Annotated in this window: 108 protein-coding genes (2 of these 108 only partly in view); 68 read left to right on the forward strand and 40 right to left on the reverse strand. The window is 69.0% G+C overall.

The features are described from left to right. The 6 genes from ACWPN5_RS06305 to ACWPN5_RS06330 all read left to right on the forward strand — a co-directional run. A protein-coding gene (locus tag ACWPN5_RS06305) for a hypothetical protein (protein ID WP_145684881.1) crosses the window boundary here: on the forward strand, nucleotides 1-496 show its 3' portion. It extends 389 nt beyond the left edge of the window; 496 of the gene's 885 nt are visible here — the last part of the coding sequence; its start codon lies off the left edge, out of view; its stop codon occupies nucleotides 494-496. Nucleotides 497-504: 8 nt separating this feature from the next. Beyond that, the gene (locus tag ACWPN5_RS06310; RefSeq protein ID WP_200476664.1) at nucleotides 505-903 is read left to right on the forward strand and encodes a hypothetical protein; all 399 of its coding nucleotides are present in this window, start codon (nucleotides 505-507) and stop codon (nucleotides 901-903) included. A 124-nt stretch (nucleotides 904-1027) separates the two neighbouring features. Beyond that, the gene (gene proS, locus ACWPN5_RS06315; protein WP_200476665.1) at nucleotides 1028-2341 is read left to right on the forward strand and encodes a proline--tRNA ligase; all 1314 of its coding nucleotides are present in this window, start codon (nucleotides 1028-1030) and stop codon (nucleotides 2339-2341) included. A gap of 382 nt (nucleotides 2342-2723) precedes the next feature. Next, on the forward strand, nucleotides 2724-3971 hold the full coding sequence (locus ACWPN5_RS06320; RefSeq protein WP_145684910.1) for a lipoprotein-releasing ABC transporter permease subunit: 1248 nt from the start codon (nucleotides 2724-2726) through the stop codon (nucleotides 3969-3971). Next, a complete protein-coding gene (locus ACWPN5_RS06325; RefSeq protein WP_492294852.1) occupies nucleotides 3964-4653 on the forward strand; it encodes an ABC transporter ATP-binding protein in 690 nt (229 codons plus the stop codon). The genes ACWPN5_RS06320 and ACWPN5_RS06325 overlap by 8 nt, the downstream gene beginning before the upstream one ends. 127 nt (nucleotides 4654-4780) lie before the next feature. Then, complete coding sequence (locus ACWPN5_RS06330; RefSeq protein ID WP_492294854.1) at nucleotides 4781-5638, forward strand: dienelactone hydrolase family protein; 858 nt, start codon at nucleotides 4781-4783, stop codon at nucleotides 5636-5638. A gap of 15 nt (nucleotides 5639-5653) precedes the next feature. Here the strand turns inward: ACWPN5_RS06330 and ACWPN5_RS06335 are convergent, their stop codons facing one another. Continuing rightward, the gene (locus tag ACWPN5_RS06335) at nucleotides 5654-6541 is read right to left on the reverse strand and encodes an EamA family transporter (protein WP_492294856.1); all 888 of its coding nucleotides are present in this window, start codon (nucleotides 6539-6541) and stop codon (nucleotides 5654-5656) included. Nucleotides 6542-6621: 80 nt separating this feature from the next. Further along, on the reverse strand, nucleotides 6622-7224 hold the full coding sequence (locus tag ACWPN5_RS06340) for a hypothetical protein (RefSeq protein WP_492294858.1): 603 nt from the start codon (nucleotides 7222-7224) through the stop codon (nucleotides 6622-6624). Between the two features lie 189 nt (nucleotides 7225-7413). On the opposite strand from ACWPN5_RS06340, the gene dnaE reads away from it, so the two are divergent. From dnaE to gloA, 16 genes are all read left to right on the forward strand, one after another. Further along, on the forward strand, nucleotides 7414-10896 hold the full coding sequence (gene dnaE, locus ACWPN5_RS06345; RefSeq protein WP_492296357.1) for a DNA polymerase III subunit alpha: 3483 nt from the start codon (nucleotides 7414-7416) through the stop codon (nucleotides 10894-10896). A gap of 222 nt (nucleotides 10897-11118) precedes the next feature. Continuing rightward, nucleotides 11119-11913: a 30S ribosomal protein S2 gene (gene rpsB / locus ACWPN5_RS06350; protein ID WP_145684970.1), complete on the forward strand. Its 795-nt coding sequence runs from the start codon at nucleotides 11119-11121 to the stop codon at nucleotides 11911-11913. 115 nt (nucleotides 11914-12028) lie between these two features. Further along, nucleotides 12029-12958 (forward strand): translation elongation factor Ts, encoded by a 930-nt coding sequence (gene tsf, locus ACWPN5_RS06355; RefSeq protein WP_035673097.1) that lies wholly within the window; start codon nucleotides 12029-12031, stop codon nucleotides 12956-12958. A 54-nt stretch (nucleotides 12959-13012) separates the two neighbouring features. Then, nucleotides 13013-13768, forward strand: coding sequence for a UMP kinase (gene pyrH, locus ACWPN5_RS06360; protein ID WP_200477631.1), 756 nt, complete (start codon nucleotides 13013-13015; stop codon nucleotides 13766-13768). Nucleotides 13769-13771: 3 nt separating this feature from the next. Beyond that, nucleotides 13772-14341 (forward strand): ribosome recycling factor, encoded by a 570-nt coding sequence (frr, locus tag ACWPN5_RS06365; RefSeq protein WP_114858465.1) that lies wholly within the window; start codon nucleotides 13772-13774, stop codon nucleotides 14339-14341. 4 nt (nucleotides 14342-14345) lie between these two features. Beyond that, nucleotides 14346-15083: an isoprenyl transferase gene (locus ACWPN5_RS06370; RefSeq protein WP_145678216.1), complete on the forward strand. Its 738-nt coding sequence runs from the start codon at nucleotides 14346-14348 to the stop codon at nucleotides 15081-15083. After that, nucleotides 15028-15876 carry a phosphatidate cytidylyltransferase gene (locus tag ACWPN5_RS06375; RefSeq protein WP_492294861.1) on the forward strand — a complete coding sequence of 283 codons (849 nt, stop codon included), beginning with the start codon at nucleotides 15028-15030 and terminating at the stop codon, nucleotides 15874-15876. Before ACWPN5_RS06370 ends, ACWPN5_RS06375 begins: the two co-directional genes overlap by 56 nt. Before the next feature lie 7 nt (nucleotides 15877-15883). Then, on the forward strand, nucleotides 15884-17074 hold the full coding sequence (locus tag ACWPN5_RS06380; RefSeq protein ID WP_492294863.1) for a 1-deoxy-D-xylulose-5-phosphate reductoisomerase: 1191 nt from the start codon (nucleotides 15884-15886) through the stop codon (nucleotides 17072-17074). Nucleotides 17075-17129: 55 nt separating this feature from the next. Then, the gene (gene rseP / locus ACWPN5_RS06385) at nucleotides 17130-18263 is read left to right on the forward strand and encodes an RIP metalloprotease RseP (RefSeq protein ID WP_145685007.1); all 1134 of its coding nucleotides are present in this window, start codon (nucleotides 17130-17132) and stop codon (nucleotides 18261-18263) included. 29 nt (nucleotides 18264-18292) lie between these two features. Further along, entirely contained in the window at nucleotides 18293-20659 is a 2367-nt protein-coding gene (gene bamA / locus ACWPN5_RS06390; protein WP_145678213.1) for an outer membrane protein assembly factor BamA, read from the forward strand. 1 nt (nucleotide 20660) lies between these two features. Next, entirely contained in the window at nucleotides 20661-21239 is a 579-nt protein-coding gene (locus ACWPN5_RS06395; RefSeq protein ID WP_145685021.1) for an OmpH/Skp family outer membrane protein, read from the forward strand. 196 nt (nucleotides 21240-21435) lie between these two features. Continuing rightward, complete coding sequence (gene fabZ, locus ACWPN5_RS06400) at nucleotides 21436-21906, forward strand: 3-hydroxyacyl-ACP dehydratase FabZ (RefSeq protein ID WP_014240160.1); 471 nt, start codon at nucleotides 21436-21438, stop codon at nucleotides 21904-21906. After that, the gene (lpxA, locus tag ACWPN5_RS06405) at nucleotides 21903-22691 is read left to right on the forward strand and encodes an acyl-ACP--UDP-N-acetylglucosamine O-acyltransferase (RefSeq protein ID WP_145685033.1); all 789 of its coding nucleotides are present in this window, start codon (nucleotides 21903-21905) and stop codon (nucleotides 22689-22691) included. Before fabZ ends, lpxA begins: the two co-directional genes overlap by 4 nt. A gap of 52 nt (nucleotides 22692-22743) precedes the next feature. Next, nucleotides 22744-23586 carry an LpxI family protein gene (locus ACWPN5_RS06410; protein ID WP_200477634.1) on the forward strand — a complete coding sequence of 281 codons (843 nt, stop codon included), beginning with the start codon at nucleotides 22744-22746 and terminating at the stop codon, nucleotides 23584-23586. After that, complete coding sequence (gene lpxB, locus ACWPN5_RS06415; protein WP_145685058.1) at nucleotides 23583-24803, forward strand: lipid-A-disaccharide synthase; 1221 nt, start codon at nucleotides 23583-23585, stop codon at nucleotides 24801-24803. The genes ACWPN5_RS06410 and lpxB overlap by 4 nt, the downstream gene beginning before the upstream one ends. Next, nucleotides 24800-25195 (forward strand): lactoylglutathione lyase, encoded by a 396-nt coding sequence (gloA, locus tag ACWPN5_RS06420; protein ID WP_094305990.1) that lies wholly within the window; start codon nucleotides 24800-24802, stop codon nucleotides 25193-25195. Before lpxB ends, gloA begins: the two co-directional genes overlap by 4 nt. Before the next feature lie 6 nt (nucleotides 25196-25201). On the opposite strand, the gene ACWPN5_RS06425 is transcribed toward gloA, so the two are convergent. Next, nucleotides 25202-25729, reverse strand: a complete 528-nt coding sequence (locus tag ACWPN5_RS06425) for a GNAT family N-acetyltransferase (protein WP_492294868.1) — start codon at nucleotides 25727-25729, stop codon at nucleotides 25202-25204. Between the two features lie 121 nt (nucleotides 25730-25850). Here ACWPN5_RS06425 and ACWPN5_RS06430 point away from each other — a divergent pair, with 121 nt between their 5' ends. Together ACWPN5_RS06430 and ACWPN5_RS06435 are read left to right on the forward strand one after the other, a co-directional pair. Continuing rightward, nucleotides 25851-26771 carry a LysR substrate-binding domain-containing protein gene (locus tag ACWPN5_RS06430; RefSeq protein ID WP_492294870.1) on the forward strand — a complete coding sequence of 307 codons (921 nt, stop codon included), beginning with the start codon at nucleotides 25851-25853 and terminating at the stop codon, nucleotides 26769-26771. Nucleotides 26772-26827: 56 nt separating this feature from the next. Further along, nucleotides 26828-27436 (forward strand): glutathione S-transferase family protein, encoded by a 609-nt coding sequence (locus ACWPN5_RS06435; RefSeq protein WP_492294872.1) that lies wholly within the window; start codon nucleotides 26828-26830, stop codon nucleotides 27434-27436. A gap of 4 nt (nucleotides 27437-27440) precedes the next feature. Here the strand turns inward: ACWPN5_RS06435 and ACWPN5_RS06440 are convergent, their stop codons facing one another. From ACWPN5_RS06440 to gltX, 3 genes are all read right to left on the reverse strand, one after another. Further along, nucleotides 27441-27647, reverse strand: coding sequence for a hypothetical protein (locus ACWPN5_RS06440; protein WP_014240168.1), 207 nt, complete (start codon nucleotides 27645-27647; stop codon nucleotides 27441-27443). Next, on the reverse strand, nucleotides 27640-28953 hold the full coding sequence (gltA, locus tag ACWPN5_RS06445; RefSeq protein ID WP_059398731.1) for a citrate synthase: 1314 nt from the start codon (nucleotides 28951-28953) through the stop codon (nucleotides 27640-27642). Before gltA ends, ACWPN5_RS06440 begins: the two co-directional genes overlap by 8 nt. A 94-nt stretch (nucleotides 28954-29047) precedes the next feature. Continuing rightward, entirely contained in the window at nucleotides 29048-30460 is a 1413-nt protein-coding gene (gene gltX, locus ACWPN5_RS06450; protein ID WP_492294874.1) for a glutamate--tRNA ligase, read from the reverse strand. Between the two features lie 140 nt (nucleotides 30461-30600). Between gltX and ACWPN5_RS06455 the strand changes: the two genes are divergently transcribed. Next, entirely contained in the window at nucleotides 30601-32802 is a 2202-nt protein-coding gene (locus ACWPN5_RS06455; protein WP_492294876.1) for a ComEC/Rec2 family competence protein, read from the forward strand. A gap of 25 nt (nucleotides 32803-32827) precedes the next feature. Here ACWPN5_RS06455 and lexA read toward each other — a convergent pair whose 3' ends face one another. The 8 genes from lexA to ACWPN5_RS06495 all read right to left on the reverse strand — a co-directional run bounded on the left by lexA (nucleotide 32828) and on the right by ACWPN5_RS06495 (nucleotide 38972). Then, nucleotides 32828-33526 (reverse strand): transcriptional repressor LexA, encoded by a 699-nt coding sequence (lexA, locus tag ACWPN5_RS06460; protein ID WP_492294878.1) that lies wholly within the window; start codon nucleotides 33524-33526, stop codon nucleotides 32828-32830. A 168-nt stretch (nucleotides 33527-33694) separates the two neighbouring features. After that, nucleotides 33695-34912 carry a molybdopterin molybdotransferase MoeA gene (locus ACWPN5_RS06465; protein ID WP_492294880.1) on the reverse strand — a complete coding sequence of 406 codons (1218 nt, stop codon included), beginning with the start codon at nucleotides 34910-34912 and terminating at the stop codon, nucleotides 33695-33697. Beyond that, nucleotides 34912-35406 (reverse strand): cyclic pyranopterin monophosphate synthase MoaC, encoded by a 495-nt coding sequence (gene moaC / locus ACWPN5_RS06470; protein ID WP_492294882.1) that lies wholly within the window; start codon nucleotides 35404-35406, stop codon nucleotides 34912-34914. Before moaC ends, ACWPN5_RS06465 begins: the two co-directional genes overlap by 1 nt. Next, on the reverse strand, nucleotides 35403-35864 hold the full coding sequence (locus ACWPN5_RS06475; RefSeq protein ID WP_145685140.1) for a GNAT family N-acetyltransferase: 462 nt from the start codon (nucleotides 35862-35864) through the stop codon (nucleotides 35403-35405). The genes moaC and ACWPN5_RS06475 overlap by 4 nt, the downstream gene beginning before the upstream one ends. 34 nt (nucleotides 35865-35898) lie before the next feature. After that, entirely contained in the window at nucleotides 35899-36687 is a 789-nt protein-coding gene (trpC, locus tag ACWPN5_RS06480) for an indole-3-glycerol phosphate synthase TrpC (RefSeq protein WP_492294884.1), read from the reverse strand. Next, on the reverse strand, nucleotides 36684-37757 hold the full coding sequence (gene trpD / locus ACWPN5_RS06485) for an anthranilate phosphoribosyltransferase (RefSeq protein ID WP_492294886.1): 1074 nt from the start codon (nucleotides 37755-37757) through the stop codon (nucleotides 36684-36686). Before trpD ends, trpC begins: the two co-directional genes overlap by 4 nt. Further along, entirely contained in the window at nucleotides 37754-38344 is a 591-nt protein-coding gene (locus ACWPN5_RS06490; RefSeq protein WP_035673146.1) for an anthranilate synthase component II, read from the reverse strand. Before ACWPN5_RS06490 ends, trpD begins: the two co-directional genes overlap by 4 nt. Nucleotides 38345-38513: 169 nt before the next feature. Beyond that, nucleotides 38514-38972 (reverse strand): STY0301 family protein, encoded by a 459-nt coding sequence (locus ACWPN5_RS06495; protein WP_492294889.1) that lies wholly within the window; start codon nucleotides 38970-38972, stop codon nucleotides 38514-38516. 119 nt (nucleotides 38973-39091) lie between these two features. On the opposite strand from ACWPN5_RS06495, the gene ACWPN5_RS06500 reads away from it, so the two are divergent. Both ACWPN5_RS06500 and ACWPN5_RS06505 read left to right on the forward strand, forming a co-directional pair. Next, nucleotides 39092-40276, forward strand: a complete 1185-nt coding sequence (locus ACWPN5_RS06500; protein ID WP_492294891.1) for a divergent polysaccharide deacetylase family protein — start codon at nucleotides 39092-39094, stop codon at nucleotides 40274-40276. A 27-nt stretch (nucleotides 40277-40303) separates the two neighbouring features. After that, nucleotides 40304-40510, forward strand: a complete 207-nt coding sequence (locus ACWPN5_RS06505; protein WP_492294893.1) for a heavy-metal-associated domain-containing protein — start codon at nucleotides 40304-40306, stop codon at nucleotides 40508-40510. A gap of 5 nt (nucleotides 40511-40515) precedes the next feature. Here ACWPN5_RS06505 and ACWPN5_RS06510 read toward each other — a convergent pair whose 3' ends face one another. Genes ACWPN5_RS06510 through ACWPN5_RS06520 form a run of 3 tightly spaced genes read right to left on the reverse strand, consistent with a single transcriptional unit; the run spans nucleotide 40516 to nucleotide 44756 of the window. Then, the gene (locus ACWPN5_RS06510) at nucleotides 40516-41313 is read right to left on the reverse strand and encodes a hypothetical protein (protein ID WP_145685177.1); all 798 of its coding nucleotides are present in this window, start codon (nucleotides 41311-41313) and stop codon (nucleotides 40516-40518) included. 7 nt (nucleotides 41314-41320) lie between these two features. Next, nucleotides 41321-42832 (reverse strand): anthranilate synthase component I, encoded by a 1512-nt coding sequence (gene trpE / locus ACWPN5_RS06515; RefSeq protein ID WP_145685184.1) that lies wholly within the window; start codon nucleotides 42830-42832, stop codon nucleotides 41321-41323. Nucleotides 42833-42869: 37 nt separating this feature from the next. Continuing rightward, the gene (locus tag ACWPN5_RS06520; RefSeq protein WP_492294895.1) at nucleotides 42870-44756 is read right to left on the reverse strand and encodes a SurA N-terminal domain-containing protein; all 1887 of its coding nucleotides are present in this window, start codon (nucleotides 44754-44756) and stop codon (nucleotides 42870-42872) included. A gap of 228 nt (nucleotides 44757-44984) precedes the next feature. On the opposite strand from ACWPN5_RS06520, the gene tpiA reads away from it, so the two are divergent. The 6 genes from tpiA to ACWPN5_RS06550 all read left to right on the forward strand — a co-directional run bounded on the left by tpiA (nucleotide 44985) and on the right by ACWPN5_RS06550 (nucleotide 50303). After that, a complete protein-coding gene (gene tpiA / locus ACWPN5_RS06525; RefSeq protein WP_038530980.1) occupies nucleotides 44985-45740 on the forward strand; it encodes a triose-phosphate isomerase in 756 nt (251 codons plus the stop codon). 128 nt (nucleotides 45741-45868) lie between these two features. Next, nucleotides 45869-46201, forward strand: a complete 333-nt coding sequence (gene secG / locus ACWPN5_RS06530) for a preprotein translocase subunit SecG (protein ID WP_059398736.1) — start codon at nucleotides 45869-45871, stop codon at nucleotides 46199-46201. Between the two features lie 160 nt (nucleotides 46202-46361). Then, complete coding sequence (gene pyrG, locus ACWPN5_RS06535; protein WP_492294897.1) at nucleotides 46362-47990, forward strand: CTP synthase; 1629 nt, start codon at nucleotides 46362-46364, stop codon at nucleotides 47988-47990. Between the two features lie 142 nt (nucleotides 47991-48132). Continuing rightward, nucleotides 48133-48831, forward strand: coding sequence for a dienelactone hydrolase family protein (locus tag ACWPN5_RS06540; protein WP_492294899.1), 699 nt, complete (start codon nucleotides 48133-48135; stop codon nucleotides 48829-48831). Nucleotides 48832-48934: 103 nt separating this feature from the next. Next, nucleotides 48935-49762 (forward strand): 3-deoxy-8-phosphooctulonate synthase, encoded by an 828-nt coding sequence (kdsA, locus tag ACWPN5_RS06545; RefSeq protein ID WP_492294901.1) that lies wholly within the window; start codon nucleotides 48935-48937, stop codon nucleotides 49760-49762. Between the two features lie 106 nt (nucleotides 49763-49868). After that, nucleotides 49869-50303, forward strand: a complete 435-nt coding sequence (locus tag ACWPN5_RS06550) for a ComEA family DNA-binding protein (protein WP_492294903.1) — start codon at nucleotides 49869-49871, stop codon at nucleotides 50301-50303. A 147-nt stretch (nucleotides 50304-50450) separates the two neighbouring features. Here the strand turns inward: ACWPN5_RS06550 and ACWPN5_RS06555 are convergent, their stop codons facing one another. From ACWPN5_RS06555 to pqqA, 6 genes are all read right to left on the reverse strand, one after another. Next, on the reverse strand, nucleotides 50451-50879 hold the full coding sequence (locus ACWPN5_RS06555) for an SPASM domain-containing protein (protein WP_492294905.1): 429 nt from the start codon (nucleotides 50877-50879) through the stop codon (nucleotides 50451-50453). After that, nucleotides 50866-51558, reverse strand: a complete 693-nt coding sequence (locus ACWPN5_RS06560) for a radical SAM protein (RefSeq protein ID WP_492294907.1) — start codon at nucleotides 51556-51558, stop codon at nucleotides 50866-50868. Before ACWPN5_RS06560 ends, ACWPN5_RS06555 begins: the two co-directional genes overlap by 14 nt. Beyond that, nucleotides 51555-51842 (reverse strand): pyrroloquinoline quinone biosynthesis peptide chaperone PqqD, encoded by a 288-nt coding sequence (gene pqqD, locus ACWPN5_RS06565; RefSeq protein WP_145685257.1) that lies wholly within the window; start codon nucleotides 51840-51842, stop codon nucleotides 51555-51557. The genes ACWPN5_RS06560 and pqqD overlap by 4 nt, the downstream gene beginning before the upstream one ends. Next, on the reverse strand, nucleotides 51839-52615 hold the full coding sequence (gene pqqC, locus ACWPN5_RS06570; RefSeq protein WP_035673171.1) for a pyrroloquinoline-quinone synthase PqqC: 777 nt from the start codon (nucleotides 52613-52615) through the stop codon (nucleotides 51839-51841). The genes pqqD and pqqC overlap by 4 nt, the downstream gene beginning before the upstream one ends. Then, on the reverse strand, nucleotides 52612-53541 hold the full coding sequence (gene pqqB, locus ACWPN5_RS06575; RefSeq protein WP_492294910.1) for a pyrroloquinoline quinone biosynthesis protein PqqB: 930 nt from the start codon (nucleotides 53539-53541) through the stop codon (nucleotides 52612-52614). The genes pqqC and pqqB overlap by 4 nt, the downstream gene beginning before the upstream one ends. Nucleotides 53542-53610: 69 nt before the next feature. Continuing rightward, nucleotides 53611-53691 (reverse strand): pyrroloquinoline quinone precursor peptide PqqA, encoded by an 81-nt coding sequence (pqqA, locus tag ACWPN5_RS06580; protein ID WP_014240199.1) that lies wholly within the window; start codon nucleotides 53689-53691, stop codon nucleotides 53611-53613. 325 nt (nucleotides 53692-54016) lie between these two features. On the opposite strand from pqqA, the gene eno reads away from it, so the two are divergent. The 6 genes from eno (at nucleotide 54017) to ACWPN5_RS06610 (ending at nucleotide 61119) form a co-directional block, all read left to right on the forward strand. After that, the gene (gene eno, locus ACWPN5_RS06585; RefSeq protein WP_492294912.1) at nucleotides 54017-55294 is read left to right on the forward strand and encodes a phosphopyruvate hydratase; all 1278 of its coding nucleotides are present in this window, start codon (nucleotides 54017-54019) and stop codon (nucleotides 55292-55294) included. Between the two features lie 222 nt (nucleotides 55295-55516). After that, complete coding sequence (gene ybgF, locus ACWPN5_RS06590; protein ID WP_492294914.1) at nucleotides 55517-56416, forward strand: tol-pal system protein YbgF; 900 nt, start codon at nucleotides 55517-55519, stop codon at nucleotides 56414-56416. 8 nt (nucleotides 56417-56424) lie between these two features. Beyond that, entirely contained in the window at nucleotides 56425-57801 is a 1377-nt protein-coding gene (gene tilS, locus ACWPN5_RS06595) for a tRNA lysidine(34) synthetase TilS (protein ID WP_492294916.1), read from the forward strand. 84 nt (nucleotides 57802-57885) lie between these two features. Continuing rightward, a complete protein-coding gene (gene ftsH / locus ACWPN5_RS06600) occupies nucleotides 57886-59823 on the forward strand; it encodes an ATP-dependent zinc metalloprotease FtsH (protein WP_145685286.1) in 1938 nt (645 codons plus the stop codon). 172 nt (nucleotides 59824-59995) lie between these two features. Continuing rightward, the gene (locus ACWPN5_RS06605; protein ID WP_492294919.1) at nucleotides 59996-60790 is read left to right on the forward strand and encodes a rhomboid family intramembrane serine protease; all 795 of its coding nucleotides are present in this window, start codon (nucleotides 59996-59998) and stop codon (nucleotides 60788-60790) included. A 104-nt stretch (nucleotides 60791-60894) separates the two neighbouring features. Then, complete coding sequence (locus ACWPN5_RS06610; RefSeq protein WP_145685289.1) at nucleotides 60895-61119, forward strand: DUF2061 domain-containing protein; 225 nt, start codon at nucleotides 60895-60897, stop codon at nucleotides 61117-61119. A gap of 155 nt (nucleotides 61120-61274) precedes the next feature. On the opposite strand, the gene ACWPN5_RS06615 is transcribed toward ACWPN5_RS06610, so the two are convergent. Then, nucleotides 61275-61805 (reverse strand): peroxiredoxin, encoded by a 531-nt coding sequence (locus ACWPN5_RS06615; RefSeq protein ID WP_145685292.1) that lies wholly within the window; start codon nucleotides 61803-61805, stop codon nucleotides 61275-61277. Nucleotides 61806-61909: 104 nt separating this feature from the next. Further along, complete coding sequence (gene hutH, locus ACWPN5_RS06620) at nucleotides 61910-63442, reverse strand: histidine ammonia-lyase (protein ID WP_492294922.1); 1533 nt, start codon at nucleotides 63440-63442, stop codon at nucleotides 61910-61912. 264 nt (nucleotides 63443-63706) lie between these two features. On the opposite strand from hutH, the gene ACWPN5_RS06625 reads away from it, so the two are divergent. Then, nucleotides 63707-65404 (forward strand): type I secretion system permease/ATPase, encoded by a 1698-nt coding sequence (locus tag ACWPN5_RS06625; RefSeq protein ID WP_492294924.1) that lies wholly within the window; start codon nucleotides 63707-63709, stop codon nucleotides 65402-65404. Between the two features lie 55 nt (nucleotides 65405-65459). Next, nucleotides 65460-66821, forward strand: a complete 1362-nt coding sequence (locus ACWPN5_RS06630; protein WP_145685331.1) for an HlyD family type I secretion periplasmic adaptor subunit — start codon at nucleotides 65460-65462, stop codon at nucleotides 66819-66821. Nucleotides 66822-66921: 100 nt separating this feature from the next. Here the strand turns inward: ACWPN5_RS06630 and ACWPN5_RS06635 are convergent, their stop codons facing one another. Next, nucleotides 66922-67308: a response regulator gene (locus tag ACWPN5_RS06635; protein WP_492294926.1), complete on the reverse strand. Its 387-nt coding sequence runs from the start codon at nucleotides 67306-67308 to the stop codon at nucleotides 66922-66924. 289 nt (nucleotides 67309-67597) lie between these two features. Then, a complete protein-coding gene (locus tag ACWPN5_RS06640) occupies nucleotides 67598-68335 on the reverse strand; it encodes a hypothetical protein (RefSeq protein ID WP_145685358.1) in 738 nt (245 codons plus the stop codon). 210 nt (nucleotides 68336-68545) lie between these two features. Here ACWPN5_RS06640 and ACWPN5_RS06645 point away from each other — a divergent pair, with 210 nt between their 5' ends. Then, nucleotides 68546-70009 carry a hypothetical protein gene (locus tag ACWPN5_RS06645; protein WP_492294929.1) on the forward strand — a complete coding sequence of 488 codons (1464 nt, stop codon included), beginning with the start codon at nucleotides 68546-68548 and terminating at the stop codon, nucleotides 70007-70009. 72 nt (nucleotides 70010-70081) lie between these two features. On the opposite strand, the gene ACWPN5_RS06650 is transcribed toward ACWPN5_RS06645, so the two are convergent. Beyond that, complete coding sequence (locus ACWPN5_RS06650) at nucleotides 70082-70861, reverse strand: alpha/beta fold hydrolase (protein WP_492294931.1); 780 nt, start codon at nucleotides 70859-70861, stop codon at nucleotides 70082-70084. Between the two features lie 170 nt (nucleotides 70862-71031). Between ACWPN5_RS06650 and murJ the strand changes: the two genes are divergently transcribed. Then, on the forward strand, nucleotides 71032-72582 hold the full coding sequence (gene murJ, locus ACWPN5_RS06655) for a murein biosynthesis integral membrane protein MurJ (protein WP_492294933.1): 1551 nt from the start codon (nucleotides 71032-71034) through the stop codon (nucleotides 72580-72582). Between the two features lie 3 nt (nucleotides 72583-72585). Here murJ and ACWPN5_RS06660 read toward each other — a convergent pair whose 3' ends face one another. Then, nucleotides 72586-73428, reverse strand: a complete 843-nt coding sequence (locus tag ACWPN5_RS06660) for a sulfurtransferase (RefSeq protein ID WP_492294935.1) — start codon at nucleotides 73426-73428, stop codon at nucleotides 72586-72588. A 196-nt stretch (nucleotides 73429-73624) separates the two neighbouring features. Here ACWPN5_RS06660 and fliN point away from each other — a divergent pair, with 196 nt between their 5' ends. Then, on the forward strand, nucleotides 73625-73927 hold the full coding sequence (gene fliN / locus ACWPN5_RS06665) for a flagellar motor switch protein FliN (RefSeq protein ID WP_014240218.1): 303 nt from the start codon (nucleotides 73625-73627) through the stop codon (nucleotides 73925-73927). Nucleotides 73928-74039: 112 nt separating this feature from the next. On the opposite strand, the gene ACWPN5_RS06670 is transcribed toward fliN, so the two are convergent. Then, nucleotides 74040-74321, reverse strand: a complete 282-nt coding sequence (locus tag ACWPN5_RS06670; protein ID WP_014240219.1) for a DUF2312 domain-containing protein — start codon at nucleotides 74319-74321, stop codon at nucleotides 74040-74042. Between the two features lie 187 nt (nucleotides 74322-74508). On the opposite strand from ACWPN5_RS06670, the gene ACWPN5_RS06675 reads away from it, so the two are divergent. Both ACWPN5_RS06675 and ACWPN5_RS06680 read left to right on the forward strand, forming a co-directional pair. Continuing rightward, on the forward strand, nucleotides 74509-75741 hold the full coding sequence (locus ACWPN5_RS06675) for a diaminopropionate ammonia-lyase (protein ID WP_492294937.1): 1233 nt from the start codon (nucleotides 74509-74511) through the stop codon (nucleotides 75739-75741). Nucleotides 75742-75844: 103 nt separating this feature from the next. Next, the gene (locus ACWPN5_RS06680; protein ID WP_492294939.1) at nucleotides 75845-77026 is read left to right on the forward strand and encodes an aminotransferase; all 1182 of its coding nucleotides are present in this window, start codon (nucleotides 75845-75847) and stop codon (nucleotides 77024-77026) included. 6 nt (nucleotides 77027-77032) lie between these two features. Here ACWPN5_RS06680 and ACWPN5_RS06685 read toward each other — a convergent pair whose 3' ends face one another. Continuing rightward, the gene (locus ACWPN5_RS06685) at nucleotides 77033-77698 is read right to left on the reverse strand and encodes an ATP-dependent Clp protease proteolytic subunit (RefSeq protein ID WP_145678168.1); all 666 of its coding nucleotides are present in this window, start codon (nucleotides 77696-77698) and stop codon (nucleotides 77033-77035) included. Nucleotides 77699-77967: 269 nt separating this feature from the next. Here ACWPN5_RS06685 and ACWPN5_RS06690 point away from each other — a divergent pair, with 269 nt between their 5' ends. The 10 genes from ACWPN5_RS06690 (at nucleotide 77968) to ACWPN5_RS06735 (ending at nucleotide 92801) form a co-directional block, all read left to right on the forward strand. Continuing rightward, nucleotides 77968-78705, forward strand: a complete 738-nt coding sequence (locus ACWPN5_RS06690) for a CE1 family esterase (RefSeq protein WP_492294941.1) — start codon at nucleotides 77968-77970, stop codon at nucleotides 78703-78705. Between the two features lie 102 nt (nucleotides 78706-78807). Then, nucleotides 78808-79662 carry an ABC transporter ATP-binding protein gene (locus tag ACWPN5_RS06695; protein WP_014240224.1) on the forward strand — a complete coding sequence of 285 codons (855 nt, stop codon included), beginning with the start codon at nucleotides 78808-78810 and terminating at the stop codon, nucleotides 79660-79662. Nucleotides 79663-79686: 24 nt separating this feature from the next. Next, nucleotides 79687-80496: an ABC transporter permease gene (locus ACWPN5_RS06700; protein ID WP_145685457.1), complete on the forward strand. Its 810-nt coding sequence runs from the start codon at nucleotides 79687-79689 to the stop codon at nucleotides 80494-80496. A 35-nt stretch (nucleotides 80497-80531) separates the two neighbouring features. Continuing rightward, entirely contained in the window at nucleotides 80532-81551 is a 1020-nt protein-coding gene (locus ACWPN5_RS06705; RefSeq protein ID WP_038528212.1) for an ABC transporter substrate-binding protein, read from the forward strand. Between the two features lie 121 nt (nucleotides 81552-81672). Beyond that, complete coding sequence (locus ACWPN5_RS06710) at nucleotides 81673-82104, forward strand: ArsC/Spx/MgsR family protein (protein ID WP_145685483.1); 432 nt, start codon at nucleotides 81673-81675, stop codon at nucleotides 82102-82104. A gap of 33 nt (nucleotides 82105-82137) precedes the next feature. Next, a complete protein-coding gene (locus tag ACWPN5_RS06715) occupies nucleotides 82138-84243 on the forward strand; it encodes a hybrid sensor histidine kinase/response regulator (RefSeq protein WP_145685496.1) in 2106 nt (701 codons plus the stop codon). A 13-nt stretch (nucleotides 84244-84256) separates the two neighbouring features. Further along, the gene (locus ACWPN5_RS06720) at nucleotides 84257-86209 is read left to right on the forward strand and encodes a response regulator (protein ID WP_492294944.1); all 1953 of its coding nucleotides are present in this window, start codon (nucleotides 84257-84259) and stop codon (nucleotides 86207-86209) included. Between the two features lie 145 nt (nucleotides 86210-86354). Continuing rightward, complete coding sequence (locus ACWPN5_RS06725) at nucleotides 86355-88979, forward strand: hybrid sensor histidine kinase/response regulator (RefSeq protein ID WP_492294946.1); 2625 nt, start codon at nucleotides 86355-86357, stop codon at nucleotides 88977-88979. Nucleotides 88980-88993: 14 nt separating this feature from the next. Next, nucleotides 88994-90883: a response regulator gene (locus ACWPN5_RS06730; RefSeq protein WP_492294948.1), complete on the forward strand. Its 1890-nt coding sequence runs from the start codon at nucleotides 88994-88996 to the stop codon at nucleotides 90881-90883. Nucleotides 90884-91115: 232 nt separating this feature from the next. Continuing rightward, on the forward strand, nucleotides 91116-92801 hold the full coding sequence (locus ACWPN5_RS06735) for a methyl-accepting chemotaxis protein (protein WP_492294950.1): 1686 nt from the start codon (nucleotides 91116-91118) through the stop codon (nucleotides 92799-92801). 18 nt (nucleotides 92802-92819) lie between these two features. Here ACWPN5_RS06735 and ACWPN5_RS06740 read toward each other — a convergent pair whose 3' ends face one another. Continuing rightward, nucleotides 92820-93698, reverse strand: coding sequence for an alpha/beta hydrolase (locus tag ACWPN5_RS06740; RefSeq protein ID WP_145685573.1), 879 nt, complete (start codon nucleotides 93696-93698; stop codon nucleotides 92820-92822). Nucleotides 93699-93774: 76 nt separating this feature from the next. After that, nucleotides 93775-94419 (reverse strand): dienelactone hydrolase family protein, encoded by a 645-nt coding sequence (locus tag ACWPN5_RS06745; RefSeq protein ID WP_145685586.1) that lies wholly within the window; start codon nucleotides 94417-94419, stop codon nucleotides 93775-93777. Nucleotides 94420-94574: 155 nt separating this feature from the next. Between ACWPN5_RS06745 and ACWPN5_RS06750 the strand changes: the two genes are divergently transcribed. Continuing rightward, a complete protein-coding gene (locus ACWPN5_RS06750) occupies nucleotides 94575-95078 on the forward strand; it encodes a cupin domain-containing protein (protein ID WP_492294952.1) in 504 nt (167 codons plus the stop codon). Nucleotides 95079-95097: 19 nt separating this feature from the next. On the opposite strand, the gene ACWPN5_RS06755 is transcribed toward ACWPN5_RS06750, so the two are convergent. Beyond that, nucleotides 95098-96564: an FAD/NAD(P)-binding protein gene (locus ACWPN5_RS06755; protein WP_492294954.1), complete on the reverse strand. Its 1467-nt coding sequence runs from the start codon at nucleotides 96562-96564 to the stop codon at nucleotides 95098-95100. A 219-nt stretch (nucleotides 96565-96783) separates the two neighbouring features. Here ACWPN5_RS06755 and ACWPN5_RS06760 point away from each other — a divergent pair, with 219 nt between their 5' ends. Together ACWPN5_RS06760 and ACWPN5_RS06765 are read left to right on the forward strand one after the other, a co-directional pair. Further along, nucleotides 96784-97071, forward strand: a complete 288-nt coding sequence (locus ACWPN5_RS06760; RefSeq protein WP_492294956.1) for a hypothetical protein — start codon at nucleotides 96784-96786, stop codon at nucleotides 97069-97071. 58 nt (nucleotides 97072-97129) lie between these two features. Continuing rightward, nucleotides 97130-100492, forward strand: a complete 3363-nt coding sequence (locus tag ACWPN5_RS06765; RefSeq protein WP_492294958.1) for a PAS domain-containing protein — start codon at nucleotides 97130-97132, stop codon at nucleotides 100490-100492. A 16-nt stretch (nucleotides 100493-100508) separates the two neighbouring features. Here the strand turns inward: ACWPN5_RS06765 and ACWPN5_RS06770 are convergent, their stop codons facing one another. Beyond that, nucleotides 100509-101036 (reverse strand): isopentenyl transferase family protein, encoded by a 528-nt coding sequence (locus ACWPN5_RS06770; RefSeq protein WP_145685642.1) that lies wholly within the window; start codon nucleotides 101034-101036, stop codon nucleotides 100509-100511. Nucleotides 101037-101155: 119 nt separating this feature from the next. Beyond that, complete coding sequence (locus ACWPN5_RS06775) at nucleotides 101156-101440, reverse strand: hypothetical protein (protein WP_145685655.1); 285 nt, start codon at nucleotides 101438-101440, stop codon at nucleotides 101156-101158. A 78-nt stretch (nucleotides 101441-101518) separates the two neighbouring features. Here ACWPN5_RS06775 and cutA point away from each other — a divergent pair, with 78 nt between their 5' ends. Together cutA and ACWPN5_RS06785 are read left to right on the forward strand one after the other, a co-directional pair. Beyond that, nucleotides 101519-101833: a divalent-cation tolerance protein CutA gene (gene cutA, locus ACWPN5_RS06780; protein ID WP_145685667.1), complete on the forward strand. Its 315-nt coding sequence runs from the start codon at nucleotides 101519-101521 to the stop codon at nucleotides 101831-101833. 121 nt (nucleotides 101834-101954) lie between these two features. Then, nucleotides 101955-103169, forward strand: a complete 1215-nt coding sequence (locus ACWPN5_RS06785) for an MFS transporter (RefSeq protein WP_492294961.1) — start codon at nucleotides 101955-101957, stop codon at nucleotides 103167-103169. Between the two features lie 4 nt (nucleotides 103170-103173). Here the strand turns inward: ACWPN5_RS06785 and ACWPN5_RS06790 are convergent, their stop codons facing one another. The 4 genes from ACWPN5_RS06790 to ACWPN5_RS06805 form a co-directional block, all read right to left on the reverse strand. Beyond that, entirely contained in the window at nucleotides 103174-103851 is a 678-nt protein-coding gene (locus tag ACWPN5_RS06790; protein ID WP_492294963.1) for an SPOR domain-containing protein, read from the reverse strand. Between the two features lie 190 nt (nucleotides 103852-104041). After that, on the reverse strand, nucleotides 104042-105331 hold the full coding sequence (locus ACWPN5_RS06795; protein ID WP_200478702.1) for an O-acetylhomoserine aminocarboxypropyltransferase: 1290 nt from the start codon (nucleotides 105329-105331) through the stop codon (nucleotides 104042-104044). Nucleotides 105332-105349: 18 nt separating this feature from the next. Then, nucleotides 105350-105868: a CoA-binding protein gene (locus ACWPN5_RS06800; RefSeq protein ID WP_492294965.1), complete on the reverse strand. Its 519-nt coding sequence runs from the start codon at nucleotides 105866-105868 to the stop codon at nucleotides 105350-105352. Further along, nucleotides 105865-106683 carry an enoyl-CoA hydratase gene (locus tag ACWPN5_RS06805; RefSeq protein WP_492294967.1) on the reverse strand — a complete coding sequence of 273 codons (819 nt, stop codon included), beginning with the start codon at nucleotides 106681-106683 and terminating at the stop codon, nucleotides 105865-105867. The genes ACWPN5_RS06800 and ACWPN5_RS06805 overlap by 4 nt, the downstream gene beginning before the upstream one ends. Before the next feature lie 259 nt (nucleotides 106684-106942). On the opposite strand from ACWPN5_RS06805, the gene ACWPN5_RS06810 reads away from it, so the two are divergent. The 7 genes from ACWPN5_RS06810 to ACWPN5_RS06840 form a co-directional block, all read left to right on the forward strand. Beyond that, nucleotides 106943-107413, forward strand: a complete 471-nt coding sequence (locus ACWPN5_RS06810) for a PaaI family thioesterase (RefSeq protein WP_035673266.1) — start codon at nucleotides 106943-106945, stop codon at nucleotides 107411-107413. Between the two features lie 196 nt (nucleotides 107414-107609). Further along, on the forward strand, nucleotides 107610-108074 hold the full coding sequence (rplM, locus tag ACWPN5_RS06815) for a 50S ribosomal protein L13 (RefSeq protein WP_014240247.1): 465 nt from the start codon (nucleotides 107610-107612) through the stop codon (nucleotides 108072-108074). A 4-nt stretch (nucleotides 108075-108078) separates the two neighbouring features. Then, entirely contained in the window at nucleotides 108079-108561 is a 483-nt protein-coding gene (gene rpsI / locus ACWPN5_RS06820) for a 30S ribosomal protein S9 (RefSeq protein WP_014240248.1), read from the forward strand. A gap of 134 nt (nucleotides 108562-108695) precedes the next feature. Continuing rightward, a complete protein-coding gene (argC, locus tag ACWPN5_RS06825; protein WP_492294969.1) occupies nucleotides 108696-109748 on the forward strand; it encodes an N-acetyl-gamma-glutamyl-phosphate reductase in 1053 nt (350 codons plus the stop codon). 270 nt (nucleotides 109749-110018) lie between these two features. Further along, nucleotides 110019-111110, forward strand: coding sequence for an SIR2 family protein (locus ACWPN5_RS06830; protein WP_492294971.1), 1092 nt, complete (start codon nucleotides 110019-110021; stop codon nucleotides 111108-111110). A 152-nt stretch (nucleotides 111111-111262) separates the two neighbouring features. Then, nucleotides 111263-111781 carry a gamma carbonic anhydrase family protein gene (locus tag ACWPN5_RS06835; protein WP_492294973.1) on the forward strand — a complete coding sequence of 173 codons (519 nt, stop codon included), beginning with the start codon at nucleotides 111263-111265 and terminating at the stop codon, nucleotides 111779-111781. A gap of 213 nt (nucleotides 111782-111994) precedes the next feature. Beyond that, a protein-coding gene (locus ACWPN5_RS06840) for an OmpA family protein (RefSeq protein WP_145685738.1) crosses the window boundary here: on the forward strand, nucleotides 111995-112526 show its 5' portion. The gene runs 56 nt beyond the window's last position; 532 of the gene's 588 nt are visible here — the first part of the coding sequence; it begins with the start codon at nucleotides 111995-111997; its stop codon lies beyond the right edge, outside the window.

Genomic DNA, 112526 nt, shown 5'->3' on the forward strand with positions numbered 1-112526 from the left:
CTTCTTCGCGTCGCTGTTCGGGCGCAAGGCGGACAAGCCGGAACGGAAGACCAGCGAGCAGGGTGCGGAGGGCGACGTGATGGCCGGCCTCTACACCATGCTGAACGAGCAGGCGGAGCGGCGCGGCTACCTGCCGCTGTTCCACGACGACATCAAGGTTCTGAAGGGTCTGGTCCGCGTGAAGCCGGCCCGCATCTTCCAGGCCTGGAAGGAAATCAACCAGTACCACCACCAGGAATTCTACCTGTCGGGCCAGGATCAGGCCAAGCCGGGGGTGACCTCGGACTGCCTTCAGAAATGGCACTACAACCTGCCGGACCGGATCGGCGAGTTCCTGGTGCTGAAAGCGGCGGTCGACATGGAGTTCGTGAACAAGCCTTTCCTCGGCAAATACATCCGCCAGTCGGCCCGCACCCAGGAGGAGGCGGAGAAGGGCATGCCTTATCTCGCCACCTACTGGAAATCCATGAAACAGTCCGCCGCCGCCCAAGGCTGAGGTCCGCCATGATCCGCCGCTCCGCTCCCCTTCTCGTCGCCTTGCTGACGCTGTCCGGCGGGGCGTCGGCGCAGCCGATCGACCTGTCCGCCTGCCAGTTCCTGACCGCCCATCGCCCGGCGGCGGGGGTGGAGTACACGCCGGGCGTGGACGTGACGGGCAAGGCGGTGGCCCCCGCCGACCTGCCGGGCTCGGCCGGGGCTGCGCCGCCGCTGGAGCGCTTCGACATCCCGGTGACGGTCGATTTCGCCCGTCGCATGGGCTTTCCGGTGCCGCAGGGTGGGGCGGCGCCGGGCGTCGAGGTCGGCTATCTGACCTGGTACGCCAACCGTCTCTACTTCAACGGCCAGCCCATCGGCGCGCCGAGCGAGGCGGAGGTCTACGCCTATTGCCGCACCGCCCGATAGGCCGAAGCGCCCGTCGCTGCACGCCGTGACGATGGACAAGCGCGCGGTGGCTTCCTAAAGTCGCTCTCCCTGTTGCGGACCGGCGCACCGCCGGACGAATCCCCTCGAAACCGAGAGCAGAGCCATGCGGCTGTCCACCTTCTTCCTGCCGACCCTCAAGGAGACCCCGACCGAGGCGCAGATCGTCTCGCACCGCCTGATGCTGCGGGCCGGGATGATCCGCCAGACCAGCGCCGGCATCTACGCCTGGCTGCCGCTGGGCCATCGGGTCCTGAAGAAGATCGAGCAGATCGTCCGCGAGGAGCAGGACGCCGCCGGCGCCCAGGAACTGCTGATGCCGACCATCCAGTCGGCGGAGCTGTGGAAGGAAAGCGGCCGCTACGACGATTACGGCAAGGAGATGCTGCGCATCACCGATCGTCACGACCGCGAGATGCTGTTCGGTCCCACGAACGAGGAGATGATCACCGACATCTTCCGCGCCTTCGTGAAGAGCTACCGTCAGCTTCCGCTGAACCTCTACCACATCCAGTGGAAGTTCCGGGACGAGATCCGTCCCCGCTTCGGCGTGATGCGCGGGCGCGAGTTCCTGATGAAGGACGCCTACAGCTTCGACATCGACGCGCCCAGCGCCCGGCGCTCCTACCAGAAGATGTTCCTGGCCTATCTGCGCACCTTCGCCCGCATGGGGCTGAAGGCGATCCCGATGCGCGCCGACACCGGCCCCATCGGCGGCGACCTCAGCCACGAGTTCATCATCCTGGCCGAGACCGGCGAGAGCGGCGTCTTCTGCCACAAGGACTGGCTGACCCTGGACGTGCTGCAGAACGCGCCGGGCTTCGACGAGGACCTGCAGCCCTTCTTCGACACCTACACCTCGATCTACGCCGCCACCGACGAGAAGCACGAGCCCGGCAACTGCCCGGTTCCGGAGTCGGACCTGGTGTCGGCGCGCGGCATCGAGGTCGGCCACATCTTCAACTTCGGCACCAAGTATTCGAAGCCGATGAACGCCGTCGTCGCCGGTCCGGGCGGCGAGCCGGTCCCGGTCGAGATGGGCTCCTACGGCATCGGCGTGTCGCGCCTGATGGGCGCCATCATCGAGGCCAGCCACGACGACAACGGCATCATCTGGCCGGACGCCGTGGCGCCCTTCAACGTCGGCCTCGTCAACCTGAAGGTCGGCGACGCCGAGACCGACCGCGTCTGTCAGGAGCTGTACTATAAGCTCCGCGCCAACGGGCTGGACGTGCTGTACGACGACCGCGACGAGCGTCCGGGCGTGAAGTTCGCCGACATGGACCTGATCGGCCTGCCGTGGCAGCTCGTCGTCGGGCCGCGCGGCCTGAAGAACGGCGTGGTCGAGCTGAAGCGCCGGGCCACCGGCGAGAAGCAGGAGCTGTCGGTGGAGAGCGCGCTGGAGAAGCTCTCGGCGTAACACCGTGGGGCGGGGGAGCGGACGCTGTAATCAAAGTTCCGCGTTTTGCCATTTAGCCCTCTCCCCTCTGGGGAGAGGGTGGCCCGGAGGGCCGGTGAGGGGGTTGCGCTTGTGCCGAACGTGGCGCCGCGCGCAACCTCCTCACCCTAACCCTCTCCCCGCTTTCGGCGGACCGAAGGTCCGCCTGTCGCGTCAGCGCAAACTTCGTTTGCGCGTGAGCGGAGGGGAGAGGGGATTTAGGAAGGGGAGGGGTCGCCTTGGAAGGTCGCCCTTTTCCTGCCACGGTTAAGCACTTATGTTGCGGGGCGGCGGACTGGTTTCGGTCCGCCGCCTTTGCTTTTGCCGGGCCTCGACCGCCGGCCTTTCGCTCATCGGGAGCCGCATGATCTTCTCCGCCTTTGAACGCATGGTCGCGATGCGCTATCTGCGGGCGCGCCGCCAGGAAGGGTTCATCTCGGTCATCGCGGGATTCTCGCTGCTGGGCATCGCGCTCGGCGTGGCGACGCTGATCATCGTGATGTCGGTGATGAACGGCTTCCGGGCGGAACTGCTGGGCCGCGTGCTCGGCCTGAACGGCCACCTCAACGTCTACAGCGTCCGCGGCGGTCCGCTGCCCGACTACGACCCGCTGGTGCAGCGGCTCCAGGGCGTGCCCGGTGTGGTCGGCGTGACGCCGACGGTCGAGGGCCAAGCGCTGGTGTCGGTGCGCGGCGTCGCCTCCGGCGCGGTGGTGCGCGGGGTGCGGCCGGAGGATTTCCGGGTGCGGCCGACGCTGTCGCGCAACATCGTGCGCGGCACGGCCGACGCCTTCGGCGAGGACAACATTGCCATCGGCATCCGCATGGCGCAGCGGCTTGGTCTGGCGGTCGGCGACCAGCTCACCCTGATCGCGCCGCAGGGCAACGTCACCGCCTTCGGCACCGTGCCGCGGATGCGCAGCTTCACCATCGGCGCGGTGTTCGACGTCGGCATGTTCGAGTACGACAACAGCTTCATCTTCCTGCCCTTGCCGGAGGCCCAGGCCTTCTTCCGCACGGGCGAGGCGGTGACCTCGCTGGAGGTCTTCGTCAGCGACCCGACGCAGATCCGCGCGGCGCGCGACGCCATCCAGGCGGCGGTGGCCGGGGTGGGGCGGGTGGTCGACTGGCAGCAGTCCAACGCCAGCTTCTTCACGGCGCTCCAGGTCGAGCGCAACGTGATGTTCCTGATCCTGTCGCTGATTATCACGGTGGCGGCCTTCAACATCATCTCCAGCCTGATCATGCTGGTGAAGGACAAGGGGCGGGACATCGCCATCCTGCGCACCATGGGCGCCACCCGCGGCATGATCATGCGCATCTTCTTCCTGTCCGGCGCCTCGGTGGGGGTGGCGGGGACGCTGGTGGGGGTGGCGCTCGGCGTGTCCTTCGCGCTGAACATCGAGACGATCCGCCAGGGCATCCAGGCGCTGACCGGCACCAACCTGTTCAACGCCGAGATCTATTTCCTGTCGCAGCTGCCGGCGAAGATCGACTGGTCGGAGGTGGTCCAGGTCACGCTGATGGCGCTGGGCCTGTCCTTCGCGGCCACGGTCTACCCATCCTGGCGTGCGGCCCGTCTCGATCCGGTGGAGGCCCTGCGCTATGAGTGAGCCGATGCTGGAACTGTCGGGGATCGTCCGCACCTTCGAGCAGGCGGGGACGGAGCTTCAGGTGCTGCGCGGGGCGGAGCTGACCGTCCACGCGGGCGAGCTGGTCGCGCTGGTCGGCCCGTCGGGCGCCGGCAAATCGACCCTGCTGCACATCGCCGGCCTGCTGGAGCGGCCGACCGCCGGCACCGTGCGGATCGCCGGGACCGACGTGTCCGCCCTGGACGACGGGAAGCGGACGGAGGTGCGCCGCCGCTCGGTCGGCTTCGTCTACCAGTTCCACCATCTGCTGCCGGAATTCTCCGCGCTGGAGAACATCGTGCTGCCGCAGATGATCAACGGCGTGGCGAAGCGCACCGCCCGCGAGCGCGCCATGGAACTGCTGCGCATGGTCGGGCTGGAACCGCGCGCCGGGCACCGTCCGGCACGCCTGTCGGGCGGCGAGCAGCAGCGGGTCGCCATCGCCCGTGCGCTGGCCAACGGGCCGGGCCTGCTGATCGCCGACGAGCCGACGGGCAACCTCGACCCGCACACGGCGGAGGGGGTCTTCGCCATGCTGACCTCCATCGTCCGGCAGGCCCGCGTCGGCGCGCTGATCGCCACCCACAACCTCGAGCTTGCCAACCGCATGGACCGGGTGCTCGAAATGAGCGACGGCCTTCTCGTGGAGCATGCAGGGGTTTGACCGCCAATTGCGGCGCGGCCGCGTGATCGGCCAAACCGCGTAAGAGTGGCATCGCCGTTCGGCGGATTGGTGATCGGTGCGTCCTGGGGCAGACTTCGCGCAACTCAACAAGGAGGGACCGGAGTCCATGGATCAGAAGATCATCGATCTGTACGACGAGTACACCCACCGGCCGCTGCCGCGCCGCGTCTTCCTGGAGCGGCTGGCGGTGCTGGCGGGCAGCGCGGCGGCCATTCCGGCGATCCTCTCCCAGATCGAGCCGAACTACGCCCTGGCCGCCGAGGTTCCGGAGGACGACAGCCGAATCGCCACGGACCGCGTCACCTTCCAGGGCGCGACCGGCGACGTTCAGGCCTACCGGGCCCGCCCGAAGCTGGCCGAGCAAGCGCCGTCGGTGGTGGTGATCCACGAGAACCGCGGCTTGAACCCTTACATCGAGGACGTGACGCGGCGGTTGGCGGTGGCCGGCTTCGTCGCCATGGCCCCGGATTTGCTGTCCCCGCTCGGCGGCACCCCGCAGGACCCCGACCGCGCCCGCGAGATGATCGGCCAGCTTGACCCCGACAAGACGGTGAACAACCTGATCGCGTCGATGAGCGACCTGATGGCCTATCGCTACTCCAACGCCAAGGTGGGGGCCATCGGCTTCTGCTGGGGCGGCGGCATGACCAACCGGTTGGCCATCAAGGCGCCGGACCTCAAGGCGGGCGTCGTCTTCTACGGCCCGGCGCCGGACCCGACGCTGGTCACCACGATCAAGGCGCCGCTCCAGCTCCATTACGCCGGGCTGGACAACAATGTGAACGCCAAGGTCCCGGCCTATGAGGAGGCGCTGAAGAAGGGCGGCAAGTCCTACGAACTCTTCATGTACGACAACGTGAATCACGCCTTCCACAACGACACGTCGGCGGAGCGCTACAACAAGGAGGCGGCGGACCTCGCCTGGGGCCGGTCCGTGGAGTTCCTGAAGAAGAACCTGACCTGACCGGTCAGCGCCGAATCAGGGCCGGTGGGTGGCGGGCCGTGCGGAGGGCAGCTTCAGCACGGCCACCGCCAGCCCGGCAAGCACCAGAAGCGCGCCGGCCATCTTCAGCGGGGTGAAGCTCTCCCCCAGGACCAGCGCGCTGGAACTCATGCCGAAGACCGGCACCAGCAGCGAGAAGGGCGCCACCAGGCTCGCCGGGTAATGGCGCAGCAGGAAGCCCCAGGCGGCGAAGCCGAACAGCGTCGCCCCGAAGGCGATGTAGGCGACCGCCCCGACGCCCAGCGGAGTCAGATGGGTCAGGGCTTGCCACGCCCGGTCCGGCCCCTCCATCCCCAGCGACAGCAGCAGCAACGGGATCGGCGGCACCACGCTGACCCACAGCATCATGCGGAACAGGTCCGGCGCCTTGGCCTGCTTCATCAGCAGGTTCGCCACGCCCCAGGTGGCCGCCGCGGCGATGACCAGCCCCAGCCCGAGCAGCGATTCGCCGGCCGGCATCTCAAGAGCGATCAGGCCAATCCCGGCGAAGGCGACCGCCATGCCCAGCATCTGCTTCGGTCCGGGCCGTTCGCCCAGCACCGCCGCGGCGAACAGGGCGGTGAAGAAGGCCTGCGACTGCAGCACCAGCGACGACAGCCCCGCCGGCATGCCGATGTCCATCCCGACGAACAGCAGCGAGAACTTCACCACTCCCAGCACCATCCCGATGCTGAGGATGAAGCGCCAGGGCACCGGCGGACCGCCGCGGACGCCCAGAACGACAAGCGGCAGCGCCGCCAGCGCGAAGCGCAGGGCGCAGAACAGGATCGGCGGGAAATCCGCGAGGCCGACCTTGATGGCGACGAAGTTGAAGCCCCAGATTGCCGCGACGGCAAGAGCCAGAGCGATGTGGGCGGTGCGCATGGAACCGAGGCTAGCTCCGCAGGGCCCGGCGGTCAACGCGGCGCAATGGCACGCGCCGCGGGTGCGATCGTCGAATCTGTTTACTTATCCGTGTGCAGGATGCGGCACTCGTCCAGGGCGGCCAACGCCCAGGAGGAGCCGCCGAGATTGACGTCGCCGATCTCCGTCCCGCCGCCGTCCCGCTGCAGCGTCACCGCGCGCGACCGCATGAAGGGTTCGAAGAGATCCTCGTACTTCGGCAACTCGACCGGCACCACCACGCCGCCGTCGGGCAGGGGGCTGGCGTCCAGCGCCATGGTCTCGCCGTCGGGGAAGATGGCGGTCAGGCGGCTTTCGGTGTCCTTGCCGGCCTGGGCGTGCTGGTCGGCGTTGACCAGCATCGCCGCGCCCTTCGCCGTCGCCCGGAAGGAGAGGGGGGAGGAGTCGTCCGTCCGCGTGGCGTAGCAATAGGCCGAGCCGGTCTTGGTCGCCGGATGGACCCGCACGACCCAGCCCTTGTTCTGCGCGACGACGCGCCCCGGCGCGTCGGACAGGGGGGAAGCGGGCGAGGCGGTCGGCGGCGGCCGGTGGGTCTGCTCCGCGGACGGCGCGGGGGCGCCGGTGGTCTGGCAAGCCGTGAGGAGCGTGGCCGCCAGCACCGCCAGGACGGCGCTGGAGCGGATGCGGCGCATGGAACGGGTCATTCTCGGATCGTGTCTCTGCCTCTTTCGATAGCACGAACACGCATGATCGGGGAATCTTCCCTTTCCCCGACCGGGTTGGCGCATCGCCGCATGGCCGGGCCCGCGCTTGGTCCCTTGCGGTGCGGAGCAGGATGCGCGACGACTAGGAGAGACGTCCCCCTTTCGCTGGAACCGGTGCCCATCCCCGCCATGCCCCACGCCGACTTCATCCACCTGCGCGTCCACTCCGCCTATTCCCTGTCCGAGGGCGCCATCAAGGTGAAGGAGCTGGTCAAGCTCTGCCAGAAGAAGGGGATGCCGGCGGTCGCCGTGACCGACACCGGCAACCTGTTCGGCGCTCTGGAGTTCGCGCTGGCCGCCGCGGATTCGGGCGTGCAGCCGATCATCGGCACGGTTCTGGGCATCACCCGAGTCGGTCCCGCCAACGGCAAGCCGGGCCTGCCGGGCAAGGCGGCGTCGGTCCCTGACCAGCTCGTCCTGCTCTGCCAGACCGACGAGGGCTACCGGAACCTGATGAAGCTGGTGTCCAAGGCCTTCCTGGAATCGGACCCGATGGCCGGACCGCAGATCCCGCTGGACGCTCTGGAGGGCCATTCGGCCGGGCTGATCGCGCTGACCGGCGGCCCTGCCGGCTCGGTCGGCCGGCTGCTGGGCGAGGGGCAGAAGGATCTGGCGCTGGAGGTTCTGGAGCGGTTGAAACGGCTGTTCCCCGGCCGGCTCTACGTCGAGCTGCAGCGCCACCGCGACCATTTCGCGGTGATCGAGGACGCCATCGAGCCGGCGCTGATCGACCTCGCCTACGCCCACGACCTGCCGCTGGTCGCCACCAACGACTGCTACTTCGCGACCGAGGACATGTACGAGGCGCACGACGCGCTGCTCTGCATCGCCGAGGGTGCCTACATCAGCCAGACCGAGCGCCGCCGCCTGACCCCCGACCACCGCTTCAAGTCGGCCGAGGAGATGCGGGACCTGTTCAAGGACCTGCCGGAGGCGGTTGACAACACGGTCGCCATCGCCCGGCGCTGCTCCTTCCTGCTGAAGCCGATCAAGCCCATCCTGCCGCCCTTCCCCTGCGAGGGCGGCCGCGACGAAGGGGAGGAACTGCGCGCCCAGTCCCGCGAGGGTCTGGAGATGCGGCTGAACAGCGTCGTCTACACCCCGGACATGACGCCGGAGCAGCGCGAAGAGACCCGCAAGACCTACTTCGAGCGGCTGGAGTTCGAGCTGGACGTCATCGTGTCGATGAAGTTCCCCGGCTACTTTCTGATCGTGTCGGACTTCATCAAGTGGGCCAAGTCGCACGACATCCCGGTGGGGCCGGGCCGCGGTTCGGGCGCGGGCTCGGTCGTCGCCTGGGCGCTGACCATCACCGACCTGGATCCGCTGCGCTTCGGCCTGCTGTTCGAGCGCTTCCTGAATCCCGAACGCGTGTCGATGCCCGACTTCGATGTGGACTTCTGCCAGGATCGCCGCGAAGAGGTGATCCGCTACGTCCAGGACAAGTACGGCTACGACCGCGTCGCCCAGATCATCACCTTCGGTAAGCTGCAGGCCCGCGCCGTGCTGCGCGACGTCGGGCGCGTGCTGCAGATGCCCTACGGGCAGGTGGACAAGATCTGCAAGCTGGTGCCGAACAACCCGGCCAACCCGGTGACGCTCCAGCAGGCGCTCGACAGCGAGGAGATGCTGCGCCAAGCCCGCGACGGCGACGAGACGGTGGCGCGCCTCGTCAACATCGCGCTGAAGCTGGAGGGACTCTACCGCCACGCCTCGACCCACGCGGCGGGCGTGGTGATCGGCGACCGGCCGCTGCACGATCTGGTGCCGCTGTACCGAGACCCGCGCTCCGACATGCCGGTCACCCAGTTCAACATGAAGTTCGTCGAGCAGGCCGGGCTGGTGAAGTTCGACTTCCTCGGTCTGAAGACGCTGACCGTGCTGAAGACGGCGGTGGACCTGATCCCCGAGAAGCCGGACCTGACCACCGTCACGCTGGACGACCCCCGAAGCTACGAGATCCTGGGCCGCGCCGAATCGACCGGCGTGTTCCAGCTGGAAAGCTCGGGCATGCGCGACGTGCTGCGCCGGCTGAAGCCGAACCGGCTGGAGGACATCATCGCGCTGGTGTCGCTCTACCGCCCCGGCCCGATGGACAACATCCCCAAATACATCAAGGTGAAGAACGGGGAGGAGCTGCCCGACTACATGAATCCGGCCCTGGAGCCGATCCTGAAGGAGACCTTCGGGATCATGATCTACCAGGAGCAGGTCATGCAGATCGCCCAGGTGCTGTCCGGCTATTCGCTGGGCGGCGCCGATCTTCTGCGCCGCGCCATGGGCAAGAAGATCAAGGAGGAGATGGACAAGGAGCGCGACAAGTTCGTCGTCGGCGCCAAGGACAAGGGCGTGGACCCCGACCAGGCCAGCATGATCTTCGATCAGGTGGCCAAGTTCGCCGGCTACGGCTTCAACAAGAGCCACGCCGCCGCCTACGCCCTGGTCGCCTACCACACCGCCTATCTGAAGGCGAACCACCCGGTGGAGTTCATGGCGGCGTCGATGACGCTCGACCTCGGCAACACCGACAAGCTGAACGTCTTCCGGCAGGAGCTGGTGCGGCTGAAGATCAAGCTGCTGACTCCGGACATCAACAAGTCCGACAGCATCTTCGGGGTCGAGGCGCTGCCCGACGGCACCAAGGCGGTGCGCTACGCGCTGGCCGCGGTGAAGGGCGTCGGCCTGCCGGCCATGAAGGCGGTGGTGGAGGAGCGGCGCAAGAACGGCCCTTACAAGAGCCTCTTCGACTTCGCCCGCCGCCTCGACCTGAAGACCATCAACAAGCGCCAGCTCGAAAACCTGACCTGCGCCGGCGCCTTCGACGGCATCAACCCGAACCGCGCCCAGGTGCACGCGGCGCTGGAGACGCTGATCCGCTACGCCCAGGCCGAGGCGGCGGAGCGCGACAGCGGCATCGGCAACCTGTTCGGCGGCGCCGGGGGCGGGCTGAAGGAGCCGGACCTGCCCAAGGTCAAGGAATGGGAGCCGTTGGAGAAGCTGAAGCACGAGTTCGGCGCCATCGGCTTCTACCTGTCCGCCCACCCGCTGGACGCCTTCGCCGGGCCGTTGGCCCGCATGAGGGTGGTGCGATCGGCGGACCTCGCCACCGCGGTGACCGGCGGCGGCTCGACCCGACGCAGCGTCGCCGGCATCGTGGTCAGCCGCAAGGAGAAGACGGCGAAGTCCGGCAACCGCTTCGCCTTCGTGGAACTGTCCGACGGCAGCGGCGGCTACGAGGTGACGGTCTTCTCCGAGGTGCTGGCGACCAACCGCGACCTGCTGGAGGCCGGGCGACCGGTGCTGATGACCGTGGACGTCCAGATGAACGGCGAGGACATCCGCCTGACCTGCCAGGAGGTGAAGCCGCTGGAGGACGCCGTCGCCCAGGTCTCGGACGGCCTGAAGGTGGTGGTGCGCGACGGCGGGCCGGTGGAGAGCATCCGCGGCATGCTGGAGCGGCTGACCCGCGGCAAGGGCAAGATCCACCTGCTGGTCGAGATCGACCCGCTGAAGGAGGTGGAGATCCAGCTCCCCGGCTCCTTCAACATCACCAACCAGAGCCGCGCCGCGCTGAAGGCGGTGCCGGGGGTGGTCGAGGTGGTGGAGCTGTAAAGAACGCGCTTACCAGGACGAAGCGGTGCGCGATGCACCGCATTCGGCGCCAACCAATTGGCAAACCGGTGTTGCCAAAGCGGTTGCGGCGGGCTATGTAAGCGCCGTCGTCAAAACCTCACGCGGGCTGGCGGTCCCTCGGCTTTACCCCGATGGCCCGATCCGGTGTCCTGTCAAACGGACAGTGCCCGCGGCGGAGCAACCGGAAAAGGACTTTTCCAAATGGCTATTCCGTCTTTCACCATGCGCCAGCTGCTCGAAGCCGGCGTCCACTTCGGTCACCACACCCGTCGCTGGAACCCGAAGATGGGCACGTACATCTTCGGCGTGCGCAACGGTGTGCACATCATCGACCTGGAGCAGACCGTCCCGGCGCTGCACCGCGCCCTGCAGGCCGTCCGTGACGTCGTCGCCGGCGGCGGCCGCGTCCTGTTCGTCGGCACCAAGCGCCAGGCCCAGGAGAAGGTGGCCGAGGCCGCGTCGAAGTGCGGCCAGTACTACGTCAACCACCGCTGGCTCGGCGGCATGCTGACCAACTGGAAGACCATCTCCCAGTCGATCAAGCGCCTGCGCGAGATGGAAGAGCGTCTGGGCGGCGACACCTCGGGCCTGACCAAGCGCGAAATCCTCGAGCTGACTCGCGAGCGCGACAAGCTGGAGCGCGCGCTGGGCGGCATCAAGGAGATGGGCGGCCTGCCGGACGTCCTCTTCATCATCGACACCAACAAGGAGTCGATCGCGGTCAAGGAAGCCAACAAGCTCGGCATCCCGGTCATCGCGGTGATCGACAGCAACTCCGATCCGGACGGCGTGGCCTTCCCGATCCCGGGCAACGACGACGCCCTGCGCGCCATCGACCTGTACTGCGAGCTGGTGAACGGCGCCGTGCTCGACGGTCTGCAGGCCGAGATGAGCGCCGCCGGCATCGACGTCGGCTCCTCCGAGGAGGCTCCGGCCGAGCAGCTGCCGGAAGAGGAAGCGGAAGAGGCCGCGCCGGCTGAGCAAGCCCAGGCCTGATCCCGGTGATACGGGGCAGCCGGGCCTTATGACCTATGGCCCGGCTGCCTTTTTTATGAGTTGTTAGGATCAACCCGATCCGCTTGGATCCGTTCGGAAGGAAGAGGGCGAAACCATGGCCGAGATTACCGCCGCGCTCGTCAAGGAACTGCGCGAGAAGACCGGCGCGGGCATGATGGACTGCAAGAAGGCGCTGGCCGAGACCCAGGGCGACCTCGAGGGCGCCGTTGACTGGCTGCGCAAGAAGGGCCTCGCCGCCGCCGCCAAGAAGTCCGGCCGCGTCGCCGCCGAGGGTCTGGTCGCCGTCGCCACCGCCGGCACCGCGGGCGCCGTCGTCGAGGTGAACGCCGAGACCGACTTCGTCGCGCGCAACGACAAGTTCCAGGCCTTCTCCCTGAAGGCCGCCGAGCTGGTCCTGTCCGGTTCGGGCGACGTCGAGGGTCTGAAGGGCACCGCCTATCCGGACGCCGGCCGCACGGTCCAGGAAGAGCTGACCAACCTGATCGCCACCATCGGCGAGAACATGAACATCCGCCGCTCGGCCAAGCTGTCGGTTCCGGCGGGCGTCGTCGTGTCCTACGTCCACTCGGCCATCGCGCCGGGCCTTGGCAAGATCGGCGTTCTGGTCGCCCTGGAGTCGACCGGCGACGTCGCCAAGCTGAACGAGCTGGGCAAGCAGGTCGCGATGCACATCGCCGCCGCCCGTCCGGATGCCCTGGACATCGCCGACGTCGACACCTCCGCCCTGGAGCGTGAGCGCAACGTGCTCGCCGAGCAGGCCCGCGCCTCGGGCAAGCCGGAGAACATTGTCGAGAAGATGCTCGAAGGCCGCATCCGCAAGTACTACGAGGAAGTGGTGCTGCTGGAGCAGACCTACGTCATCGACGGCGAGACCAAGGTCCGCAAGGTCGTGGAGAACGCCGCCAAGGACGTCGGCGCCCCGGTCAAGGTGACGGGCTTCGTCCGCTTCGCGCTGGGCGAGGGCATCGAGAAGGCGGAGAGCGATTTCGCCGCCGAAGTCGCCGCCGCCGCCGGCCAGAAGTAAGGACCCGGCGTTCCGCCGCACGCACTCTTCACACAAACCGGGAGAAAGCCCCCCATGGCCCAGACCACCGGGACCACCGAGCCGGTTGACGGCATCCGCTTCAAACGAGTCCTGCTGAAGGTGTCGGGCGAGGCGTTGATGGGTCAGCGCGACTACGGCCTCGACCCGGAGGTGGTCAACCGCGTCGCCAACGAGGTGAAGGCGGTGATCCAGCTGGGCGTCCAGGTCAGCCTGGTCATCGGCGGGGGCAACATCTTCCGCGGGGTGAAGGGTGCGGCGAGCGGCATGGAGCGCGCCTCGGCCGACTACATCGGGATGCTCGCCACCGTGATGAACGCCCTGTCGATGCAGAGCGCTCTGGAGCGGATGGGCGTGGCGACCCGCGTGCAGTCGGCCATCCCCATGTCGTCGGTGTGCGAGCCCTACATCCGGCGCCGCGCCATCCGGCACATGGAAAAGGGCCGCGTGGTGATCTTCGCCGCCGGCACCGGCAACCCCTTCTTCACCACCGACACCGCCGCCGCGCTGCGCGCGTCGGAGATGGGCTGCGACGCTCTGCTGAAGGGCACGCAGGTGGACGGCGTCTACACCGCCGACCCGAAGAAGGTGAAGGACGCGCAGCGTTACGAGCGCCTGAACTATCTTGAAGTTCTGGCGAACGACCTGCAGGTGATGGACGCCTCCGCGATCTCCTTGGCGCGTGAGAGCCACATCCCCATACTCGTGTTCTCGATCCACACCCCCGGCGCCTTCGCCGAGGTGATGCAGGGCCGGGGCAAGTTTACGATCATCAACGAAGAAACGGAGTGAGCCGTGGCTGCGCCTGATACATCGGACCTCCAGTCGGATCTCAAGCGCCGCATGGAAGGAGCGCTTGAGGCGTTTCGCAAGGAGTTGAGCGGCCTGCGCACCGGCCGCGCCTCCGCCAGCCTGCTTGAGCCCGTCACCATCGAGGCTTACGGCGCGAGGATGCACCTCAAGGAGGTCGGCACCGTCAGCGTGCCGGAGCCGCGCCTGATCGTCGTGCAGGTCTGGGACCGCGGCATGGTCAAGGCCGTGGAGAAGGGCATCCGCGATTCGGGCCTCGGCCTGAACCCGCAGACGGAAGGCCAGTCGATCCGCGTGCCGCTGCCCGACCTGACGCAGGAGCGCCGCAAGGAACTCGCCAAGGTCGCCCACAAGTACGCCGAGCAGGCCCGCGTCGCCGTGCGCAACGTGCGCCGCGACGGCATGGACGGCCTGAAGAAGGCCGAGAAGGCCGGCGACATCTCGCAGGACGAGCACAAGGGGCTCGGCGAGAAGGTCCAGGCGCTCACCGACCAGTACATCAAGCTGGTCGACGATGCGCTTGCGGCGAAAGAAAAGGACATCATGCAGGTCTGACGGCATGCGCGACGCGGAAGACAGCCGCCCCCTGCGCCCGCCCGCGCACGTGGCCGTGATCATGGACGGCAACGGGCGCTGGGCGAAGTCCAGAGGGCTGCCCCGCACCGCCGGCCATAAAAAGGGCGTGGACGCCGTCCGCCGGACGGTCGAAGCCGCGGGCGAGCTGGGGATCGGCTATCTGACGATCTTCAGTTTCTCGTCCGAGAACTGGCGTCGGCCGGAGGAGGAGGTGTCCGACCTCATGCAGCTCCTGCGCTTCTACCTGCGCAGCGAGATTGCCGACCTCCACCGCAACGGCGTGCGCCTGCGCGTCATCGGCGACCGGGCCCGCCTGTCCAAGGACATCGTCGGCCTGATCGACAACGCCGAGGCCCTCACGCGCGACAACCGCAAGCTGACCCTCGTGGTGGCGTTGAGCTACGGCTCCCGCCAGGAGATCACGCTGGCGGCTCGGCGTCTGGCCGAGGAGGTGAGGGCGGGGACGCTCGACCCCGCGGACATCACCGAGGATCGGCTGTCCGAGCGCCTGTTCACCGCCGACATCCCGGACCCCGACCTGATCGTCCGCACCAGCGGCGAAAAGCGCATCAGCAACTTCCTGCTCTGGCAGGCGGCGTATGCCGAGCTGGTCTTCGTGGACACGCTCTGGCCTGACTTTTCCAAGCGCGACCTGGAGGCGGCGATTGAAGAGTTCCACCGACGGGAACGTCGCTTCGGCGCAACCACCGGCACCCGCTAAATCCGGCGACCTGAAGACGCGCGCCATCTCGGCGCTCGTTCTGGCCCCGCTCGTCCTCGCCGCGGTCTGGGCCGGCGGCTGGGTGTTTTACGCCCTGATCGCGCTCGGCGCCGTGGCCTCCGCCGTGGAGTGGGGCAACCTCGTCCCCTGCCGTCGCAAGGGTGCCGCCATCGCGTTATCGGTGGCCGGCGTCCTGCTGGCGCTGGCCGCGCAGATCGCCGCCGGGCCCTGGGCGGCCGTCGTCGTCGCCATCCTGGCCACCGCCGGCGTCGCGCTGGCGTCGGGCGGACCGGACCGCGGCCTGTCCGGCGGCGGTCTCCTCTACATCGTCGCCGGTCTGGCCGGCCTGATGTGGCTGCGCGACGATCCGGACTCCGGCCTCGCCCTGTTCCTCTTCACCATGCTCGGCGTCTGGGCGACCGACATCGGCGCCTACGCCGCCGGCCGCAGCATCGGCGGGCCAAAGCTGGCCCCGCGCATCAGTCCCAAGAAGACCTGGGCCGGCCTGATCGGCGGCATGGCCTCCTCCGCCCTGGTGGGGTGGGGGGTGGCTCTGGCCGCGGGCGCGCAACGGCCGTTGCTGGCTCTTGCGGTGGGCGCCGTCCTCGCCGTGGTGGCGCAAGCGGGCGACCTCTTCGAATCCGCGGTCAAACGCCGTTACAACGTGAAGGACAGCGGCCATCTCATTCCTGGTCACGGGGGAATCCTGGACCGCATCGACGGGCTGCTCAGCGCGGCTCCGGTGCTGGCCCTGTTCCACGCGACCATCGGCACGGCAATCGCATGGTGGTGACGGGGTTATGGTTGTGAAGGCTGAAGGGGCGGTGGACGCGCCGCGCCGCGTGACGATCTTCGGGTCGACCGGATCGGTCGGCACGCAGACGGTGGACCTCGTCGCCCGCGATCCGGAGCGCTTCCCGGTGGAGGCACTGACCGCCAACCGCAACGTCGCCCTCCTCGCCGAGCAGGCGCGGCAACTCCGCCCCAGACTGGCCGTGGTCGCCGACCCCGCCGCCTACGCCGACCTCAAGGCGGCGCTGGCCGGCACCGGGGTCGAGGCGGCCGCCGGGCCGCAGGCGGTGGCCGAGGCCGCGGAGCGCCCCGCCGACTGGGTGATGGCCGCCATCGTCGGCGCCGCCGGGTTGGAGCCCACGCTGGCCGCCGTGCGCCGCGGCGCCTGCGTCGCCTTCGCCAACAAGGAGGTTCTGGTCTGCGCCGGCGCCCTGATGATGGAGGAGGTGCGCCGCCACGGCGCCAACCTGCTGCCGGTCGACAGCGAGCATTCGGCGATCTACCAGGTCTTCGATTTCGACCGTCTGGACAGTGTGCAGCGCCTGATCCTGACGGCGTCCGGCGGCCCCTTCCGGACCAGGGACCGCGCCTTCATGGCCGCGGCGACGCGCGAGCAGGCGGTGGCCCATCCGACCTGGGAGATGGGCGCCAAGATCTCCATCGACAGCGCCACCATGATGAACAAGGGGCTGGAGATCATCGAGGCGCATTTCCTCTTCGGGATTCCCGAGGTGAAGATCGACGTGCTGGTCCATCCCCAATCGGTCGTGCATTCGCTGGTCGAGTATGTGGACGGCTCGGTCCTGGCGCAGCTCGGCACGCCGGACATGCGCACGCCGATCGCCTACGCGCTCGGCTGGCCGGCGCGCATCCCGACGCCCGCCGAGCGGCTGGACCTCGTCAAGGCCGCCACCCTGACTTTCGAGGCCCCGGACCCCGAGCGATTCCCGGCCCTGAGGCTCGCCCGGGCCGCCTTGCAAAGCGGTGGGGGCGCTCCTACTATTCTCAGTGCCGCCAACGAGGTGGCTGTGCAGGCGTTCCTCGACCGCCGGATCGGCTTTCTCGACATCGAACGGATCGTCGAGGGGGTGTTGGGCACACTGCCGCACCGGCCGCTCCGCGACCTGGGCGCGGTGCGCGACACCGACGCCGAGGCGCGCCGCGTCGCGGCGGACCGGGTCGAGGCGCTGGCACGCTAGAGTCTTTTTCCGGACGCGGACCGCGACGGGGCTGCTCCGGGATGCAAAGGATGTGATGGACGTCATGGGCGGCTTCGGGACCACGCTTCTGTCTTTTCTGCTGGTCCTCACCGTGCTCGTGTTTGTGCACGAACTCGGCCACTACCTCGTGGCGCGCCGCAACGGTGTGCGCATCGAGGTTTTCTCCATCGGCTTCGGCCCCGAGCTGTTCGGCTGGACCGACCGCTCCGGCACGCGCTGGAAGTTCAGCGCCATCCCGCTCGGCGGCTACGTGAAGATGTTCGGCGACGCCGACCCGGCGAGCACGCCGGGCGCTCACACGCAGAGCATGAGCGCCGAGGAGCAGGCGGTCTCCTTCCACCACAAGCGGCTCGGCCAGCGGGCGGCCATTGTGGCGGCGGGTCCCATCGCGAATTTCCTGTTCGCCATCGTCGCCCTGACCATTCTGTTCGCCACCGCCGGCCAGTCCTTCACCCCGCCGGACGTCGGCGGCGTGCAGCCGGACAGCGCCGCGGAGCGCGCCGGGCTGCAGCCGGGCGACCTGATCGTTTCCATCAACGGCAGCGGCATCCAGCGATTCGAGGAAATCCGCCAGATCGTCTCCATGCAGCCGGGCGCGCCGCTGGAGATGGTCGTGCAGCGCGACGGGCGTTCGGTCAATCTGACGGCGACTCCGGACGTGCGCGAAGTCACCGACCGACTCGGCAACACGCACCGCATCGGCCAGCTCGGAATCATGCGCGGCGGGGCGGAAACGAAGCGCCACGACCCGCTGACCGCCCTGTGGCAGGCGGGCCGGGAGGTTGTCGGCATGGTGTCCGGCACCTTCGTGGCGCTCGGCCAGATGATCGAGGGATCGCGCGGCACCGAGGAGCTGGGCGGGCCGCTGCGCATCGCCCAGATGTCCGGCGAGGTCGCGCAATCCGGCTGGTACCCGCTGATCTGGTTCATGACCTTCCTGTCGGTGAACCTCGGCATGATCAATTTGTTTCCGGTTCCGCTGCTTGACGGCGGCCATCTGATGTTCTACGCCCTTGAAGGACTCCGTGGGCGTCCTCTCGGACCTAAAGCGCAAGAATACGGTTTCCGCATCGGGCTTGCTTTGGTATTAACGCTCATGGTTTTCGCCACGTGGAACGATCTCGTTCAGCTTCGCGTGGTGGATTTCTTTAGGGGGCTGATTTCCTGAGGGATGCCCCCAAAGCCAGGGAGCGAGCTTTGCGGGTGTCGAGCAGGGTTCTGGCGTTCGGCCTGATGGCCGGTTGCGCCATGACGACGGTTTCTCTTGCCCTTTCCCACGCAGCCTGGGCCCAGGCGGGCGCGCCCAATCCGGGGGCGGCGAAATCCGCCGCCTTCGGCGATGGGACGCTGGTGGCGCAGATGTTCTCGGGCGGCACCATCCGGGACATCCGGGTGGAGGGCGTCCAGCGCATCGAGCCGACGACGGTCCGCTCCTACCTCGCGGTGGCGCCCGGCGATCCCTTCGATCCCGACCGCATCGACCAGTCGCTGAAGGCCCTGTTCAACACGGGCCTGTTCGCCGACGTCGTGCTGAAGCGCGACGGCGACGCGCTGGTGGTGCAGGTGGCGGAAAACCCGATCATCAACCGCATCGCCTTCGAGGGGAACCGGCGCATCGAGAGGGAGAACCTGGAGAAGGAAATCCAGCTCCGTCCCCGCGTCGTTTACACCCGCACGCGCGTCCAGAGCGATGTGCAGCGCATCCTGGACATCTACCGCCGCCAGGGCCGCTTCGCCGCGACCGTCGAGCCGAAGATCATCCAGCTTGACCAGAACCGCGTCGATCTGGTGTTCGAGATCAACGAGGGTGTGCGCACCGGCGTGCGCAGCATCACCTTCATCGGCAACGAGAAGTTCTCCGACGGGACGCTGCGCGAGGCGATCCAGACGCGGGAAAGCGCCTGGTGGCGCTTCATGACGTCGGACGACAACTACGATCCCGACCGCCTGAACTACGACCGCGACCTGCTGCGCCGCTACTACCTCAAGGAAGGCTACGCCGATTTCCGCGTCGTCTCGGCCGTGGCGGAGCTGACGCCGGACCGCGAGGACTTCGTCATCACCTTCACGGTGGACGAGGGCGAGCGCTATAAGTTCGGCAAGATGGACATCAGCACCTCGCTGAAGGCGTTGGACCCGGAGCAGCTGCGCAGCGTGCTGAGCACGCGCGAAGGCGACTGGTACAACGCGCAGGAGGTGGAGAACACCATCACCAAGCTGTCCAACGCGGTCGGCGACCTGCAGTACGCCTTCGTGGACGTCCGTCCGCGCATCTCGCGCAACCGCGAGAACCAGACCATCGACATCGTCTACGACATCGTCGAGGGGCCGCGCGTCTTCGTGGAGCGCATCGACGTCACCGGCAACGTCCGCACGCTGGACAAGGTGGTCCGGCGCGAGATGCTGCTGTCCGAAGGCGACCCGTTCAGCACGACCAAGCTGCGCCGCTCCGAACAGCGCATCAAGGATCTCGGCTATTTCGAGCGCGTCAACATCACCACCGCGGAGGGCTCGGCGCCCGACCGCACCGTGATGAACGTCGAGGTGACCGAGCAGTCGACCGGTGAAATTTCCATCGGTGCCGGCTACTCGACCTCCGACGGTCCGCTGGCCGACTTCTCGATCCGCGAGCGCAACCTGTTGGGCCGCGGCCAGGACCTGCGCTTCGGCGCCACCGTGTCGGGCAGCCGCCAGGAATACGACGTCTCCTTCACCGAGCCGTACTTCCTCGACCGGGACCTCTCGGCCGGTTTCGACCTGTTCCGCATCACCCGCGACTACCAGGACGAAAGCTCCTTCGACGAGAAGAGCACCGGCATGGCCCTGCGCATGGGCTATCCGCTGACCGAGAACCTGCGCCAGCGCGTCTACTACCAGCTGCAGAACACCGACATCACCAGCGTTCCCAGCTCGGCGTCCCGCTACATCCAGGACCAGAAGGGCGCGCGCACGACGTCGCTGATCGGCCAGGAGCTGACCTACGACCGCCGCAACAGCCGTTTGAACCCGACGGAAGGCTACTACATCCGCCTGACGAACGATTTCGCCGGCGTGGGCGGCAACGCCCGCTTCCTGCGCAACCGTCTCGCCGGCGGCTATTACCTGCCGCTGTTCGACGACAGCTGGGTGCTCAGCACCACGGGCGAGGTCGGCTACATCGTCGGCATCGGCAAGGACGTCTTCCTGTCCGACCGCTTCTTCCTGGGCGGCGACACGCTGCGCGGCTTCAACACCGCCGGCATCGGCCCGCGCGACCTGCGCACCGGTGACGCCCTGGGCGGCACCCGCTACTACCGCGGTTCGGTGGAGATGAGCTTCCCGGTCGGCCTGCCCGAGGAATTCGGGCTGAAGGGCCACGCCTTCTCCGACGTCGGCACGCTGGGCAAGGTCGACATCAATGACCCGCTCGTCCCCGACGACGAATCGGTCCGCCTGTCGGTCGGCACCGGCCTGTCCTGGCGCTCGCCCTTCGGGCCGATCCGCCTTGACTTTGCGGTCCCGATTATCAAGGAAGATTACGACAAGAAAGAGATCTTCCGCTTCAGCTTTGGAACCAGGTTCTAACATGCAGTTCAGCAAGCTCAGGGCGCTGGTCGCCGCCGGTGCGGTGATGGCGGGCGTCGCGATGGCGACGCCGTCCTTCGCCGAAGACAAGCCGACCGACAACCTCAAGGCGCCGGTCATCGCGGTGGTCGACGTGCAGAAGATCATGCAGGAGTCGAACGCCTCCAAGGGCGTCTCGAAGTCCTTCGAATCGCTGCGCGAGACCTACCAGAAGGAAATCGCCTCGCTGGAGGACAAGCTTCGCAAGTCCGAAGAGGAACTGCGCAAGCAGCAGACCGTGCTGGCCCCGGACGCGCTGGCCACCAAGCGCCGCGACTTCGAGAAGCAGGTCGGCGAGGTCCAGAAGACGGTGCAGAGCCGCAAGCGCGCCCTGGAGAACGCGCTGAACGAGGCGATGGCCGTCGTCCACAAGAACATGGTGGAGATCGTGGCCGATGTCGCGCGCGAGCGCGGCGCCAACCTGGTTCTCGCCCGCCAGCAGTTCGTCCTGGTCGACACCCAGCTCGACGTCACCGACGTGGTGCTGGAGCGGGTGAACAAGAAGCTGCCCCAGGTCGCGCTGACCGTTCCCAAGCAGTAAGGCGCGTCGGAACGAGCCGCCACGCTTCCGCAGGGAGGCGTGGCGGCTTTTTGTTTGCGCGAAGGGCGGAGCCGGAAAGCCGTCGGCGTCGGGATTGCCAAATCCTTGGAAATGGGGCACAAGGGGCGACGTCCCGTGCCGCCGCAGGCGCGGCGCAGGGCGTTCTCGTGGATTTTGAAAGGCGGGCGGCCGGACCATGGATGTGACGGCGGACAACAAGAAGATAGCCGACCTCGACATCATGCGGATCATGGAAATGATCCCGCATCGCTATCCGATTCTGATGATCGACCGGGTGATCGACATCACTCTGGGCGAAAGCGCCACCGGCGTGAAGAACGTCACCATCAACGAGCCGTTCTTCCAGGGGCACTTCCCATCGCGGCCGGTGATGCCGGGCGTGATGATCATCGAGGCGATGGCGCAGACCTCCGCCGTGCTGGTGGTCGCCACGCTGGGCAAGGAGTCCGAGGGCAAGCTGGTCTACTTCATGACCGTGGACGAGGCGCGCTTCCGTCGCCCGGTCACCCCCGGCGACACCATCCACATCCATGTGAGCAAGCAGCGCCAGCGCGCCAACGTGTGGAAGTTCAAGGGCGAGGCCAAGGTCAACGGTGTCCTGGTCGCCGAAGCCGTCTATTCCGCCATGATCCTGGACGAGAAATGAGCGTTTCCATTCACCCGACGGCGGTCGTCGATCCGGCCGCCAAGCTGGGCGAAGACGTTTCCATCGGTCCCTTCTGCGTGGTCGGGCCGGATGTCCAACTCGGCGACCGCGTGCGCCTGACCTCCCACGTGGTGGTCGAGGGCCGCACGCTCATCGGCGGAGACTCGGTCATCTACCCGTTCGCGTCCATCGGCCACCGCCCGCAGGACCTGAAGTTCAAGGGCGAGCCGTCCGAGCTGATCATCGGGCGCAACAACCAGATCCGCGAGCATGTCACCATGAGCCCCGGCACCGAGGGCGGCGGCATGGTCACGCGGGTCGGCGACAACGGCCTGTTCATGGTCGGTGTTCACATCGCCCACGACTGCGTCGTCGGCAACAACGCGGTTCTGGCGAACAACGCCACGCTGGCCGGCCACGTCCATCTGGGCGACTTCGTGACCATCGGCGGTCTGTCGGCGGTCCGCCAGTTCGTCCGCATCGGCTCGCACGCCATGATCGGCGGCATGTCCGGCGTGGAGAAGGACGTGATCCCTTACGGCCTCGTCATGGGCGACCGCGCCCGTCTGGCCGGCCTGAACCTCGTCGGGCTGGAGCGTCGCGGCTTCCAGAAGGACGAGATCCACGCCCTGCGCGCCGCTTATCGCCTGCTCTTCGGCAACGAGGGCACCTTCGCCGAGCGCATGGAAGAGGTCGGGCGCGACATGGGGCAGCAGACGTTGGTCGCCGACGTGCTGACCTTCGCGCGCGCCTCGCGGTCGCTCTGCCAGCCGCGCGAGGGCTGAGGGGCCTTCACGCTCCTCTTTTTATGTTCTGATTCCTGGGAGAGTCCTGGCCATGTCGCAGCCTCTTCCCAAGCTCGGCATCCTGGCGGGTGGCGGCACCCTGCCGGCCCGCATCGCCGCCGCGGTGCGCGGCCAGGGGCGCGAGGTCTTTGTCGTGGCCTTCGACGGCCACACCGACCCCGCCACCGTCGCAGGCCTTCCCCATCTGTGGAGCCGCTTCGGCGCCGCCGGCAGCATCATCGACCGGTTGAAGAAGGAAAAGGTGACGGAGTTGGTCTTCGCCGGTCCGGTGCGCCGGCCGTCCTTCACCGAACTGCTGCCCGACTGGTACACCACCAAGTTCCTCGCCAAGGTCGGCACCCGCGCGCTCGGCGACGACGGGCTGCTGCGCTCCGTCGCGCGTGAACTCGAAGGGGAGGGGTTCCGCGTCGTCGGTCTGCACGACCTGCTTGGCGAGATTCTGACCCCGTCCGGGCCGGTGGGCCGGCTGCGGCCGGACGCCGAGGCGGAGCGCGACATCGCCCGCGCCGTCGAGGTCGCCCGCGCGCTCGGCGCGCTCGACGTCGGACAGGGGGCCGTGGTTCAGCAGGGGCTTGTGCTCGCCGTGGAAGCCATCGAGGGAACCGACGCGATGCTGGCCCGCTGCGCCGGGCTGGCGCGCCCCGGGGCGGGCGGCGTTCTGGTCAAGGTGAAGAAGCCGCAGCAGGACCGCCGCCTCGACCTGCCCACCATGGGGGTGACGACCGTGGAGAACGCCGCCCGTGCCGGTCTGCGCGGCATCGCGGTCGAGGCGGGCGGCAGCCTGCTGGTGGACCGCGCCGCGGTGGCCGAGACCGCCGACCGGCTGGGTCTCTTCGTCGTCGGCATCACCGTTGTGTCGGAGACCCGGTCGTGAGCGATCCGCTGATTTTCCTGATCGCCGGGGAGCCCTCCGGCGACGCGCTGGGCGCGCGGCTGATGGCCGCCTGCAAGCGGCTGACCGGCGGGCGGGTGCGCTTCGCCGGCATCGGTGGCGAGAAGATGGTCGCGGAGGGGCTGGACAGCCTGTTCCCGATGGGCGAGCTGACCCTGTTCGGCGTGTTCGAGCTGCTGCCCCATCTGCCGAACCTGCTGCGCCGCATCGACCAGACGGTCGCCGAGATCCTGCGGCTGCGGCCCGACGCGGTGGTGGGCATCGATTCGCCGGGCTTCACGGTGCGGGTGTCCAAGCGGGTCAAGGCTCAGGCGCCGGACATCCCGCTGATCCATTACGTGGCGCCCACCGTCTGGGCGTGGAAGCCGAAGCGCGCCGCCAAATACGCGGCGATCTACGATCACCTGCTGGCCATCCTGCCCTTCGAGCCGCCCTATTTCGAGAAGGAGGGGCTTCCCTGCACCTTCGTCGGCCATTCGGTGGTGGAGAGCGGCGCCGGGCATGGCGACGCGCGGCGCTTCCGCGAGGCCCACGGGCTGGCACCGGATGCGCGGATCGTCGCCGTCCTGCCGGGGAGCCGGAAGGGCGAGGTGTCCCGCCTCCTCCCCGATTTCCGCGCCACGCTGGAGCGCTTGCTGCCGTCTCATCCGGAACTGGTCGCCGTTGTGCCGACCGTGGCAACGGTGCGCGACCGCGTCGCGTCGGAGGTGGCGGGTTGGCCGCTGCGCACCATCCTCGTCGAAGGTGACGGTCCGAAGTACGACGCCTTCGCGGCGGCGGAGGCCGCGCTGGCGGCATCCGGAACGGTGGCGCTGGAGCTGGCGCTGGCCCGCCTGCCGACGGTGATCGCCTACCGCCTCAACCCGGTGACGGTGGCCTTGTACCGGCGGCTGATCCGGGTCAAATACGTCAATCTGGTCAATCTGATGCTCGACCGCATGCTGGTGCCGGAACTGCTTCAGCAGGACTGCCGTCCCGACCGGCTGGCGTCCGAATTGGGCCGCCTGCTCGACGATCCCGCCGCCCGCGCGACGCAGATCGACGGGGTGGCGGAGGTGGCGCGCTGGCTGGGGCAGGGCGGAACGCCACCCAGCGAACGCGCCGCCCAGGTCGTGCTGGAGGTTGCCGCCGGTCGGTCGGGCCGGACGAATCCGGAAAAGACTAGAGCGCAAGAACCCGCTTGGGAGAAGAGACCATGAGCCAATTCCGCCTGCTGCACACGATGCTCCGGGTCTATGATCTGGAGAAGTCGCTGGACTTCTACACCCGCCTGCTCGGCATGAAGCTGCTGCGCCGCAACGACTATGAAGGCGGGCGCTTCACGCTGGCCTTCGTTGGCTACGGCGACGAGAAGGACACCGCTGTCCTGGAACTGACCCACAACTGGGACCAGGCGGAGCCCTATGAGATTGGCACCGCCTACGGCCACATCGCGCTGGGCGTGCCGGACATCTATGCCACCTGCGAGCAGCTCGCCAAGGAAGGCGTCAAGATTCCGCGCCCGCCCGGCCCGATGAAGCACGGCACCACCGTGATCGCCTTCATCGAGGACCCGGACGGCTACAAGGTCGAACTGATCGAGACGAAGTAAGCGGTCTCACAGCGTTTTGTAGAAGAGGACGGTGTCATGGAAGGCGCCGTCCGCTTCCACGGTGTAGCCAGGGATCAGCCCGGCGCGCCGCCAGCCCGTCGCTTCATAAAAGGGCTCGCCACGGTCGCCCTTCAGCGTGTCGAGCACCAGCAGCGACCGCCCCAATAAGCGGGCCGTGTCCTCCACCGCCGCCATCAGCCGCCGCGCGACTCCGTTCCGCCGGTGACGGGTGAAGACGAGCAGCTTCTGCACCTCGGCGCGGTGCGCGCCATTCGGCTTGGTGCAGAGCGCCAACTGAACGCTTCCCAGCAACTCTCCCTCCGTCCCGCGGGCGATCAGCAGACGGTGCGCGCCACCGGAAAGCTGGGCGGCCACCCCGTCCCAGAACGCCCGCCTCCAGTGCGGTTCCAGCGGGGCGTGGTAGCCGACCGAGGCGCCGCTGTTCACAGCGTCTTCCAGAAGGGTTTCAAGCTCCACCCGCAGGCGGTGATTGTCGAGGGCGGAGACGTCGGTGATGGCCAAGTGGGTCGTCATGGGAAGCGCCGGGATGGTTCTGTTCGTGCCCCAAGCCTGCCCGCCGCTTCATCGGTCCACAATTGACTTCGCAGGGCAGGGGTGTGAGGAATCCTCACAGCGAAACCCAGCCGTCTCACCGATGCCGCGTCTTCCTTTCACCGCCCTGGCCGCCTTTGAGGCGGCGTCCCGGCACGGCAGCATGACCCGCGCCGCCGACGAGCTTGGCTTGACCCACGGCGCGGTCAGCCGTCAGGTGGGCGATCTGGAGAAGCGGCTGAAGGTCCGTCTGTTCGAGCGCACCCCGCAGGGGCTTCTTCTGACCGACGCCGGGCGCGACCTCGCGCAGGCCTGCACCGCCGGTTTGGGCCGGGTTCAGGAGAGCTGGGACCGCATCGCCGGGCAAGGGCCGGAGCGGCTGCGCGTTGCCGCTCCGCGCACCTGGGCCGCCTTGTGGCTGGTGCCGCGGCTGGGGCGCTTCCTGGACCACCGGACGGACCTGCGGCTGGACATCGAGGGTGGCAACACCGACCGTGTGTCGGAAGCCGAGGCCGGCTGGGCCGTCATCCGCTACGTGCGCGGCGGCGATCCGGGCCCGGAAGGGGCGCTTCTGTCGGAGGAGTCGCTGGTCCCGGTCTGTGCGCCGTCGCTGGCCGAACGGCTGTCCGGTCCGGCCGACCTGGCCCGCCGGACGCTGCTGCATTACCAGGCGTCGCCGGACTGGAGCCTGTGGGGCGCTGGCAGTGGGCTCAGTCTGGATGGAGCAGGCAGCCTGAGCTTTTCGGAATCGGTGATGGTGATCCAGGCGGCGATGGCCGGGCAGGGGATCGCGCTGGGGCGCCCATCGCTGGTGCTGGAGGCCCTGGAGGCCGGACGGCTCGTCGTCCCCTTTGGGCCGGCGGTGTCCTGCGGCGACCGCTATGTGCTGACCGCCCCGGCTGAAGGGCGCGGGCGCGGCGTGCTCCGCGCCTTCCGGCACTGGCTGCTGGCAGAAGCCGCAACGGATCGGATGCGGCTGGAGCGGCTCGGCGTACCGCTTCCGCAGGGCCGCGCTGGCGCCTGATTCCGTTTCGTGTTTATATCCGCCATCGGATGGATTTGGAGCGGAGACACGCCCCCATGCTGCGCCTTTACGACAACCTGTCTTCCGGAAACGGCTACAAGTGCCGGATTCTGCTGCACAAGCTGGGCATCGCCTATGAACGGATCGAGCTGGACATCGACCGGGCGGAGACCCGCACACCGGAATTCCTGGCCCGCAATCCGAACGGCCGCATTCCGACGCTGCAATTGGAAGACGGCAGCCATCTGCCGGAATCCAACGCCATCCTCTGGTATCTGGCGGAGGGCACACCTTACCTGCCCGACGACCGAGAGGGACGCGCGCGGGTCCTGCAATGGATGTTCTTCGAGCAGTACAGCCACGAACCGAACGTCGCGACGGTGCGCTTCTGGATCACGCACCATGTGGAGATGACGGAGGAGCGCAAGCTGGGGCTGGTGACCAAGCGCCGGCTCGGCTACGACGCGCTGGGCGTCATGGAGGGGCATCTGGCGGAGCGCCGCTTTTTCGTGGGCGATCGCTTCAGCATCGCCGACATCGCGCTCTATGCCTACACGCATGTGGCGGAGGAGGGTGGGTTCGACCTGTCCGGCTATCCGGCGGTGCGCACATGGATGGAGCGTGTGGCGGCGGAAGGGCCGCACATCCCGATCACCCAGGGCTAGACGGTCAGATCAGCACCACCGCGGCGATCATCGCCACAATCACCGCATAGAAGACGATGCGGCGAAGCCGCCGCGAGAGCGGCGGCTTGTTGTCGTTCGCGGCGGGCTGGCCCTGACGGACCCGCCGCGCCGGAACGATGAACGCAGCCGGGCTGCGGGCGGCTCCGTCGGAGCCGCCCGTCCCGATGTGTGCTGTCGGCCGGTTAGCCACGCTCGGCCAGCGGGATGAAGTCCCGCTTGGTCGCACCGGTGTAGAGCTGACGCGGACGGCCGATCTTCTGGACCGGGTCCTCGATCATCTCCTTCCACTGGGAGATCCAGCCGACGGTGCGCGCCACGGCGAACAGCACGGTGAACATGCTGGTCGGGAAGCCCATCGCCTTCAGGATGATGCCCGAGTAGAAGTCGACGTTCGGGTACAGCTTCTTCTCGACGAAGTACGGGTCCTCGAGGGCGATCTTCTCCAGCTCCATCGCGATGTCGAGGAGCGGCTCGTCCTTGATGCCCAGTTCGGCCAGAACCTCATGGCAGGTCTTGCGCATGACCTGGGCGCGCGGGTCGTAGTTCTTGTAGACCCGGTGGCCGAAGCCCATCAGGCGGAAGTTGTCGTTCTTGTCCTTGGCGCGGCGGACGATCTCCGGGATGCGATCGACCGAGCCGATCTCCTCAAGCATCTTCAGCACGGCCTCGTTGGCGCCGCCATGGGCCGGACCCCACAGCGAGGCGATGCCGGCGGCGATGCAGGCGAACGGGTTGGCGCCCGACGAACCGGCCAGACGGACGGTCGAGGTCGAGGCGTTCTGCTCGTGGTCGGCGTGCAGGATGAAGATCTTGTCCATGGCCTTGGACAGGACCGGGTTGACCTTGTACGGCTCGCACGGCGTGCCGAAGGTCATGTAGAGGAAGTTCTCGGCGTAGGACAGGTCGTTGCGCGGGTACATGAACGGCTGGCCGACCGAGTACTTGTAGGCCATCGCGGCGATCGCCGGGATCTTGGCGATCAGGCGGTGCGCGGCGATCTTGCGCTGCACCGGGTCCTCGATGTCCGTCGAGTCGTGGTAGAAGGCCGACAGCGCGCCGACCACGCCGCAGAGAACCGCCATCGGGTGGGCGTCGCGGCGGAAGCCGCTGTAGAAGCGGGTCAGCTGCTCGTGCACCATCGAGTGGCCGCGCAGGATGCCCTCGAACTCTTCCTTCTCGGCGGCGTTCGGCAGGTGGTTGTTGAGGAGGAGGAAGCAGACCTCCGGGAAGGTCGCGTGCTCGGCGAGGTCGTCGATGGCGTAACCGCGGTGCAGCAGGATACCCTCATCACCGTCGATGTAGGTGATCTTGGACTCGCAGCTGCCCGTCGAAGTGAAACCCGGATCGTAGGTGAAACAACCGGTCTCGGCGTAGAGCTTGCGGATGTCGATCACGTCCGGACCCGTGCTTCCCTTCATCACGGGCAGGCTGACCTGCTTGCCAGTCCGGTTGTCGATCAGGGTGAAGGTATCGGCCTTGTCCGCGGTTTGGGTCATCTCGGCACGTCCTTATCTTTAGGGTTGGGGCTTAACGCCCTTTTCGAATGCGCGCAGCATAGTTCTATGCCGGGCGGATATCAACGCACGGAAGTTATCCCCGTGCTGCAGTTGCGGCATCCTTCATCCGGGCCAGCGTTTCCGCGCGGCCGAGGATCTCGGCCACCTCGAAGATGGGCGGCGACACGGTGGAACCGGTGAGCGCGGCGCGCAGCGGCTGGGCGATCTTGCCCAGCTTCTCGCCCCGCTCCTCGGCGAAGGCGCGCACCAGCCCTTCGAGGGCGGCGGCGGTGAAGTCGGCTTCGGCCTCGAAGCGCGTGGCGAGGTCGGTCAGGACGCCGCGGCCCTTCTCGTCCAACAGCGCCGCGGCCTTCTCGTCCATCGCCAGCGGACGCGCGGCGAGGTAGAAGCGGGCGCTCTGGGCGAGATCGACCACGGTGCGGGCGCGCTGCTTCAGCCCGTTCATGGCGCGGGTCAGCAGGTCGCGTTCCAACTCGGTCAGCGCGCGGCCAAGCTCGGCCTCCAGCCGCGGGGCGGCCAGACCCACGAGGCGGGCGTCGTCGGCCTGCCGCATGTAATGGGCGTTCAGGTTCTCCAGCTTGGCGAAATCGAAGCGCGAGGGGGAGCGCCCGATGCCCTCCAGGTTGAACCACTCCACGGCCTGTTCGGTCGAGATGATCTCGTCGTCGCCGTGTCCCCAGCCGAGCCGCAGCAGGTAGTTGCGGATCGCCTCCGGCAGGTAACCCATGTCGCGGTAGGCGTCGACGCCGAGCGCGCCGTGGCGCTTCGACAGCTTCGCGCCGTCCGGACCGTGGATCAGCGGGATGTGGCCGAACTCCGGCAGGTCCCAGCCCATGGCGTTGAAGATCTGGATCTGGCGGAAGGTGTTGGTCAGATGGTCGTCGCCGCGGATGACGTGGGTCACGCCCATGTCGTGGTCGTCCACCACCACCGCCAGCAGATAGGTCGGGGTGCCGTCGGCGCGCAGCAGGATCAGGTCGTCGAGCTGGGCGTTCTGCACCGTCACCTCGCCCTGGACGCGGTCCTTCAGGACCGTTTCGCCCTCCTGCGGCGCTTTCAGGCGGATCACCGGCTTCACGCCCGCCGGCGCCTCCGACGGGTCGCGGTCGCGCCAGCGCCCGTCGTAGCGCACCGGCTGGCCAGCGGCCTTCTGGGCGGCGCGCATCTCCTCCAGCTCCTCGGGGCTCGCGTAGCAGTAATAGGCGCGGCCGGCGGCCAGCATCTGCTGCGCCACCTCGGCGTGGCGGTCCTTGCGGGCGAACTGGCTGACCGCGTCGCCGTCCCAGTCGAGGCCGAGCCAGGACAGACCGTCGAGGATGGCGTCCACCGCGGCGTCCGTCGAGCGCTGGCGGTCGGTGTCCTCGATGCGCAGCAGGTACGTGCCGCCGTTGCGGCGGGCGTACAGCCAGTTGAACAGCGCGGTGCGGGCACCGCCGATGTGGAGAAAGCCGGTGGGCGACGGGGCGAAACGGGTGACGACGGTCATGGGTGGCTCAATTCCAGGTTCGGCGCTGCTACAGTGCTGCGGCCGCCGCGCTGTGGCTGCTGCGGTGCGACTGCGGTGGTGCGGTGGTGTAACACATTAACGGCGCCGGAGGCATTTGCCTTGCGCGCATAGGCGACAGTATGGCCCACGGGGTTGAAGAGGGCGTAGCCGGAGGTTTGGCGGCGGAGGAGGGCGATGCCGCCCCTGTCCGTCGCGGCGTCGGCGCGCGCCTTTCCACGGCGGCGGTGGAGTGTCTCGCCGCGGAGCGGGAGCGCTGGGCGCTGTGGCTGCCGGTGGGGACCGGGGCGGGCGTGGCGCTGTATTTCGGCCTGCCCGCCGAGCCGCCGCTCTGGCTGGGGCCGGGCGCGGCGGTCGGTTGTCTGCCTCTGCTCTGGCTGGCGCGGCGGCGTCTGGCGCCGGTGGTTCTGCTGCTGGCGCTGTTGAGCGTCGCTCTGGGCTTCGCCGCGGCGCAACTCCACAGCGTGGCGGCGATGGCGCCGATGCTGACGCGCGAGCTTGGGCCGGTGCAGGTCACCGGGCGGGTGCTGGCGGTCGAGCGGCAGCCCACCGGCACGCGGCTGATGATCGGGGAGCCGACGGTGGAGCGGCTGGCCCCGGAGGCGACGCCGGAGCGGGTCCGCCTGCATCTGCCGGCCAAGGTGGCACCGCCGGAGGCCGGGACGGTGGTCCGGCTGCGCGCCATGCTCCACCCGCCGGCCGCTCCGGCGGAGCCGGGGGCCTTCGACCTGCAGCGGCGCGCCTATTTCGAGGGCTTCGGCGCGGTCGGCTTCGTCATGGGCGCCCCCGTCGCTCAGGAGGCGCCGCCGCCCAGTGGCTGGCGCCGGGTGACCGTGGCCTTCGAGCGCGCGCGCGCCGCCATCGCCGAGCGGGTGCGCGCCATCGTGGCCAACTCCGCGGAGGCCAGCGTCACCGCCGCCTTGCTGAACGGCGACGCGGCGGCGATTCCCGAACCGATGATGGACGCCTTCCGCGACAGCGGTCTGGCCCACCTTCTGTCCATCTCCGGCCTCCACGTGGGCATCGCCGCGGGCATCGTCTTCTGGGTGGTGCGGGCGTTGTTGGCGCTGGTTCCCTGGATCGCGCTGCGCTGGCCGATCAAGAAGATCGCGGCGCTGGCCGGCATCCTGTCGGCGATCCTCTACACGCTGCTGGTGGGGGCGCCACTGCCGACGCTGCGGTCGGTGCTGATGACCGGCCTCGTCATGGGAGCGGTGATCGCCGACCGGTCGCCGATCAGCATGCGTCTGGTCGCCTTTGCCGGCATCGTCACCGTCCTCTACGACCCGGAGGGGATGCTGGGGCCGAGCTTCCAGATGTCCTTCGCGGCGGTCGTCGCCCTGATCGCCGCCTTCGAACGTTTCACGCCCTGGGCGGTGAGCCGGCGGCGCGAGATGGGCTGGCTCGGCAAGGGGGTGATGGCGCTGGGCGGAATCGTCTTTTCCAGCGTGGTGGCGACGGTCGCGACGACGCCCTACGGGCTCTACCATTTCCAACAGGTCGCCTTTTACGGCGTGCTGTCCAACATGGTGGCGATCCCCATCACGACGGTGTGGATCATGCCCTTCAGCCTGCTGTCCTACCTGCTGCTGCCCTTCGGGCTGGAGGGGCCGGCGGTGACGGCGATGAGCTGGGGCGTCCGGCTGGTCATCGAGACGGCGGAGCGGACCGCCGCGCTGCCCGGAGCGACGGCGTTCCTTCCAGCCATGCCGGACGCGGCCATCGCCGCCATCACATCGGGCGGGCTGTGGCTGGCCATCTGGACAAGGCGCTGGCGCTGGTTGGGGGTGGTCGCGGTGGTGGGCGGGCTGGTTGCTCCGGCCGTCGCGCTGCGACCCGACATCCTGGTGTCGGAGGACGGAAAACTGATGGCCGTGCGCGGTGCTGAGGGGATTCTCAGCCTGTCCACCGCCAGCGACGGCCGGGTCGCCAACACGTGGAGGCGGCGCGACGGCATGGAGAAGCCGGAGGAGACGGCCGGTCAGGATGTCTGGCCGCTTGCCGGGGTCAGCCTGGACGGGCGGCTGCGCTGCGACGCTCTGGGATGCCTGTACCGCGCGCAGGGAAAGACCGTGGCGCTGCTGCGCCAGCCGGACGCCTTGCCCGAGGATTGCGCGGTGGCCGATGCGGTGGTGACCGCGAGCCCGTCGCGCGGGTGCCGGGCGCCGCTGGTCATCGACCGTTGGCGCCTGCGTCGGGAGGGCGCGCAAGCCCTTTACCTGTCGAACAAGGGAATCCGGGTCGAGAGCGTGCGCGACCAGCGCGGCGACCGTCCTTGGACAATGGGGGGAAAGCTGCCCGATAGAAAGACCGGGGCGCGCTGAACCGTCGCCCCGGAGCATCCTGCCGTCAGTACTTCCGCACCAAGCCGACGAGGCGGCCCTGCACCCGGACGCGGTCGGCGCCGAAGATGCGGGTTTCGTAGGCGGCGTTGGCGGGTTCGAGCGCCACGGTGTTGCCCTTGCGGCGCAGGCGCTTCAGCGTGACCTCGGCGTCATCGACCAGGGCGACGACGATCGAGCCGTTATCCGCGCTGTCGCAACGCTGGATGACCACCGTGTCATGGTCGAGGATGCCGGCCTCCACCATCGAATCGCCGGCGACCTCCAGCGCGTAGTGGTCGCCCATGCCGAGCATGGCGGCGGGAATGTCCACGAAGGCGGACGCGTCGCGCAGCGCCTCGATCGGCGTGCCGGCGGCGATGCGGCCGTAGAGCGGAAGCTGCACCAATTCCGACGCCGGGTTCGCCTCCCGCCCCGCGAAGCTGAAGTCGCCCTTGATGACGTTGGGCTGGAACTTGGCGCGCGGCGGCCGCGGGCGGGCGGTCTCCAGCCCCTCCGGCAGACGCAGCACCTCCAGCGCGCGGGCGCGGTGGGGCAGGCGGCGGATGAAGCCGCGCTCCTCCAATCCGGTGATCAGGCGGTGGATGCCCGACTTGGACTTCAGGTTGAGAGCGTCCTTCATTTCGTCGAAGGAAGGGGACACACCGCCCTGCCCGAGCCGCTCGTTGATGAAAAGCAGCAATTCATGCTGCTTGCGCGTGAGCATTTGTGCCTCCCGGCCGGTTCCGCACTAGATATGGAACAAAAGCAAAACGTTCCATCTTGTTCTAGTTTGGTTCTTAACCCCCGTCAAGCCCTACGGACGAAATCAACCGCAAATCGACGGACAGGACTCCCGAAAGGATCGTCACCGGGTTGGCGGGTGCGGAAGGGATTAAAGCGACAGGACACCGCCGCTCAACGGGATCACCGTGACGCGGTCGCCCTCGGCGGCGGCGGTTGCCTGCGGCTCGCGGACGATCAGGGCGTCGGCCCGGGCCAGCCGGGACATCATCGCGCTGTCCTGGCGCGGGAAGGGGGTGGCGACCGGTTCGCCGTCCGGACCGGGGGACAGGGTGGCGCGCAGGAAGTCCGTGCGGTCGTCGTTGGCCTTCAGCGGCGCGCCGAGCCGGACCGCGAGGGTGGCGTTCTCGGCGGGCAGCCCCTGGAGACGGCGAAGGACGGGCACCAGGAACAGCAGGGCGGCCACCCCGGTGGACACCGGGTTGCCGGGCAGGCCGAGCAGAGGCACGCCGTTTGCCGTCCCGAAGATCAACGGTTTGCCGGGCTTCATGGCGACGCGGTAGAAATCCAGCGACAGCCCGCCCAGCACGTCGCGCACATGGTCGTGCTCGCCTTGCGACGCGCCGCCCGTGGTCACCAGCAGGTCGCAGCCGGCCGCCCCGGCGGCCATGGCGGCGAGATGCTCCGGGTCGTCCTTGGCCACGCCGAGATTGTGGGCGACGCCGCCCTGGCTGGTGACCAAGGCGCACAGGCCGAGCGCGTTGGAGCTGACGATCTGGCTCGGCCCCAGCGGGTCGCCGGGCAGGGCGATCTCGTCACCGGTGGCGAGCACGGCGACCCGCGGGCGGCGGTGGACGCGCAGCCAGGGCAGGTTGGCCGCGGCGGCCAGGGCGACGTCGCGGGCGGTCAGCAAGCGTCCCTTGGGAAGCAGATCCTCTCCCGCGGTGAAGTCCAGGCCGGCGGGGCGGATGAAGCGCCCCGCGGGGACGGCGCGCCCGACGCGCACCCGGTCCCCGGTGTCCTCGCAATCCTCCTGCATCACCACGGCGTCGGCGCCGGCGGGCAGGGGGGCGCCGGTGAAGATGCGCACGGCCTCGCCCGCACCGACCGTTCCGGCGAAGGCGTGGCCGGCCGCGGACTCGCCGATGCGGCGCAGGGTGACCGGCGCACCAGCCGACGCCGGGACGATGTCGGCGGCGCGGACGGCCCAGCCGTCCATGGCGGCGGCGGCGAAGGGCGGCTGGGTCAGGCGGGCGACGGCGGGCTCGGCCAGGACGCGCCCCAGCGCGTCGGGCAGCGGCACCGTCTCCGCCGGCAGGGCGGTGAAGGCGGCGAGGATGCGGGCGCGGGCTTCACCAACCTGCAACATCAGACCGCGCTCCCCCACACGCCGCTCTTGCCGCCGGCCTTGTGCAGCAGCTTCACCTCGGTGATGGTCATCCCGCGATCCACCGCCTTGCACATGTCGTAGACGGTGAGCGCGGCGACCGACACGGCGGTCAGCGCCTCCATCTCCACACCGGTCTGGCCCCTCAGCTTGCAGGTGGCGGTGATGTCCACGGCGTTGCGCTCGGGATCGCAGGTCAGGTCGACCTTGACCGAGGTCAGCATCAGCGGGTGGCACAGCGGGATCAGGTCCGGCGTGCGCTTGGCCCCCATGATGCCGGCCAGCCGGGCCACCGACAGGACATCGCCCTTCTTGACGCCGCCCTGGAGGATGAGCGCCAACGTTTCCGGCTGCATCAGCACGGAGCCGCGGGCGGTCGCCGAGCGCTCCGTGTCGGCCTTGCCGGACACGTCCACCATGACCGCGAGGCCTTCGGCGTCGAAATGGGTGAAGCCGCTTGCGGGCTGGTCGGTCATAGGGGTTTCTCCATGAACAGGCTCAGCGGGTCCGGACCGTAGGGGCCGAACGGGCCGCGGTCGGCGAAGCCCTGCTTGCGGTAGAGGGCGATGGCTTCGTCCTGATAGACGCCGGTTTCCAACAACAACGCCGACAGACCGGCGGCGCGCGCCTCGTCCTCGATGCGCTCCAGAAGGCGGCGACCGATCTGGCCGCCGCGCGCGGTCGGCTGGACGAACATCCGCTTGACCTCGCCATAGCCGCCGTCGGCGTCGATGCGCATGGCGCCGCAGCCGACCACGGTTCCCGACCGCCGGGCGACCAGGAAACGGATGTCCGGCTTCGCCAGCGATTGCAGGTCGAGCAGATGGTTGCTCTCGGCCGGGTAGAGGTCGCCCAGATAGCGGTCCAACTCTTCGATGAGCTGAACCACCTCGTCCTGGAGCGGGCTTTCTCGGGCAATGGTCACGTTCGGCACGGCGTCGCTCCTCCCCATTGCTTTTTATTTGGTGTCAGGCGAGCAGGGCGCGGGTGGCCGCGCTCACATCCTCCTGCCGCATCAGCAATTCACCGACCAGGAAACAACGCGCCCCGACCGCCGCCATGCGCGACAGGTCCGCCGGGCTGTAGAGTCCGCTTTCGGCGACCAGCATCCGGTCGGCGGGCACATGGGCCGCCAGTTCCTCGGTCGTGGCGATGTCCACCGCCAAAGTCTTCAGGTTCCGGTTGTTCACGCCGAGCAGCGGGGTCTTCAGCGCCAGCGCGCGGTCCAGCTCCTCGCGGTTGTGCACCTCGACCAGCACGTCCAGGCCCCAGGCGATGGCGGCGTCCTCGATCTCCGCGGCCTGCGCGTCGCTCAGCGCCGCCATGATGATGAGGATGCAGTCGGCGCCGAGCGCGCGGGATTCGGCGATCTGGTAGGGATCGACCATGAAGTCCTTGCGCAGCACCGGCAGGTCCACCGCGGCGCGGGCGGCCAGCAGATAGTCGTCGCAGCCTTGGAAGTAAGGCTCGTCGGTCAGCACCGACAGGCAGGTGGCGCCGCCCTCGCGGTAGGCGCGGGCCAGCGACGGCGGGTCGAAATCCGGGCGGATCAGGCCCTTGGACGGGCTGGCCTTCTTGATCTCGGCGATCAGGCCGTAGCGGCCGCCGTCGACCGTGCGGCGCAGCGCACGGATGAAGCCGCGCGCCGGGTCGGCGGCGCGGGCGGCATCCTCCACCGCGGACAGCGGGCGGGCGGACTTGCGGGCTTGGACCAGCGCGCGCTTGTCGTCGCAGATGCGGGTCAGGACGTCGCTCATGGCGCGGCAACCGGTTCGTTGGTGATGGACGAATTGGTGATGGAGACGAGGTGCTGGAGCACGGCGCGGGCGGCACCGCTGTCGATGGCGTGGCGGGCCCGCTCGACACCCTCCTTCAGGTCGCCGGCCTTGCCCGCCACATGGAGCGCGGCGGCGGCGTTCAGCAGCACGATGTCGCGATAGGCGCCCTGCGCCCCGTCGAACAGCGCGCGGATGGCCTCGGCGTTCACATGGGCGTCGCCGCCCTTCAGCAGCTCCGGCCGGGCGCGGAAGATGCCGGCCTGCTCCGGTTCGATCTCGAACACCGTGACCTCGCCGTCCTTCAACTGGGCGACGGTGGTCGGGCCGGTGGTGGTGATCTCGTCCAGCCCGTCGGAGCCATGGACCACCCAGGCGGCCTCCGACCCCAGACGCTTCAGAACATGGGCCAGCGGCTCCACCCACTGCCGGGCGTAGACGCCGAGAAGCTGGCGCTTGGCGCTGGCCGGGTTGGACAGCGGGCCGAGCAGGTTGAAGATGGTGCGGGTGCCCAGCTCGACGCGGGTCGGGCCGACGTTGCGCATGGCGAGGTGGTGGCGCGGCGCCATCAGGAAGCCGATGCGCGCGTCCCACAGAGCCTTGCGCACCAGACCCATGTCGCAGTCCAGGTTGACGCCCAGCGCGCCCAGCACGTCGGCGGCGCCCGACTTGGACGACATGGCGCGGTTGCCGTGCTTGGCCACCGGCACGCCGCAGGCCGCGATGACGACCGCGGCGGCGGTGGAGATGTTGTAGGTGCCCGAGCCGTCGCCGCCGGTACCGCAGGTGTCGATGGTGCCGTCCGGTGCCTCCACCGGGATCGCCTTGGCGCGCATTACGCGGGCGGCGCCGGTGATCTCGTCCACCGTCTCGCCGCGCACGCGCAACGCCATCAGGAAGCCGCCCATCTGCGACGGGGTGGCGTTGCCCGACATGATGATGTCGAAGGCGAGCGAGGCCTCCGCCTCGTTCAGGGCGTTGCCGGCGGCGACCTTGGCGAGGATCGCCTTCATGTCGGTCAGGTCGCCGTGCGGCGCGGACGGCGTGCTCATGCGGCGGTCTCCAGCCGGCGGGTCGTGTTCAGGAAGTTTTCCAGGATCTTGTGCCCGTGCTCGCTCTCGATGCTTTCCGGGTGGAACTGCACACCGTGGATCGGCAGCTCGCGGTGGGACAGCGCCATGATCAGGCCGTCCTCCGTCTCGCCGGTCACCTCCAGGCAGGCGGGCAGGGTGGCGCGTTCGACGATCAGCGAATGGTAGCGGGTGGCCCGGAAGGGCGAGGGCAGGTCCTTCAGGACGCCGCGCCCCTGGTGGAACATGCGGTCGACCTTGCCGTGCATCGGCACCGGCGCGCGCAGCACCGTGCCGCCGAAGGCCTGCCCGATGGCCTGATGGCCCAGGCACACGCCCATCAGCGGAACGCCGGCCTTGGCGGCGGCGTCGATCAGCGGCAGGCAGATGCCCGCCTTGTCCGGGTCGCAGGGGCCGGGCGACAGCACGATCCCTTCGGGGCGGAGCGCCATGGCCTCCTCCACCGTCAGGCTGTCGTTGCGGCGGACGTCCAGTTCGGCGCCCAGTTCGCCCAGGTAATGGACGAGGTTGTAGGTGAAGCTGTCGTAGTTATCGATGAGCAGCAGCATGGGGCGCCCCGGCATCCTTCCGGCCTGTCGTTTCCGGTCCGTTGGTCACGGGTCCATTGTTCCCGGCCCAATCGTCCCGGAACACCGTTCCGGCCTTGTTCCAAGGCGGGTACCCTAGCGGCTGAGGCCATGGATTTCCAGCCCGTCCGAACCTCGACTTGGCGGAGAATCAGCGGCAGAGGAACTGCGGCGCCGTCGCCGGCTTGTCCAGCACCATGCCGCGCGCGTCGGTCTCCTCGGTGATCTGGCAGCGCCGCACGGTGCGAGGCAGGTCGATGGCCAGCGTGGCCTGCGTCCCGGCGTAGCGGCAGATCAGGAAGACGTTGTCGCGCCGTGCGGCGGGGAAGTCCCATTGCCGGACTTCCGAGCGGCCCCGCCGCAGGCCGCGGTCCGGTTCCAGCGCCGCCGGGGCGGCGGCCAGGGAGGGAGACGTCATCTGCGCCGTCCGGTCGCCCTCGACCAGAGCAATGCCGGCGAAGGCGTGCTGGTCCTTCGCCGGGTAGGGCGACCAGCCGCCGGGCGCCTCCGGCTGGGCCTGCACGGTCAGGCTGGGCGGGCAGCGGACCTCGTCGGCGAGGGCGGGGCCTGTGGCGGCGAGGATCGCCAGAAGGGTGAGGGTGCGGAGCATGGCGGGTCACAGCATAGTCCCAGCCGGCGGACACCTCCACCCCGCTCCGCTGTTGCAGGGACGCAGCGGGGGTGCCACCTTGCGCGCAAACCGGAAACCAGGGTTCGAGATTCCTTCCCATGGCCAAGAAAACGCCGCGCAAGCCCCAGAAAGCCGCGGCACGGAAGCCATCGCCGAAAACGCCCGCCGCCACGTCCGGACGTGCCGTCTCGCCGGTCCTCCTGGCGCTGGCCGGTGTGATCGCGGTCTTCGCGGTGGCGCTCGGCGCGCGCTTCATCATCGGGCGCGACGCGCCGGAGACGGAGACCGTCGTGGAGCGGGAGGCGCCGGTCATCGCCCCGGCCGCGCCGATCAAGGCGCCTCCGCCCAAGGTCGCCGAAGCGTCGCCTCCGCCTCCGCCGGTTCGCGAGGCCGAGCCCGCTCCGGCGCCCGTTCCGGCACCGCCTCCCCAGGTGACCGAGGCCCCGGCCCCCGTTCCGGTTCCCGCACCGCCCCCGCCGCCGGCCATGACGCCGAAGCCGGTGGTGGCAATGCTGCCGCCTCCCGTCGCCCCGCTGGACCCGCCGAAGGTGGCGCCGGGATCGCCGCTGTGGAAGAAGAACGCGCTGCCCTTCCGCGCCCCACCGGGAAAGCCGGCCATCGCCATCGTCATTGACGACATGGGGGTGGACCGCAAGCGCTCGAACCGCGCTGTGTCGCTGCCGGGGCCGCTGACCCTGGCGTGGCTGCCCTACGCCCACGAGCTGCCGGCCCAGGCCCGCGCCGCCCGTGCCGCCGGGCACGAGCTGATGCTGCACCTGCCCATGGAGCCCAGCGGCTCGGCCGATCCGGGGCCACAGGCGCTGCGCGTGTCGCTCGACAAGGGGGAGATCCTGCGCCGGACCAAGGCGGCGCTGGACAGCTTCGACGGCTATGTCGGGGTGAACAACCACATGGGCAGCCGCTTCACCGCCGATTCCGCGGCCATGGCGCCCGTGCTGGGGGAGATCGCGCGGCGCGGCCTGTTGTGGCTGGACAGCCGGACCACCGCGAAGAGCGCCGGCCTGACCCTCGCGCGGGAGTTTCAGATGCCCTTCGCCGGCCGCGACATCTTCCTCGACAACGAGATGACCGTGTCGGCGGTGCGCGGACAGCTCGCCAAGACGGAGCATGTGGCGCGCAAGCAGGGCTACGCCATCGCCATCGGCCACCCGCACGATGCGACAATCGAGGCACTGGCCTCCTGGATGCCGGAGGTGCAGAAACGCGGCTTCGTCCTGGTTCCGGTCAGCGCCGTCGTGCGCGCCCATCACACCGGCGGGTGACCGCCGATCCCGCTTGAGGAGAGTTCCATGGCTGACACCTACAAGGTCGGCGGCATGACCTGCGGCGGCTGCGCCCGCTCCGTCACCAACGCCATCGGCAAGCTGGCGCCGGGCGCCGCCGTGACGGTGGACCTCGACGCCGGCACCGTGGCGGTGGAGGGCGGAGTCGCCCCGGAGACGGTGAGGAGGGCCGTGGAAGGCGCCGGCTTCGACTTCGGCGGTTCGGCCGGTTAGAGTACTCAGGCCGGTCGGCGCAGCCGCCACACCAGCAGGCCGCCGGCCCAGGACAGCGACACCGCCAGAGCGACGCCGAGCGCGACGAACCGTCCGGCGGGCTCGGCCAGCAGATGGGCGGTGGTCAGCGCCAGGGCGAGGCCGGGGTTGGTCAGCAGCGCGCTGCGCATCGCCGCGGCGACCACGCCGCCGCCCAGGCGGCCGTGCAGGATCACCGTCAGGCTGGTCAGGGCGATTGGGAACACGGCGGCGATGCCGGTGGCCGCCGGTCCGATGCTGTGGCTGAGCGTGGTCACGGTGGCGACCAGCAGGCCGACGAGACCGGCGCGCGCCGGGATGTCGTACCAGCGCGACCGCGCCCCCCGGACCACGCCGTCCTGCGGAATCGGCGCCGACACCGCCCAGGCGGCGATCCCGTAGCAGGCCAGCGTCAGCAGCAGCGCCAGCGGCAGCGTCCAGTCGACGGCGGAGCGCAGGGTGGCCGCCACGACAATCCAGAAGGCCGAGCTGGTGATAACCGTCGCCGGCATGCTCCAGCGTGGCGCGATCCGCACGAGAAGCGCCAGATAGAGGACGATCGTCGCGTTGCCGACCATTCCCGACAGGGCGGCGTCGGCGACGAAGCCGTCGCCATGCTCCATCGCGAGCATCACGAAGGCCGGGCCGGTCGAGACGGGCAGGGCGGTGATCATGCCGCCATAGAAGGGGCCGGCCTTCTCCGCCGCCAGCGAGGCGGCGACGACGACCAGGGCCGCCGCCGCGATCTTGACGATCAGCGGCAGCAGCAGCGCATCGAGGGGCATGCGGTCCTTACCGGGCGGAGGTCTCGCGAACGGTTTCCTCCGCGGCGCGGATCAGGGCCATCGACTTGTTGACGGTCTCCTGATACTCGGCCTCGGGATCGCTGTCGGCGACCACGCCGCCGCCGGCCTGCACATACATCATGCCGTCCTTCAGCACGGCGGTGCGCAGCGCGATGCAGGTGTCCATGGCGCCCGACGCGCCGAAATAGCCGACGCAGCCGGCGTAGACGCCGCGGCGGGCCTTCTCCAGCTCGTCGATGATCTGCATGGCGCGGACCTTCGGCGCACCGGAGACGGTGCCGGCCGGGAAACCGGCGACCAGGGCGTCCAGCGCATCGTGCTTCGGGTCGAGGTCGCCCTCGACGTTGGAGACGATGTGCATGACGTGGCTGTACAGCTCCACGATCATCTTCTGCGTCACCTTGACGGTGCCGGTACGCGCCACGCGGCCCACGTCGTTGCGGCCGAGATCAAGCAGCATCAGATGCTCGGCCAGCTCCTTCGGATCGCTCAGCAGATCCTCGGCCAGCGCCTGATCCTCCGCCGCCGTGGCGCCGCGCTTGCGGGTGCCGGCGATGGGGCGGACGGTCACCTTGCCGTCGCGCACGCGCACCAGGATCTCCGGGCTGGAGCCGACGACCGACAGCTCACCGAAGTCGCAGTGGAACAGGAAGGGCGACGGGTTCAGGCGGCGCAGCGTGCGGTACAGCGCCAGCGGCGACGGCTTGAAGGGGAAGCGGATGCGCTGGGACGGCACGACCTGGAAGATGTCGCCGGCCCGGATGTACTCCTTCGCCCGCTCGACGATCGCGTGATACTCCTCGCGCGTCGTGTTGGACGTCCAGGCGAGCGGCAGCCCGTCCTTGGTCCGCGGCTCCCGCCGGTAGGGCAGGGGGCGCTCCAGATCGGCCACGGCGTCCATCAGACGCTCGCGGGCGTCGCCGTAGGCGGCGGCGCCGTCGACCCCCGGCTTCGGCCAGACCGGGGTGACCAGGGTCACCGAATCGGTGTGGCTGTCGAAGATGGCGACGATGCTCGGCCGCGACAGGATGGCGTCGGGGATGCCCAGCTCGTCCGGGTTGTCGTCCGGCAGCCGCTCCATCAGCCGGACCATGTCGTAGGTCAGGTAGCCGAACAGGCCGGCGGCCATCGGCGGCAGCGCGTCCGGCAGGTCGATGCGGCTCTCGTTGATGAGGGCGCGCAGCGACTCCAGCGGGGCGGCGTCGATGGGCTCATAGGCGTCGCGGTCGTGCAAGGCGTTGCGGTTCACCTCCGCCCGGTCGCGGCGGCAGCGCCACACCAGATCGGGCTTGAAGCCGATCACCGAATAGCGGTCGCGCCGCGACCCCGCCCCGCGCTCCGCCGACTCGAAGAGGAAGCCGAAGGGCCGCCCGTCGGCCAGCTTCATGTAGGCGGAGACCGGGGTCTCCAGATCGCTGACCAGCGTGGTCCACACCACCTGCGGCTTGCCGGCCTCATAAGCGGTGTGGAAGGCGGCGAATTCCGGCTGAACCTTCACGGGACGGGCCTCGGCTGAGTGGGGCGATTGAGTGGGGTTAGTTGCCGCTGGCGAAGAACTGGTCGATGCGGTTGCGGTGAACCTCGACCGGGTAGCTGTTGCGCAGCGCGTTGCCGAACTGGGCCATGATGTCGCTTTCCAGCCCCTGGGCGACGGTGCTCTCCACGGTCGCCAGCGTGGCGTCGCTGGCCGCCGGGTCCGCCGGGATGATCTCCTTCAGGCGGGCGACGACCTGGCTGTCGGCGGTGGCGCCGGTCACCGTCTCGCCGGGAGCGACCTCGAACAGCTTGCGCACCAGCTCGCCCGGCAGCCCCTCGACCGAACGGGCGTCGCGGGTGAAGGGCGTGGTCATGGCGAAGCTGGCGCCGGACTGGCTGGCGACGTCCTGCGCTGCGGCCTCCGAGCCCTGCTTCAGCTTGGCGGCGATGTCCTGGGCCTTTTCGGCGGCCAGCTTGGCGCGCTTGTCGTCCTGCCAACCGGCGACGGCCTGATCGCGCACCTCGGCCAGCGGCTTGGGCGCGGCCGGCGTCACGCCGTCGACGCGCACGGCGTAGAAGACGTTGTTGGGCGCCTCGGTCAGGTTCGAGGTGGCGCCGGAGGCGAGCTGGAAGGCGGTCTGCACCATGGCGGCGAAGTTCGGGCGGCCGGGAGCGGCGTCCTTGCCGTCCGGCGCCTTGCCGCTGCTGTCCACCGCGGCGATCTTGGCGATCGGCAGCGACTGGGCCTGGGCGACCTCCTCGAGCGGCGCGCCGCTGGCGAGCTGGTCCTCGACCCGGTTGGCGATGGAGTAGAGCGAATCCATCGCCTTCTCCTTGCGCAGCTCGGCCAGGAGCTGGTCGCGGGCCTCCTCGAAGGTCTTGGTGGCGCCCGGCTGGATGGCGGTGACCGTCAGGACGTGCCAGCCCAGCCCGCTGCGCACCGCGTCGCTGACCGCACCCTGGGCCAGGGCGAAGGCGGCGTCGCCGATCTCCGGCAGCTCGTTGCGGGTGACGTTGTCGAGCGTGATGACGTCGGTCCCGGCGTCCTTGGCGGCGGCGGTCAGGCCCTTGGTCTTGGCGGCCTCGGCGATCTGCTTCGCCTTCGCCTCGTCGTCGGCCAGGACCATCTCCACCGTCCGGCGCTCCGGCGTGCCGAGCTCGTCGGCACGCTCGTCGTAGGCGGCGCGCAACTCGTTGTCGGGGATCTGGAGGTCCTTGGCGATCTCGTCGGCGGAGAGCTGGGCGATGCTCAGCGACCGGTATTCCGGCGCGGTGAAGCGGACCTGATGGTCCTCGTAATAGCGGGTCAGTTCCGCCTCGTCGGGCACGCCGACGTCGCCGATGGCGGCGTTGGGCAGGGTGACCACCTCGGCCACGCGGCGCTCCCCGCGGAAGCGGTAGAGGTCCTGGACCAGCGGCTTCGGCGGGGTTACCCCGGCGCCGACCGCGCCGGCCACCAGCTCGCGCGCGGTCTCGCGGCGCAGCAGGGCGACGTAGCCGTCCTCGGTCAGCTGGTTGTTGCGCAGCACGCTGCGGAACTGGTTCGGGTCGAACTGGTTCTGCGCGTTGCGGAAGGCCGGCTCCTCGGCGATGCGCTGGCGCACCACGTCCGGGCCGACCGAGATCCCGGCGTCGCGCGCCGCCTGATCGTAGAGCGCGCGCTGCACCAGCGCCGACAGCGACTGGTCGAGCAGGCCGAACTGGCGCGCCTGCTCCGTCGTCAGGTTGCCGCCCATCATCGGGCGCAGCCGCTCCATCTGACGGCGGAACTCCTGGTCCAGCTCCGCCCGGTCGATGTCCACCTTGCCGACGGAGGCCACGGTGCTGGAGATCCCGCCTGTGCGGATCATGTCGCCGATGCCCCAGGCCGCAAAGCTGACGATGAGGAGCACGAACAGGATCTTGACGACCCACGAACCGGCGTAAGTGCGGATGAACTGAAGCATGGGACCCGAAGTGAGTGCGCAAAGGGCGGCCCTGCGGCCGGGGCGGCATCATAGGCACCCCGCGAAAGCCCGGCAACACCCCATTTCCCCCGCGATTCCCCATCGGAAAGAACCCGTTGGACGGGTGGAAATGCCAAGCACTCCTTGCTAGACAGGGGGCGCACTTTGAAAACGAACACCCGCGACAACGCCCACATCAACAAACGAGAGCCGGAGGACGAAAACGCCATGGCCGCACGCCGCAAACTGATTGCCGGGAACTGGAAGATGAACGGGCTGAAGGCCGACGGGCTCGACCTTGCCTCCGACCTCGCCGGGCGCCTGACGGGGGCCGGGACGGTCGCCTTCGACATGCTGGTGTGCCCGCCCTTCCCGCTGCTGTTCCCGGTGGGCGACGCCATTTCCGGCAGCCCGCTGGCGCTGGGCGCGCAGGATTGCCACGCCAAGACCTCCGGCGCGCACACCGGCGACGTCAGCCCGGCCATGCTGACCGACGCCGGCTGCCGCTACGTCATCCTGGGCCATTCGGAGCGCCGCGCCGACCACGCCGAATCCGACGCGCAGGTCGCCGCAAAGGCCGCCGCCGCCCACAAGGCGGGCCTGATCGCCATCATCTGCGTCGGCGAGACGGAGGCCCAGCGCGACGCCGGGCAGGCGAACAGCGTCGTCGCCAGCCAGCTCAAGGGCTCGATCCCGGAGGGCGCCACCGCGGCGAACACCGTCATCGCCTACGAGCCGGTCTGGGCCATCGGCACCGGCAAGACCGCGACTCCCGACGACGTCAAGGCGATGCACGCCCACATCCGGGCGGAGCTGGCCGGCAAGACCGCCGATCCCGAGGCGGTGCGCGTGCTCTACGGCGGCTCGGTCAAGCCGGGCAACGCGGCGGAACTGATGGCGGTGGAGAATGTGGACGGCGCGCTGGTCGGCGGGGCCGCGCTGAAGGCGGACGATTTCTGGGCGATCGCCACCAGTTGCCGCTAGCATATCGCGCAGGACCGCGTTAAAAACAGTGGGCGCGCGCCACGGGCCCTTGCCAAGGTCCGTGGCGCGCTGTTGGTTTGGGCGGTCCCTGCGGATCGCTCCGGGAAGGGATCAAGGGAACAGGCTGCATGGAATCGGTGCTTCTGGTCATTCACCTGCTGATCGCCCTGGCGCTGGTCGGGGTCATCCTGATCCAGCGGTCGGAAGGCGGCGGTCTCGGCATCGGCGGCGGCAACATGGGCGGCATGATGTCCACCCGCGGCACCGCCAACCTGCTGACGCGGACCACCGGCATCCTGGCGGGCTGCTTCATGGCGACCAGCCTGGTCCTGGCGGTCCTGGCGGGCGCGCACAGGGCGCCGACCTCGATCATCGACACGATGCCGGCCCAGCCCGTGGCCCCGGCGGCTCCCGCCCAGCCGGCGACGCCGGCGCAGCCCGCTCCGCCGGTCGCCCAGTAACAGCGGCCCGGCAAAACGCGACGCGGCTCCGGCCGGGTCTGACGTGAGGCGGCCTCCCCCGAAGCCGCCTCTTTCTTTTGAGGATCGTCGATCTGGGCATCGCCCGGGGGACGGTCCGAATTCGGGGAACGGATCAGGCTCTGAAGGTCTTCGGACGGACATGACTCGCTACATCTTCATCACCGGTGGCGTCGTTTCCTCGCTGGGCAAAGGTCTGGCGTCGGCGGCGCTTGGGGCGCTTCTTCAGGCGCGCGGCTACAAGGTGCGGCTTCGCAAGCTGGACCCGTACCTGAACGTGGACCCCGGCACGATGAGCCCGTACCAGCACGGCGAGGTCTATGTGACCGACGACGGCGCTGAGACCGACCTCGACCTCGGCCATTACGAGCGCTTCACCGGCGTGGCCGCGCGCCGTGGCGACAACATCACCACGGGCCGCATCTATTCGACCGTGATCGCCAAGGAGCGGCGCGGCGACTATCTGGGCGCCACCGTGCAGGTGATTCCGCACGTCACCGACCAGATCAAGGACTTCATCCGCGCCGACACCACCGACGAGGACTTCATCCTCTGCGAGATCGGCGGCACGGTGGGCGACATCGAGTCGACCCCCTTCCTGGAGGCCATCCGCCAGTTCGGCAACGAGGTCGGTCCGGAGAACGCCCTGTTCATCCACCTGACCCTGCTGCCCTACATCCCGACGGCGGGCGAGCTGAAGACCAAGCCGACCCAGCATTCCGTGAAGGAGCTGCTTGGCATGGGCATCCAGGCCAACATCCTGCTCTGCCGCGCCGACCGCCCGATCCCGGACAACGAGCGCCGCAAGATCGCGCTGTTCTGCAACATCCGTCCGGAGCGCGTCATCGCCGCCCTGGACGTCGATTCGATCTACCAGGTGCCGGTCAGCTACCACGAGGAAGGCTTCGACACCCAGGTGCTGGCCTATTTCGGCCTGCCGACCGAGGGCAAGCCGGACCTGTCGCGCTGGACCAGCATCGTCGAGCGCGTGCGCAAGCCGCAGGGCGAGGTGACCATCGCCGTCGTCGGCAAGTACACCAGCCTGCTCGACAGCTACAAGTCGCTGGCCGAAGCGCTGACCCACGGCGGCATCGCCAACAACGTGAAGGTCAAGCTGGACTGGATCAACTCGGAAATCTTCGAGGACGACACCGCCGTCCAGCGGCTGGAGAACGTCCACGGCATCCTGGTGCCGGGCGGCTTCGGCTCGCGCGGCACGGAAGGCAAGATCCGCGCCGCCCAGTTCGCCCGCGAGCGCAAGGTGCCGTATTTCGGCATCTGCTTCGGCATGCAGATGGCGGTGATCAAGTCGGCCCGCAACATGGCCGGCATCGTCGACGCCGGCTCGACCGAGCTGGGCAAGCCCGGCAACCCGGTGGTCGGCCTGATGACCGAGTGGATGCGCGGCAACAGCCTGGAGAAGCGCACCGAGGGCACCGACCTCGGCGGCACCATGCGGCTCGGCACCTACCCGGCGAAGCTGGTCCCCGGCAGCAAGGTCGCGGAGGTCTACGGCACCACCGACATCACCGAGCGGCACCGCCACCGCTATGAGGTGAACGTCTACTACAAGGAGCGCCTGGAGAAGGTCGGCCTGCTGTTCTCCGGCCTGTCGCCGGACGGCGAGCTGCCCGAGATCGTCGAGATCCCGGACCATCCCTGGTTCATCGGCGTGCAGTTCCACCCGGAGCTGAAGTCCAAGCCCTTCGACCCGCACCCGCTCTTCACCTCCTTCATCAAGGCGGCGATCGAGCAGAGCCGGCTGGTCTAATGTGACCATAGGGGGGAGGGCATTCCTCCCCCGCGTGTTCCGGTTCCGGGTTTCCGGTGGGTATAGTGAGAGCGGCGGCCGAGCCAACGGTCGCCGCTTTTGCGTTACGGGCCAGGGAAAAACCATGGGAAGGGACACAACCATGACCGACATCAGCATCCCCGCCGCCGACGGCGGCAGCTTTTCCGCCTATGTGGCCAAGCCGGCGGGCGGCGGGCCGGCGCCGGGACTCGTCGTCATCCAAGAGATCTTCGGGGTCAACAAGGTCATGCGCGACCTGTGCGACGGCTTCGCCGCCCAGGGTTGGCTGGCCGTCTGCCCGGACCTGTTCTGGCGGCAGGAGCCGGGCGTACAGATCACCGACAAGACCCAGGAGGAGTGGAACCGCGCCTTCGCCCTGATGAACGGCATGGATCAGGACAAGGCGGTGGACGACCTCAAGGCCACGCTCGCGTGGCTGCGCCAGAATCCGGATTGCACCGGCAATGCGGGGTCGGTCGGCTACTGCCTGGGCGGGCGGCTGGCCTTCATGATGGCGGCGCGCTCCGATTCTGACGCCAACGTCAGCTATTACGGCGTCGGTCTCGACGGTCTGGCCGGTGAGGCGGCGAGCATTACCAAGCCGCTCCTGATGCACATCGCCGAGAAGGACCAGTTCGTCCCGGCGGAGGCGCGGGAGACCATCCTGGCCGCGGTGAAGGGCAACCCGAACGTCACCGCCCACGTCTACCCTGGCGTCGATCACGCCTTTGCCCGCGCCGGCGGCGCCCATTTCGACGCCGAGACGGCGGAGCTGGCCAACGGGCGCACGGCAGCCTTCTTCAAGCAGCATCTGGGTTGACGCCATTCCGGTTGACCGGGATCGCCGATATCTGGGAAGGAAGGAGCAGCGCGAGGGGGCCTTCGGCATGCGTCCCCTCGCATTGCTTTTTGGAGAGCACGGGATGACCACCGCCAAGACCGTCCAGATCGGCACCCTGACCATCGCCAACGACCGGCCCTTCACCCTGATCGCCGGCCCGTGCCAGATGGAAAGCCGCGACCACGCGCTGGAGACGGCGGCGGCGCTGGTGGAGATGACCGGCGCGCTGGGCATCGGGCTGATCTACAAGTCGTCCTTCGACAAGGCCAACCGCACCTCCATCAGCACGATGCGCGGCCTCGGCATGGACAAGGCGCTGCCGATCTTCGCCGAGATCAAAGAGCGGTTCGGCTGTCCGGTGATCACCGATGTCCACGAGGCCGACCAGTGCGCCGCGGTGGCCGAGGTGATGGACGTCCTGCAGATTCCCGCCTTCCTGTGCCGCCAGACCGACCTGCTGATCGCCGCCGCCAAGACGGGCCGGGCGGTCAACGTCAAGAAGGGCCAGTTCCTTGCCCCCTGGGACATGAAGAACGTCGCGGCGAAGCTGGTGGCGTCGGGCAACGACAAGGTGCTGTTGTGCGAGCGCGGCGCCAGCTTCGGCTACAACACGCTGGTGTCGGACATGCGGTCCCTGCCGATCATGGCGGAGACCGGCTTCCCGGTGGTGTTCGACGCCACCCATTCCGTGCAGCAGCCGGGCGGGCAGGGCACGACCTCCGGCGGCCAGCGCGAGTTCGTTCCGGTGCTGGCGCGCGCCGCCATCGCTGTGGGCGTCGCCGCGGTCTTCATGGAAACCCACGAGAATCCGGACTGCGCGCCCAGCGACGGCCCGAACATGGTCCCGCTGAAGGAGATGCCGGCCCTGCTGGCGCGGCTCCAGGCCTTCGACCGCCTGGCGAAGGCCTGACGAAAGGACAGGTTTCGGAACGGCCTGCCGTTCCCGGCGTTGCCCAGACACCGCGGGCGCCGCGCTTCCGCTGGAGCGCCCGCGGGTTGAGCCATGGAGCAACGCCATGAAGCCGATCCGCCTGTGCGCCATCGCCGCCGTCGCCAGCCTTGGCGCGATGATCGCCGTTCCCGCCGTCGCGCAATCGACCGCGCCGTCCGCAATGCCTTCGACCACGCCGATGCCGCAGGCGAAGCCGGCCATGCCGCCGGGCCACAGCGGCACCACCACCGCGCCGCCGATGGGCAGCGGGTCGTCATCGTCGACGGCGAAAGCCAAGGTCATCGACCTCAACACCGCCGGCAAGGACGAGCTTCAGACCCTTCCGGGAATCGGCGAGGCGCGGTCCGAGGCCATCGTGAAGAACCGCCCCTACCGGTCCAAGGACGAGCTGGTCAGCAAAAAGATCGTGCCGCAGAACGTCTACGACGACATCAAGGGCCGCATCGCCGCGGTCGGCGGCTCAAAGACCAGCGCCTCGGCGACCCCCCCGAAGAAGTGAGCCACTTCCCTCTCCCCTCCGGGGAGAGGGTTAGGGTGAGGGGGGGCGCGTGTCGTTACGTTCGGCACAAGCGCATCCCCCTCACCGGCCCTGCGGGCCACCCTCTCCCCGGAGGGGAGAGGGCTACAGACCCTTGGGAACCGGCCTCTACAGGCTGAAGCTCCGGTAGGTGATCGGCGCCTCGGCCGTGCCGCCGTCCGTCGCGGCGATGTCGCCCAGCCGGCCGTGATGCTCCGACAGATCGCACACCGGGTCGGTGTTGTCGGCGCTTCCGGTCAGCGCCAGCGCCTGACAGCGGCAGCCGCCCCAGTCGATCTCCTTCTGGTCGCAACTCCGGCAGGGTTGCGGCATCCAGTCGGTGCCGCGGTAGCGCTGGAAGGCGGCGGAGTTGGCCCAGATGTCGGCCAGCGGGCGCTCCGTCACCCGGTCGAAGGCCATGCCGGGAATCGTCTCGGCGGCGTGGCAGGGCAGGACCGAGCCGCTGGGCGTCACGTTCAGAAACTTGCGGCCCCAGCCGCCCATGCAGGCCTTGGGGCGCTTGGCGTAGTAGTCGGGCACCACATCAGTCGACCACAAGCCGGTCCTTCAGCTCTGGCAGACGGGCGCGCACCCGTTCGTCCATGCGGATCAGCTGCTCGCGGGTCGGCATCAGGGCGGCCCGGTTCTTCAGCGCCCAGCCGTAATACTGGACGTTGGCGATCTCGATCCGGCCGGCCTTCAGCTCGAGCGCCATGTCGATGAAATCGTCCACCCGGTCGATGTTGTGGCGCTGCACGATGGCGTTGACGGTCAGCGCCATGCCGACGTCGGTGACCGCGCGCGCCACCTCCAGCTTCTTCGGCTGGCCGCCGGGGAAGCCGCTGATCAGTTCGGCCTTGGCCGGCACCGTGTCCTGGAAGCCGATCTGCACGTGCTGGAGCCCGGCGTCGCGCAGCCGCTCCAGCCGCGCCCGGTCGAGCAGCACCGCCGAGGTGATGAGGTTGGCGTAAAGCCCGGCCGCGGTGGCGTGGGCGATCAGCGCCTCCAGGTCCTTGCGCGCCGTCGGCTCGCCGCCGGAGAAATGCACCTGGATGATGCCGAGGTCCGCCGCCTCGTCGAGCACGCGGCACCACGCAGCGGTGTCCAACTCGCGGCTGGCCGGGTCGAGCGCCAGCGGGTTGGAGCAGTAGGCGCAGCGCAGCGGGCAGCGGTGCGTCAGTTCCGCCAGCAGGGCCAGCGGCGGTTCGAGTCCGGTCGTGGCGCCACAGACGGTCATCGGGTCAGGAACCCCTTCGTGATCATGTCGCCCAACAGTTCCAACACATCCGCGGCGATCTCCTCCCGCGGCGCGTCGAATTGCGCGGCCAGCGCGGCAATGGCCGTGCCCACCGTCGCCGGAGGTTTGGTGGTCACGGCCCGCACGACCTCCAGCGCCACCTCGTCCAGGATCAGCACGCGCTCCGGACCCAGAAGCTGCCAGTGGCCGCGCACCCGGTCCTGGCGGAGCATGACGCCGGGGGCCAGCCGAACCCGGTCCTCCTCGCTCACGCCGTCCGTCATCGCCGGTAGACCGTCGGTTCCATGTCCTCCGGCACGAAGGCGCCGGGCGGGATCAGGCCGGGCGACACATAGGCGTGGTGCAGCGCGTCCAACTGCGCCCAGAGAAGCTCCGCCTTGTGGCGCAGCGCGGCGATCACCTGCTGCTGCTGCTCCGGCGTGCGGGCGTTGTCGAGCACGTAATCGAGCCCGAACTCGACGTCGCGCGGCGCCTCGTCCAGCCGCTTGCGGAAGTAGGACAGGGTGGCGTCGTTGGCGAAGGCGTAATAGGCCTCGAACCCGGCGATGCGCTCGCGGTGGATGGCCGGGGCGAACAGCTCGGTCAGGGACGAGGCGACGGCTTCCAGCGTCGATTTGCTCGACACGAAGTTGACGTAGGAATCGACGGCGTAGCGGGTCGCCGGCAAGATGCCCCTCAGCGAGGTGACGTAATCGCGGTCCAGCCCCAGCCCGTCGGTCAGGCGCAGCCAGCGCTCGATCCCGCCGACCTTGCCCTCCTCGCGCTCCCGGCTCTCGCCGAAACCGTCATGGTCGAGCACGCGCTGGATCCAGATGCGGCGCAGCGCCGGATCGTCCATCCGCGCCATCAGGGCCAGATCCTTCTTGGGGATGCAGACCTGATAATAGAAGCGGTTCAACGCCCAGGCCTGGACCTGCCCGCGCTTCAGCTTCCCGCCGTGCAGCAGTTTGTGGAAGGGGTGGAGGTCGTGGTACTGGCGCTCGCCGATGGCGCGCAGCTCGCGTTCCAATTCCTCGCGTGACAGCGCTGACGTCATAGCGTGAACTCCATCCCGTCGTGGGCGATCTCCCAACCTTCGGCGGCGGCGGCGGCCCGTTCGGGCGAGTCGTCCAGCAGGGCCGGGTTGGTGTTGTTGATGTGGACAAAGACCTTGCGCCGCACGCCCAGCCCCGCGAAGGCGGCGATGGAGCCGTCCGGGCCGGACATCGCCATGTGGCCCATGCGCTGGCCGGTCTTGCTGCCGGTGCCGGCGCGGATCATCTCGTCGTCGGTCCAGGTGGTGCCGTCGAACAGCACCAACGGCGCCCCGCGCAGCCGGTCGGCCAGCCAGCCCGGCATCGCCGAGCAGCCGGGGATGTAGAAAAATTCCCCATCGCCGTTGCGGTCGCGGATGCGCAACGCCACCGTGTCCTCCGCCACCGAGCCGAAGCCGGCGGCGGACGGGTCCTCCAGATAGAGCGCGACCTTGCCGGGCACGGCGAAGGCTTCGATCTCGAAGGGGAAGGGGGCTCCGGCGGCGTCGGCGGGAACCCAGGGCCGGTCCAGCGCCATGGCGCGGCGCGGCGCCAACTCCGGGTTGACGACCCGGAAGACGGCGTTCGCCTCCAGCACACGGTGAACCCGATCGGTGGCGTAGACGGCCAGCGGCTGGGATTCGCGAAGGGTCAGCAGGCCCGCCACATGGTCGATGTCGGCGTTGGTCAGAACCGCCGCGGCGATGGGGCTGTGGCGCACGGCGGTCTGCGGGTGCAGCGCCGGGTTGGCGAGGATCTGCTGGCCGATGTCCGGCGAGGCGTTCAGCAGCAGCCAGCGCCCGTCGCCGCCGCTGACCGCGAGCGAGGATTGGGTGCGCGGGCGGGCCGCCGGGTCGCCGGAGCGGGCGCGGCGGCAGCCCGCGCAATTGCAGTTCCATTGAGGAAAACCGCCGCCCGCGGCGGAGCCAAGGACCAGGATCGTCAGCATGGGGTGCCTTTCCTAATCAAGGCGGCCCGAATCAGGCGGCGGTCGTCACGCATGGGAACCGGCCGGCGCTCAGAGGCGGGCGCAGGCGTAGGCGTTGATTTCGGTGCCGACGGCGATTTCGACGATCTGGGGCTTGCGCCAGGTCTTCATGGGTGGGTCCTCCGCGCTTGGATTGGCCTTGGGATGATTCCCGGGGGCTATTGCCGCCCGCCGCGGGCGGCCCCGCTAGCGAACGTTAGAACGCTACGGGTACGGGACAAGGGCGGTCTATGCGACTTTGGAAGCAGGTGCGCTGCACAACCGGATAGGGGTGCTCCACCGTCCGGGCGTCCTTCCGCGCGTTGTTGCGCCCCAGCGGCCTTGCATCCCCCCGCACGCAGGGCTATCAAGCCCGCGCGCTTCTTTTTCGCCTGGAAAGATCATCCACCTGGAAAGATCATCCAGTGGACGCGCGCAACGCGGAGGAAGGACAAACATGAGCGCCATTACCGAAATCCACGCCCGCGAGATCCTCGACAGCCGTGGGAACCCGACCGTCGAGGTGGACGTCCTGCTCGAATCCGGCGCCTTCGGCCGCGCCGCCGTCCCGTCGGGCGCCTCGACCGGCGCGCACGAGGCGGTGGAGCTGCGCGACGGCGACAAGGGCCGCTACGGCGGCAAGGGCGTGCTGAAGGCCGTGGAGTCGGTCAACGGCGAGATCTTCGACGCCATCGCCGGCCTCGACGGCTCCAACCAGCGCGCCCTCGACCTCGCCATGATCGAGCTGGACGGCACGCCCAACAAGGGCCGCCTCGGCGCCAACGCCATCCTCGGCGTCTCGCTCGCCGTCGCCAAGGCCTCGGCGGAAGAGGCGGCCCTGCCGCTGTTCCGCTACGTCGGCGGCGCCTTCGCCAACCTGCTGCCGGTGCCGATGATGAACATCATCAACGGCGGCGCCCACGCCGACAACCCGATCGACATCCAGGAGTTCATGGTCATGCCGGTCGGCGCCGAGACCGGCGCCGAGGCCATCCGCATGGGCTCGGAAATCTTCCAGGCGCTCAAGAAGAAGCTCAAGGACGCCGGCCACAACACCAACGTCGGCGACGAGGGCGGCTTCGCCCCCAACCTCGCCTCGACCGAGGATGCTCTGGGCTTCATCATGAAGGCCATCGAGTCCGCCGGCTACAAGCCGGGCGACGACGTCATGCTGGCGATCGACGCCGCCTCGACCGAGTTCTTCAAGAACGGCAAGTACGAGCTGGCCGGCGAGGGCAAGTCGCTGGCGCCGGAGCAGATGGTGGCCTACTGGGCCGATCTGGTCGGCCGCTACCCGATCATCTCGATCGAGGACGGCATGTCGGAAGACGACTGGGAGGGCTGGAAGGCGCTCACCGACGCCATCGGCAACAAGGTGCAGCTGGTCGGCGACGACCTGTTCGTGACCAACCCGGCTCGCCTGGCCGACGGCATCAAGAAGGGCGTGGGCAACTCGATCCTGATCAAGGTCAACCAGATCGGCACGCTGTCGGAGACGCTGGAAGCCGTGGACATGGCGCACAAGGCCGGCTACACGGCGGTCATGTCGCACCGATCCGGCGAGACCGAGGACAGCACCATCGCCGATCTGGCGGTCGCCACCAACTGCGGCCAGATCAAGACCGGCTCGCTGTCGCGCTCCGACCGTCTGGCCAAGTACAACCAGCTCATCCGCATCGAGGAGATGCTCGGCACCGCCTCCCGCTACGCCGGCCGCGGCATCCTCAAGGCCTAAGACGCGCTTAAGGACCTCCTGAGGGAAAGGCCCCTTTCCGGGACACCGGGAAGGGGCTTTTTTCTGTGGTCTCTTTCGAGATTGCGCCCGTCGCGCGGGAGATTTCCAAATCACCACCGTGCAAGGCGTACGCGCTTCTGGTAAACAGCCGCCATAGTTTCGCCCGCTTGGGCCGCCACCCTCCCACGACGGCATTCCCCGCCCGGACAGGACCCTCGACGCATGACCAAGACCACTTCTTTCGCCGCCCTGCTGCTTGGCGGCCTGCTGTGCAGCGGTTCCGTCCTCGCGCAGACGGTTTCGCTGCAGGACCGTCTGGACCGGCTGGAGTCGGGGGTGGAAGCGCTGGGCGGGCGCGTCGAGGTGGCCCAGGCCTATCCGGGCAGCGGCTACACGCGGGGGCAGACGGCCGAGATCCAACCGTCCCTGGCCGCGGACTTCGAGGTGCGCCTGCAGAAGCTGGAGCGCGCGCTGTCGGAGCTGACCGGGCGCTACGAAGAGGCGACCTATCAGATCTCGCAGATGAAGGACCGGCTGGAGCGGGTCAACAGCGACATCGATTTCCGCCTGAAGGAGCTGGAGAGCAAGGGCGGCGGGGCGGCCAGCGACCCGTTCGGCGCCCCGGCCAAGCCCAGCGCGGCGGCTCCGGCCGCGGCGCCCAGCGCCGCCAAGGCGCCGGAGAAGGCGGCCGACAAGCCGGCGCAGACCGCCGCCGTGGCGCCGCTGCCCGCCAACTCGACCCCGGAAAAGCAGTACGAGCACGCCTTCGAACTGCTGCGCCAGTCCGACTACGACAAGGCGGAAAAGGCATTCAGCGACTTCCTGGCGAAGAACAAGACCCACCAGCTCGCCGGCAACGCCCAGTACTGGCTGGGTGAGACCTACTATGTCCGCAACAAGTTCCAGGACGCCGCCGTCGCCTTCGCCGAGGGCGTGCAGAAGTACCCGAAGAACAACAAGGCGGCCGACAACCTGCTGAAGCTCGGCATGTCGCTGCAGCAGCTCAACCAGAAGAAGGACGCCTGCACGGCCTTCAACCAGTTGATCAACAAGTTCCCCGAAGCCTCGGCCAGCGTGAAGCGCCGCGCCGACACCGAGCGGCGCCGCCTGAACTGCGCCTGACGGGTGCGGTGAACGCGTCCGATCCGGCCGGGCCGATCTCCGCGGGGCCGATCTCCGCGAATGAGTTCGCCGCCCGTATGGACCGGCTGGGCGGCTTCGAGACGCGGCCGCGCGTGGCCGTGGGCGTGTCCGGCGGGGCCGACAGCCTCGGGCTGGCCCTGCTCGTTCAACGGTGGGCGGCGGAGCGGGGCGGCGCCGTCCTCGCCCTGATCGTCGATCATGGGCTGCGCGCGGAATCCGCGGCGGAAGCCGAGCGGGTGGGCGGCTGGCTCCAGGCCCGCGGCGTTGTTCCCGCCGTTCTGCGCTGGGACGGCGAGAAGCCGGCGACCGGCATCCAGGAGGCCGCCCGCGCGGCGCGCCACCGTCTGCTGGCCGAGCGCTGCCGCGAGGAGGGCATCCTCCATCTGGCGCTCGCCCATCACCGCGACGATCAGGCCGAGACGGTGCTTCTGCGCTTTGCCCGCGGCTCCGGAATCGACGGGCTGGCCGGCATGGCGCCGGTGCGCGCGGGCGGCGCGGTGCGGGTGATCCGGCCGCTGCTCGACCTGCCTCACGAGCGGCTGGTGACGACCTGCCGCGCCTTCGGTCAGGAATGGGTCGAGGACCCCTCCAACCGCAACCCCCGTTTCGCTCGCGCCCGCCTGCGCGCGGCGGGGGACACGTTGGCCGCCGAGGGGCTGGACGCGCCGCGTCTGGCCGACCTTGCCCGCCGCGCCGCCCGCGCCCGCAACGCGCTGGAGGCCGGGACCGCCGCCCTGCTGGCCGAAGCCGTGGAGGTTTTCCCGGAGGGCTGGCTGCGGCTCGACCCGAGGCCGTTGCTGGCGGCGCCCGAGGAGCTTGGTCTGCGCGCTCTGGTCCGCTGCATCGCCGCGACGGGGGGAGCCGCTTACCCGCCGAAGGACGAGGCGGTGGAGCGCCTGTTCGCCGAGATCGCGGGGGGAATCTTCCGGGGACGCACGCTGGGCGGCTGCCGCATCGTCCCGCGAAAAGGGGCTGTGGGGCAGGGGCATTTGGTCATCGCACGGGAGCCGGCCGGGGTGACCGAACGGCTGGGCCTTATCTCTGGCGGAGAGGTCTGGTGGGATCGCCGATTCGCCGTTCGGCGGGGGGCGGACGCCGGAGGCGCGGTCACGGTGGCAAAATTGGGTCGGGAGGGGTGGCAAATGGTGCGGTCCTCAGGCCCGGATTCGGGCCGCATCGGCCTGCCCGAACCGGTCCGCGAGACGCTGCCGGCGCTTTGGGACGGAAACGGGCTGGCGGCGGTGCCGCATCTGGGCTTTTCGCGGCCCGGATTCCCCCTTTCGGCGGTCGCTTTGCACGCGCCCGGGGTGGTGTTGGCCGGCCCAGCTTTTCCGGTTGTTTCGGACCGTGTCGGCATTATTTAATCTGGGAACGTGCCCGTAAGCCCGGGAGGGGTGGCTCCGCATCAGCCTACCTTTCCGCGCAGGGTTCGCAGAAAGGCTTTCGACGTGAACAATTTCGGCAAGAATCTCGCGCTCTGGATCATCATCGGGCTGCTGCTGGTGGCCCTGTTCAACCTGTTCCAGAGCTCTTCCACGCGCAGCCCGCAGACGACGGTTCCGTTCAGCGAGCTTCTCGCCGAAGTGGACCGCGGCCAAGTGGCCGACGTCACCATCAAAGGAAACCAGGTCTCCGGCCACTTCACCGACGGCCGGTCCTTCAGCACCTACGTCCCGCCCGAAGCCGGGCTGGTCGAGCGGCTGACGCAGAAGAACGTGCGCATCAGCGCCGTTCCGGACGACAGCAACGTGCCCTCGCTGTTCTCCGTCCTGCTGTCCTGGTTCCCGATGCTGCTGCTGATCGGCGTCTGGATCTTCTTCATGCGTCAGATGCAGTCGGGCGGCGGCAAGGCCATGGGCTTTGGCAAGTCCCGCGCGCGCCTGCTGACGGAGAAGGTCGGCCGGGTCACCTTCGACGACGTCGCCGGCATCGACGAGGCCAAGCAGGAGCTGGCGGAAATCGTCGAGTTCCTGAAGGACCCGCAGAAGTTCCAACGTCTGGGCGGCAAGATCCCGAAGGGCGTGCTGCTCGTCGGCCCGCCGGGCACCGGCAAGACCCTGACCGCGCGCGCCGTGGCGGGTGAAGCCAACGTGCCCTTCTTCACCATCTCCGGCTCCGACTTCGTCGAGATGTTCGTGGGTGTCGGCGCCAGCCGCGTCCGCGACATGTTCGAGCAGGGCAAGAAGAACGCTCCCTGCATCATCTTCATCGACGAAATCGACGCCGTCGGCCGCCATCGTGGCGCCGGCCTGGGCGGCGGCAACGACGAGCGCGAGCAGACCCTGAACCAGCTGCTGGTCGAGATGGACGGCTTCGAGGCGAACGAGGGCGTCATCCTCATCGCCGCGACCAACCGTCCGGACGTGCTCGACCCCGCGCTGCTGCGTCCGGGCCGCTTCGATCGTCAGGTCGTCGTGCCGAACCCGGACGTGCTGGGCCGCGAGAAGATCCTCAAGGTCCACATGCGCAAGGTGCCGCTGTCCCCGGACGTCGACGCCAAGGTCATCGCGCGCGGCACCCCGGGCTTCTCGGGCGCCGACCTCGCCAACCTCGTCAACGAGGCCGCGCTGCTCGCCGCCCGCATCGGCAAGCGCGTCGTCGGCATGGCCGAGTTCGAGGCCGCCAAGGACAAGGTCATGATGGGCGCGGAACGCCGCTCCATGGTCATGACCGAGGACGAGAAGAAGCTGACCGCCTACCACGAGGCCGGTCACGCCATCGTCGCCATCCACCAACCGGACAGCGATCCGGTGCACAAGGCCACCATCATCCCGCGCGGCCGCGCGCTCGGCATGGTGATGCGCCTGCCGGAAGGCGACCGCATCTCGCTGTCCCAGGCCAAGCTGCACGCCGACCTGCGCGTCGCCATGGGTGGCCGCATCGCGGAAGAGCTGATCTTCGGCAAGGAGCGCGTGACCACGGGCGCGTCGGGCGACATCAAGATGGCGACCGACATGTCGCGCCGCATGGTCACCGAATGGGGCATGAGCGACAAGCTGGGCCCGCTGCTCTATGGCGAGCCGACGCAGGAGGTCTTCCTCGGCCACTCCGTCACCCAGCACAAGAACATGTCCGACGCCACGGCCCGCACGGTGGACGAGGAAATCCGCCGGATCGTCGATGAGGCGTACGGCGAGGCCCGTCGCATCCTAACGGAGAACATCGACCAGCTGCACACCATCGCGAAGGGCCTTCTGGAGTATGAGACCCTGAGCGGTGAGGACATCGCCCGCCTGCTGCGCGGCGAGCCGCTGATCCGCAACGACGAGCGGGAAGGTTTCTCTCCGGCCCCGCCGAAGCAGCCGACCCCGACCTCTGGCCGTCGCCCGTCGGTGCCGACCACCAAGGAAAGCGGCGGAATGGACCCGGAGCCCCAGGGCACCTGATGGTTCGTATCTGATCCGCATCTCAGCTTACGTCAGCGAAACCGGCGCTCCGCATGGGGCGCCGGTTTTTCTTTGCCCCCCTTCGCCTGTACGTGTGTCCCGTACGTCTTGGCGGAACCGACCGGCGGGACCATCGTGTTGAACAGGGCCACCCCAACCGAAAGCGCCGCCGATGCTGCTCCTGCCCATCTACGACGACAACCCGACGCGGCGGACGCCGGTGGTGACGATGGCGCTGATCGCGCTGTGCGTGATGGTGTTCCTGTGGCAGCTCTCGCTGGGCGCGCGGGCCGGAAACCTCGCCGTCTATTCCTTCGGCCTCGTCCCGGCGGTGCTGTTCGGCTATGCGGACCTGCCGGAACCGTTGCGGGTCGTCCCGCCCTGGATGTCCGTCGTCACCTCCATGTTCATGCATGGCGGCTTCCTGCACCTCGCCGGCAACATGCTGTACCTCTGGATCTTCGGCAACAACGTCGAGGACAGCATGGGGCGGGGCCGCTTCGTGGTCTTCTATCTGCTGTGCGGAACGGCGGCGGCGCTTGCCCAGAGCTTCGCCGCCCCGACCTCCCAGGTGCCGATGGTGGGGGCGAGCGGAGCCATCGGCGGGGTGCTTGGCGCCTATCTGGTGCTGCACCCGCGGGCGAATGTCGGCGTCTTCTTCTGGTTCATCATCATCGTGCGCGTCATCAGCGTTCCGGCGGTGCTGGTGCTGGGCTTCTGGTTCCTCGGGCAGATTCTGAGCGGGGTCACCACCCCGACCTCCGACGACAGCGGCGGGGTGGCCTTCTGGGCGCATGTCGGCGGATTCGTCATGGGGGCCGCGCTGATCCCCTTCTTCAAGCGGCCGGAGGTGCGGTTGCTGGAGCCGGCGCACAGCCGTGCCTTTGCCGTCGTTCCGCCCGGCACCCGGCTGCGCCGCGGCAGCGTGCCGGAGGCGGGCGACCGCCGCCGTCCCTTCCGCTGGTGAATAGGGAATCCCTATCGATCTTTTCAGATCGTTCGATTGGACCGGTCGACGCCCGACGCGCATGCTGAGGCTGAACAGAAACGGCGGCGTTCGGGAGTTCCGCGATGACCAAGACCTTCAGCTTCGCCTGCATCCACTTCACGGTGGCCTTCACGGTCGGCTATCTGATGACCGGCAGCATCGCGGTGGGCGGTGCGCTGGCGCTGGTGGAACCGCTGTGCAACACGGTGGCCTATCACCTGCACGAGCGTGCCTGGGCGGCCCATGAACGCCGCAAGGCGCAGGTGGCCGAGGCGGAGCCGGCGGAGGGGACCGCCGTTCCGGCTTGAAAAGAACGGTGGTCATCCCCTCTCCCCTCCGGGGAGAGGGGCAGGGTGAGGGGGATGCGCTTGTGCCGGACGTACCGCTGCGCGCAACCCCCTCACCGGCCCTACGGGCCACCCTCTCCCCGGAGGGGAGAGGGCTATAGAAACGGACTACCGGCTCAGCGCGACCGCAGGTAGGCAAGCACCGCTTCCGGAGCGGATTCGCCGTAGGGATCGCCGCCCTCGCCGGCGTCGTTGATGCCCGGCTCCTCGAACAGCTTTTCGACCACGCCGTCGGTCACCACCATGGCGTAGCGCCAGCTGCGCATGCCGAAGCCGACATGGTCCTTGTTGATCAGCATGCCCATGCGGCGGGTGAACTGGCCTGAGCCGTCGGGGATCAGCTTGACGTTCTTCACACCGAGATGCTTGCCCCACTGGAACATCACGAAGGCGTCGTTGACGCTGAGGCAATAGACCTCGTCGACGCCCAGGTCGCGGAACTCCGGATAGAGCGCGTCGTAGGTCGGCACCTGCTGGTTGGAGCAGGTCGGGGTGAAGGCGCCAGGCAGGGAAAAGACGACGACGCGCTTGCCGGCGAACAGATCGTCGCTGCTGACGTCCTGCCAACGGAACGGGTTGGGGCCGCCGACGCTCTCGTCGCGCACGCGGGTCTTGAACACGACCGAGGGGACTTTGCGTCCTTCCATGATGGTCTCCGGATCGAAGTGAAGCGGTTGAGGTGGGATGATTCGAACCTTAGCCCTTCAACGGATTGACGAAAACCGGCGGGAGCCGCCTGCGCGGTCTTGTCTCAGCATCCGGGCAGGAGATCTTCCGCGAAGGGGCGGAAGGCCCCCTCGGTCACCAACCGCTTCGCCGCCGCGATGTCCGGGGCCATCGCCCGGTCTTCCGTCCACACCGCCACGCGGGCGCGCAGCAGCCCGCGCGCGCGCTCCAGCGCGGGGGAGGAGGCCAGAGGCGCCCGCAGGTCGATGCCCTGGGCCGCGGCCAGCAGTTCCACCGCGACGATGCCCGCCAGATTGTCGGCCATGTCCGTCAGGCGGCGGGCGGCGTGGGTCGCCATGCTGACATGGTCCTCCTGGTTGGCGGAGGTGGGCAGGCTGTCCACGCTGGCCGGGTGGGCCATCTGCTTGTTCTCGCTGGCCAGCGCCGCCGCGGTGACCTGGGCGATCATGAAGCCGCTGTTCAACCCGCCGTCCGCCACCAGGAAGGGCGGCAGCCCCGACAGGTGGGTGTCCATCAGCAGCGCGACCCGCCGCTCCGACAGGGCTCCCGTCTCGGCGATCGACAGGGCCAGCACGTCGGCGGCCATCGCCACCGGCTCGGCGTGGAAGTTGCCGCCCGACAGGATGTCGCCGCTGTCCGGGAAGACCAGCGGGTTGTCGGACACCGCGTTGGCCTCGCGCTCCAGCACGCCGGCGGCGAAGCGCAGATGGTCGAGCACCGCGCCCATCACCTGCGGCTGGCAGCGCAGGCTGTAGGGGTCCTGCACCGTCTCGTGCCCCTCGCGGTGGGAGTCGCGGATGCCGCTGCCCTGGAGGAGGGAGCGGTAGACGGCGGCCACGTCGCGCTGGCCCGGCTGGCCGCGCAGCTCATGGATGCGCGCATCGAAGGGGCCGTCGCTGCCCAGCGCGGCGTCGACGCTGAGCGCCCCGGCGACCAGGGCGGCGGCGAAGCCGTCCTCCGCGGCGACCAGCCCGGCCAGACCCAGGGCGGTGGACACCTGCGTGCCGTTCAGCAGGGCCAAGCCCTCCTTGGCCTCCAGCGCCAGCGGCGCCATCCCGGCGCGGGCCAGCGCCTCGGCGGCGGGCAGCCGCTCGCCGTCCACGTCGGCCTCGCCCTCGCCGAGCAGCACGCCTGTCAGATGGGCCAGCGGCGCCAGATCGCCCGACGCCCCAACCGACCCCTTGGCCGGCACCACCGGCAGGACACCGCGGTTGTGGAGCGCCAGCAGCGCCTCGATCACCACCATCCGCACGCCGGAATGGCCGCGCGCCAGCGCGTTGACCTTCAGCGCCAGGATCAGCCGCACCACGCCCGGCGGCAGGTCCGGCCCGGTGCCGGCGCTGTGCGACAGGACCAGCCGCCGCTGCAGCTCGCGCACCTGATCCGGGGGGATGCGCTTCTTCGCCAGCAGGCCGAAGCCGGTGTTGACGCCGTAGACCGCGCGCTCCCCGCCCGCCGCGTCCGCCACCGTGCGGGCCGAGGCGTCGATGGCCGCGCGGCAGCCGGGCGCCAGGGCCAGGGTGGGTGGGTCGCGCAGGATGCGCCGCAGATCGGGCAGGGCGAGATGGCCGGGGTCGAGGATCAGCGTGTCGGTCATGCGGCGTTCCTTCGAGCGGGGCGGGGTGAAACGGGGCGAACAGGAGGACTCTTCACATGAGGCGCCGTTGTCGTTTGCGCAAAGGGGGTGGTTTTCAGTGGCATTCCTGTGATGTCCCTCAATCTTCAGATTTCATTTACCAAAAACGCGCCAACTGACCTCGCCTGCATCCAGTGGGCACTGCCGCAAACGGTGACAATTGGAGGGCTGTAAATGCCTCGCCTGTTTTCTCGCGGGTCTGAAAAGACCAATAAAGATGTTAAAATGGATAAGGCTCACGGTGGACGTTATTTCACCCGTGTACTTGTTGGTGCATTTGTCTTTAGCGCCACCATCAATCTTCTGATGTTGGCGATGCCGCTTTATTCGCTTCAGGTCTTCAGCCGGGCCATTCCATCCGGCAACATCGATACGCTGGTCATGCTGACGGTCATCGTCGTCCTGGCCCTGACGCTGAGCGCCGCCATGGAAACGGTGCGGGCGCGCATCCTGGCCCGCGCGGGCAACGCGCTGGAGGTCACCTGGCGCCGCCGGCTGACCGCCGACGTGCTGGACGCCTCGGGCCGCGGCCGTCCGGACACCGCCCCGGTCAGCGACCTCATGGAGGTCAAGGGCGCGATGAGCCGTCCGTCGCTGCCGGCCCTGATGGACCTGCCCTGGGTGCCCCTGTACGTCATCGGCATCTACCTGATCCACCCGCTGCTCGCCGTGATCCTGGTCGCCGCGATGGTCATCATGACGGCGCTCGGCTATCTGAGCAACTGGGCGGTCCGCCACTTTGCCGAGGACAGCAAGGCCCCGGCCAGCCGTTCGCAGCGCCTGTTCAACTCCCTGCTGTCGCGGTCGGAGACGGTGCGCGGCCTGCGTATGGGGCCGAGCGCGCTGGACGCCGTGGCCCGCGACGCCATGACCACCTCCGCCCTGCAGGGCCGCTCGACCGAGCGCGCCGCCGCCATCGGCGCCTTCACCAAGTGGGTCCGCATGGTCATCCAGATCGCGGTGACTGGCGTCGGCGCCCTGCTGGTGATCGAGCAGCACCTGTCCTTCGGCGGCATGATCGCCACCTCCATGCTGGTCGGCCGCGCCCTCGCCCCGGTTGAGCAGACCGCCGGTGCCTGGGGCCAGATCCAGAAGTCCTACCAGGCCTTCCGCCGCCTGTTCCCGCTGCTGAAGCGCCTGTCGCTGGAACCGGAGCGTCCGATGATCCCGGTCGAGCGCGAGCGCCTGACCGTCGAGAACCTGCTGTTCGTCTCGCCCCGCGACCAGAAGCCGATCCTGCGCAGCGTCACGCTGGCGGTGGAGCCGGGCCAGACGGTGTGCATCGCCGGCCCCAACCGCTCCGGCAAGTCGGTCCTGGCCCGTCTGCTGGCCGGCGTGGCGATGCCGTCGGCGGGCACCGTGCGGCTGGGCGGTCTGGCCGTCGCCTCGCTGAACCCGGAAACCCCGGAGCAGGGCATCGGCTACATGGCGCAGGGCGCCGACCTGCTGCCCGGCACCATCGCCGAGAACATCGCCCGCTTCACCGAGACGACGCGGGAGAAGGTCGAGGACGCCGCCAAGCGTGCCGGCATCCATTCCTGGGTCGAGAGCCTGCCCGGCGGCTATGAGACCGAGGTGACCGACCCGCTGTTCCCGATCACCGGCGCCTCGGCCCGCCTGATCGCCCTGGCCCGCGCCGGCTACGGCCGCCCGTCGCTGATGGTTCTCGACGAGCCGTCGGCCGGCATGGACGAGATCGGCCATAAGGCGGTGCGCGAGTTCATCGTCGAGGCCAAGACCAGCGGCGTCACCACCATCGTGCTGACCCATTCCCCGGCCTTCGTTGATATTTCCGACAAGACCTTCGTTCTGAAGAACGGCATGGCGGTCGAACTGCCGCAACGCCAGCAGGAGCAGCAGGGTCCGAACTGGAGCCGCCTGCGCAACATCGGCCCGGCGCCGGTGCAGAGCGCCGCCGGCTGACGCCGGAACCTCCAGACCAGCACCTAGCCCTTCCGGCGATCAAGGACCTTCTGTGATGACCGACACCACCATGAACACCTACAAGACGAAGACCATGACGTCGATCGGCGCGCTGCGCGCGCTGGTTCCCGACACCCGGGTCAGCGGGCTTCTGGCCGGCGGCTTCATGGTGCTGGCGGTGGGCTTCGGCGGGATGACCGCCTGGGCCGCGCTCGCCCCGCTTCACAGCGCCGTCATGGCCTCCGGCGCGCTCGCCCCGGAGACCGGCCGCAAGATCGTGAAGCACACCGAGACCGCCCAGATCGAGGAGATCCTCGTCAAGGAAGGCGACACGGTGAAGGCCGGTCAGGTCCTGATGCGGCTGGACAGCACCGAGGCGGCGACCCGGCTCCAGGTGCTCAGCACCTCCTGGCTGGAGACCCAGGCGCTGGAAGCGCGCCTGACCGCCGAGCTGTTCGAGCAGCCGGCCATCGAGTGGCCGGACGAGCTGATCCGCCGCCGCGGCAGCGACCGCACGGTGGAAAAGCTGATGGGCAACCAGGAAACCCTGTTCCAGGTCCGCCGCAACCAGCTCGACACCGAGGCCAAGCTGACCAAGGAGCGCGTCATCACGCTGCGCGAGGAAGGCAAAAGCCTTCAGGAGCAGCGCAAGTTCCTGGCCCGCGAGATCCAGCTGATCGAGGACGATCTGCGCATCACCCAGGGACTGCTGTCCCGCGGCAACGCCACCCGGACCAAGCTGGTCGAGCAGCAGAAGGAGGAGGCGCAGCTCAAGGGCCGCGACCGCGAGCTTGAGGCCCGCATCGCCCAGGCCAACCAGGCCGCCGTGGATGCCGAGGGCGACCTTCTGCGCCGCCGCAACGACTTCCGCGAAAAGGTGCTGGTCGATCTGGAGAAATCCCGCGGCGACGTCATCCGCCTCGCCGAGCAGATGCGCGACGCCGCCAACCGGCTGGAGACCCGCGCGATCAAGGCTCCGGACGCCGGGACCGTCGTGATGCACAGCCATTGGGCGGCCGGCGGCACGATCACCGCGAACGAGCCGATCCTGGACATCATCCCGGACGGCCGTGCCCTGCTGGCCGAGGTGAAGGTCCAGCCGAAGGACATCAAGTCGCTGACCGTCGATCTGCCGGTGAAGGTTCAGCTGACCGCCTATGACAGCCGCGTCGTCGGCTCGCTGGACGGCACGGTGACCTACGTCTCGGCCGACCGCGTGATGGACCCGATCACCCGCCAGGAGTCCTACATCGCGCGGATCAAGCTGAAGGACAGCGACTCCCATCAGGTCCACAACCTGACGATCAAGCCGGGCATGCCGGTGGAGGCGCGCATCCTGCTGTCCGCCCGCACCCCGCTCGACTATCTGGTGCAGCCGCTGTCGCACTCCTACGTGAAGGCCTTCATCCAGGAGTGAGGGCAGGGGGAGGGAGCGTCACGCTCCACGACGGTTGAAAGAAAAGGGCGGCTTCCCACGGGGGAGGCCGCCCTTTCCTGTTTGGCGGAGCGGGATGGTATCAGCCGCGCGGGCCGTGGAGGCGCCGCGCCGCGAGGTCGAGCGCCAGCTTCAACTGGGCCAGCGAATAGGGCTTGTTGACCACGCCCAGCGGGTAGGTCTCGGTGATGCGGGCCATGATGGCGTGGTTGGCGTAGCCGGACAGGAAAATCGAGCGGATGCCATAGTTGGCGCGCAGGCGCCGCGCCGCCTCGATCCCGTCGCCGCCGGCCAGCCGCACGTCCATCAGCGCCACGTCGGGCCGCTCGCGTCCGGCGATGGCCACCGCCTCCTCCTCGGTGCGGGCGGTACCGCAGACGATGTGGCCAAGGTCCATGGCGGCCATCCCCACCGCCTCGGCGGCCAGGGATTCGTCCTCCACGATCAGCAACCGCAGGGGCCGGATCACTGCCGGAGTGTCGTGCCGGGGGGAATCTCTGCGGTCAGCCTGGGCGGCCGGGCCACAGCGGTGCCGCCATTCCAGGCGGGGCGATGGCCGTGCCAGCGTGTCCACATCATCCCGTGCCATGACCACCCCCATGCGTCGCCGCAGGTGTTATTGGTAAAGATTCATTTACCAAATAAAGTGGTAGCCGCACCCATTTCGGAGTTCAAGGAAAATCGGTGTGACGTGGGTGCGTTCGGACGAGGTGCGACCTTCCCGCAACAACGGGACGAAAGGGGGGCAACGGAGGAGGTCAGCGTTTGGGACGGCTCAGCCAGTCCACGTTGCCGTTGCGCGGAGCGCTGCCGTTGACTCCGGGACCGCCCTTGCGCCCGGACAGGGGCGAGAGCCAGGAGGGAGCCGGAGGCGCTTCGGGAGCGGGATCCGGTGCCGCCGGACGCTGCGGCGCCGGCGCCGGGGCGCGCGGCACGAACGGCGACAGAACGGGCGCCCGAGTCGGCGGCGGGGATGTCTCCTCGCGTTCCGGTTCCGAAGCGAAGGACGGGGCCGGCTCGTCGGACGGCGGCGGCGCGTAGGTTTGCGGCGCGGTCTGCGGCGCGGTCTGGGGGGAGGGGGGCGGCGGGACGGACGGCGGTGCTGCCGGGGTCCCGGCGGAGGGCGGGGGGCGCGGATCGGCGACGGTCCGCGTGGGGCGGTCGTCGTCGTCGACCGGGCCGGTCTGGGTGTTGATGCGCCGGGCCTCGTCGCGGATGGTCAGCAGGGTGGAGACGGCGAACTGGAGCAGCGGCGCCATCGTTTCGGAGTTCGCCAGTTCCTCCGCCGTCAGGGCGGCGAAGCGCTGGCGCACCTGCTCCACCGCGTCCTCGATGCTGTCGCGCAGGGCGCCGGTGTCCTGGAGGACGCGCTCCAGATCCTCCCGAAGGGCCGAAATCTCGCAGGCCTGGCGCAGCTCGTGGAAGCCGATGGGAGTCCCCGGCGTCCGCCCGGAGTCGGCGGTCCGCTGATCCTGCGATCGAAAATCATAGGGCATCTTCGCCAAACGCCGGGCCCTATCCTGCAATCCTGATGGAGACCAAGGAAGGTTGCCGTGTCACAGGTTTAATGCGGTTGAACATGGTTGGAAACCGTTTGCGCACCCCAATCGCTTGTACTATTTTTTCCGCACCGGGGGGAACGGAATCCTGCGGTATCACAAATCCTACCCACCCCTCCCCAGAACCACGCATGCCGGGTACTCACGGTGTCGATTGATCGCGCGGAACTGGAACGGCTCCTTGCCGATCGTCCGACTGGAAACCGCTCGGCCATGCAGGCCGTCCGCGAAAGCTACGCCGACATCGGCCTGATGCGCGAGCGCGGCCTGTCCTGGGCGGACATCTCCGATGTGCTGGCGAAGCTGGGCGTCACCGCCCGCGACAACCAGCCGATTTCGCCCGTCACCCTGCGCTCCGCCTTCTTCCTCGTGGGGAACGAGGCGCGCGACGGGGGTGCGGACGGGGAAGAAGCGGGCGGGGCGACCCCGCGCGAAACGCTGGACGCGGTGCACCGCGCCGCCCTGGCCGCCGGCCAGCCGGATGCGGCTGTGGATGTGGCGGAACCACCCGAGGCGGCGGAACCCGACACACCGGAATCCAAAAAACGGGAATCCGAAACACCGGAACCGGACGGCGCGGCCGACGGTCCGCCGGAAGCCGGCGTGCCGGACTCTTCTCCCGGTCCCGAACCGGAGCCGATCCCCGTTCCGGAGCCGGCGTCCGCCGCTGCGCCGGAGGAAGCGACTCCGGCCCCGGTTCCGGACGTCTCTCGCACACAGGCTCCGATCCTCAAAGCTCCGGACCTTAACGTTTCAACACCTCAAGATTCGACATCGAACAGACCCTGGAAAGGCGATCGCATGCTGGGCACCATCTTCGTTCTCAACGACCGCGGTGGCGTCGGCAAGACGCTGCTGTCCCATCACCTGATGGCGACCGCCATGCTCGAAGGCCTTCAGCTCAAGGTCGTCGAATATGAGGTCAACGAGCGCCTGAACCGCCTGTTCGGTCCGGAGGTGGTCGAGCACCGCCGCATCACCCAGGACTTCATGAACATGATGGGGTCGGGCGACGGCTTCTACGAGTTCTGGGACCAGATCGGGCCGGAGTTGCAGCGCGGCGGCCGCCTCTTCGACTTCGGCGGCAACATCTCCCAGTGGTTCTTCAACTGGGCCGAGGTGTCGGGCTTCGACTACTATGTCGGCGAGGGCGAGCGGCTGACCTTCATGGTTCCGGTCACCGTCGATCTGGCCTCGCTGTCCACCGGCATGAACACGCTGGAGCGCATCGCCACCATCGCCCCGAAGGCCAAGCGCGTCCTCGTCGAGAACGGATTCTCCGGTCCCTTCTCGCAGCTCGACGACAGCCAGTACGCCCGCCGCAAGGCGGAGATGGTCGAGCGCGAGGGCGTGGAGGTCATCTCCATGGCGCCCTGCACGGCCCCGGCCTGGGCTCGCCTGACCGGCCACCGCATCGACGAGGTGGCGCAGATGACCCGCGAGGATCTGGTGAAGCTGGGCATGACCCCGCCGGTCGCCTCCCGCTCGCTGATCATCATCCACGAGTGGCTGCGCACGATGCGGCAGGCGCTGTCGCCCTACCTGCGCGACGCCTTCAACCAGTCCGCCGGCCCGGCCGCCAAGACCGGAGCCCGTCAGGGCGCGCTCTGAGCCGACATCGCATCGCCAGCATGCGGAAACGGGGGCCTTCGCGGCCCCCGTTTCTTTTTTGACCGTACGGGCTTACGCGAAAGCCTCGACCAGCGCGGCGAACTCCTGGGGGCGTTCGGCGTGCAGCCAGTGGCCGGCGCCCTCGATCATTTCGATGGCGGCCTTGGGGAAGTGGCGGCGGATGGCGGCATGGTTTTCCGGCACGATGTAGTCGGAGCGGGTGCCGCCGATGAACAGGGTGGGGCCGTCGTACCGGGCGTCGCCCAGATCCGGGAAGCCGATCAGGTCGCTCATGCGGGCGCCAATGGCGTCGAGGTTGATCCGCCAGTGAAACGACCCCTGCTCCAGAACGAGATTCTGCAGCAGGAAGGAACGCAGGGGGGCTTCCGGCACCGCATCCACCAGCTGCGCCTCGACCTCCGAACGGCGGGTGCAGCCTTCCAGCTTGGCCTGCTTCATCGCCGCCACGAAGGGAGCGTGGGTGTGGGTGTAGGCGACCGGCGCGATGTCGGCGACGGCCAGACGCTCCACCCGGTCGGGATGGGTCAGCGCCAGCGTCATCGCCACCTTGCCGCCCATGGAGTGGCCGACCACCGACGCCCGCGCGAAGCCGCGGTCGTCGAGGAAGCGCAGCACATCCTCGGCCATCGCCGGGTAGGTCATCTCGTCCGACCATGGGGCGCCGCCGTGGTTGCGCAGGTCCAGCGCATAGACCCGGTGCCGCTCCGCGAAGCGCTTCGCCAGGGTCTGCCAGTTGCGCGCCGACCCGAACAGGCCGTGCAGGACCAGCAGGGGGGTGCCGCCGTTCGCTTCGCCGGCTTCCAGATAGGTGAGGGGAAGACCCTGGGCCATGGACGTTCCGCTTGTCTGAAGATGGAGGATGGGGCAATGGGTGGGCGCCGATCCTAGCAGACCGTTTCCGCCCACCGCCTTCAAATTCCACACGGGCCGGCATGCCGAAAGGCGTGACGCGGGCGGGGAAAACGCTAGGATGGCGCCGCCCATCAGAGGACCGTACCACCGTGCTCCGCAACATCCTGTCCGTCGGCGGGCTGACGCTGGTCAGCCGCGTCCTTGGCTTCCTGCGCGACGTCCTGACCGCAGCGCTGCTCGGCGCCGGGCCGGTGGCCGACGCCTTCTTCGTGGCGTTCCGTCTGCCCAACCATTTCCGCGCCCTGTTCGCGGAGGGTGCCTTCAACTCCGCCTTCGTGCCGCTGTTCTCGGCCAAGCTGGTGCAGGACGGGCAGGCCGCCGCCAAGCGCTTCGCCGAGGAGGTGATGAGCCTGCTGCTCGCGGTGCAGCTTCTGTTCCTGGCCGGCATCCTGGCGATCATGCCGCAGTTCATGACGGTCTTTGCGCCGGGCTTCTCCGACGAGCCGGAGAAGTTCCGGCTGGCCGTGCTGTTCACCAGCATCACCTTTCCGTACCTGCTGTTCATCTCGCTGGAATCGCTGCTGGCCGGCGTACTCAACAGCATGGGGCGGTTCGGGGCGGCGGCGGCGGCGCCGATCCTGCTCAACCTGTGCCTGATCGCGGCGATGGTGCTGGCCGCGCCGCTGCTGCCCACGGTCGGTCACGCCCTGTCCTGGGGCGTTTTCGCCGCCGGGCTGGCGCAGTTCCTCTACCTGTATTGGGAGGCGAGCCGGGCCGGGATGGGGCTGCGGCTGGCTCTGCCGCGCCTGACTCCGGATGTGAAGCGGTTCCTGACCGTGCTGGGGCCGGCGGCGCTGGGGTCCGGCCTGACGCAGATCAACCTGTTCGTCGACACGCTGATCGCCTCGCTGCTGCCCACCGGCGCGGTGTCCTACCTCTATTACGCGGACCGGCTGAACCAGCTGCCGCTGGGCGTCATCGGGATCGCGGTGGGCACCGTCCTGCTTCCGGAAATGGCCCGGCGCATCAAGGGCGGGGACGAGCCGGGCGCGGTGGAGAGTCAGAACCGGGCGGTGGAGCTGTCGCTGGTGCTGACCCTGCCGGCCGCCGCCGCCTTCCTGGTCGCCGGCCTGCCCATCGTGTCGGTGCTGTTCCAACACGGCGCCTTCGGCCCGACCGACGCCGCGCAGTCCGCCGCCACCTTGCAGGCCTACGCGCTGGGCCTGCCGGCCTTTGTGGTGATCCGCAGCCTCGTCAACGGCTTCTACGCCCGGCACGACACGGCGACCCCGGTGCGGGTGGCGCTGGCCGCGACGGCGGTCAACGTGGCGCTGAAGCTGGCCCTGATGGGGCCGCTGGCGCAGGTGGGGCTGGCGGTGGCGACCTCCGTCGCTGCCTGGGTCAACGCCGGGCTGCTGGCGTGGCTGCTGACCCGGCGCGGGCTGTTCAAGGCCGATGCCCGGCTGCTGCGCAACCTGCCGCGCATGGCCATCGCGGCGCTCGCCATGGGTGGCACGCTGTGGCTGGTGCAGACCCAGCTGTCGCCCTGGCTGACCGCCCATGGGCTGTTCGAGCGCCTGGGCGGGCTGGTGCTGCTGGGCCTTGCCGGTCTGCTGGTCTACGCGCTGCTGGCGGTCGCGCTGGGCCTGCTGCGCCGGTCGGATCTCGGGCGGTTCCGCCGGCGCCGCAAGAGCGCTTGATGGTTACGCCGCCGGCCCGTTCTTGACAGGGCGGGCCGGGTCGGCGGTCCATTCCGACATCGACCCGTCATAGAGCCGGACCCCGTCGATCCCCGCCACCTCGCTCAGCGCGAACCAGGACACCGAGGCGAGGTGGCCGGTGTTGCAGAAGGTGATCGTGGCATTGCCCGTCCCGGCCCGATCGGCCAGCGCCTTCACCGCGTCGGCGGGGAGGAAGCGCTTCTCGGCGGCGGAGTAGAAGGCGCCATTCTCGATCAGCACCGCCCCCGGCAGCGTGCCCGGAACGCGGGCCTGTGGGCTCTTGGCCTTGCCCTCGAACTGCTCGGCGGTGCGGGAATCCAGAAGCGGGACGGAGCCGTCGGTCACCGCCGCCGCGACCACGGGCAGGGGCGCGCGCAGGTCCTCGCGGGGGGCCGCGGTGAAGGTCGCGGCGGGGCGGGTGGCGGCGGCCGTGACGACGGGGTGGCCGGTGTCGCTCCAGGCGGCGAAGCCGCCGTCCAGCACCGACACGCGGTCGTGACCGAGCGTCTTGAAGGTCCAATAGACGCGCGTCGCGTTCCCCATGTCGGCGGCGCTGAGGCCGCTGGCGACCAGCACGACGTGGTCACCGTTCCGAATCCCCAGCCCACCGATCAGGCCTTCCAGAACGGCGGTCTCGGGCAGCAGGCCCGGAACGCCGTCCACCGTCGCCCGCCAGCCGGCCTTGGCGTAGTCGGAATGGATCGAGCCGGGGATGAAGCCGCCAGACGGCGGCGTGCGCACGTCCAGAACCACGAGGTCGGGGCGGTCGAGGGCGCCCTTCAGCCAGGCGCTGTCCACCAGCGGGCGTTGAGAATCGGTCGTCATGGCTCTGCCTTCGCGGCTGTTTTCACGTCTTGCAGGCAGGGTATCAACACAAGCCGGCGCAGGAAAACCAAATCTGCTCTGTTGTTTCCCATCCTTGTCGCAGGCTGTGGCGACGGTCTCCGTTGCCCCGGTGCGCCCGGTGCGGTACCTCTAGTCGGTTGCAAGGGTCCGGTGACCCGGGGTGAAGGAGGGCGGCATGGCCAACATCGACGATCTGCTGGGCGCCGGCTCGTCCGACGACATGAGCAGCGACGCCTTCGCCATCGGCGACGCGCCGGTCGAGATCAAGGTGGTCATCGGCACCGCCATGCTGCGTGTCCGCGATCTTCTGAAGCTCGGCCGCGGCGCCGTCGTGGAACTGGACCGGCACCTGAAGGACCCGACCGACGTCTATGTGGAGGGCGTCCTCGTCGCCCGCGGCGAGGTGGTCATCGTGGACGATAAGATCGGCGTCACCCTGACCGACTTCGTGAAATCCAGCCGCGAGTGGAAGCGCTAAGCTTTCGACGCTTTGATGCGCTTGCGCAACGACATGTTCCGGGAGCGAAACGTCATGTTGCGCTCCCGGAACAATCACGGTGCGGCTTCGCAACGATCCTTTGTTTAAAGCGTCACTCGGCCGGCTCGGGGACCACGATGTCCAGCGGCGTGCCGGTGGCGTGGGCGTAGAGCATCAGGTCGTTCAGCAGTTCGGCTTCCTGCTCGCCGGCGTCCTTGCGGCGGATGGCGACCAGCTTGTCGAGCGCCTTGATGTTGAAGCCGGCGGATTTGACCTCGCTGCGCAGGTCCTTCAGGTCGGCCTTCAGGCCGTCGATCTCGTCCATCAACCGCTCCATGCGGTCGGCGAACTGCTTCAATTGGTCGGCGGCGGTGGTGTTGAAACCGGTCGTCACGACGGAACCATCTCCTTGAGGAACGGGGACCCCGCCGCCTTCGGCGCGCGGGCCGGACCGCGGGGGGAGGCGCTGTTAGCACAGCTCGCGGCGCTTTGTCCGGGGACAACGCGCGTGGCTTGACGCGGCGTGGCCGGCAATGCTTTCGTGGCTGCGGCCGTCCTTGCGGCGCTGGAGAGCGAACACGATGTCCGACCTGCCGCCGCTTGGCACCCCGCGTCTCTTCTCGAATCCGCGCGCCGACACGGACCAGCCCTACGGGCCCGCCGAACGGGCGATCCTGAGCCGCGCCGCCTTCCAGGACGCGATGACGGAGATCGGCGCCTGGCCGGGCTACGCCCCGACTCCGCTGCGCTCGCTGGGCGGGCTGGCCCGCGCCGCCGGCATCGACCGAATCTGGTACAAGGACGAGAGCAGCCGCTTCAACCTGCACAGCTTCAAGGCGCTGGGCGGCGCCTACGCCGTGCTGCGCCTGCTGGTGCGCGAGGTGCAGGCCCGCGTGCCCGGCGTGCCGGTGACCGCGCTCGATCTGGTGGTCGGGCGCTACGCCAAGGTGACCCGCGGCATCACGGTGACCACGGCGACCGACGGCAACCACGGCCGCTCCGTCGCCTGGGGCGCGCAGGTGTTCGGCTGCGGCTGCGTCATCTACATCCCCGGCAACTGCTCGCAGGGGCGGCAGCAGGCGATCGAGTCCTTCGACGCCCGCGTCGTCCGCGTGACCGGCAACTACGACGACGCGGTGCGGCAGGCGGCGGCGGACGCGCGGGAGCATGGCCGGCACGTCGTTTCCGACACCTCCTACACCGGCTACATGGACATCCCGCGCGACGTGATGCAGGGCTACACCGTGATGGTGGAGGAGGCGATCGGCCAGCTTCCGGCCAGCGAGCGCCCGACCCACGTCTTTGTGCAGGGCGGGGTGGGGGCCTTGCCCGCCGCGGTCTGCGGCCATCTGTGGGAAAGCTGGGGCCGCCAGCGCCCGCGCTTCGTGGTGGTGGAACCGCACGCCGCCGACTGCCTGTACCAGAGCGCCGTCAACGGCCGCCCGACACCGTCCAAGGGCGATCTAGAGACGCTGATGGCCGGACTCGCTTGTGGGGAAGTGTCCCTGCTCGCCTGGGCGATCCTGGAGCGCGGGGCCGACGATTTCCTGACCATCCCCGACGACGCGGCGGTGGCGACCATGCGCCTGCTGGCCGAGGGGCGGCACGGCGGACGGTCCATCGTGGGCGGGGAGTCCGGTGTGGCCGGTCTGGCCGGTCTGCTCTGCGCCGCAGCGGACCCGGCGACCCGCGCCAGCCTGGGCCTCGCCCCGGACGCCCGCGTGCTGGTGTTCGGATCGGAAGGAGCGACCGACCCCGAGGTCTATGAGTCCCTGGTGGGCCTCAAGCCGGACGCGGTGCTGGGCGGCGCCTGACCGTCCTGCGCGTCCCCCCGTTCTGGTCCCTTGCGCGAGCCCGGCGGGGCGTCCACCATGGCGCCCCATAAAAATTCGGACCCCGCAGACTGGACATCAGGGAATGGACCGCAGAGACGTCAACCCGCTCGTCGCCGCCACCGAGGCCCCGCCCATCGCCGAGGCGTGGCGCTGGGTCGAGGGCCGCAGCTTTCCGGCGGACAAGCCGCTGATCGACCTCTGTCAGGCGGTGCCCGGCTATCCGCCCGCCGACGCGCTGACCGCCCATCTGGCCGAGCAGGTGCGGGCCCCGGACACAGCGCGCTACACCGCCATCGATGGCATTCCGCCGCTGACCGCCGCGCTGGCCCGGCGCACCGGATCGCTCTATGGCGGCGAGGTCGCGGCGAACGAGGTACTCATCACCGCCGGCTGCAACCAGGCCTTCGCGGTGGCGGTGATGGGGCTGGCGCAGGCCGGCGACAACGTGATCCTGCCCGCCCCCTGGTACTTCAATCACAAGATGACGCTGGACATGCTGGGGATCGAGGCCCGGCCGCTGGCGTTGCGCGAGGAGAACGGGCTGATCCCCGACCCGGCGGAAGCCGAGCGGCTGATCGACGCCGGCACCCGCGCGCTGGTGCTGATCTCCCCCAACAACCCGACGGGCGCCATCGCCTCGCCCGACGCCATCGCGGCGCTCTACGAACTGTGCGAGCGGCGCGGCGTGAAGCTGCTGCTCGACGAAACCTACCGCGACTTTCCGGATTGGGAGGGGCGGGCGCCGCATGGGCTGTTCCAGCGGTCCGGCTGGCGGCGGACTCTGGTCCAGCTCTACAGCTTCTCCAAGGTCTACAGCCTTGCCGGCTATCGGGTCGGCGCGGTGATCGCCGACGCCGGCCTGCTGTCCCAGGCGCGCAAGGTGATGGATTGCCTCGCCATCTGCGCGCCGCATGTCGGGCAGAAGGCGGCGCTGTTCGGGCTGGAGAATCTTGACGGCTGGGTGGCGGAAAAGCGGGGCGACATCCTGGCCCGCGTCCACGCCTTCCAATCGGCGATGGAGGCCAGCGGCACCGGGTACCGCATCGCCAGCATCGGGGCCTATTTCGCCTATGTCCGGCATCCCTTCGCCGGCAAGCGCGCCCACGACGTGGCCGAGGGGCTGGCCCGCGATCACAACATCCTGTGCCTGCCCGGCTCCATGTTCGGTCCCGGCCAGGACGATTATCTGCGCTTCGCCTTCGCCAACGTCGACGCGGCGGTCATGCCGGAGATCGCCCGGCGCCTTGTGGAAAGTGAAGCGTAACGAACGTCAGCGGATCAGGTGGGTGACGATGTTGGCGCCCACCGCCGCCAGATGATCGGCGTTGTCGCGGTAGTCGAGGCTGCCGGAGAAACCGCCGGCGGCCCGCACCCGCTCGATCCAGGCGGGGGCGGCGCCCAGCGCGACCAGACGCTTCACCATCTGGTCGGTGGAGCGCAGCGTCATGCGGCCGTTCTCCGCCAGACGCGGGGCGTGCACCATGAATTCCGCGGTCGGCGCGGCGTAGCGCGGGTAGCCGGCCAGATAAAGACCGACGCACATGCTCTCGCAGGACTGTCCGCCGGCCACGCGGGTGGCGACGGCACGCCCCGCCTGCCGTTCCGCCAGCATCAGGTCGATCATGCGGTAGCCAGCGGTCGTGAAGCCGCCGGGGCTCGACAGTTCGACCACCACCGGCTGGCCGGCCGGAACGCTGCGCAGCGCGTCGGAGAAGCGCTGCTCCACGGCCGGGGTGATGATGCCGTCCAGCCGCAGCGTCGTGGAGTCCATTTGATCGACGCGGACCAGCGTGGCGTCGGGGAAGTCGGAGGCGGCGGGCGCCGGCGCCGGGTTCGGACGGTTCACCGACAGGCTGTCGGCGGTTGCGGCCCCAGACGAGCCGACGGCCAGCAGCAGCCCCAGAACCATCATGCGTGCAGTCGCGCGAACCGGCATCGAAACCTCCTTGCTCTGGGAAGGAGGGTGCCGGGAAATGCTTGCGTGATGGTTAACGCCAAGCCTGCCCAAAGGTGCAACGTCCCTCGCCGTAGACTGTTTATGGAGGAAGGCGATCGTCTGGGCTGTGAATGGTGAAACAATTTTGCGCATTTTGCGCTGCGACCATGCTGATTCTGTGGGCCATTCAGGGCTTAGCGGCGGAATTAGTTAATAATGTGGCACCGCAACAATTATCGCGCGGCTGCGGAGCGCCGGCCCCGGCAACGGTGCCCGACCATGTGACCCTGGACGGGGCGGCGCGCGGCGTGATCGTGGCCGTGCCGGACGGCTACCGTCCCGACCGTCCGTTCAGCCTCGTCGTCGCCTTCCACGGGCGGACCAACAGCAACGCCGAGGTGCGGCGCTACTTCGGCCTGGAAGGTCAGGCGGGGGAGCCGGCGATCGTCGTCTATCCCGCCAGCCTGAAGGACTCCCGTGGCTTGAACGTCTGGTCCGACCCCGGCGACCCGCCGGACCGGCTGCGCGATTTCCGACTGTTCGACGCCGTTCTGGAGAGCATGGCGGCGAGCTATTGCATCGACATGGGCCGGGTGTTCGTCGTCGGCCATTCGCTGGGCGGGTCCTTCGCCAACAGCCTCGCCTGCGCGCGGGGCGGGGTGATCCGCGGCTTGGCCAGCGTCGGGGGCGGGTCCGCGCGGCCCAAGGACTGCGGCGGGCCGGTCGCCGCCATGGTCCTGCACAACCCGCGCGACGAGCAGGTGCCGGTTTCCGAAGCCCTGCGCCTGCGTCGTGCGCTGCTGGCCCAGGACGGCCTGCCGACGGGCAGCGAGCCGGACGAGCCGCACCGTTTCAACTGCCGCCGCTATGGCGCCGAGGGCGGGGAGAACCCGGTTCTGTGGTGTCCGCTGGCCGACGACCGCACGCGCAACGGACGCTTCTACCCGCATCAATGGCCGCAAGGGGTGGGGGCGGCGATCATGGCCTTCTTCGCGCGGCTGGACTGAGGCTCACCGTCCGCGGCAACAATTGTTGGCTGTGCCCATTGCCGAGGCCGCCTCATTCCGCCAAGATGCCGTGAAAACGACCATCAGGGACGGAACGCATTGATGTCAGACAGCGCCGCCGTGGCGGCCGCCCTGCGGACGGAGGGGGCGGACAAGGCCGCGCTCCGCCTGGACGGCGTGACCTGCACCTTTCCATCGCCCGACGGACGCGGGCAGACCTACACGGCGGTCCAGGGCGTGACCCTGTCGGTCGCCGCGGGGGAGTTCGTGTCCATCGTCGGGCCGACCGGCAGCGGCAAATCCACCATCCTGAACGTCGCGGCGGGGCTTCTCGCCCCCAGCGCCGGACGCGCCCTGACCTTCGGGGAGCCGGTCGACGGCATCAATCCGCACGCCGGCTACATGTTCCAGGCGGACGCGCTGATGCCCTGGAAGTCAGCGCTGGAGAATGTCGCCGCCGGGCTGGAGTTCCGCGGCGTGCCGCGGCGCGAGGCGGAGGAGCGGGCGCGCCCCTGGCTGGCCCGCGTCGGGCTGGACCGCTTCGGCGACCGCTACCCCCACCAGCTTTCCGGCGGCATGCGCAAGCGGGTGGCGCTGGCCCAGACGCTGATCGTCGATCCCAAGATCGTGCTGATGGACGAGCCCTTCTCGGCGCTCGACATCCAGACGCGGCAGCTGATGGAGAACGAGCTGCTCGACCTGTGGTCGGCGGACCGCAAGTCGGTCGTCTTCATCACCCACGACCTGGAGGAGGCCATCTCCATGTCCGACCGGGTTCTGGTGCTGTCCGCCGGCCCCGGCGCCCGGCTGATCGGCGAGTACCGGGTGGATCTGGAGCGCCCGCGCGACGTGGCGGAGATCCGCATGACGCCGCGCTTCCTCGACCTGCACCGGGAGATCTGGGGGCAGCTGCGCGAGGAAGTGCTGAAGGGCTACGCCCAAACCAAACTGAAATGACGTCCAAGCCGACGTGAGGACCCCATGGCCGTGGCCCGTGTGAAACGCCTGCCGAGCCGTCCGGTGATCCTGCTGCTGCAGGTCGCCGTGCTGATCGGATTCTTCCTGATCTGGCACGTCCTGACCGCGACGAAGATCCTGAGCCCCTTCTTCTTCGGCACGCCGCTGGCGGTGCTGGAGCGCACCTGGAGCGACTTCGCGTCCGGGGTGATCTGGTACCACCTGGGCATCACGCTTCTGGAGACCGCGCTGGCCTTCGTCATCGGCACGGTGGCGGGCATCGCCTTCGGATTCTGGTTCGCCCGCGCGCCCTTGGTTTCCATCGTCTTCGACCCCTACATCAAGGCGGTCAACGCGCTGCCCCGCGTGGTGCTGGCGCCGATCTTCGCGCTGTGGCTCGGCCTCGGCATCTGGTCGAAGGTGGCGCTTGGGGTGACGCTGGTCTTCTTCATCGTCTTCTTCAACGTCTACCAGGGCGTGAAGGAGGTCAGCCCGGTCGTGCTCGCCAACGCGAAAATGCTGGGGGCGAGCAACCGGCACCTGTTCCGGCACGTCTATCTGCCGTCCGCCCTGTCCTGGGTCTTTTCCAGCCTGCACACCGCGGTCGGCTTCGCCATGGTCGGCGCGGTGGTGGGCGAGTATCTCGGCTCCGCCGCCGGCCTCGGCTACCGCATCCATCAGGCGGAGGGGGTGTTCGACACGGTCGGCGTCTTCTCCGGCATGCTGGTGCTGACGATCTTCGTCGTGGTGATCGACGCCGTGGTGACCATCATCGAGAAACGCCTTCTGCACTGGCGCCCGCAGGAGGCGCAGACGACCAACGCGCAGGGATGACTGCGCCATATAGAAAGAAACTTGGGAGGGAAGCCATGCGTATGAAAAGCGTGATCGCCGCCGCGGCGGTGGTCCTGGCCTTCGGCATCGGCGGGGCGAACGCCCAGCAGGTCGAGAAGAAGGACCTGAAGCTGGCGGTCGGCGGCAAGCCGCTGCTCTATTACCTGCCGCTGACGGTGGCGGAGCGGCTCGGCTACTTCAAGGAGGCCGGGCTGAACGTCGAGATCAACGACTTCGGCGGCGGCGCCAAGAGCCTCCAGGCGCTGGTCGGCGGCTCGGCGGACATCGTGACGGGCGCCTTCGACCACACGGTGCAAATGCAGGCCAAGGGCCAGCCGATCACCGCCGTCGCCCTGCTGGGCCGTTATCCGGGCATCGTTCTGGCCGCGGTCAACAAGGCCGGCACGATCAAGTCGATCAAGGAGCTGAAGGGCAAGAAGATCGGCGTGACCGCCCCCGGCTCCTCGACCAACTTCATGGTCAACTACCTGCTGACCCAGCACGGCATGACGCCGGAGGATGTGTCCTTCATCGGCGTCGGCGGCGGCCCCAGCGCGGTGGCCGCGGTGAAACGCGGCGAGATCGACGCCATCGCCAACCTCGACCCGGTGATCAGCCAGCTCGAAGCTGACGGCGACGTCACCACCATCGCCGACACCCGGACGGAGAAGGGCACGCTGGACACCTACGGCGGGCCGTACCCGGCGGCGGTGCTCTACACCACGCCGGCCTTCATCAAGGAGAACCCGAAGACCACCCAGGCGCTGGTCGACGTCTTCGTGCGGACGCTGAAGTGGCTGGATCAGGCGAAGACCGAGGACGTCCTGAAGGTTCTGCCGCCGGAATACTTCCTCGGCAACCAGACGCTCTACGCCCAAGCCTTCGAGCATTCGAAGCCGACCTACTCGCCCGACGGCCGCTTCTCCCAGGAGGGGGCGGAGGCCGCCTACAAGGTGCTGAAGGCCTTCGACAAGGCGGTGGCGGCAACGGACATCGACCTGTCCAAGACCTACACGAACGCCTACGTCGAGGACTCACTGAAGCGCATCAAGTGATTGGCGAACAGCCAAGCCGCTCGACAATCCGGGGGTGCGACATTCCGTCACCGGCACCCCCGGTCCCCGCGCCGCTAGACTGGACTTAATTCGTCCTGTTTCGATGCGGAGCACCAACCCCATGACGGAAGTGATCTTTTACGGTCTGTCCGGCTGCACGGCGAACGCCAAGCAGAAGCTTCAACTCCAGGCCGCCGGCCACACGCTGGTGGAGCGCGATCTGGCCGCCGAGCCCCTCACCGCCGAAACCCTGCGCCCCTTCTTCGAGGACCGTCCGGTCGAGGACTGGTTCAACCGCCGCGCCGCCGCCGTGAAGACCGGCGCCATGAAGCCCGACGAGCTCGACGAGGAGTCGGCGCTGGCCGCCCTGCTGGCCGACCGCGACCTGATCCGCCGCCCGCTTCTCCAGGTCGGGGCGGAGCGCAAGGCCGGATTCGACCCCAACACGCTGCACGCCTGGATCGGCCTGACCGCGTCCGGCGAAAGCTGCGACGACAAGCATTCGCGCGGCGTCTGCGACCACGGACACCACCATTTCCCGAAGCAGGGCTGAGCGCGGAATCAACTGGCGGGGGGACCGGGGGGAATGGTTGAATGCCGGGCTATGGACCGGCCCGACCAAGAGCTTGCGGAACTCCTCGACACCCTGGGCGCGCGGCTCTCCGCCGTGCCGCCCGGTTCGCTGACGCATCTGCGGGAGCCGTTGCGGGCGCTGCGCGACCGGCTCGACGCCGTCGTGGAGAGCCCGGCGAGCCATCATCCGGGCGAGGGCGAGGCCCATTTCCGTGCGCTGCTGTCCGACGCCATCGGTTGCGTGTCCGAAGGCTTCGTGCTGTTCGGCGCCGACGGGCGGCTGGTGCTGTGCAACGACCGCTACCGCGCCGCCTACCCGCTGCTGTCCGACCATCTGGTTCCCGGCGTCCGCTTCGCCGACCTGCTGCGGGTCGCGGTGGAGCGGGGGGCGGCCGGCGACGATCTCGGCGACCCGTCCGACTGGATCGCCGAGCGGCTGAACCGCCACACCCGCAGCGGGCCGCCGAGCGACCACCAGCTCGGTGACGGGCGCTGGTACCGCATCAGCGAGCACGCCACGCGATTCGGCGGCGTGGTCAAGATCCTCACCGACATCACCGCGCTGAAGCGCCACGAGGAGGCGCTGGCCGACAGCGAGGCGCGCTACCGCCGGCTGGTCGAAATGGCGCCCTACGGCATCCTGATCTGGGACGGGCTGCGGCTGCGCTTCACCAACCGCTCCGCCGCGCTGATCCTGGGCAGCGGCGATCCCGACGCCATGCTGCGCATCCCGCTGGTCGAGGCGACGGAGTTCGACGGGGTGCAGCGCCTGTTCGACTGGCTGCCCCCGCCCGGCAGCGGTCTGGAAGCCCCGCCGCCGGTCGAGGCCCGCTTCGTCACCGCGCAGGGGGCCTTGCGCGAGCTGGAGGTCGGCATCCACCCCTTCGCGGTCGAGGGAGAGGCGGCGTGGTTCCTCGTCCTCATCGACATCACCGGGCGCAAGCAGGCGGAACGCGCCATCCAGCAGGCGCAGAAGATGCAGGCCATCGGCCAGCTGGCCGGAGGCATCGCCCACGAGTTCAACAACATGCTGACGGCCATTGGCGGATTCGCCCAGATGGCCCGCCGCGCCCCGCAGGACCGCCCGCGGGTCGAGCAGTGCCTGACCGAGATCGTCAAGGCGACCGACCGGGCCTCCGGCTTGACCGCCCAGCTTCTCAGCTTCGGGCGGCCCGGCCAGACCGACGCTGCGCGTCCCGTGCGCGTCGGTGCGGTGATCGACGACTTGCGCCGCTTCCTCGGCCCGACACTCGGCGAGCGCCACCCGTTGCGGGTCGGCGGCGCGGGCGGTGGGACGCTGGTGACCATCGATCCGGCTCTGCTGCACCAATCGCTGCTCAACCTCGTGCTCAACGCCCGCGACGCCATGCCGGAGGGTGGGCCGATCACCATCGTGGTGGAGCGGACGGACGATCTCGGAGTCACCATCACCGTTGCCGACACCGGTTGTGGCATCGACCCGGCGGTGATCGACCGCATCTTCGAACCCTTCTTCACCACCAAGGAACCGGGGGCCGGGACCGGGCTGGGGCTGGCGCTCGTCTATTCCACGGTCGCGCGGGCCGGCGGCGACGTCGAGGTGGACACGGAGCTGGGGCGCGGCACCGTCTTCACGCTCCGCTTGCCGACGGAGGACGTCGCAGAACCGCAGGACGCGGACGCCCCTGGCCTGGACGACGCGTTCCTCCTCGACGCGGCGGACGACGAGATGGAGGGGCTGTCGATGGCCGCCACCGTCCTGCTCGTCGAGGACGAGACGCAGGTGCGCGACTTCATCCGCTTGACGCTGGAGGACATGGGCATGCGGGTGGTCTGCGCCGCCGACGGCACCGAGGCTCTCCGCGCCTACGCCGACCATGGCGGGGCCTTCGACCTGCTGGTGACCGACCTCGTGATGCCGCAGCTCGGCGGGGCGTCTGTGGCGCGCGCGCTGCGCCGGGAGAATCCGGACCTGCCCACCGTCCTGATGTCCGGCTACCCGCCGGAGACGGAAAGCCTGGACGACCTGCTGGCTGATCCGCTGGCGGACCCTCTGATCGACCGGTGCCGCACCGTCTTCCTGCGCAAGCCGATCAACCCGGACGAGCTGGCCGACACGATCCACGCGCTGCTGATCTGATGGCGGGGCATCGATGAGCGCCGTTCCGCCGTCCTCCACCCTCTCGACCGACGGCATTCCCATCGGCGTCTACGACGTCGACGCGCTTCTCGGCGAACTGAGCGGCGACGCGCCGACGGAGTCGCCGGAGGCCGCCGTCTGCGTCCGCGTCGAGGAGATCTTCGCCCCCGCCGCGCGATTCCTGATCGCGGAGGAGCTGGCGGAGTTCCTGGAGGCGCGCGGCATCACGCCCACCGAGTTCCTGCACAAGGTCGAGCCGCAGCGTTCCTTCCTCGACTGGCCGCGGCGCGCCCAGGTGCTGGAGCGGGTGGCCCAGCGGCAGGCGCGCCCCGGACGCCGCTCCCCCGCCATGCGGCTGGAGGAGCTGAAGCGGCTGGAGCAGGAGGTGCTGGCCGTCACCGCCCGGCGCGCCCACAGCGGCACCGCCCTGTCCATCGACGCCAAGCAGTTCGCCGTCACCGTGGCCCAGACCATGGCGCGGACGCCGGGCTTCGCCGGTCGCCACACCATTGACTGCTGGCTGTCCGCCTGGCTGGGGGAGGGGCGCAACCACGAGCTTCGGCTGGTGCGAATCCTGTCGCTCGACGGGGACGGCCTGTCCGGCGAGGGCATCGCCATCCTCGACCAGATCGTCGGGGAGATGCTGGCCAACGGTCTGGTGGTCGAGGCGCTGTTCGGCTGGGCGGACGGGCTGCGCGGCGTGCTCGACGCCATGGCGATGGTCTGGCGGGGCGAGGCGCCGTCCCACCCCGACGCCCCGGCGGTCCTGCACCGCCTGTCCGCCTTCGTCGCCCGCCATCAGGCGCGCGCCGCCCGGCTGGGGCTGGAGGCCGGGGTTCACCACGCCCTGCTCGGCGACGCCCCGCTGTCCGGCACCAAGGCGGAGCCGAACAGCGTCGCGGCGGTGCTGGATGAGCTGTCGGCGATCAGCCTGCTGTCCTCCCGCTTGGCGGTGATGGGCGGGGTAATCGGCGGCGAGCGCACGACCCGGCTGATCGATCGGCGGGTGGCGCTGCTGCTGTCCGGCGCGCGGCTGGAGGCGGTGCTGCACGCCAAGAGCCATTACGCCCGCATCGTCGACCTGCTGGCCTTCGAGGGGGCAGTGTCGGGGGAGCGCAGCCGGCGCATGATCGTCGCCCATCTGCGCCGCCATCTCGAGGCCCGCGACTTCACCCAGCGCCTGTTCGAGACGGCCCGCACGCCGCGCGCCCGAATCAAGGCGCTGGCCGACCTGCAACGGCGCGTGGCGCGCTCCACCCTGCCGGACGGCCTGCGCGAGCGCTACGTCCGCATGCTCGACGAGATCCAGAACACCTTCCTGCGCACCAACAAGGTCTTCGCCCGCATCGCCAAGGACCGCCCGCCCAACGTCGACGAGGTCATGGAGTTCGCCAGCCTGCTCGCCGAGGGCGCCTTCACCGAGGGGAAATGCGTGGCGGCGGCGCGCGAGCTGGTCGGGCACCATGTCCGCTCCACCGCCTTCCTGCGCGGCTACCTCGCCCGCTGCAAGGATGCGACGGAGCAGCGGGCGGAGCGCTTCGCCCAGTTCTTCGCCACGCTGGCCGACGCCGGCCTGCCGATGCGCGCCATGAACACGCTGCGCGTCCTGCTGGCCGACGACGAGCCGGCGGCGCGCGGCTACGTCGAGATGATCCTGCGCGACCTCGGCATCACCGAGCTGACCATCGCCCAGGACGGGCGCGAGGCGCTGACCCGCTTCGAGGAGCGGCAGGGCGCCTTCGACCTCATCGTCTGCGACTGGAAGATGCCGCGCCTGTCCGGGCTGGAGTTCCTGAAGCTGGTCCGCGCCGTGCGTCCGGACATGCCCTTCCTGATGGTCACCGCGCTCGCCACCATCATCGCCGTGGAGGAGGCGATGGCCCACGACGTCACCGCCTACATCGCCAAGCCGTTCTCTCCCGAACAGCTCGAGGAGAAGATCCTGGTTCTGGTGAACCGGCGCTGAGCGGTGGAAATCGTATGCTCACGGTAGAATCCGTTCGTACGAAGGCGAACAGCGAAACCGGCTGTTAACGGCTCCCCACCTATTACGGGTCTATGCGCGTCGCGCCTTGCGCGATGGTACACCCATGACGATGGAGCGGGGCTCCGTGGATCTTTCCGGCCGGGGCCCGCTGCCCCCCACCGACACCGACCGCGACGTCCGTGCCGCCCGGCCGGCCGGGGACGCCGCGCCGCGCCGCGGGCCGGCCGGGCTGACCGACCTGCTGTTCCTCATGCTCGGCGCCGCCGGCCTGCTGGCCGTGATGATGCCGGAGGAGGGGCGCGACCGGCTGATGCTGCCGCTTGGCGTGATGACGCTGGCGATGGCGGCGCTGGCCGTGCTGTCGGTGCGCCGCGCCCGCGCCGCGGCGGCCGCCCTGGACCGCTCCGCCCGCCTGCTGCGCGCCGCCAACGAGGAATTGGCCGGCAGCCGCCAGCGCTTCCGCGATTTCGCCGAGGCCGCGTCCGACTGGTTTTGGGAAAGCGCCGCCGACCACCGCTACACCTACGTGTCCGAACGGCTGCCGGAGATTCTCGGCGGCGACCCGGCGCCGGTGTTCGGCGATTCGCTGCTCGACCTCGGCGCTCTGGTCGAGGACACCGACACCTGGCTGGACCATCTGGCCGACATCGAGGCCGGGCGGGCCTTCCGCGACCTGGAGGTCACGCTGCGCGACGGGGCGGGCGACACCCGCGTCTTCCGCATCAGCGCCCAGCCCTTCACCGACGCGGACGGGCGGTTCGCCGGCTACCGCGGCACCGGCATCGAGACGACCGCCGAGACGCTGGCCCTGGTCGAGGCGCGCTTCATGCAGTCGGTGGTGCACGACGCGCTGTCCAGCATCTCCGAGGGCTTCGTGCTGTTCAGCCCGGACGACCGCCTGATCTTCTGCAACGAGCGTTACCGCAGCGCCTACCCGAACCTCGCCGACGTGCTGGTGCCCGGCACCGCCTTCAAGGACATCCTGCGCGCCGCCGCCGAACGCGGTGGCTATGAGGGCGACGACCGCGAGATGGCCGACTGGATCGCCGAGCGGATGAAGCGCCACCTGCTGCACACCGATCCGGTGGACGGCCGCCTGTCCGACGGGCGCTGGTACCGCATCAGCGAGCACGCCACCGGCTCCGGCGGCATCGTGAAGATCCTGATGGACATCACCGAGTTGAAGCGGCGCGAGGAGCAGCTCGCCGGCCAGACCGAGCGGCTGGAGGCCACCGTCAGCGCGCTCAGCGAGAGCGAGAAGCGCTATCGCCAACTGGTCGAGCTGGCGCCTTACGGTATCGTCATCTGGGACCGCCGGGCCATCCGCTTCGGCAACGCCGCCGCGGCGTCCATCCTGGGGGTGGGCGGCAGCGGCGGGCTGGAGGGGGTGGACCTCAACCGCTTCATCGTCGAGGCGGAGACCGTGACGACGCGGCTCGGGATGGGAGCGGAGGGCGACCACCAGCGCGTGGAATGCGCGATCGCCCGCCCGTCGGGCGAGCAGCGCCATGTGGAAATCGGCGCCTTCCCAGCGGTCTATCAGCGGGAGGCGGCGGTTCTCCTGGTGCTGAACGACGTGACCGAGCGCCGCCGCGCCGAAGCGGAGCTGCAGAAATCGCAGAAGATGGAGGCGGTGGGCCGCATGGCCGGCGGCATCGCCCACGAGTTCAACAACATGCTGACCGCCATCGGCGGATTCGCCCGGCTGGCCGAACGGGCGCCGGATGACCCGGCGCGCGTCACCACCTGCGTGCGGGAGATCGCCAAAGCCTCCGATAGGGCCGCCGCGCTGACCGCCCAGCTTCTCGACTTCTCGCGCCGTCGCCCGTCCGACGAGACGGAGGTGGTGGCGCTGGCGCCGCTGGTGCGCGACCTGAAGGTCTTCCTGAAGCCGCTGATGAGCGCCGGCATCGACCTGGACATCCGCATCGGCGACGGGGACGCCCACGCCGTCGCAAACCCGGTGATGCTGAACCAGGCGATCCTGAACCTCGCCCTCAACGCGCGCGACGCCATGCCGGACGGCGGGCGGCTGACCATCGCGCTGGACAGCGCCCTGCCGGACGCCGGCTTCTTCGGGCGGCACGGTGCGCTGGCGCACGGGCGCTACGCCGTGATCCGGGTCGTCGACGAGGGTTGCGGCGTGCCGGAGGCGGTGCGCGACCGCATCTGGGAACCCTTCTTCACCACCAAGGAGCCGGGCAAGGGCACCGGGCTCGGCCTGTGGATGGTCTACGGCACCGCCCAGCAGGCCGGCGGGGCCGTGGAGATGGAGGCCGGGCCGGACGGGCGCGGCAGCGTCTTCTCCATCCATCTGCCCGCGGTTCCCGCTCCCGCTCCGGCCGGCTCGCTGGCGGACGGGCTGGGGCTGGGCGAGGACGAGGGGGCCGCCATCCTGCTGGTGGACGACGAGGAGGCCGTCCGCACCTACGTCCGGCTGGCGCTGGAGGAGGCCGGCTGCACGGTGACCGAGGCGGCGGATGGGCTGGACGCGCTGGAGCGCTGGGACGAATGCGGCGGGCTGTTCGACGCCGTGGTTTCCGACATGTCCATGCCGCGGATGAACGGGCTGGAGCTGAGCCGCGCCCTGGCGGAGCGCAACCCCGACCTGCGCATCCTCTTCCTGACGGGTTACGCGTCCCATGAAACGGCGGCGGACATGACGGCACAGCCCGGCCGCCGGATCGTCATGAAGCCAGTGGCCCCGGACCGCCTGATCGAGGCGGTGCGCGGGCTGCTGGCCGAATGAGACGGGGTTAGGGCATGGCATCGGACCAGAGCATCGCGGACGGCCGGGATAGCGGTCGTGACCTGGACACGGATGGCGGGAGCGACACCGCCGTCTGCCGGACCCCGGAGGACTTCTACGCCCCGCAGGGCCGCGACAGCATCGGCCGGCATTGCCAGCGCTACTTCGACGAGAACGCGCTGACGCCGACCGAGCTTCTGCACTCCCCCCGCCACCAGCAGAGCCTGTCCAACATCCCGACCTTCGTCGCCATCCTGCAGCAGGCGGAACGGGCCATGGACCGCAAGGGCGCGCTGACCGCCCTGGTCAACGAGGTCGCCCGGCTGACCCGCGAGCGGCTGAAGGACGCCCAGCCGCCGGACCTGACTCCGGCCACCTACGCCGCCACGGCGGAGCGGCTGATCGCCGCCCGCGACGCCTTCACCGGGCGCTTCATGGTCGATGCGGCGCTGACCACGCATCTGTACCAGGGCCGCAGCTTCGCCGAGAAGGCGCGGCTCCTGCTGGAACTGGCGGACGGCCTGGAGGACGCCGACGCGCTGGCGCCGCTCGACCGGCTGCTCGGCGAGATCCTGCGCAGCGACACCGGCACCGCCTCCTGCTCCCTGGACGCGCCGTTCGTGGACCGGGTGGACATGATCGTGACGCTGATCGCCGGGGACAAGCCGCTGTCCGAAGAGGCGCCGCCGGTCTTCCGGAGTCTCGAGACACTGGTCCGCCGCACCGCCATGCCGGTGCTGAGCGACAGCCTGATCGTCGCGCTGCGCCGCGAATTGTCGAAGCCCGACCGCTTCACCATCACCAGCGCTGGCGACCTGTTCGGGGTGGAGGCGGTGCAGCGCGAGATCATGGCGCTGAGCCAGGTGTCGCAGCGGCTGCGCACGAGGGAGGGGTATTTCGGCGGCGCCCGGACGGAGGCGGCGCTCCAGCGGCGCAGCGCGCTGCTCGTCAACGAGGACACGCTGCCCGAGATCACCAAGGGGCGGACGCTGATGCAGAAGCTCCGCATCCTGTTCGTCCTGCAGAGGATGCCGCTGTCGCCGAGCGCCGAGCGGGCGGTGAACGGCTATCTGACGCAGTTCTTCGACGGGCGGGATTTCGCCGGGCGCCTGCTCGACTGCTGGAAGGAGAAAACCGAGAAGCTGAAGGGGCTGGCCGAGGTGCAGAAGCTCGTGCTCGACAGCGCCTTCGCCGAGGACGCCCGAGAGCACATGGCCGGGCAGATCGACGAGATCCAGAACGCCTTCATCCGCACCCAGCGCCTGCTGAGCCCCCTGCAGGGCAAGGACGAGCCGAACCCCGACACGGTGCTGGAGATGGTGCGGATGGCCGGCGACGGCGCTTTCTGCCGCGGCAAGAGCCGGGCGGCGGTTGCCAAGGCGCTGTACCGGCAGGTGCACCGGCCGCGCTTCGTGCGCTCCTTCCTGTTGGGCGCCACGGGCGGCAAGGAGCGTTCGGCCCGCGCCTCCTGGATGCGCGGGGCCCTGGGGGTGATCGGCGTGCCCTTCATCGACCTCGGCGCCATCCGCGTGCTGGTCGTCGACGACGAGGACGGGCCACGGCATTTCGTCGAGTCGGTGCTGCGCGACCTCGGCATCGGCCACATCGACACGGCGGCGGACGGGCAGGAGGCGCTGCTCCGGCTGGCCGGGGACGGGGCGTATGACCTGATCGTCTGCGACTGGATGATGCCCAAGGCCAGCGGCCTCGACGTGCTGCGCCGGGTGCGCGAGGTGCGGCGCGACCTGCCCTTCCTGATGGTGACGGCGCTCGCCACGCTGAAGGCGGTGGAGCGGGCTCTGGCCCACAACGTCAGCGCCTACATCGCCAAGCCCTTCACCCCGGAGCAGCTCGAGGAAAAGGTCTTTCTCGTCCTGACCCAAAAATCGGCCCCCGGCGCGTGAGCGGAGCAACCAAAGCTGGTTGCGGCATTCTTTTATGTCTCCTGTGGGTTATCAATTTCCAGGCGCGAGCGTCAAAACAATCTCGATGGTTGTTCTGAAGTTGTTTGAATTTCTTTGAGGAGAATTGAGTAAAACTATTAACAAATGAGTCACGATTGCTTCGATAGCATTCCGGCAAAGGAACGGCCCGCGCGCCACCGCCCGTTGGCGCGGATTTGTCGGAAGGGTTGTCATGTTCGATAATGTGTCCATCCGCTCGAAGCTGTGGGGGTTGGTGGCGCTGGCGAGCGTCGCTTCGGCGGCCATCGTCGGCGCCGGCCTCTGGCTGAATTACCAGCGCATGCACGCGGACCGCGTCCAGTCCCTGCGCTTCATGGTGGAGGCGGCGCACAGCATGGCCGCCGCCTACGAGGCGGAGGCCGCCGCCGGGCAGATCACCCGGGAAGAGGCGCAGACCCGCTTCAAGCGGTCGCTCCTCGCCATGCGCTACGGCGGGCAGGAGTATCTGTTCGCGATCACGCTGGACGGCTTCGGCTTCGCCCATCCCAGCCCGAAGCTGATGGGGCAGGACGTCTCCGGCGTGAAGGACACCAAGGGGGCGCCGATCCTGATGGACATGGCGCGCATCGCCAAGGCCTCGGGCGAGGGCACCTACGGATATTTCTGGAACGTCGCCCCGAACAGCGACGAGACGGCGGCGAAGCTGTCCTACATCAAGACCTTCCAGCCCTGGGGCATCTACATCGGGACGGGCGTCTTCATCGACGACATCCGCAGCGCCTTCCTGAGCACGCTGTGGACCGTTCTGGCGGTGGCCGGTCTTCTGGCCGTGCCGGCGGTCGGCCTGATCGCGCTGGTCGGGGTGCGGCTCAGCGCCACGATCCGCAGCCTCAGCGTCCGTATGCACGCCCTGGCGGACGGCGATCTTTCGGTCGCCTTTCCCGAGGCGAACCGCCGCGACGAGATCGGCGCCATGGCGGGCGCCGCCCGCGTTTTCCTGGGCAACGCCGCGGAGAAGAAGCGCCTGGAGGCCGATCAGGCCGCCGCGCTGCACCGCTCCGAGGAGGACAAGCGCCGCACTCTCGCCAGCCTTGCCGAGCGCTTCGAGCGGAGCGTCGGCGAGGTGATGAAGTCGGTGTCGCACGAAACCGAGGCGATGGAGCGCGAGGCCCAAGAGATGACCCGCGCCGCCGGGCAGACCGACCGGCTGGCCGGCGCCGTGGCGTCGGCGACGGAGCAGACCTCGGCCAACGTGCAGACGGTCGCGGTGGCGACGGAACAGCTGTCGGGCTCGGTGGGGGAGATCAGCCGGCGGGTCGCCGACGCCTCGCGGATCGCGCGCGAGGCCGTCAGCGCGTCGGAGCGCGCCACCGGCAAGGTGACCGGGCTGGCCGAGGCGGTCGGGCGGATCGGCACCGTGGTCAGCCTGATCAACGACATCGCGGCGCAAACCAACCTGCTGGCGCTCAACGCGACCATCGAGGCGGCACGGGCCGGCGAGGCCGGCAAGGGCTTCGCGGTGGTCGCCGGCGAGGTGAAGAGCCTCGCCAGCCAGACCGCCAAGGCGACCGAGGAGATCGCTGCCCAGGTCGCCGGCGTCCAGTCCGCCACCGGCGAGGCGGTGGAGGAGATCGGCGGGGTGGCGCGGGTGATCGAACAGGTGAACGGGATCGCCACGATCATCGCGTCGGCGGTGGAGGAGCAGGGGGCGGCGACCCAGGCCATCAGCCGCAACGTGCAGCAGGCCGCCGAGGTCACGCGCGACGTGGCGCGGGACATCTCGGGCGTGACGGCCGCCGCCGGGCAGTGCGGGAGGATGGCCTACGCCGTGCTGGAGGCGTCCCGGCAACTGGCCCAGCAGTCGGAGTCCCTGAACGGCGAGATCGGCGGCTTCCTGGGTACCCTGCGCACCCAGTGACCGGGGGGCGCCGGGTTTTCAGTCGGCGGCGGCGCGGATGCCCGAATCCGGAGCCGCCGTCTTTGGAGTTGCCGGCTTCGGAGCCGTCTTCTCCTGCGCCGGCTTTCCCAGGACGGTCGTCTCCACCCAGCCCGCGACGTGGCGGGCGACCGCTTCCCAGCCGGGTTCGAGCATCATGCTGTGCCCCATCTCCGGGAAGAACACCGGCTCCGTCCGGAAGGCGCGGGCGGTGGCCTCGACCTGGTCCTTGGGGATCAGCCGGTCCTCCTCCGCGCCCAGAACGGCCACGCGGGCGCCGCGGGCCGGCAGCAGCGGGAAGGGAATCCAGCCGCCGATGTCGAGAAGCACGCGCTGCGATTCCTCCTGCATCAGCGGCTCGTAGCGCTTGGCCAGCTCCAGCGGCACCCGGTCGGAGAACATGGCGCGGCGCACCGCCTCCGCCTCGATGCCGTTGGCGAAGGTCATCAGCCTGCCCATCTGCTGGAACACGTAGGGATCGCTCCAGGCCAGCCGCAACGAGGATTCCAGAAGGCCGTGCGGCGGGGCGGAGGCCATCAGGACCGCCCCCGGGAAGCGCCGGCGGGCCAGGGCCCGCTGGACCACCATGCCGCCCATGGAATGGCCGATCAGCACCGGCGGCGTCGAACAGGACTCCACCGCGCTCAGAACATCATCCACATAGTCGGCGATGCCGAAGCTGTTCAGCCGCTCCCGCCCCGCGCTGGCGCCATGGCCGCGCAGGGACACGGCGTGGGCCTCCCACCCCTGCTCGGCGAACCAGGGCAGGAAATGCTCGTCCCAGATCCAGCCGGCGCAGAAGGCGCCATGGACGAACAGCAGGGGCACGGGCTTGGCCGGTCCGGCAGGGCGGCGGCTGAGGATTTCAAGCTTGGGCATGGGCGGTCCGGTCCGGATGCTGCGGTGCGGGAGAAAACCAGAGGTAGCCTCTCCCGGTTCCGCTGTCGACCCACGCTCAGCCGTTGGCAGCCTTGAGGAGATGGGTGGTGAACCAGGAGCGCGCAGAATCGGCCACTTGATCCAGCTTGCCGGTCTCCTCGAACAGGCGACCGGCCCCCGGCACCACCTCCAGCGCCTTGGTGCAGTGCAGCCGGGCGAAGGCGTCGTTGTTGAGGTCCAGCGCCGGGGCGTCCTTGCCGCCGACCACCAGCAGGGTGGGGGCGGCGACGGCGTTCAGCCATTCCTCCGCCAGATCGGGACGCCCGCCGCGGCAGACCACGGCGCCGATCCCGTCATGCTCCGCGGCGCGCCCCGCCGCGATCAGCGCCGACGCCGCCCCCGACCCGGCACCGAAGAAGCCGATGGGCTTGCGCTCGACCGCGGTGGCGGCGCGCAGGTGGCGGACGGCCAGCAGCAGCCGTTCGGATTGGCGGTGGACGTCGAACTGGTTGGCCGGGTCGGCCTTTTCCCCCTCGGTCAGCAGGTCCATCAGCAGCGTGGCGAATCCGGCCTCGCGCAGGCGGGCGGCGACGCGGACGTTGCGCGGGCTCGTCCGCCCGCTGGATGTGCCGTGGGCGAAGATCACCACCGCCGCGAAACCGGCCGGTGCCCCGAATTGCCCCGCAAGACCGAGCGGTGGAATGTAGAGCGTCGTCTCCATGCGCCTTTCCCCCTTTCGTTGGGCCTTGCCCCGATGAGGTGCCTGGCCGGTGGCTCAACAGGCCGGATGGTCGGTCCGTGCCCGATGGCCTACAGTGACGATCCCGGACCGAATCCAGAGATCGGTATCGGTCCCCGGTGAAGGGAGACCCACCTTTGTCAGACAAGCCCCCCGCCACTGTCCCGCCCGTCGTCCCACCCGCTGCACCTGTCCTCGACCCCGCCGCCGTCGGGGCGAAGCTCGGCGCCACCGGCTACCCGGAGCCGTTCCGCGCGGCGGTCGCCGGCCGCCTGCGCAAGCGGCTGGGCAACCCGCTGGGGATCACCAACTTCGGCGTGAACCTGACCCGGCTGGAGCCGGGCGCCGCTTCGGCCCTGCGGCACTGGCACACCCGCCAGGACGAGTTCGTCTATGTGCTGGACGGCGAGCTGACCCTGGTCACCGACGCCGGCGAGACGGTTCTGCGTCCCGGCATGTGCGCCGGCTTCCCGGCCGGCAAGCCCGACGGACACCAGCTCGTCAACCGCTCCGACGAGCCGGCCACCTATCTGGAGGTCGGCGACCGCAGCGCGGGGGACGAGGCGCATTACCCGGACGAGGATCTGCGCTACGACAGCGCGACGGACCTCTTCACGCACCGCGACGGCACCCCCTGGTGAGCGGGCGGCTCCCATCCGGTCAGGGCACCGCCCGCGCGCCGAGAAACGCCGGCTCCGCCAGTGGATAGGCGGATCGCCGCAGCCGGGCGATGTGTCCTGCGGCCCGGGCGCATTGGCTGCGCAGTTCGGGCACCGCGGTCATCTCCCAGAAGGGCGGCCGGCTGACCGGGCCGAGCGCGAACAGCCGGTCCGACGCCCGCCCGTCCTCGCCGATCAGGGCGCCGTCCGCCGTGACGTCCAGCCCCAGCCGCAGCGGGTCGGGCCGCGCCAGACCGCGCGTCAGCAGCGCCTTGACCAGCGGATGGCCGATCCGGCCGAAATCGCACTCGGTGCCGGTGGCGTTGACGATGGCTCCCACCGTCCGGGTCCAGACGGTGCCCTCCGCCCCGCGGGCGCGCACGGTCGCCTCCACCCCGTTCGGCACCAGAGCCAATGTCTGCAGGCGGCCGGCGCGGATGGCCAGCCGGCCGTTCGCGCAGAGCGCGGCGATGCGGGCGGCCACCTCCGGCGCGATGCGGTGGCGATGGACCTCCCAATAGGGACGGACATGGCGCAGGAAGCGTCGCCGCTCCTCGATCGGCAGATGGCTCCAGATCAGGTGGTGGTAGGGGCGCAGCGCGTCGAAGGCCGACCGCCAGTCGAATCCCGTCTCCCGCGCGCGGCGGATGTCGGCTTTCAGGGCAATCATCACGTCCAGGACGGTGCGCGGCATCACCTGCGGGTGGATGAAGCTCTTGAAGGGCCGCGTCTCCTCGTGCGTCTGGGGCAGCAGGCCGCGGCGCGACAAAGCGAGGATCGGGCCGCGGTGCCCCTGGTCCTCCAGCGACAGGACGGTGTCCACCATGGTCAGCCCGGTGCCGAGGATCAGCACGGGTGCGTCGGGGGCGATCGTGGCCAGCGCCGGCCAGTCCCAGGGCGAGCCCACGTAGCGGCTGGAGGCATAGACCTCCGGCGCCCGGACCGGCGGCGGCGAGGGGGGGAAGTTGCCGACGCAGAGGACCGCCGTGTCCACCGACAGGCTGGTGCCGTTGCCCAGCCGCAGCCGGGTGCCCCGGGCGTCCGACGCGACGTCCACCGCCTCCGCCTGCGACACGGTGAGCGAGACGTGGGGCGGGGCGGCCGCCACGGCTTCGCGCAGGACGTCCTGGATGTAGGCGCCGTAGCGGGCACGGGAAACGAAGGCGTGGCCGCTGGGCGGAACCGCGCCATTGCCGCTGTCGTGTGCCTCGCCGTCCTGGGCCCACAGCCAGCGCAGGAAATGCCGCGGATCGTCCGGATAGGCGCTCATGTTGTAGGCGCGCACGTTCAGCAGATGCGCGGCGTTGGGGGTGGAGTAGGCGAGCCCGGCGCCGACGCTGGGCGTGCGTTCGATCAGGTGCAGGCTGGTCGGCTCATCGGCGGAGCGCAACAGATGCGCGGCAAGGACGCTGCCGGTGAAGCCGGCCCCGATGATGGCGATGCGGCGTTTCGAAGGGCGTGCTGACAACGTCGTCGCTCCTCTGCTCTGGCCGTGCGAAGGGGGCGGTGATCCGGTGCCGTGGTACCGAAAGGCCCGGTCGGCCACTCTTCGGTGCAGGGTTGGACAGGTCAACCGCTATTCCGGCGTAGGACAAACCCCTGGCACCGCTGGAAGGTTTATGGTTAACAGGAAATTAACTATAACCGGGGATGGTTTCGCACCTTCGAACCATGTACGGCAGGACCGATGCGAGACCACCCCTTCCGCCCCGCAGCCACCATTCCGTCCAACACCAATCCGGCACCGTCGGACCGCCGTGAACCCGACGTGCAGCTGGCCGCCATGGTGCCGCAGAGCGTCAAGCGCGCCGTCCGCCGCCGCGCCGAGGAGGAGGGGACGACCGTGCGCAGCGTCCTTCTGCGCGCCCTGAAGCACGCGGGGATTGCCGAAGTGGATGAGTTGGAGATTGCCGACCGCCGCATCGCCGCCGGCGCCGAACGCTCGGGTACTTGGAAGGCCACGCGTATCCGTTGACGGGACGGTCGCGCATCGCGCACGGTCACACGGAATCCTTTTCCGAAAGCCGCCCTTCATGAGTCTTCTTCACCGTCTGCTGCTTCTTGTCCTCGTGGCGATGATTCCGGCGGCCGTCATCGAGGTGAAGAACGAGCTGGCTCTGCGCGCCGCGCGGGAGGCCGAGGTGGGGCGGGACGCCCTGCACCTCGCCGCGCTGTTCGAGGCGGAGCAGCACCGCATGATCGACGGGTTGCGGCAGGTTCTGAACACGCTGGTCAAGGCCGACCCGGCGCGCGCCCCCGGCTCGCCGGCCTGCCAAGCGCTGATGGACAGCCTGCGCGCGTCCTATCCGGGCCATCTCGGCATCGTGATCGCCGGGCTGGACGGGGTGGTGCGCTGCGCGACCGATCGCGCCGCGCTGGGGATTTCCATCGCCGACCGCGACTATTTCCGCGACGCGCTGGCCAGCGGCCGGATGACGCTGGGGGAGCCTGTTTCCCGGCGGACCGACGGACGCTCCGCCATGCCGGTCGCGCTGGCCTACCAGGACGCGGAGGGCCGGGCGGCCGGCGTCGTGACGGCGTTGACCGACATCTCCTGGATCGCCGATTTCCTGTCCAAGCGGCCATTGCCCGACAACGCGCGGATCACGCTGGTGGACCGCCGCGACCGGGTGGTCGCCCAGGTGCCGCCCCTTCTATCGGAGCCGGGGCCAAATCAGACGGCGCCGAGCCGGACGGATGGCGGCGTGCTGTCCCCGTCCGTCCTCGCGCTGCTCTCCCGCGACGCGCCCGGCGTCGCCGAGGTGACCGGGCCGGACGGACGGCCGCGCATCGTCGCCTATCAGCCGATCGGCCAGAGCATGGACGGCATCGGGGTCGTGGTCTGTCTGGACAAGGGCGAGGCGCTGGGGCCGATCCGCGGCGCGATGGTCCAGGCGATGGCCGGCATCGCGACGGTCCTGCTTCTGACGCTGCTCACCGTCTGGTGGGGCGCCAGCCGGTTCCTGCGGCGGCCGGTGGCGGCGCTGGTCGCGACGGCGGAGCGCTGGAAGGGCGGTGATCTGACGGCGCGCAGCGGCGTCGCCGATCAGTCGTCCGAACTCGGCACGCTGGCCCGCGCCTTCGACAGCATGGCCGAGGAACTGGCACGCCAGCAGCAGGTGCGGGAGCAGGCCAACGCGCTGGCCCACAAGACGGCCGCCGTTCTGGGCAGCATCACCGACGGCGTTTTCGAGGTGGACCGCCACTGGCGCATCACCTTCATGAACGAGCGCGCCCGGGCGCTGATCGCCGGCGGGCACGATCTGATCGGCCAGGACCTGTGGGACGTCTTTCCCGAGGTGTCCGCCAGCGCGTTCGGGGAAAACTACCGCCGCGCCATGCAGGATCAGACGCCGGTCGAGTTCGAGGAGTATTGCACGGCCTTCGAATCCTGGTTCGCCGTGCGCGCCTTCCCGTCGCCGGATGGGCTGGCCGTCTTCTTCCAGGACACCACCGCCCGCAAGTGGGGCGAGGCGGCGCTGGTTTCGGCCAACCGGGAAAAGAACGCGCTGCTCGCCCAGTTGAACAGCCTGCTGCAGAACGCGCCGGTCGGCTTCGCCTTCTTCGACCGCGAGCGCCGCTACATCCGCATCAACGAGCAGTTGGCCGATTGCAACGGCATCCTGGCGGAGGCCCACATGGGCCGCACTCTGGCGGACCTGCTTCCCGTCGTGGGCGCCAGCGTCGAGCCGCTGATCGATCGGGTGTTCGACACCGGCGAGCCGATCCCCTACCGGGAGGTGATGGGCGAGACGCCCAGAGAGCCCGGCGTGACGCGCCACTGGCTGATCGCCTTGTTTCCCGTGCATGAAGGGATGGATGTCGCGGCGGTCGGCGCCGTCGTGATGGAGGTCACCGACCTGCGCCGGGCCGAGACGGCGCGCCGTCAGAGCGATGAACGCTTCCGCTCGGTCTTCGAACTGGCGGCGGTGGGCATCGAGCGGGTGGGGCTGGACGGTCGCATCCTCGACGTCAACGCCAAGATCTGCGACATCGTCGGCTACCCGCGCGAGGAGTTGCTGCGGCGGACCTACCGCGACATCACCGACCCGGCCGATCTGCCGGCCGAGGAGCGGTTGATCGAGCGGCTGCTGTCCGGCGAACTGTCCAGCTACGCCATTGAGAAGCGCTACCGCCGCAAGGACGGTGGGGCGGTGTGGGTGCGGGTGACCTCGTCGCTCGCCCGGATCACCGGCACGGAGCCGGCCTACCGAATCACGGTTGCCGAGGACATCACCGAGCGCAAGGCGATGGAGGCCGCGCTGCGCTCCGCCCGCGATGAGGCGGAGCGCGCCAACCTTGCCAAGTCGAAATTCCTGGCCGCGGCCAGCCACGATCTGCGCCAGCCGCTCCAATCGCTGTTCTTCTTCGCGGCCGCCCTGTCGGCCCATGTCGGGTCGCCCGCGGGCGCCAAGGTCCTGGGCCATCTGGAGCAGGGGCTGGAGGCGCTGAAGGGTCTGCTGGACAGCCTGCTCGACGTGTCGCGCCTCGACGCCGGAGTGGTGACACCGGTGTTCGAGGATTTCGACGTGGCGGAGGTGCTGGACCCGATCCGCGCCGCCTACGCGCCGGTCGCCGCCGGCAAGGGCATCGGCTGGCAGGTCGAGGTCGCCGCCGGGCGGGTGCGCAGCGACCGCACGCTGCTGGGCCGGCTGCTGCGCAATCTGGTGGAGAACGCCATCCGCTACACCGACAGCGGGCTGGTGCGGGTGCAGTGCCGGCCGGATGGGCGGTTTCTCTCCATCGTCATCCAGGACACAGGCAGGGGCATCCCGGACGACCACCTGGAGCGCATCTTTGAGGAGTTCCATCAGGTCGGCAACCCGGAGCGGGACCGCAACCAGGGCCTCGGCCTCGGCCTCGCCATCGTGCGGCGGCTGTCGCGGCTGCTCGACCATCCGGTGGAGGTGCGCTCCGCGGTGGGCAAGGGCTCGGCCTTCCGGGTGCTGGTGCCACTGGGCGAAACGGTGGTGCCCGCCGTCGCGGGGGCGGGGGGTGAGTCGCCGGGGATGGGGCAGGGCCGCCTCGCCGTTCTGGTGGACGACGACGCCATCGTGCTGATGGGGCTTCAACTGATCCTGACGGAATGGGGCTACGCCGTGCTGGCGGCGGGCAGCGCCGACCAGGCCATGGAGCGGCTGTCCGCCCAGACGCGCGTCCCCGACATCGTGATCGCCGACTACCGGCTGCGCGAGGGGCGGGTCGGGACCGAGGTGATCCTGCGCGTGCGCGAGCGCTACGGCGCCGGGGTTCCGGGGGTGATCCTGACCGGGGAGACCGGGCCGGACTGCCTGCTGGACGCCACCGCCCACGGGCTGACGGTGATCCACAAGCCGGTCACCCCCCGCGAGTTGGCGGCCGCGGTGGACCAGCAGTTGAAGGCTGTGCCGGCGTGAAGCCGGCGTCCGGCCATCAGCGCGTGAGGTCCCAGCGCCGGTACCACGCGTTCAGGTCCCGTGCGGAGTTGATCCGGATCTTCGGCAGGTCGGCCTGATCGAAGGTGCGCAGGTTCCGCGCCCGATTTCGCGGGGTGGTGACGGCGATGTGGCGGATCATCTCCCACTTGATGCGGTCCCGGCGCCCCTCCAGCGCGCCGCGCCGCTCCCGCTCGAACAGGGTCCGGCGGAAATAGCGCAGCAGGCTGAGCGGCATGGGCACGTCCAGTTGGATCAGGCCCGTCGCCCGCTGGAAACGCTGCGGGATGCAGCGCGAGTAGTTGCCCTCCATGACCCAGCGCTCGCCGGCGATGGCCGCGTCGTGCAGGGCGATGAACTCGTCGGTCGGGCGTGGCTGCCAATCCGTGTCGGGAGCATGGTACAGCCGGTCGAGATGGACGACGGGAAAGCCGTTCCGCCGCGCGATCGCTTCGGCAAGCGTTGATTTCCCGCTGTTGGACGGCCCGAGGATGCAAATGCGTGGGCCGAGGTCGGAAAGCTGCATGGATCGATACCGTTACGAAGCAAAGCCCGGTCAGGCCGCGAAAAGCGCGGCGATCCTAGCGGGCGTCGGCGTGGTGCGACACCCCACCTATGCGGTACGCCGTCGGTGTCGTCCGGCGGTCATTCCGCCTGGGCGAGTTCCTTCTCGGCGGGGCGGGGGGAGAGGGCGGCGCGGCCGGTGTCGGTCAGGCGGCAGACCAGCCAGTCGGGCTTCAGCGGGTTGTGGAACCAGCGCTCCGCCCAGCCGGACTTCAGGCAGCTTTCGATGGTCTGACGCTTGACGCGCTGGCCGTCGGCGTCGAACAGGGGCAGCTTGCCGCCGGGCTGCTCCAGACCGTTGCGCAGCCACGCCGCCTGCGCCTCGGTGGGGCGGCGTCGGGACGTGGTGCGTCGGGGTGCGGCCATGGTTCGTCGCCTCGAAAGATGTTGCGGCCTGGCGGCCTGTGGCAAGATTCGAACACTCTACATCGAAAGGCTTCGGTCATGGAATTCGTCTTCGCCTACATCACCGCCGGCTCGCGGGACGAGGCCCGTCGCATCGGCCGTGCGCTGGTCGAGGAGCGGCTGGCCGCCTGCGCCAACATCTTCGACGGCATGACCTCCATCTACCGCTGGCAGGACGCCATCGAGGAAGCCAATGAGACGGTGCTGATCGCCAAGACGCGGGCGGAGCTGTTCGACCGGCTGGCCGCGCGGGTGCGGGAACTGCACAGCTACGAGGTGCCCTGCGTGGTCGAGCTGAGGGTTGGGCGCGGCAATCCGGCCTATCTGGACTGGCTGCGCGACGCGACCGCCTGATCCCTCATGCCGGCCGCCGCATGTCGGCCATGACGGCGGCGCATTGGACCGCCCCGGACCGGCGTGCCAGTTTCGCAAGGGTTGCTTTCAAGCGCAAATCATCCGGATGCGGAGAATTTCCATGACCGACACATCAGCGCGGCTGTCGATCGGCTTTTCCTGGATCGGCCATGCGCTGATGCACATCGTGTCGGCCCTGTTCCTGACCGTCGTCCTGGCGCTGGAGCGGGAATGGAAGCTGCCCTACGACGAGTTGATCCGGCTGTGGACACTGGGTGCCCTGATGATCGGCGTCGGCGCACCGCTGGCCGGCTGGCTGGGCGACCGCTGGAGCGAATGCCGGATGATGGCGGTCTTCTTCCTGCTGACCGGGGCGGGGACCATCGCCTGCGGCCTGACCGACGGTCCGGAGGCGCTGCTGTGGGCGCTGGCGGTGCTCGGGCTCGGCGCCTCCATTTACCACCCGGTGGGCATGGCCTGGATGGTCAAGAACGCCACCAACCGCGGCAAGGCTCTGGGCTATCAGGGCATTTTCGGCACCATCGGCATCGCCTCGGCGGCGGTGGTGGCCGGCGGCCTGACCGAATGGCTGGGCTGGCGCTCCGCCTTCCTGATTCCGGGCGCGGTCTGCCTGGGGCTGGGGGTCTTGCTGGCCCTGCTGATCGCCATGGGCAAGGTCGAGGATCGCCAGGGCGACGTGAGGCCGATCCCCAAGGCGTCGCGCGGCGACGTCATCCGCGCCTTCGTCGTGCTGTCGGTGACGATGGTCTGCGCCGGGCTGATGTTCAACGCCATGCAGGTGGTGCTGCCCAAGCTGTTCGAGGCGCGGCTGAGCGACCTGCTGGGCGGCAGCACGCTGGGCGTCGGCGGCGTGGTGACGGCGGTCTATCTGTTCGCCGCCCTGCCGCAGCTGATCGGCGGGCATCTGGCCGACAAGTACCCGCTGAAGCGCATCTACACCCTGTGCCTGCTGGTCCAGGTGCCGATGATGGCGGCCGTGGCGGTCCTCGCCGACCTGCCGCTGGTTGGTGCTGCGGCGCTGGTCGTCGTCGCCTCGCAGGTGCAGATTCCGGCGGAGAACCTGCTGCTCGCCCGCTACACCCCGGAGAAGCACCGCGGGCTGGCCTACGGCGCCAAGTTCATCCTGTCCTTCGGCGCCGGCCCGCTGGCCGTGCAGCTCGTCGCCCTGGTCTATGAGCGGACGGGTGAGTTCGTCATGCTCTACGCCACGCTGTCGGTGCTGGCGCTGGTCGCCTTCGCGGCGGCGCTGCTGCTGCCGCGCGACCGCGACGCTCCGGCCAAGCCGGCCGCCGTCCCGATGGCGCCGGCGGAGTAAGGGCTTACATCTGGTCCGGCAGGCTGGGGTCGGGCGCGTCGCCGGGCAGATCGGCGACCACCGTCCGCCCCCTCCAGGTCAGGAGCCACGCGTCGCCGACCCCGGCGGCGCGCATCTCGGCCAGACGGCGCAGGGCGGTCGGACGGTCCTCCGGCGGCAGGACGAGCCGGTGGATGCGCCGGCCCTGCACGTCGGCCGCCACGATGTCGGCCTCCGGATGGCCCAGCCGCGCGCGCTGGGCTTCGGCCTGCCCACGCTTGGAAAAGCTGCCCGCCACCACGAGATAGCGCCGTTCGGCGGGGCGCGGCATCGGCGGCAACACGGTGGCTGGAAACGCGGCGATCTCCACCTCCGCCGTCACGGGGAGCGGCGCGGGCGGTGGCGGGGCGGGGACCGGCGACGGTTCGGTTTCCGGAAGGGGGACCGGCACGCTTTCGGCGCTGCGGGTTACCGGCACGATCACCGGCTTGCAGACATAGCCTAGGCTCAGGACGCGGAAGGTCGCGCAATCCTGCTGGAGCATCGCCGACAGCATGTGGTCGGTGCTGCTCTTGCTGGTGCCGACATACAGCATCCCGTCCACCGCGAAGGATGCGGCGGTCATCGCCACCGGCGCGCCCGCGCAGCCGCCCAGCCCCACCAGCGCGACCGCCGCCACTCCACGCCTGAGCCGTCCGCTCATGCCCCGCTTCCCCGCCTTGTTCGTGCCCCCACCCTTTGTGTGCCAGGGTCGGTGCTATGACCTGCGGAGGTCAATGGAACGGCCAGCGCTCAGCCCTTCGCGTCGCATCTACCCCTTGCGGGGTATCCCTCCGCCCGCCGGGCCGGACGCCGCGGCGGGCGGAGGGGAGCCGGCCTCAGGCGGCGGCCAATCAGGCGGCCGATAGGGCGCGGTCGAGGTCGGCGATGATGTCCTCCACGCTCTCCAGCCCGATCGACAGGCGCAGCACGTCCGGACCGGCGCCCGCCTGGGCTTGGCCTTCCGGCGACAGCTGGCGGTGCGTGGTCGAGGAGGGGTGGATGATCAGCGACCGGCTGTCGCCGATGTTGGCGAGATGGCTGAGGAGCTGGACGTTCTCCACCACCTTTACGCCGGTGTCGAAGCCGCCCTTGACGCCGAAGGTCAGCACGGCGCCGGCCCCCTTGGGCAGGTACTTCTTGGCCAGAGCGTGGTACTTGGAGGATTCCAGCCCGGCGTAGCTGACCCAGCCCACCGCCGGGTGGCTCTCCAGGAACTGCGCGACCTTCAGGGCGCTGTCGCTGTGGCGCTGCATGCGCAGCGGCAGCGTCTCGATGCCGTTCAACGTCAGGAAGGCGTTCAGCGGCGCCTGGCTCGGCCCGAGGTCGCGCAGGCCGACGGCGTGGCCGTGGATGGTGAAGGCCAGATGACCGAAGGTCTCCTGGAACTTCAGCCCGTGGTAGCCGGCGTCCGGCTCCGACAGGGCCGGGAACTTGCCCGACTTGCCCCAGTCGAAGGTGCCGCTGTCGATGACCACGCCGCCGACCGAGGTGCCGTTGCCCGACAGGAACTTCGTGGTCGAATGCACGACCAGCGTGGCGCCCCACTGGATCGGGTTGATCAGGTACGGCGTCGCCAGCGTGTTGTCGACGATCAGCGGAATGCCGGCCTCGTCGGCGATCTTGGCGATGGCCTCCAGATCGGTGACCACACCGCCCGGGTTGGCGAGGCTTTCCACGAAGATGGCCTTGGTCTTCGCGGTGATGGCGGCGCGGACGTTCTCCGGCTGGTCGGTGTCCACGAAGACGGACTTCCAGCCGAAGGCGCGCGGGAAGCTGGTGCCGAGCTGGTTGAGCGTGCCGCCATAGAGCTTGCGCGAGGCAACGATCTCGTCACCCGGCTCCATCAGCGGGAACAGGGCGAGCAGCTGCGCGGCGTGGCCGGAGGAGGTGGCCGTGGCCCCGGCGCCGCCTTCCAGGTTGGCGAGCCGCTCCTCCAGCACCGACACGGTCGGGTTGGTCAGGCGGGAGTAGATGAAGCCGACCTTCTGAAGGTTGAACAGCGAGGCCGCGTCGTCCACGTCGTCGAAGACGAAGCTGGTGGTCTGGTAGATCGGCGTCTGGCGCGCCCCGGTGGCGGGGTCGGGAGCGGCGCCGGCGTGGATGGCGCGGGTCTCGAAACCAAAGGACTTCTGCTCGCTCATGATGGCTTCCTCTGCTTTTTACATCAGTTTTTTGAAGGATTTGGCCGGTGCGGCCTTCTTGGACGTCAGGATGTTGGAGTTGACGCCGATGCGCCCGATCTCGTGGAACAGGCGCTGAAGCTCGATCTTGGGACAGCGGTTCATGACCACGGTCAGCCCCGCCGCTTCGGCCCGCGCCGCCGCCTCGTCGTTGCGCACGCCGAGCTGCATCCACACCACCTTAGCGCCGACGGCGATGGCCTCGTCCGTCACGCCTCCGGCGGCGGTGGCGTTGCGGAAGACGTCCACCATGTCCGGCGGCTCCGGCAGGTCCGACAGGCTGGCGTGGACCCGCTCGCCGAGGATGGTCTGGCCGGCCAGCTTCGGGTTGATGGGGATGACGCGGTAGCCCTTGTCGCGCAGGTATTTCAGCACGATGAAGCTGGCCTTCACCGGGTCGTTCGACGCGCCGACCAGGGCGATGGTCTTCACCCGGTCCAGGACCTGGCGGATGAACGCGTCGCTGTAGCCGTCGTGCGAGGGGGCGGGGCCGCTCATTGGCCGCACCACACCGGGGGGCGCTTCTGCAGGAAGGCGTCGATGCCCTCCTCGGCGTCGCGGGCCAGCATGTTCTCGGTCATGACGCGGGCGGCGTAGGCGTAGGCCTCCTCCACGCCCAGCTCGATCTGGCGGTAGAAGGCCTCCTTGCCGATGGCGAGGGTCAGCGGCGACTTCGCGGCGATCTTGCCGGCGGCCTCCGCCACCACGGCGTCGAGCCGGTCGGCCGGCACCGCGCGGTTGACGAGCCCGATGCGCTCCGCCTCGTTGGCGCCGATCAGGTCGCCGAGCAGAAGCATCTCCATGGCTGCCTTGCGCCCCACGGCGCGGCTCAGCGCCACCATGGGGGTGGAGCAGAACAGGCCGATGTTCACGCCCGGCGTGGCGAATCGCGCGGTGTCCGCGCAATAGGCGAGGTCGCAGGTGGCGACGAGCTGGCAGCCCGCCGCGGTGGCGATGCCGTGCACCTTGGCGATCACCGGCTGGCGGAGTCGGCTGACCGTCAGCATCAGTTTGGAGCACTGGACGAACAGCGACTCATAGGCCGCGCGGTCCGGGTTGGCGCGCATCTCCTTCAGGTCGTGCCCGGCGCAGAAGGCCGGTCCGGCTCCGGCCAGCACCACGGCGCGGACCGTGGCGTCCTGATGGATGGCGTCCAGCTCCGCCTGCAGCGCGCCCATCAGCCCGATGGAGAGGGCGTTGCGCGCCTGCGGGCGGTTCAGCGTCAGGGTCGCGACTCCGTCGCGGTCCTCGCGGAGAACCAGCGGCGCGTCGTCACCGATGAGGGGCCCGTCGGCGGGTGGGGTGTCGTTCATCGCTGTCCATTCCTCCCGGATGTTTTGATCGTTGGCGGGAACAGTACCCCGACCGTCCCCGCCACGGAACCGGGCGTGTGGTCCGATCATCTAACGATGCCGTGGCGGACAACTCAACCTATTTGTTGATTGAATTTGTAGATTTATTGACAGATGAGAGCGGGCGGAGGTGTGAAATTGGTTTCGACGCGATGCGCTTGGCGGGGCGGGCGATGTTCGCCATGATCGGGTCTCCATAAGAAAAGCCATGGGTGAGGGAATGAGCGCGCCGGTCGTGTCCGCCGAGGAATTGGAAGCCCTGATTCGCGAGGGCGTGCCGCTGGTCGGCAATTACGGGATCACCATCGAGCAGCTCGGCGCCGGGACCGTGCGCATGAAGCTGCCTTACAACGACAGCTTCGTCCGCCCCGGCGGCACGGTGACCGGGCCGGCGATGTTCGGGCTGGCCGACGTGGCGCTTTACGCCGCCGTGCTCAGCCTGATCGGGCGGGTGGAACTGGCCGTGACCACCAGCATGACCATCAACTTCCTGCGCCGCCCGGCGCCGGTCGCCATCACCGCCGATTGCCGGATCCTCAAGATGGGCAAGCGGCTGGCCTATGGCGAAGTCCTGCTGTTCTCCGAGGGCGATCCGGAGCCCGTCGCCCACGCCACCGGCACCTATTCGATTCCGCCGCACGACCCGGTGACGCTCGCGGTATCAGGATACCATGATCCGGAAATGTCCTGAAAAAGCCAATGATATCAACAGCTTTGCTTTCGCGGTAAAATAATACCGTGAGCGTAGAGCGTTGATATAAAACGGATATTTTTCCGTTGACAGAGACCCCATGCACTGCGTACAAAACCGGCCGCTTCGGCGCCCCGGGGATTGAACGTCCAGTTTCGGTGGCCCGCCGATCCACGTTTAGTCAACGAGTGTGGCGATGAAGACCTTCAATCTGAAGCCGACCGACATCGAGAAGAAGTGGTACGTCGTCGATGCCGACGGCCTCGTTCTCGGCCGGCTTGCCAGCATCCTGGCGAACATCCTGCGCGGCAAGAACAAGCCGACCTTCACCCCGCACATGGATTGCGGCGACCATGTCGTCGTGATCAACGCGGAGAAGGTCAAGCTGACCGGCAACAAGCGCCAGGACGACATCTTCTACTGGCACACCGGTTATCCGGGCGGCATCAAGGGCCGTTCCAAGGGCCAGATCCTGGACGGCAAGTACCCGGAGCGCGTGATCGAGAAGGCCGTGGAGCGCATGGTTCCGCGCGGTCCGCTCGGCCGCAAGGTGATGACCCACCTGAAGGTCTACAAGGGCGCCGCCCACCCGCACGAGGCGCAGCAGCCGGTCGCTCTCGACGTTGCGGCCATGAACCCGAAGAATAAGCGGAGCGCGTAATCCAATGGCTCAGGTTACCACCACCCTTTCCGGCCTGAAGGACATCGCTGCCGCTCCGGCCGCCGCCTCCGCCGAAGTGGTCGCCCCGAAGCTGGACGCCCAGGGCCGTGCCTACGCCACCGGCAAGCGCAAGGACGCCGTCGCCCGCGTGTGGATCAAGCCGGGCTCCGGCAAGATCGTCATCAACGGCCGCGACCAGGAAGTCTACTTCGCCCGCCCCGTGCTGCGCATGATGATCGCCCAGCCGTTCGGCATCACCGACCGCGCCGATCAGTTCGACGTGATGGTCACGGTGGCCGGCGGTGGTCTGTCCGGTCAGGCCGGTGCGGTCCGTCACGGCATCTCCAAGGCGCTGACCTACTTCGAGCCGGCGCTCCGTCCGCCGCTGAAGGCCGCCGGCTTCCTGACCCGCGACGCCCGCGTCGTCGAGCGTAAGAAGTACGGCAAGGCCAAGGCCCGCCGCAGCTTCCAGTTCTCGAAGCGCTAAAGCCTACCGCGGACCCGCGTTACTGCTGTACAAGCGAGGGGCGTCCCGACGGGGCGCCCCTTTCTTGTTTCAGTTCTGTTTCACTCGTCTTCACGGTTCGTGCCCATCCCCGTGCGTCAAAAGGAACAGCGTCCATGGCCAACAGCACTTCCCCCATCCGCGTCGGCATTCTCGGTGCGTCCGGTTACACCGGCGCCGAGCTGGTGCGCATGCTTCTCCGCCATCCCGGCGTGGAGATCTGCGCGCTGACGGCCGAGCGACAGGCGGGGAAGCCCATGGCGGAGGTGTTCCCGCATCTGGGCCAGTTCAACCTGCCCGGCCTCGTGAAGATCGAAGAGGTCGCCTGGGACAAGCTGGACGCCGTCTTCTGCGCCCTGCCGCACGGCACCACGCAGGAGGTCATTGCCGGCCTGCCGCGCCACATCAAGGTGGTGGACCTGTCCGCCGACTTCCGCCTGTCCGACCCCGCCGAGTACGCCACCTGGTACGGGCATGAGCACCGCGCCGTGGACCTCCAGAAGGAGGTCGCCTACGGCCTGACCGAGTTCAACCGGCAGGGCGTGCGCAAGGCGCGCGTGGTCGCCAACCCCGGCTGCTACCCCACCTGCTCGCTGCTCCCCCTGCTGCCGCTGCTGATGGACGAGATGATCGAGCCGGGCGGCATCGTGATCGACGCCAAGTCGGGCGTCTCCGGCGCCGGGCGCGACGCCAAGCAGCAGAACCTCTTCACCGAGGTGTCGGAGGGCTTCAACGCCTACGGCGTCGGGCATCACCGCCACATGCCGGAGATCGAGCAGGAGCTGCGGCTGGCCGCCGGGCGTCCGGTGACGGTCAGCTTTACGCCGCACCTCGTCCCGATGAACCGCGGCATGATGGCGACGATCTACGTCCGCATGGCCGACGGGGTCACCGCCGACGACCTGCGCGCCACCCTGACCGCGCGCTACGAATCGGAGCCCTTCGTGAACGTCACGGCGGCGGGCATCGCCCCGGCGACCCGCCACGTCCGCGCCTCCAACCAAGCGCTGATCGGCGTCTTCCCCGACCGCACCCCGCGCGGCGCCATCATCGTCGCGGTCATCGACAATCTGGTGAAGGGCGCCTCCGGCCAGGCCATCCAGAACATGAACGTCATGTTCGGCCTGGGCGAGACGACCGGCCTGGAACAGGCCCCGCTGTTCCCCTAAGTAACGGCCTGTTCGGAGCGCGGTGACACCGCTGGCCCATGGAGGCCGGCGGTGTCACGCGCCGTCCGCTTGGGCTGTTGCGTTGGAATTCGGGAGTTGCAACGGTGGTGATTCGAACGGCGCGCTGCGCGTCGTCGCCCTCCATCAAACGGTTGCAATCCAGGTGGTGTCAACGCGATAAGGGTTGTGGAAATCCGCCGAGGAAGACTATAATAGAGAGAAAATCAATCAAAAATTGAGGCTGGTCCGATGGGAGTGGCGAGTGCTGTTGTGACGAGTTCGTTGAAGCCCGTGGTGGCGTCAGATTCGAAGTTCAATGGATATCTCAAGCCGGGGCTCTATACCATTTGTCTCGGCGCGGGCGTTTCCAGGGGCATCGCGCCGGACTGGAAGGACCTAGCCTACAATCTCATGTCCCAGGCTTTCAGCACACATGTGCCGTCCAGCACATTCGATGAGCTAATGGGCCTGGGATGGTCACTTGATGCGCTGATTCAGGCTGCGGCCAACGAGTTCAAAAGAAGGGGAAAGACGAACGCAGACATCAGCGAGGCCATCGAGCAATGTCTTTATGCAAGAATCAGAGACAAGGCGCGAGGGCTCGGCCTCGAAAGTTATCTGACGGCCGTGTTGAACAGACCAAAGTCGATGCCGAAGGACAGGGTGATCGAGGTCTGTGACTTTTTGGAACACAGCTTTCCAAATTGCACGCTGTTCCCGGTGGCGAGGTTTCTGATCAATTCGGCAAAACGGCAGCGCGGGCCGCGGGCCGTTTTGTCGTTCAACGCTGACACGTTCCTCGAAACATACATCGATCTTTATCTGCGTCGGGAGCATTATAAATCTCCGCCTCCGCATGGTCACCCAACTTATTATTTTGTGTCGGTCCACGGTTCGGGCGGCGGTAGCGAGGATAAGACGCCGATTTACCACTGCCACGGCTCAATCGCCCCGTCCGAGACGGCAGGAAGGCGGCCGCGCGATCGACGGGATCGATTGATTTTTCTGGAGGAGGAGTATCTTGCGGTGTCGGGTGGTCGATCCGCCTGGGCGCAGACCGTGTTTCTTTATCATGCGCAAAACACCACCATGGCGTTTTACGGTTTGTCCATGTCGGACACCAATATCCGCCGGTGGATGAGCACGATGGAGGCGGATGAACGAGCTTACCATCATGCTCAGGGGAACAGCGATCGGACAAATCCGAAGCACATCTGGCTGCGTCCAAAACCGTCCGAGCCGCTTACCCAGGAAATCATTCTATCCAGTTTGACGCATTTGGGTGTCCGACCGGGTTGGATTGGCGATTGGGGAGACATCGACAAGGCGCTGTTGTCGCTCACCGCTACGAAGGCCGCCTGACCGGGGCGCCCGAACCAACCGCACGAACCCGGCGGCTGATCGCGCTGGAATGGTGCGGGTGACAATGCTGGCCCCCTGTGGCATCAAGTGCCGAGGCAACCACCGTGCCCGCCGAGACGGGGCGCGGTCCACTGTTCTGAGAAGAGGATGGTATGTCCGGCCTGATATTGCCCTTCCAGGGCACGCATCCGAAGATCGATCCGAGCGTCTATGTGGCGCCGACGGCCTCGGTCATCGGCGATGTGGAGATCGGGCCGGGCAGCAGTGTCTGGTTCGGCTGCACGATCCGCGGCGACGTGAACGAGATCCGAATCGGTGCGCGCACCAACATCCAGGACGGTACCGTGATTCACGTCGCCTCGGCGGGGCAGGGGACCTACATCGGCGACGACGTGTCGATCGGCCACATGGCCCTGTTGCACGCCTGCACGCTGGAGAGCGGTTGCTTCATCGGCATGCAGGCCTGCGTCATGGACGGTGCCTACGTCGAGTTGGGTGCCATGGTGGCCGCCGGAGCCCTGGTGACCCCCGGGAAGCGTGTTGCCGCCGGGCAACTTTGGGCCGGAAGTCCCGCAAGACCCGTGCGTGCACTTACGGAAAAGGACACATCTTTCTTCCCGGTAAACGTCCGGAACTACGTGCGGCTTGCTCAAATCTACAGAGAGGGCTAATACCTCTTTAGTGCGTCGCAGCACTGTGGCATACTAGCAACAGTGACACCGGCACGAAACGTGTAGGACTTCCGGGGGGTATGTTTGTACGTGGACAAACCCCACATGTTTCGCGTTTTGTCACGTTACATGCACGCGATAAGTCCTATCGTTTGTGCGATTCGTCCTCCGCGAACCAAGCGGTAGGGAGTGTGTCTCTAAGGGAGTGGAGAAATGAACAGCTTCTTCCGCGCTACCATGGCCGTCGTGCCGGCCGCCGTCGTCGCTTTCGGCCTGACCGCCGGGGCTCAGGCCCAGAGCGCCGACACCGCCGAGTGGTGCAACCCGGTCATCGGCTGGAACGACACCCCGGTCCGCACGGCGGATGGCGGCTACGCCACCCACCAGGGCAGCTTCAAGTGCCCGCCGGCCGCCGCTCCGGTGGTGGCTCCGGCCCCGGCCGCCCGCGCCCAGACCGAATACCTCGTGTTCTTCGACTGGGATAAGGCCAACGTCACCCCGGCCGCCGATCGCGTGATCGGCGATGCGGCCGCCGCCATCGGCAAGGGCGCCAACGCCCGCGTCCATGTCGTCGGCCACACCGACACCTCGGGTTCGCCGGCCTACAACCAGCGTCTGTCGGTGCGTCGCGCCGAGGCGGTGAAGCAGGCCCTCGTCTCCAAGGGCATCGCCGCCGGCGCCATCACCACCGAGGGCAAGGGCGAGAGCCAGCTCCTGGTGCAGACCGGCCCGAACGTCCGCGAGC

The organism is Azospirillum sp. UENF 211521 (genome assembly GCF_058780535.1).

Bases quoted from the DNA above. Each gene is read 5' to 3' on its own strand.
- ACWPN5_RS06550 (WP_492294903.1), top strand. From the start codon at position 49,869: ATGAAGCCGATCCGCCTGTGCGCCATCGCCGCCGTCGCCAGCCTTGGC.
- ybgF (WP_492294914.1), top strand. From the start codon at position 55,517: ATGACCAAGACCACTTCTTTCGCCGCCCTGCTGCTTGGCGGCCTGCTG.
- ACWPN5_RS06720 (WP_492294944.1), top strand. From the start codon at position 84,257: ATGAGCGCCGTTCCGCCGTCCTCCACCCTCTCGACCGACGGCATTCCC.
- ACWPN5_RS06410 (WP_200477634.1), top strand. From the start codon at position 22,744: ATGTCGCAGCCTCTTCCCAAGCTCGGCATCCTGGCGGGTGGCGGCACC.
- moaC (WP_492294882.1), bottom strand. From the start codon at position 35,406: ATGACCGACCAGCCCGCAAGCGGCTTCACCCATTTCGACGCCGAAGGC.
- ACWPN5_RS06335 (WP_492294856.1), bottom strand. From the start codon at position 6,541: ATGCGCACCGCCCACATCGCTCTGGCTCTTGCCGTCGCGGCAATCTGG.
- ACWPN5_RS06650 (WP_492294931.1), bottom strand. From the start codon at position 70,861: ATGGCCCAGGGTCTTCCCCTCACCTATCTGGAAGCCGGCGAAGCGAAC.
- trpD (WP_492294886.1), bottom strand. From the start codon at position 37,757: ATGAGCACGCCGTCCGCGCCGCACGGCGACCTGACCGACATGAAGGCG.
- pqqA (WP_014240199.1), bottom strand. From the start codon at position 53,691: ATGAAGACCTGGCGCAAGCCCCAGATCGTCGAAATCGCCGTCGGCACC.
- ACWPN5_RS06520 (WP_492294895.1), bottom strand. From the start codon at position 44,756: ATGCTTCAGTTCATCCGCACTTACGCCGGTTCGTGGGTCGTCAAGATC.
- pqqB (WP_492294910.1), bottom strand. From the start codon at position 53,541: ATGCTGACGATCCTGGTCCTTGGCTCCGCCGCGGGCGGCGGTTTTCCT.
- ACWPN5_RS06510 (WP_145685177.1), bottom strand. From the start codon at position 41,313: ATGCCCCTCGATGCGCTGCTGCTGCCGCTGATCGTCAAGATCGCGGCG.
- ACWPN5_RS06685 (WP_145678168.1), bottom strand. From the start codon at position 77,698: ATGCCGGTTCGCGCGACTGCACGCATGATGGTTCTGGGGCTGCTGCTG.
- fliN (WP_014240218.1), top strand. From the start codon at position 73,625: ATGGCCAACATCGACGATCTGCTGGGCGCCGGCTCGTCCGACGACATG.
- pqqD (WP_145685257.1), bottom strand. From the start codon at position 51,842: ATGACGGACGGCGTGAGCGAGGAGGACCGGGTTCGGCTGGCCCCCGGC.
- pyrH (WP_200477631.1), top strand. From the start codon at position 13,013: ATGGCCCAGACCACCGGGACCACCGAGCCGGTTGACGGCATCCGCTTC.
- ACWPN5_RS06495 (WP_492294889.1), bottom strand. From the start codon at position 38,972: ATGCTCCGCACCCTCACCCTTCTGGCGATCCTCGCCGCCACAGGCCCC.
- ACWPN5_RS06700 (WP_145685457.1), top strand. From the start codon at position 79,687: ATGGCCGTGGCCCGTGTGAAACGCCTGCCGAGCCGTCCGGTGATCCTG.
- fabZ (WP_014240160.1), top strand. From the start codon at position 21,436: ATGGATGTGACGGCGGACAACAAGAAGATAGCCGACCTCGACATCATG.
- ACWPN5_RS06745 (WP_145685586.1), bottom strand. From the start codon at position 94,419: ATGGAGACGACGCTCTACATTCCACCGCTCGGTCTTGCGGGGCAATTC.
- ACWPN5_RS06735 (WP_492294950.1), top strand. From the start codon at position 91,116: ATGTTCGATAATGTGTCCATCCGCTCGAAGCTGTGGGGGTTGGTGGCG.
- kdsA (WP_492294901.1), top strand. From the start codon at position 48,935: ATGACCACCGCCAAGACCGTCCAGATCGGCACCCTGACCATCGCCAAC.
- ACWPN5_RS06680 (WP_492294939.1), top strand. From the start codon at position 75,845: ATGGACCGCAGAGACGTCAACCCGCTCGTCGCCGCCACCGAGGCCCCG.
- ACWPN5_RS06715 (WP_145685496.1), top strand. From the start codon at position 82,138: ATGGTTGAATGCCGGGCTATGGACCGGCCCGACCAAGAGCTTGCGGAA.
- argC (WP_492294969.1), top strand. From the start codon at position 108,696: ATGGCCAACAGCACTTCCCCCATCCGCGTCGGCATTCTCGGTGCGTCC.
- rplM (WP_014240247.1), top strand. From the start codon at position 107,610: ATGAAGACCTTCAATCTGAAGCCGACCGACATCGAGAAGAAGTGGTAC.
- ACWPN5_RS06740 (WP_145685573.1), bottom strand. From the start codon at position 93,698: ATGCCCAAGCTTGAAATCCTCAGCCGCCGCCCTGCCGGACCGGCCAAG.
- trpC (WP_492294884.1), bottom strand. From the start codon at position 36,687: ATGAGCGACGTCCTGACCCGCATCTGCGACGACAAGCGCGCGCTGGTC.
- hutH (WP_492294922.1), bottom strand. From the start codon at position 63,442: ATGACCGACACGCTGATCCTCGACCCCGGCCATCTCGCCCTGCCCGAT.
- tpiA (WP_038530980.1), top strand. From the start codon at position 44,985: ATGGCCGCACGCCGCAAACTGATTGCCGGGAACTGGAAGATGAACGGG.
- ACWPN5_RS06630 (WP_145685331.1), top strand. From the start codon at position 65,460: ATGACCGACACCACCATGAACACCTACAAGACGAAGACCATGACGTCG.
- proS (WP_200476665.1), top strand. From the start codon at position 1,028: ATGCGGCTGTCCACCTTCTTCCTGCCGACCCTCAAGGAGACCCCGACC.
- ACWPN5_RS06395 (WP_145685021.1), top strand. From the start codon at position 20,661: ATGCAGTTCAGCAAGCTCAGGGCGCTGGTCGCCGCCGGTGCGGTGATG.
- ACWPN5_RS06675 (WP_492294937.1), top strand. From the start codon at position 74,509: ATGTCCGACCTGCCGCCGCTTGGCACCCCGCGTCTCTTCTCGAATCCG.
- lpxA (WP_145685033.1), top strand. From the start codon at position 21,903: ATGAGCGTTTCCATTCACCCGACGGCGGTCGTCGATCCGGCCGCCAAG.
- gloA (WP_094305990.1), top strand. From the start codon at position 24,800: ATGAGCCAATTCCGCCTGCTGCACACGATGCTCCGGGTCTATGATCTG.
- rpsB (WP_145684970.1), top strand. From the start codon at position 11,119: ATGGCTATTCCGTCTTTCACCATGCGCCAGCTGCTCGAAGCCGGCGTC.
- ACWPN5_RS06730 (WP_492294948.1), top strand. From the start codon at position 88,994: ATGGCATCGGACCAGAGCATCGCGGACGGCCGGGATAGCGGTCGTGAC.
- ACWPN5_RS06625 (WP_492294924.1), top strand. From the start codon at position 63,707: ATGGATAAGGCTCACGGTGGACGTTATTTCACCCGTGTACTTGTTGGT.
- ACWPN5_RS06505 (WP_492294893.1), top strand. From the start codon at position 40,304: ATGGCTGACACCTACAAGGTCGGCGGCATGACCTGCGGCGGCTGCGCC.
- ACWPN5_RS06430 (WP_492294870.1), top strand. From the start codon at position 25,851: ATGCCGCGTCTTCCTTTCACCGCCCTGGCCGCCTTTGAGGCGGCGTCC.
- cutA (WP_145685667.1), top strand. From the start codon at position 101,519: ATGGAATTCGTCTTCGCCTACATCACCGCCGGCTCGCGGGACGAGGCC.
- ACWPN5_RS06605 (WP_492294919.1), top strand. From the start codon at position 59,996: ATGCTGCTCCTGCCCATCTACGACGACAACCCGACGCGGCGGACGCCG.
- ACWPN5_RS06800 (WP_492294965.1), bottom strand. From the start codon at position 105,868: ATGAGCGGCCCCGCCCCCTCGCACGACGGCTACAGCGACGCGTTCATC.
- pqqC (WP_035673171.1), bottom strand. From the start codon at position 52,615: ATGACGTCAGCGCTGTCACGCGAGGAATTGGAACGCGAGCTGCGCGCC.
- ACWPN5_RS06770 (WP_145685642.1), bottom strand. From the start codon at position 101,036: ATGCAGCTTTCCGACCTCGGCCCACGCATTTGCATCCTCGGGCCGTCC.
- lexA (WP_492294878.1), bottom strand. From the start codon at position 33,526: ATGCTCACGCGCAAGCAGCATGAATTGCTGCTTTTCATCAACGAGCGG.
- ACWPN5_RS06465 (WP_492294880.1), bottom strand. From the start codon at position 34,912: ATGTTGCAGGTTGGTGAAGCCCGCGCCCGCATCCTCGCCGCCTTCACC.
- pyrG (WP_492294897.1), top strand. From the start codon at position 46,362: ATGACTCGCTACATCTTCATCACCGGTGGCGTCGTTTCCTCGCTGGGC.
- tsf (WP_035673097.1), top strand. From the start codon at position 12,029: ATGGCCGAGATTACCGCCGCGCTCGTCAAGGAACTGCGCGAGAAGACC.
- ACWPN5_RS06640 (WP_145685358.1), bottom strand. From the start codon at position 68,335: ATGCCCTATGATTTTCGATCGCAGGATCAGCGGACCGCCGACTCCGGG.
- ACWPN5_RS06310 (WP_200476664.1), top strand. From the start codon at position 505: ATGATCCGCCGCTCCGCTCCCCTTCTCGTCGCCTTGCTGACGCTGTCC.
- gltX (WP_492294874.1), bottom strand. From the start codon at position 30,460: ATGACCGTCGTCACCCGTTTCGCCCCGTCGCCCACCGGCTTTCTCCAC.
- ACWPN5_RS06765 (WP_492294958.1), top strand. From the start codon at position 97,130: ATGAGTCTTCTTCACCGTCTGCTGCTTCTTGTCCTCGTGGCGATGATT.
- ACWPN5_RS06790 (WP_492294963.1), bottom strand. From the start codon at position 103,851: ATGAGCGGACGGCTCAGGCGTGGAGTGGCGGCGGTCGCGCTGGTGGGG.
- ACWPN5_RS06380 (WP_492294863.1), top strand. From the start codon at position 15,884: ATGGTTGTGAAGGCTGAAGGGGCGGTGGACGCGCCGCGCCGCGTGACG.
- ACWPN5_RS06660 (WP_492294935.1), bottom strand. From the start codon at position 73,428: ATGACGACCGATTCTCAACGCCCGCTGGTGGACAGCGCCTGGCTGAAG.
- ACWPN5_RS06705 (WP_038528212.1), top strand. From the start codon at position 80,532: ATGCGTATGAAAAGCGTGATCGCCGCCGCGGCGGTGGTCCTGGCCTTC.
- ACWPN5_RS06325 (WP_492294852.1), top strand. From the start codon at position 3,964: ATGAGTGAGCCGATGCTGGAACTGTCGGGGATCGTCCGCACCTTCGAG.
- gltA (WP_059398731.1), bottom strand. From the start codon at position 28,953: ATGACCCAAACCGCGGACAAGGCCGATACCTTCACCCTGATCGACAAC.
- ACWPN5_RS06435 (WP_492294872.1), top strand. From the start codon at position 26,828: ATGCTGCGCCTTTACGACAACCTGTCTTCCGGAAACGGCTACAAGTGC.
- ACWPN5_RS06615 (WP_145685292.1), bottom strand. From the start codon at position 61,805: ATGGAAGGACGCAAAGTCCCCTCGGTCGTGTTCAAGACCCGCGTGCGC.
- ACWPN5_RS06710 (WP_145685483.1), top strand. From the start codon at position 81,673: ATGACGGAAGTGATCTTTTACGGTCTGTCCGGCTGCACGGCGAACGCC.
- ACWPN5_RS06610 (WP_145685289.1), top strand. From the start codon at position 60,895: ATGACCAAGACCTTCAGCTTCGCCTGCATCCACTTCACGGTGGCCTTC.
- ACWPN5_RS06835 (WP_492294973.1), top strand. From the start codon at position 111,263: ATGTCCGGCCTGATATTGCCCTTCCAGGGCACGCATCCGAAGATCGAT.
- ACWPN5_RS06785 (WP_492294961.1), top strand. From the start codon at position 101,955: ATGACCGACACATCAGCGCGGCTGTCGATCGGCTTTTCCTGGATCGGC.
- secG (WP_059398736.1), top strand. From the start codon at position 45,869: ATGGAATCGGTGCTTCTGGTCATTCACCTGCTGATCGCCCTGGCGCTG.
- ACWPN5_RS06340 (WP_492294858.1), bottom strand. From the start codon at position 7,224: ATGACCCGTTCCATGCGCCGCATCCGCTCCAGCGCCGTCCTGGCGGTG.
- ACWPN5_RS06540 (WP_492294899.1), top strand. From the start codon at position 48,133: ATGACCGACATCAGCATCCCCGCCGCCGACGGCGGCAGCTTTTCCGCC.
- ACWPN5_RS06810 (WP_035673266.1), top strand. From the start codon at position 106,943: ATGAGCGCGCCGGTCGTGTCCGCCGAGGAATTGGAAGCCCTGATTCGC.
- ACWPN5_RS06490 (WP_035673146.1), bottom strand. From the start codon at position 38,344: ATGCTGCTGCTCATCGATAACTACGACAGCTTCACCTACAACCTCGTC.
- rseP (WP_145685007.1), top strand. From the start codon at position 17,130: ATGGACGTCATGGGCGGCTTCGGGACCACGCTTCTGTCTTTTCTGCTG.
- ACWPN5_RS06425 (WP_492294868.1), bottom strand. From the start codon at position 25,729: ATGACGACCCACTTGGCCATCACCGACGTCTCCGCCCTCGACAATCAC.
- ACWPN5_RS06455 (WP_492294876.1), top strand. From the start codon at position 30,601: ATGGCCCACGGGGTTGAAGAGGGCGTAGCCGGAGGTTTGGCGGCGGAG.
- ACWPN5_RS06370 (WP_145678216.1), top strand. From the start codon at position 14,346: ATGCGCGACGCGGAAGACAGCCGCCCCCTGCGCCCGCCCGCGCACGTG.
- ACWPN5_RS06760 (WP_492294956.1), top strand. From the start codon at position 96,784: ATGCGAGACCACCCCTTCCGCCCCGCAGCCACCATTCCGTCCAACACC.
- ACWPN5_RS06560 (WP_492294907.1), bottom strand. From the start codon at position 51,558: ATGACCGTCTGTGGCGCCACGACCGGACTCGAACCGCCGCTGGCCCTG.
- ACWPN5_RS06320 (WP_145684910.1), top strand. From the start codon at position 2,724: ATGATCTTCTCCGCCTTTGAACGCATGGTCGCGATGCGCTATCTGCGG.
- ACWPN5_RS06805 (WP_492294967.1), bottom strand. From the start codon at position 106,683: ATGAACGACACCCCACCCGCCGACGGGCCCCTCATCGGTGACGACGCG.
- ACWPN5_RS06500 (WP_492294891.1), top strand. From the start codon at position 39,092: ATGGCCAAGAAAACGCCGCGCAAGCCCCAGAAAGCCGCGGCACGGAAG.
- ACWPN5_RS06695 (WP_014240224.1), top strand. From the start codon at position 78,808: ATGTCAGACAGCGCCGCCGTGGCGGCCGCCCTGCGGACGGAGGGGGCG.
- rpsI (WP_014240248.1), top strand. From the start codon at position 108,079: ATGGCTCAGGTTACCACCACCCTTTCCGGCCTGAAGGACATCGCTGCC.
- dnaE (WP_492296357.1), top strand. From the start codon at position 7,414: ATGCCCCACGCCGACTTCATCCACCTGCGCGTCCACTCCGCCTATTCC.
- eno (WP_492294912.1), top strand. From the start codon at position 54,017: ATGAGCGCCATTACCGAAATCCACGCCCGCGAGATCCTCGACAGCCGT.
- ACWPN5_RS06330 (WP_492294854.1), top strand. From the start codon at position 4,781: ATGGATCAGAAGATCATCGATCTGTACGACGAGTACACCCACCGGCCG.
- ACWPN5_RS06775 (WP_145685655.1), bottom strand. From the start codon at position 101,440: ATGGCCGCACCCCGACGCACCACGTCCCGACGCCGCCCCACCGAGGCG.
- ACWPN5_RS06795 (WP_200478702.1), bottom strand. From the start codon at position 105,331: ATGAGCGAGCAGAAGTCCTTTGGTTTCGAGACCCGCGCCATCCACGCC.